This window comes from [Mycobacterium] stephanolepidis (assembly GCF_002356335.1).
Classification (GTDB): Bacteria; Actinomycetota; Actinomycetes; order Mycobacteriales; family Mycobacteriaceae; genus Mycobacterium; species Mycobacterium stephanolepidis.
The window spans coordinates 568845-684187 of sequence record NZ_AP018165.1 but is presented as its reverse complement, the minus strand read 5'-3'; the positions used below and the strand labels follow the sequence as shown (position 1 = coordinate 684187).

Genomic DNA, 115343 nt, shown 5'->3' with positions numbered 1-115343 from the left:
TTGACTCTGAACCTGGTCGGGGTACCAGATTCCCGTACGGCAGATGACGCCCCTGTCCATGCACTGTGGCCCGGTGCCGTCGGGATGGTCGACCCAACCACCGGCACTGTCGCGCGGTTGCTGCGCTTCGGAAGGGGCCATGCCTCCGTCGAGCCATTCGCCATCGTGGTTCGGCGACGGCACCGGGGTGGGCTTGTCGGGCGCCGCATACGCGAGACCTGGCGTCGCCACCACGAGCGCGAGACTGACCACACCCATACCGATGCCCCGGAGAATTGTTTTTGATTGCCACACAGTTGATTTCCTATTCACGACGCCCACCCGGCAATCGTCCTGTGTGCATCGGCGGCCGGCATCCAGACGGACACCCAATATTCATGGGGGATTACCCCCAAAGATCGGCAGCGTGCGCTAGTAGGACCAGCTGCCGGAGGGCTGCGCGACGAATCCGTGCTCGCCGTAATGCCGGTCCGGCGGATCCGGAGTGTCCTTGGCCCAGGAATCGGGTTTCTTGGCCCGGCACGCCAACGCATCTTCGGTGAGGACCGCACAGACAACGCCGTTACCCGGCGAGATCTTGGACCCGGTGGGCAACAGCGGGTAGGCGCGATCGTCGGGCGTCTGGTCGTACTGTGCGATGAGACCCGGCTTGGCCAAGGACACCGCCACCGAGTTCATGCCCTCACCGGCCCCCACGATCCGCCCGGTACACGACACCCCCAGATCCGCGATCATGTTGATCTGGCAGGTGAGGCCGCCGGGAGTGCTGAACACCCAGCCCGACATGCTCGGGTGCGCGCCGATCACCCGGTAGTCGCCGAGGTCGACCGCGGGATAGGAGTCGACATCCGGAAACTTGGGTGGTTGCGCGTTCGCTATGGGCGCCGCCACAAGCCCCACAGACGCCGCAAAGGGCATGAAAAACGCAGATAAAAATCGTCTCCGCAAGATCCTCACGCCCTTCCATCGTGGTAGCTGGATCCGACGTTACCCGGCGAGTTGTGGGTCACACCGTTGTCCCAGGTAAGCTCCCATTCCGTGGTGCTCTTCTTCGAGATCATGTTGGTGGCCGCGGTGCTCGTCATCACCTGGTTCGCGCTGTACGCGCTGTACCGGCTGATCACCGACGAGTCGTGACGGAACCAGATCCGACCGCCGCCGAGCCGCGGCCATCGGTGGGCCGGAACGTCCCCACCTTTCAAGACCTTCCCGCCCCTGCCGATACCGCGAACCTGCGCGAGGGCCCGGACCTCAACCAGGCGATGCTTGCGCTGCTGCCTCTGGTCGGGGTGTGGCGCGGCGAGGGCGAAGGCAGGGATGACGACGGCGACTACCGCTTTGGACAGCAGATCATCGTCGCGCACGACGGCAGCGACTATCTCACGTGGGATTCGCGCTCATGGCGTCTGGATGCCGACGGACATTTCGAGCGGCTGACCCTGCGCGAGAGCGGATTCTGGCGGTTCGCGCCCGATCCCGATGATCCCGACGAAAAGCAGGCCATCGAAATGGTGCTGGCACATGCCGCGGGTTTCGTCGAGCTGTTCTATGGCTATCCGCGCAACGCCTCGTCCTGGGAGTTGGTCACCGATGCCCTGGCCCGGAGTAAGTCCGGAGCACTCATCGGCGGGGCCAAGCGTCTGTACGGCATCGTCGACGGCGGGGACCTGGCCTATGTCGAGGAGCGGGTGGGCGCCGACGGCGGCCTGGCACCGCATCTGTCGGCGCGGTTGTCGCGATTCGTGGGCTAGAGCTTGCCCGCCTGTCTCTCCTAGCCGGGTACTTCGGTACGTCTTTCCAGCCGTCTCCGGAAAGGGGGGCGGCCCCCGAACCGTTCGGCTCGATCGGACTAATCGAGGGTTCGGGGGCCGGGTGGCTGCCGTGGATTTGCCCACCGCAGCACATGGCTGCAGCTAGCGAGCAGCCACCTCACATGTCCAATAAGCAATCAATGTGTCGGACCACCTCCTTCCTTGTGTACCGACGACGGTACGACGCAAGAGAGTGCGCGACAACCGATTTATTCTCCAGCGAGCAGAACTAGAGCGTGATGGCCTTGTCGACCAGCTCGGGCAGCCGCTCCGCCAGCGGCCCCGCAGGACGGTCGGCACCATCGAGCGTACGCACCCGGGCCGCAAGCGTGATGCTGGCCAGCATCCAAACATCTTGGGCAGCAACCAGATCGGCAGGCTTCACGGCCTCGTACCGGCATGGGATGCCCTCGGCCGCAGCCACTTCGAAGAGCGCGCGCTGAGTGGTTCCGTGCAAGATTCCGTGCTCGGGATAAGGGGTGACCAGTGCATCACCGGTGTCCACGATGACCGTCGAGCGCGGCCCCTCAAGCACGTATCCGTCCGAACTGACGAAGATGACGTCCTGAGCCCCTTGAGTTTCGGCGTACCGCAGGGCGGACATGTTGACCGCGTAGGACAACGTCTTGGCCCCCGACAGCAGCCAGGGCAGTGGCTCGGCGGGTTGCGCGGGCAGCCCACGATCCAGAGTGATCACCGAGACGCCATCGCGACGCGCCAGCACCGATCGCTCGGGCACCGGCGCGATGGTCAGATATGCCGTTGCGCCCCCGCCGCTTTCACGCCCACGGGTGTACACCAGGCGTAGCATCGCATCCGCGTTCGATATCGAGTTCCATTGCCGCACACCGACCTCGACCGCCGTACGCCAGAAGGACCGATCAGGTTCGGATAGGTCCATCGCTGCGGCCGATGCCGCCATCCGGTCCAGGTGCGCCTCCAGCTTGCAGACGACACCGCCTCGCACCAACAGCGTCTCGAACGCGCCGTCGCCACGAACGGCGGCAAGTTCATCGGCATACAGCAACGGCACCGTCGGGTCGTGCACTTCACCGTCGAGTGTGACCAGCACCGCTACCGCCATGGGCAATGAGATTAGCGGTCGTAGAGTTGAAGACATCATGACGGCCATCTACGTCCCTGAAGGTAACCCCGACACCGGTGCGGTGTGGCATTACGGCGACCCCCTCGGCGAGCAGCGGGCCGCCCTGACCGGCGCCGTTCTCGTCGATCGATCGACGCGCCCCGTCATCACCCTGACCGGCGCCGAACGGCTGAGCTGGTTGCACACGATCTCCAGTCAGCATGTCGCCGATCTCCAGGACGGCCAGACGCGGGAGAACCTCAGCCTCGACGGGCAGGGGCGTATCGAGGACCACTGGGTGCAAACCGATCTGGACGGCGTCACGTACCTGGATACCGAGCCATGGCGAGGCCAGGCCCTGAGGGATTTCCTCACCAAGATGGTGTTCTGGGCGAAAGTCGAGGTCTCGTCGTCTGATCTGAAGCTCTTCACCCTGCTGGGACCGGACACCTCCGCCCTGGCCGGAAAGCTGGGCATCACGACGCTCCCCGAATTCGACCGCGCGGTCGCGCTGCCCGGCGGCGGCCTCATCAGGCGTATGCCGTGGCCACTGCCCGATGCGACGTTCGACCTCCTGGTTCCCTCCGGCCACGACCTCACCGAACGTCTTGGTCTACGCCCCGCCGGGCTGTGGGCATTCGAGGCGCTTCGCGTGGCGGCCGCGAGGCCACGACTCACCCTCGACACCGATGAGCGGACCATCCCGCACGAGGTGTCTTGGATCGCGATCGAAGACGATCCACGAGCCGTCCATCTGGCCAAGGGCTGCTACCGCGGGCAGGAGACCGTGGCTCGGGTACACAATCTGGGCAAGCCACCGCGAGTGCTGGTGTTGCTACATCTTGATGGCTCTGCGGATCGCCCATCCACCGGTGACGACGTGGCGGCCGGAGGCCGTTCCGTGGGCCGGGTGGGCTCGGTGGTCGACCATGTCGACCTGGGCCCCATAGCCCTGGCTCTACTCAAACGCCCGGTGGTCGAGGCCCTCGCCAAGGGCGATCCGACCCCCCTCACGGCCGGGCCGGCGGCGGCCGCGATCGACCTCGATCTACTGCCCGAACTGCATGGTCAGCAGGCTGGACGCGAGGCAATCAACCGTCTGCGACAAGGCTCGGCTCAACCGGGCAGTTAGGGCGTGCAGCAGTTGGTGGATCGGCACGCTAAACTATCGTCAGGATCGATAAACAAACTCCACCGGAGCCGCCCTGAAATCGGGCCGCTCCGCTATTGCGCGAGGGGGTTCCCCCATGGGCCGCGGCCGGGCAAAGGCAAAGCAGACCAAGGTTGCTCGCGAGCTGAAATACAGCTCTCCTAACACGGATCTCGAGCAACTCCGCCGTGAGCTTTCGGGGGCTCCGGTATCTCAGCCGGACGATGACCGCACCGGCGATCGCTGGACTGAAGACGAGGACGCCTGGCGCCGCTAAGGCTCCAGGTATCGCTTCTCCCTAGAACCTCGGGTGCTGGCCCACCAGCACCGCATTTTCGCTGCCCGAATCCTTGCCCGACTTCTTGATCGTGCCAAGGGTCCAGCAGTCGATGTGCCGTGCGGTCAGGACGGCCAGCGCCCTGTCCACGTCTTCGGGGGCGACGACGGCGACCATACCGACGCCCATGTTGAAGGTCTTCTCCATCTCGGCGCGCTCGATCCGGCCGCGCTGGGCGATCATCGCGAAGATCGGTCCCGGGGTCCAACTACCGCGCTCGAGCTCGGCGACCAATCCGTCGGGAATGACCCGGGCAAGGTTGCCCGCGAGTCCGCCACCGGTGACGTGGCAGAAGGTCCGTACCTCGGTCTCCGCCGCCAGCGCCAGGCAGTCCTTGGCGTAGATGCGGGTGGGCTCCAGGAGCTCCTCGCCGAGGGTGCGGCCGAATTCCTCGACCTGTCCGAACAGGTCCATCCGGTCGATTTCCAGCAGCACGTGCCGAGCCAGCGAGTACCCGTTGGAATGCAGGCCCGAGGACCTCATCGCGATCACGACATCGCCCGGACGCACTCGATCGGGTCCCAGTACCCGGTCTGCTTCCACGATGCCGACACCGGTGGCCGACAGGTCGAAGTCATCGGGAGCCATCAGACCCGGATGTTCGGCGGTCTCGCCACCGAGTAGTGCGCAGCCCGCGATGGCGCATCCTTCGGCGATGCCGGCGACCAGCTCACTGACGCGTTCGGGCACCACCTTGCCGACGGCGATGTAGTCCTGCAGGAAAAGCGGCTCAGCCCCGCACACCACGAGGTCATCGACGACCATGGCCACCAGGTCCAGGCCGACGGTGTCGCGTTTGTCCATGGCCTGCGCGACGGCGATCTTGGTGCCGACGCCATCGGTGGATGCCGCGAGCACTGGCTCGCGGTACCCGCCCTTGAGGGCGAACAGCCCGGCGAAGCCGCCGATACCCCCCAGAACCTCGGGGCGGTGGGTCTTGGCGACGGATTTCTTGAACAGCTCGACCGCCCGGTCGCCGGCTTCGATATCCACACCGGCCGCGGCGTACGAGTTACTGGGTTTGTCGGCTCGCTCGCTCATATCGGGCCTTAGGCTACCCGTCCCGGCTGGCAGCGGTGTCCGCACAGCCCTACTTGAACCGTCCCGCGAATCCACGCAGTGGCAGGTCGGCCGAGGTGAGGATGCCGGGCGGGGCATCGATGACGCTCCGGATGGCGTTGAGCGCGGGCAGCCCCGTGACGGTCATCCCGACAGACGCGAAGGCAGCCGGGTCGGAGAAGTCGGTGCCAGCCCTGGGAATGACCATGTGTTTGCTGTACACGCAGGGGTCACCCTGGATCTTTGTGATGTAGCAGCCCTTGACGTTCCAATGCGGCTGCGTCTTGGGGGTCATCTGCCATTCGACATGCACCTCTACCTTGGGTATGCCGCCGACAATCCCTTGATACTTCAGGTAATTGGCACCCAGGGAGCCCTTGGGCAGTCGGTACCAGCCGAGGTCTACGTCTTCGGTACACGCGCCCAGCTCATAGGAAAACGTGACGTCGTCGAGCTCGAGGCCAAAACAGTCGGCCATCAGGTACACGCCGTCGGCGAAGACACGGGTGCCCTTCTCCAGGAGTGCCGGAATCTCCGGGTCTTCGATGGGGCGCCCGTATCCGACCATCTCCCAGGAGTCCACCGAGTGATGACAGGAAACATCCACCGATTCGATGACCGTCACGTTTTCGATCTCTGCGACATCACAGGAGTGGATGACGCCCAGGATCTGTGTCAGACCCGGATTCATCCCGGTGCCATAGAAGGTGGCTCCGCCGCGCTCGCACGCTTCTTGTAAGACCTCGGTTGTCGGCCGCCCCGACGGATGCGGGTGGTTCTGGTCTCGGTGGTGTCCGGTGATCCAGTCGGCAGTGGTGACGATGTCGATGCCCGCTTCGAGCACCTTCACATAGAGATCCTCGTCGGGGAACACACCGTGGAAGGTCAGCACATCGGGTTTGGCGGCGATGATCTCCTCGACGGTGCCTGTAGCGATGACACCATTGGGTTTCAAACCCGCGAGCTCGCCGGCATCCCGGCCAACCTTTTCTCTTGAGTAGCAATGCAATCCGGCCAGCTCGAGGTCGGGATGCTGGGCGATGCGTTTGATCATCTCGGTGCCGACGTTTCCAGTCGCCACCTGAAAGACCCTGATTCCACTCATGTTCGGACTTCTTCCGGATAGAACTGGGTCGCCCATTTCCGTAAGGCGATGAAGCCTTCATATTCGGCCCGCACCAGCGCGGGTGGGTCCGAGTACCGCTGGTGCGACCAGATGTGTACATCGGCGAGAAACTGGTCGATGATGGCCTGCGCAAAGGCCTTTGCGTTCTGCGGGGGTTCGGTGGCGCCGTCGGAGTCGCCCTTGGGCGGCCTTCCGATGAAGACGGTGAATCTGACGTCACAGGTCTCGTCGTCCACGGGAGTCACCGCCGAGACGGTGCGGTTGTCGATCATCCCCCAGCTCTTGGTGACGGCGACACCAAGGCCGCCGTTGATGGCCCGCACACCACTTCTCATGTCTTCGGCAGACATGCCCGGCACCTCGTCGAAGGCGATGGTGAAGTCGACGTAGGACACGGGCCGCTCGAACTCCTGCCGGGTGAACTTCGGGATGAACGGAGTTTTGTGCACGTATTTGAAATGCGCGAAGTCGACTCCGTTTTCGAGGACGTACTGCGGATGCAGTTGTAGGCGTTCGCGATACAGGGTGCTGTGCGGATATCCCGGGTAGTAGTCCTGGGCGCTGCTGCCGTCATCGAATCCGGTGAAGACGTCCGGGACGTCGAAATACGGGTCGAGACCATCGACGTCATGCCAGATGTACACGGCCTCGTTGCGTTCCACGACCGGGTAACTTCTCATGCGCCGCAACGGATTCGGTCGCTTTTCGTAGGGAATGCACACGTTCTTGCCATCGCGGTTCCATTCCCAGCCGTGAAAGGGACAGACGATGCGATCACCTTCGACATGTCCGCCGTGCCCGAGGTGCGCACCCAGGTGCTCGCAGTAGGCATCCATGACGGCGAGCTCACCCGAGTGCGCGCGCCAGGCCACCATCTCGCGCCCAAAGTAGGTCATCCGGTGCACAGCACCGACGGCGATCTCCGCCGCCCACGCGACCTGGAACCATCCCGTGGGCTTCATCGACAACGGCGGCTTCGGCATCGGAACCTCCCTACGCGGCGACAGTAATCCACTCGGCGCATTTTTCACAGAGACTTCTATGAAAAATTCTTCGACGGCTAGCATCACTGAGATGAGCGAAGGGGTGGCCACGGGGCGGCGCGCCAATCGTCGCGGCCTGGCGACCCGGGAGAGCATGCTCGATGCCGCGCTGCGGGTGCTGGCATCGGGTGACCCCACGGCCGTGTCGGCGAACAGAATCGCCAAGGAGTGTGGCGCGACCTGGGGCGCGGTGAAGTATCAGTTCGGCGATATCGACGGCCTGTGGGCTGCGGTATTGCAGCGCACCGCCGAGCGCCGCGGCGACCAGCCCTGGCGATCCGATCCGGAAGGCCCGCTGGATCGCCGGGTCAGCAAGATCGTCGAAACCCTCTATCGAGGGTTGACGTCCCCTGACTCCCGGGCCATCGAGAACCTGCGTCGAGCACTGCCCCACGAATCCGCCGAGTTGGAACGGCTATACCCCCATACCGCCGCCGAGCTGGCCTCATGGAAGCATCGTTGGGCGCGAGCGTGCCAACTGGCGTTCGACGGCTTGGATGTGGATCCCGTCCGGGTGCGCGAGGTGGCAGCCTTCATTCCCGGTGCCATGCGTGGACTTGTGTCGGAAAAGCAGCTGGGAACCTATTCGGATCTGGAGGAGGCCCGCCGAGGGCTGACCAACGCGATCGTCGCCTACTTAGGAGGTCACGCATGACACGCGTGCACGCATTCACCGAGGACGCCCTCGGCGACCTGGATGCCACCGGGGTCGCGGAGCGGATCGCCTCGGGCGAAGTCACCGCCGCAGAGTGTGCTGACGCCGCCATCGTGCGTCTGGAGCGGGTCAACCCTGCGCTCAATGCGGTGGAGTTCAAGGATTTTCCGCGGGCGCGGGAACGCGCACAACAGATCGAGGATGCCGCCGGAGACTTCGCCGCCTTTCGGGGCGTACCCACCGCGACGAAATGCAACATCCATGTCGCGGGCATGCCGCTGACCGAAGGCTCCGCGGCGATTACACCGATATTGCAGACCGAAGACGGACCGTTCACCCAGCAGTTCCTCAGCACCGGGGTAGTCCCCATCGCATCGACAACCATGCCCGAGTACGGCTGGTCAGCCAGTACGGAACGTTCGGGCGGCTCGGTCACCCGCAACCCATGGCACACCGACTTCTCGGCCGGAGGATCCTCGGGCGGCTCGGCAGCACTGGTGGCCGCGGGTGTGGTGCCTATCGCCCACGGTAACGACGGCGGCGGTTCCATCCGGATCCCGGCGGCGGCCTGCGGCCTGGTAGGCCTCAAACCCAGTCGCGGAAGGCTTTTGGGCGATCCGTCGAGCAGCTCGGCACCCGTGAAGATTGTCGCCGACGGGGTCCTGGTGCGTAGCGTCCGCGACTGCGCACGGTTCTTCGAAGCGGCCGAGCTGCACTATCGCAACCCGAAGCTGGCGCCGATCGGCCGCGTGGATCACCCGGTGCAGCGGCGGCTGCGCATCGGGCTGTGCATGGATTCTCCGTTCACCCCGGCCACGGACACCGCGACCCGGCAAGCGGTGAACTCCACCGCGGAATTACTTGAATCCCTTGGCCACACCGTCGAGCCGTACGAGCCGGCGGTGCTGCCCTCATTCAAGATCGACTTCGAGGATTACTGGTCCTTCTTGGCGTTCGCGGTCGCCAAGGGCGGCCCCCGGCTGTTCGACGGGTTCGACGCCTCCCGGCTGGATCCGCTCACGATCGGGCTCAGCCGCAGGTTTGTCAGGCGGTCGTATCGCACGCCGCTGTTCTTGGCCCGGCTGGCCGCATCGGCCCGGGTATACGAGCGAGGATTTACCACCGGCATCGACGCGGTGCTCACTCCGGTGCTGACCCACACCACGCCGCGGATCGGGTACCTCACCCCCGACCAGGATCCCGAGGTGTTGCTGGACAAGCTGAGCTCCTATGTGGGATTCACTCCGGTACACAACGCATCCGGTGCTCCGGCGATATCGCTCCCACTCGGCCAGGATCCCGACGGCCTGCCCATAGGCGTCATGTTCAGTGGCTGTCGCGGCAGTGAGCGCACGCTGCTCGAGTTGGCATTGGAGATCGAGGAGGCGCGGCCCTTCTCACTTCTGGGCTAACCACCCGGACATCTACCGTGACGCCAGTCACAAACTGCCAGTGTTGCAACAAAATTGGCGCTCTCGACATGCGATCTGCCGGTTGAACACATACCGTCGTGTTCATGCCGACGGCGTCGCACCGCGCGAGCAGTGACCTCCGGAATCTATCTTCACATCACCCGCGTACAGGCAGGCTGCGCGTCCTGTTGGCGATGTCCCTGGTCGCATCATTGGTTGTCACTGACGGGGCACCCGCTGCCCTGCGGTCGAGGCCAGACCGGGCTGTGTCCGGTCCCGTAACGCTGACAGTGGAATCGGGCTTCATTTCCCTGACCTCCAGCTCGACACCTCTGGAAGCCTTGACGATCACCCGGCGCGCCACCGTCTCACTGAACCCGGGCGAGAACGGCCGAGGACTCGACGCGATCATCACGTCCGAATCTCTCACGCCCCCTTCCGAAGCCGGCAATCCCACACCCGGGAGCATCCCGGTCGTCCTGGTACACGGGACCGCCGAGAATCAAAAGTACTGGGACGCGATGACGACGAGCCTGCACGATGCCGGGATGAAGGCATTCACCTTCGAATACGGACAGAAGGGATTCCAGGGTCTCGTCGGGTCGATCGGACAAAAGATCGGGCTGCGCGGATTCGGTGACGTCGAGGTGTCCACCCAACAGCTTGCCGATGAAGTGGCGACGGTCTTGGACCGAACCGGCGCGGGCAAGGTAGACCTGGTGGGCCACTCACAGGGCGGCCTGCTGATCAAGAATTTCGTGGCACAGGACAAATCTGACAGAGTCGCCAATGTCGTTCAGCTGGCGCCGTCGACCCACGGCACCACCTTCAGCGGACTCGCCGACTTCATCGGCCCCGTCGGCAATTCCGTCAACATCAACGGCTGGAAGCCCGTCAAAGACGTGATCTACACGGCCGCCGGCGCACTGGCGTGGCCATCGTTATCGCAACAAACCGTAGGCAGCCGCTTTCTCGAGAAGCTCGACAAGCTTCCCGACACCAAACCTGGTGTCGACTACCTGGTGGTGAGCACCAAGGACGACGTGGTGGCCACTCCGTACCGAGCTCAATTCATCACAGCAGCACCGGGTTCCACCGCAGTCAACATGGAAGTGCATTCGTTGCCCGGCGTGCCGCGAGACGGGGTGGTAGACCACGGCCTGAACACCGGGGACGTCATCTCGGCTGTGACCAATTACCTCAAGTCCAGCCAGTCCGCACCGCGCACCGCCGATCAGATCAAGGCCAATCCGGGTACCACTCTCACCCGCGACGGCGGCACGACAACCGTGTCCGAAGGCAGCAAGGTCGTCGCGACCATCGACGAGCCATCCGGATCTGCAAAGCAGAACACTGCCAAGCAATCTCGTGAATCGGCCGGCAAGTCTGCTACCGGCACCTCGGTCACCACGCCCTCGGGAGCGACCCTTGAGGTGGCCGGGCGCGATGTCACGCTGACGCGCAACGGCCAATCGGTCTCCATCAGCGATACACACGGTGTGACGGTCGCCAAAAGCCCGGCCGAACAGTCATCGGGTACCACGAGCTCCCCACCGGCGGATCACCCTGCCAAGGCCGACCAGAAGTCCTCGGCAGCCGAGCCCACGGGAATCACGCCGAAAATCGGCATCGGTGCCAATGGGGTAGCCGAGCACAGCGGGACAACGAGGGGCGGTAAACCCGCAGACCACCAGACAGGCGGCACCGCAACCGATTCGCCGTCCACGAAGCCCTCGAAGACGCCGAAGTCACCGACGGATAGCGAGAAGAGCGGCACGGCGACCGCGGGCGCCGGAACCGGGGCGCACGCCACCAACGGCACATCCGCACGCACCGGATCATCGAGCAGCCTTGGCGGGCAACAGTCCTCCGCGCCGAAGGCGACCACAGGCACGTCGGGATCAGGCCCTAGATCGGCAGCGGGTACCGGCGACAGCAAGCCGGGACATTCGGGTGCGGGCTCCAGCCCGGATTCCGGAGACCACAAGAAGTCCGCCGATGGGCCGTCTCACGAACACTCCGCAGGCGACTCCTAGCGGCTGCGCCGCCGCCGCTGTTCTACGGGATCCGGAACCGGCACAGCGGCAACCAATGTGCGGGTGTAGTCGGTGGATGGGTTATGCAGAATCTCGCGGCGCGGACCCAACTCCTCCAGGACACCATGGCGCAGCACCGCGACCTCGTCGGCCAGTCGATCCACCACCGCCAGGTCGTGACTGATGAACAGACAGGCGAACTGCCACTGACGCTGTAGCTCCTCGAACAGGTCCAGGACGGCTGCCTGTACCGACACGTCAAGCGCACTGGTGGGCTCGTCGGCGACCAACAGGTCGGGTCCCAGCGCAAGCGCCCTGGCCAGGTTGGCACGCTGGCGTTGTCCCCCGGACAGCTCATGGGGATAACGATTCTCTGTGCCGGCCGGAAGCTGCACGGCGTCGATCAACTCAGCCACGCGGGCAAGAATCTTGCGCTGATCGCCATATCGGTGCACCCGCATGGGCTCGGCAATACAGTCACCCACAAGCATTTTCGGATTCAGCGAGGTTGCGGGGTCCTGAAAGACGAACCCGAACTTGGCACGCAGCGGACGCAGCTTGCGTTGGCTCATGCCCACAAGCTCCTGCCCGAGCATCCGCACCGAACCCGAGGCAGGCTGCTGCAGCGCAGCCACGCATCGCCCGATGGTCGACTTTCCGGAGCCCGACTCCCCCACCAGCCCGAGGGTCTTCCCACGACCAATACCGAAGCTCACATCGTCGACCGCACGGAAGGACGAGCGACCCAGTAGGCCCGGGAATTCCACGACCAGGCGGGACACCTCCAGGACGGGCTCGGTCGGTTCCCCAGCCCGGGTGGGAGCATGTTCGGGGTCTCCCTGTCCCAGGTGTGGGACCGCCGCCAGCAGGGCCCGGGTGTACGGTTCGGCAGGCTCGGCGAAAAGCTGTTCCACCGGCGCTATTTCAACGACCTTCCCCTGCTTCATGACGACGACCCGGTCGGCGATATCGGCCACCACACCCATGTTGTGGGTGATGAGCACGATCGCACTGCCGATCCTGTCACGCAGATCCCTGAGGAGTTCCAGGATTTCGGCCTGCACCGTAACGTCCAGGGCGGTGGTCGGCTCATCGGCGATGATGACCGTGGGGTCGCACGCGATGGCGATCGCGATGACCACACGCTGTTTCTGGCCACCGGAGAGCTGATGCGGATAGCAGTCGTAACGACGCTCCGGATCGGGCAGCTGCACAAGCTTGAGTAGTTCGATGACACGTGCGCGGGTCTGTGCGCGTGTCATATCCGAATGCGCGCGGACCGCCTCACTCACTTGATATCCGATGGTGAACAGTGGATCCAGTGCCGCACCGGGCTCCTGGAAAACCATGGCGATGTCCTTGCCGCGCATGGCTGTCAGCTCGCGAGCCGACAACGTGGTCACGTCGCGGCCGTCGAGTAGGACTGAACCGGTAATGCGTGCGGTCTCGGGGAGCAGCCGGATGGCGGTGCGCGAGGACACCGACTTACCCGAACCCGACTCACCGACGACCGCCAGCACCTCTCCCGGCCTGACGTCGAATGACACATCTTCGACGGCAGCGACGGAGCCACTGTCGGTGCTGAAGGTCACCGACAGCGACCGGAACGACAGAGCGGCCAACGGTTCCTTATCGCTCATGCTTCCCCCCGCCTGGTCCGCAGGAGCGGGTTGATGATCTCGTTGAGACTCTCGCCCACCAGCGTCATCCCGAGCACCACCAACACAATGGCGGTACCGGGAAAGACTCCCGTCCACCAAATGCCGTTCGCCACATCCGATAGCGCTTTGTTCAGGTCATAGCCCCATTCGGCGGCTTGGGTGGGTTCGATGCCGAAGCCGAGGAACCCCAGTCCTGCCAGCGTCAGGATGGCCTCCGCACCGTTGAGCGTGATGATCACCGGTAGCGACGAGGTGACATTGGACAGGATGTGCCGGAACAGGATTCGTGGGGTACTGGCACCGGTGACCCGTGCGGCGTCCACGAACGGCTCTTGTTTGACGCCGACGGTGGCATTGCGCACCACCCGGAAGTACTGCGGCACGAAGACGGCCATGATGGCAATGGCTGCGGCGAGAATGCCTCCGCCGGTACTGGATTGACCTCCAGTGACCGCTATCGACACCACGATGGCCAGCAGCAGTGAGGGCATGGCATACAGCGCATCCATCACCAGCACCAGCACCCGGTCCAGCCAGCCGCCCAGGTACCCGGAGGTCAGACCCAGCGCCACCCCCACCGGCAGGGACACCACCAGCGAGGTCACTATGACCAGCAGCGCGGTGCGGGCACCAAACAACACCCGCGAGAACACATCTTCCCCGCGCACCGAGGTTCCGAACCAGTGCTGCCAGGACGGTGCCTGCTGACGCACAAAATCGACGCCGTCCGCACTGGTCTGGGCGAATCCGTACGGCGCCAACAGGGGCGCCAGTATCGCAACGAGAATAAATCCCGCGACCAGGACCAGACCGGCCACCAGTGTGAACCGCTGCAGGCCATGCGTGGAACGCAGCACACCCACGCCCGGCAGGCCACGCAGCCGGTCCCCCAGAGGCGCCCTGACCGATGCCGTCATCAGAACCTCACCCTCGGATCGATAAAGGCGACCACCACATCGATGACAAAACTCATCACCGCGACGATGATCGCGATCACGGTGACGATGCCCTGCACTGCGACGAAGTCACGCGCCGAAAGATAGTGCACCAGTTGTGAGCCCAATCCATTCCACTCGAAGGCCGTTTCGGTGAGCACGGCACCGGCGAGCAGCATGGCAATCTGCATGCCCATCACCGTGACCACCGGTACCAATGAGTTCCGGAAGGCGTGCCGCCCCACGACGACTCGCTCCGAAAGCCCACGGGCACGGGCGGCGTCCACATACCCCGCACGCAACGTCTGCAAGAGATTGACGCGCACCAACCGCAGGAACACCCCGGCGGTCAGCAGCCCGAGCGCCAGCACCGGTAGCACCAGATGCTTGAGCGCATCCACGAAATATCCGCTGTTGCCGTACAACACGGTGTCCACCAGCAACAGGTGGGTGCGGTGCGGCATGGCATCCAGCGCGATCTCGGTTCCCACGGTGCTGCGCCCCGAGGCCGGCAACCATCCCAGTTTCACCGAGAAGAAGAGCTTGAGCAGGATCGCGACGAAGAACACCGGGGCCGCGTAGAAGAACACCGCCGCCAGCCGCAACGACACGTCGGCGATCCTGTCACGATGCGTTGCCGCCAGTCGCCCCAAGGGAATACCTACCAGCAGGGCCAAGATGATCGCACCGGTGGCAAGCTCCAGGGTAGCAGCACCGTTGACCACGATGATGTCTGTGATCGATCGCTTGTCGGTCAACGTGCGCCCGAAGTCTCCGCGCAGCACGCCGCTGAGGTACTCCCAATACTGGGTCCAGATGGGCCTGTCGAACCCTGCGTCGGCCTTGCGTTTGGCGATCTCAGCGGGTGTGAGCCGCCCACCGGCCTGTGCGGTGATGGGATCGCCGATACCGCGCATGAGCACGAACACCAGCGTCATCAGGATCCATGCCGTCGGAATGATCAGTGCCAGACGTACCCCGAGATAGCGCAGCAGCGTGGTGCTCATGCGGCGCTGCCCGTCTTCTTCAGCGGGGTGAACTGGAATTTGAACGAGGGACCGAGCTTGATCCCGTCGACATTCTTCACCGACACCGCAATCTGTTTTCCGGTGAGCAGCGGCAGCGTCGAAATGTGGTCCCGCGCCATCAGGTCCTGGATCTGCCCGATGATGCTCATGCGCTTGGCCCGGTCGGGTTCGGTGGCCTCGGCGGTGATGAGCCGCGTGATGGTGTCGTTCTCGAAGTGGTTCACGACCATGTTGTCCGGCATGAAGAATGGCGTCAGATAGTTGTCAGGATCGGGGAAATCGGGGAACCAACCGAACTGATACACGGGATACGAGTCCGATGACCGCCTCTCCTGGTAGGCGACCCATTCCGTGGACTGCAAGTCCACCCGGAAAAGGCCGGACGACTCGAGTTGCCCCTTGACCGCCGCGTACTCCTCCGATGAGTTACTCCCGTAATGATCCGGGTTGTACTGCAGATTAATCAGCACCGGGACTGGAATCTTGGCATCGGACAAGAATTTTCGAGCCAACTCGACGTTGGGCTTGGCCCCATATAGCGTCTTGAATGATTCGGTGGCACCCGTCATCGAGTCCGGTACCACCGAATAGGCCGGGGTGTAGATGCCCTTGTACACGTTGCGGGACAGTGCTTCACGGTCAACCAACGAGGAAACTGCCTTGCGGACGGCGAGCTTCTGGGCATCCGTGCCGCCCGGCATGGTCTTGAGATTGAAGACGATGTATCTGAGCTCACCGCCGGGCCCCTCGTGTACGGCAAGCCGGGGATTGACCCGCAGTGTCTCGATGTCGTTGGGCGACAGGCTCCGGTAGGCGATGTCGATGGCGCGGTTCTCGATGTCGATCTTCAGGTTCTCGCCACCGGTGTAGTACTTGATACCGACCAGCTCCCATTGCGGCTTACCCAGTCCGCCAATGTATGTGGGATTGGCCCGCAGCCCTATCAGCTGGTTCTTGCTGTGCGAGGTGATGGTGTAGGGACCCGCGAACGGCTCGGCGCGTGCGATGGCGTCGTCGTCGAGCAGCCGGTCCGGCGGAAAGACCTCTTCATCGATGATGGGTCCGGCATTGGTGGCCAGCACCTGAGGAAACGTCTGGTCGTTAGGGAGTTTGAGGCGGAAGTCGACGGTCAGGTCATCGGGTGTCTCAATACGATCGAGGTTGGCCAGCAGCGACTGCGGCCCGTTGGGATCGTCGATCACGCGCTCGCGGTCATACGAGTACTTCACATCCGAGGACGTCAGCTTGTGCCCGTTGGCGAACACGGAGCCGGGCTTGAGCGTGCAGCTGTACACCGTGGGGTTCTTGAAGCCGCACGATGCCGCCAAGTCGGGTTTGAGGTCGCCGGTCCCGGGGGTGAAGTTCATCAAAAATGGGTAGACCTGGTTCTCGACCTGAAACGAGCCGTTGTCATAGGCCCCCGCCGGGTCCAGGGTGGAAACGCGGTCGGTGGTACCCACCGTGAGGTATTCACCGTCGACAGCTCCCGGTGGCCTACCCACTCCACACCCGGCAACGAGCAGCACGGATGCGGCCACGGCCAGTTTGCGCATCCGACGAGTATGGCAACACTTGCCCCAACCCGCTGAGGTGCGGTGCAATAGATGTCACAAGGCCGACCAAGCGAGCGTTAGGTAGGTTGGTTGCGATCCCGCCGTCCGCGTCAGCGCCCGGCGGTCACCACACCCAAGCCACCCGAGGGACAGAAATGAAGACTGCCGTCACCGGAGCCGCCGGCTTCATTGGTACCAACCTAGTCAGTCTCCTCGTGGAGAATGGCCATGACGTGGTCGCCATCGACCGCGTAGTGCCCAGCTCACCGGAGACTCGCGGGGCCGTGACCTGGGTATCCGGCGATGTGCTCGACCTGACGTCGATGACCAAGGCCCTCGAAGGCGTCGAGGTGGTCTACCACCTGGTGGCCGTCATCACCCTCAAGCACGAAGACGAGCTGTGCTGGCGCATCAACACCGAAGGCGCGCGCACCGTCGCGCAGGCCGCCCTCACCGTCGGAGCCCGCAGGATGGTGCACTGCAGCTCCATCGACTCGTACTCCAACAGTGTGGCCACCATCGACGAGGAGTCGCCGCGCTCGACGGGTGCCGACCTGCCCGTCTACCAGCGCTCCAAATGGGGTGGCGAAGTAGCTGTGCGTGAGGTCATCGAGTCCGGGCTCGATGCCGTCATCGGCAACCCCACCGGGGTTTACGGTCCGGTGGACCTGCCCAACCTGTCGCGCATCAACCAGCTGCTGTTCAACAGTGCGCGCGGCCGACTGCCCGGCATGGTGAACAGCCAGTACGACCTGGTCGATGCCCGCGATGTCGCGGCAGGCCTGTACCTGGCCGGAGAGAAGGGCCGCACCGGTGAGAACTACCTACTCGGCGGCTACATGGGCAGCCTGTTACAGGTGTGCCGTCTGGCTGCTCAGCACGTCGGCAAGCGCGGCCCGTTGTTCGCGCTGCCCATGGGACTTCTCAACGCTGCTATCCCGGTGATCGAGCCGATCGGCAAGCTGCTGAAGAACGATGCACTGAGCCGCGCCGCGTTCAACAAACTGACCGTGTCGCCCGCCGTCGATATCACCAAGGCCCGGACAGAGCTGGGCTATGACCCACGATCCACGGCGACAACGGTGACCGAGCTGGTGGACTTCTTCGTCAGTTCAGGCCGGCTCTAGCCCCAGCGCGCGAGCCCCCGCATTGGGCACCAACACATCGATCGGGGCGTTGCCAGGTTCCCGTGTGAGGTCCTAGACGAATTCCCTGACGTGTCCAGTGAGACCAGGTCAACGGCGCACATGGGTGAGCCAGGCTTGACCACCCGTGTCGAAATCACGGATACAGGAAGGGAAATCGCGACGACCTCCGTGTCAGGGAACGGATCGAACTATTAGCCCATATTGACCAAGGTGGCAGAGGCCCTGCGCGCGCGTGTAATTGGCGTGTCGCAGTGTCAGGGTAGTTGAAACTGGCAACAATCTATACCAAGATCACCTCTCGGATATTCAATCAGGAGGTGACGTGGACCAGCTGTCGATCCCGCCGCGTTGGGGCACCCTGGCGGCGGAATTGGCACAGCGCCAAGGCCTGAACGCAGCCAAAATGCTGACGAATGTCCAGATTTCGCCACGATTCCTCGACGGCGAGCCCGCCGAGGTGAGCCCTGCGCAGTTTCGTACCCTGGTACGTGACATCCTCGCCCGCACGGGCGACCTATCGTTTGGCAGCAGTCCCGTGCCGGTCCCACCCGAGACGCTCGGGGTTCTGATGTTCAGCCTCGCGACATCGGAAACAGCAGGGGCGGCTTTCGCCCGCTGGGCGGCCTTTCGGGATGCCATGCCGCTGGTGCCTAGCTTGGCAGTGACCAGATCCGCCGACCTCGCGACCGTGACGTTAGAGGTATCGACGCTCAGTCTGCCCGATGCCACGGTGACGGAATGGACTCTGGCCATCGTGGTCCTGCTCTGGAGCTGGGTGACCATGCGGTCGATACATCTGGAACGCGTCTGCCTTCCTCAAGCCCGCCCCGACGGACGATCCGATCGCAGCAACTTACTCCGGGCGCCGATCGAGTTCGGTAGTAGTTCGGCCGCAATGATTCTGGACGCCAAGCTTCTCGATGTTCCGATTCTGCGCACCGAGGAGGAGATCACCTCGCTACTCGAGCACCCGGAGCAGATCTGGTTCGACGCCCGCGGTTATCGACAGGAACTACCAGAGCGTGTCGAACGGATTGTCAGATCAACTGTTGGACAAGGTATTCCAACCGTCAGCGATATCGCGACAGCGCTGAATATGACACCCTCGGCACTGCAGCGTTCACTTCGAAGCGAGTTCGGCACCTCGGTGCGAGAGGTCAGGGATGCCACCCTCCGCGCAGAGGCCATCAGGAGCCTGGACGGCGGAGCGGAGTCTCTCAGCGATCTGTCGATCCGCCTTGGCTTTTCGGAGTTGAGTGCCTTCACCCGCGCCTTTCGGCGTTGGACCGGTGCGTCACCGGCCCAGTACCGAGACGGTGCGCGTTCGGTCAAGTAATTCGCCCAATTCGGTCATCGCACGCTCCCCTTCCATCCCGTAACCTCGGGCCAACGCGATCCGAGGGGGAGAGTTTGCTATCTGCTGAACGGCGTTTCGAGTTCTCCCGCAGTCTTGAGGAAATCTCTTCGGTGGCCGGCTTCGAGCTACCGTCCTCCAGCGATATCGAACCCGGCAATCACGCGCCGTTCGCCTTCACCGATGGGGCTCGCCGGCTGAGTGATCTCACCGTCGGCGACGAATTCACCACACAGACCGGAATCGCCGGTCTCATGACACCCATCGAATGGGTGATCGTCGAAATCACCCACACGACACAACTTCTCGCCGCCCGTCGGGGCCGTTATCAGGTGGTGTCACAGGGGCTGCAGGGGGCAACCGCCACCGTCGTGCTCAACGTCTACGAGCAGACACCTTCAGTGGTGGCGGAATTGTTCGTCCTGATCGACGAGGTAATCCTGACCGGCGACCTTCAGCATTCGTTCATGACAGCACTCGACAGCATGATCGACACTCAGGTTGAGCTCATCAAGGCGAGCTCGGAAGTGCTTCGCGACGTCACCGTTGTCGAAGAGTACCCGCCGCGGGGACGTCAGACTTAGTGCGCTTGAACGGAATCCGCACTGTCGTTTGATGTCTCCCGCGCGGTCGCGGCGAGCATGTTTTCGACCACATTCTTGCCGAGCGCCGTTTCCTTCGGGAGCTCGATCGGGTAGTGACCGTCGAAACATGCACAGCACAACCGCGACCGGGGTTCCTGGGTCGCCGCGACCATTCCTTCGGCCGAGATGTATCCAAGGCTATCGGCACCGATCGCGGTGCGAACACCATCGAACATCTCGTCGTCCGACTCCACCGCGTTGGCGATGAGTTCTGCGGGAGAAGCGAAGTCGATGCCATAGAAGCAGGGCCAGCGCACCGGCGGCGACGCAATGCGCACGTGCACCTCGGCCGCCCCGGCCTCGCGCAACATCCGCACCAACGCCCGTTGGGTGTTGCCACGAACGATCGAATCGTCTACCACCACAAGCCGCTTGCCTCGGATGACCTCGCGAAGAGGATTGAGCTTCAAGCGGATACCGAGCTGGCGGATGGTCTGCGACGGCTGGATGAAGGTGCGGCCCACGTAGGCGTTCTTCATCAATCCCTGCCCATACGGGATGCCCGAGCCTTGCGCATACCCGACGGCCGCCGGAATCCCGGACTCGGGAACACCGATCACCAAGTCGGCATCTACGGAGTGTTCGGCGGCAAGCCGACGCCCGATCTCGACGCGGGTCGAGTGCACGGAGCGCCCGTCCAGCATGCTGTCGGGCCTGGCCAGGTACACGTACTCGAAGACACAGGTCTTGGGTGTCGCGTTGGCGAATCGGCTGGAGCGGACGCCGTCGGCGTCAATGGCAAGCAGCTCGCCGGGCTCGATATCCCGCACAAAGGAGGCGCCCACGATGTCCAGGGCTGCGGTCTCCGAGGCGACCACCCACCCGGTGTCGAGGCGGCCCAGGCACAGTGGCCTGACCCCGTGCGGGTCGCGCGCCGCGTACAGCGTGTTCTCATCCATGAATACCAGGCAGAACGCGCCGCGGACGGTGGGCAGCAGCGACATCGCTGCTTGCTCGATGGTGGTATCGGCGGCGCCGTGCGCCAGCAGTGCGCCCATGATGTCCGAGTCGGTCGTGGCCATACCCGGAGTCTTCGGGTTGATAAGCCCCGCGTCGCGTGCCCGTTCGGTGAGCTCGGCGGTATTGACCAGGTTGCCGTTGTGTCCCAACGCCACCCCGGTGCCCGCAGCAGTCGTCCGGAACACGGGTTGAGCGTTCTCCCAGGTCACCGAGCCGGTGGTGGAGTAACGGCAGTGCCCGATCGCCACATGTCCAAGCATGGCGGCGAGTGTCTGCTCGTCGAACACCTGACTGACCAGCCCGAGATCCTTGAACACAACCACCTGAGAGCCATCGGCGACAGCGATACCGGCGGCCTCCTGGCCGCGGTGCTGCAGCGCGTACAGGCCGTAATAGGTGAGTTTTGCTACTTCTTCGCCGGGTGCCCAGACCCCGAATACGCCGCATTCTTCACGAGGGTCGTTTTCCAACTCAATCGGCTGTGCGGTCACTATGGCTGCTCCCTGGTGGGGGGTGGGTGACCACATCAGTCTACGGGTGAAGGTAGCTGAACGCTGAATCGGCAGGCCGCGCCCGGCAAAAGTGCCCGTCGATACCGTCACGGACGTGATCGAGGCCACTGCGAGCCCTTACCGTGGCGCCCAGAGAGACGAGTTCCCAAGACGTCCAGCTAGCCGAGCGGCACCAATGGCAGCCAGTCGGCGATCTCGGCGGCACGTGATCCGGACACGGTGACGGTGCGATCGACGATGGCTCTGTCCAACGTCAGCAGACCCGTCGCCAACAGCAGCCAGGTACGCGGGGTGGTCTCCACCACGTTGGGCGGAGTACCGCGGGTATGACGTGGACCCGAGATGCATTGCACCGCAACGAAGGGCGGTACCCGTACTTCTACCGACGCTCCGGGAGCATCGGCTGAGAGAGTTCGGGCGGTGAATCGGACGGCGTCGGCGAGTGCCGCACGTTGCGGCTCGGGCGCCTGCGCGTCACGCAACCAGTCCGCGACCGCGAGCACAGCCGCCCGCGTCGAGGAAGCGTCCGGCGGGCGAGCTGGCATGTTCGCCAGCCTATCCGTGGAGCGCCGGAGCCCGTCCGGGGAACCTACGCCCCGTCACAGATTCCCGAGTCACGAATGGTGTTGCCGTAAACATTGGCCGTGGCGATGTTGGCGTTGATCACTCCGGATGGCAACTGCTGCTTGATCTTGTCGCTGATCTGAGTGAACTGGAACCACAGGTGATAGAACGAGTCACCGTTGTAGAGCGGCGAGTACTGGCTCTGATCCGGGTAGTTGGTGATGTACAGGGCGTGCACCCGAGGATCCAGGAACGCCGCGGACTGGTCGAGGTTGGCGGTCACCACGTTGCCGACAGTGTCCGAACCCGAGGCCGCCCAGACGTCGTGGTGATCACGTAGGTAGTTCTGGAATCCGTACACCGACCCCATCAAGGTGCCGTACTGCGCGTTGAACCACTGACAGGAATCACGTAGCGCCGTGAACTGCTCATCGCTCGCCCGGTTCTGCCACATGTTGTACGGGAACACCGAGGTGTTCGGTGACCAGTCCGACGGGTAGGGAACGAACACGGGTAACGACGCGCCCGCTCCGGGCTCGGCGCCTGCTGGTGCGGCCAGCGCCACTCCTACGGCCACTGCCATACCGGCCAGCACTGCACCGGCCCTGCTCATCCAGTTCGAGACCATCTGTGCAGTATTCCGTCGAATGTCGACTTTTGGTATCAGTTGCTCGCACTTTCTCGCCCCAACTCGACATTCGGCCGCGAAACGCACAGGGTTGCTACCGCGCCCGCCTCATTGAGCGCCAGATGGGTGAGCATTGGTGCCACCATGCTCCCCGATCGCTCGCGTAGCCAACCCAACATCCAGCCGAACATGCCCGTGACCAGCACCGTTCCCAGGACGGAATCGCCTGCGGCGCGAGCGGGCCGGATATGGGCCAGCCCGAAGGCCATCGCCTGGGCCACACCACCCAGCCCGCGGCCGAACGCCTCGACGGCCACAGGATGCAGCACCCCGCGGAATGCGAGTTCCTCCGACCACACCGTACCCACCGGAATGTGCAGACCCAGCCAGGCCGCCGGATGCAGGCCGATGTCCCGTTCCCGCATGGATGTGCGCACCGGTTTCAGTGCCGGAGAGGCACCGACGACGGCGGCCACCACCGCTGCGGACACGCCACCGAGCCGCAACCCGGCCGCCAGCTGAGGTTGTCGAAGCCCCAGCGGGATACCCGCGACGGCCGCGAGTGCCGAGCTGGCGCCCGCCCCGATCAGCGGACGCCAACGTTGCGGGAACCGCTCCAGGACCGTCGGCCAAGCCACGAGCGCCGCGGCCAGGATGAGCACCCTGACGCGAGCGGTCACGTGTCGGGGCCGTCGAGCGACGCGGTGTCGTCCAGAGCCTTCCGGATGCGTTCGGTGTCCTGGGGGGTCCAGCCGTCGGGCGGGGCGATCGCCGCCCAGCCGTTCACCGACGAGATGCCGTAGTTGTGTCCGTGCCCATCGGGTACGGACACGGCATTGGCCAGGTCTGCGGCCACCTGCCAGAAGGTGACGATGGGATACCAGCGCATGGCGACAGACCGGTCACCCACCGGTGCTTCCTTGAGCCAATCCGGTTGGCTGAAAAGCAGATCCGTGGACCACCAGGTCACCGGATCTGACGGATGCTGCACGAAGAGCACCCGAGGGCTCTGCCATGGAGGTCTGGCGAGGGCGTCGATATCGGGGCCTATCGCGAAACGCGCCGTGAATCCGCTGTCGTAGACCGGGAGCGCTTCCAACGTGCCCCGGTCACGCTTGGACACCAGCTCATTCCAGATCTGGCTGAAGTTCGGCGGACCGGTCCACAACACACCGTCGACGCCGGCCGCGCGGATGTCGCCGAGGCCGTCGAATGCGCCTTGTCCCGCGAAAGATCCCAGGCTCTCGCCGTAGATGAGCAGCTTGGGGCGATGCCCCTGCGGCTGCTGCGCCCACCGCTTCTGAACGGTATCGACCAACAGCCTGCCCGAGGCCAGCGCCTTCTTCTTGTCTGCCAGGAACGAGATCCAGCTCGGCAGGAACGAGTACTGGGTGGCCACGATCGCGGTGTCGCCGTTGTACATGAGCTCGACACCGCGCGCGGCGGCCGGCGTCACCCATCCGGTTCCGGTGGTCGGGACGATGATCAGCGCCTTGCGCTCGAAAGCCTTGGTGCGCTCCAGTTCCCGCACCAGGATGTCGGCGCGCTCCTCGGCGGTGTCGGCGGTTTCCAGGCCCGCGTACACCCTGATGGGTTCCTTGGCGTGGCGACCGTTCACCTTGGTCAGCTCGTCGGCATGTAATCCACCGGAGACGAAGTTGCGCCCCTCGTAGCCGAGGCTTTCCCAGGAGGCAAGCGACGCCGGACTTCCGGAACGCTCCGGCTGCGTGGGCTGTTCCACCCCGGCCCGGGTGGTGTCGTTATGCGGACCGAATGAGGCATTGGCGGCAGAGAAGAAGCCGCGCACCAGCACGCCGTTGAACAACATGATGGTGAGCACCGCGACAATGGCGGTACCGATGAGAAGTGACACCTCCTGACTCAGACGCAGCCGCCGGATGAGGAACCGGGCCAGCAGCCGAACCAGGTCACGCAAGATTCGTGCCACCGAGATAAACAGTGCGCCAACGGCAATCGAGACGAGGAACGATTTTGAATACTCAATCGTTGTCGGCCCCTGAGTCTCCATAAGCGCCGCGATCTGACGTTGCCAGCGGGCGGCCGGCACGATCATCGCCAGCGAGCACACCGCCGAGAGCAGCACCACCCCGAGCTTGGCGGTCACCATCACCCGGTCACGCAGCGGCCACCATTTCTGGTGGCGAAGCCAGAAACGCAGCACCAGTTTGGAGAGCGCGACACCGATGCCGTAGCCGATGGCCGCGGTGGCTCCGCCGATCAGACCCTGGAACAGCCAGGTACGCGGCATCAGCGACGGGGTAAGCGACAAGCAGAAGAACAGTGCGCCGAAGGCGATTCCACAGAAGTCCAGGCGCAACAGGTTCCACGCCCAGGCCACCAAGGGGTGCCGACTCTCGAGATGCTCCTCTAACTCCTGGAAAGCCAGCCAACTGCGGCCGATCCAATCATCGGGATCGACGGTGCTCGTCGTGACCGGGACTCCAGGAGTCTCGCTCATCCGAACAATCCGGGCAACACACCTTCATGGACTTCACGCAGCTCGGCCAGGGTGACCGAGAACTGCCCCTGCACCTCAACGGAATCCGACCCCTGATCGACAACGCCGATGCGCACCGCGGGCAACTGCCGCGCCTCGCACATCGCGACGAATCTGCTCTCCTCGGTGCGCGGGACCGCGACCAGCACACGCCCGGCGGACTCGGAGAACAACGCCACGAAGGGATCGGCTCCCTCGGGAAGCAGGATGCGGCAACCGGTTTCGCCGGCCAATGACGACTCGATGACGGCTTGGATGAGTCCGCCCTCGGACAGGTCGTGAGCGGCGGACACCAGCCCGTCTCGCGATGCGGCGGTGAGAATCTGCGCAATTAACTGCTCGCGGGCGAGGTCGACCTTCGGCGGAGTGCCTCCCAGGTGATCGTGCGCCACCTGCGCCCAGATGGACCCGTCGAACTCGTCGGCGGTGTCGCCCAGCAGTATCAGCGTTTCTCCGGGTTCCGTGCCGAATCCCGTAGGGATGCGCCGTTTTACGTCGTCGATAACGCCCAGTACCCCGACCACCGGAGTGGGCAGGATGGGGGTGGTGCCGGTCTGGTTGTAGAAGCTGACGTTGCCGCCCGTGACCGGGATACCCAGTTCCACACAGCCATCGGCGAGACCGCGAACCGCCTCGGAGAACTGCCACATGACGCCCGGGTCCTCCGGGGAACCGAAGTTCAGGCAGTTGGTCACCGCGACGGGGGTCGCACCGGAGGCCGCCACATTGCGGTACGCCTCGGCGAGCGCCAAGCGGGCGCCGTTGTAGGGATCAAGCACCGTGTACCGACCGGAAGCATCAGTGGCCAAGGCGATTCCACGCCCGGTTTGCTCGTCCACCCGGATCACGCCGGAGTCGGCATGCTCGGCGAGCACGGTGTTTCCGCGCACGTACCTGTCGTACTGCTCGGTGATGAAGGCGCGGCTGCACAGATGCGGGCTGCCGATCATGTCCAGTAGCGTCTGCCGCAGTTCCTCGGCCGTGGCCGGGCGCGCCAAACCTGCTGCACTGTCGGCGATCAGCGCGTCCTGGGTGTCGGGTCGGGCCACCGGACGCTGGTAGACGGGGCCTTCGTGCGCAACGGTGCGCGGCGGCACGTCCACGACGGTCTCGCCGTGCCAGGTGATCCGCAGCCGGTCACCATCGGTCACCTCACCGATGACGGTGGCCAGCACATCCCACTTGCGGCACACGGCCATGAAGGCGTCTACGTTCTCCGGGGTCACCACCGCGCACATGCGCTCCTGAGACTCACTGGAGAGCACCTCTGCCGGGGTCATTCCGGTCGCGCGCAGCGGCACCTTGTCCAGATCGATGTGCATGCCGCCATCTCCGGCCGAAGCCAGTTCCGATGTGGCGCAGGATAGTCCGGCACCGCCGAGGTCCTGGATGCCGACCACCAGATGTGCCGCGTACAGCTCAAGGCAGCACTCGATGAGCACCTTCTCGGTGAACGGGTCGCCCACCTGCACGCTGGGGAGCTTCTTGCGCGAGGCACCATCGGCCTCGTCGCCGCCAAAGGTCTCCGAGGCCAGCACCGACACACCGCCGATGCCATCGAGACCGGTGCGTGCCCCGAACAGGATGATCTTGTTGCCGGTGCCGGAGGCGAAGGCCAGATGCAGATCTTCCTTGCGCAGCACGCCGGCACACAGCGCGTTCACCAACGGATTACCGGCGTACGAGGCATCGAACACCGTCTCGCCGCCGATGTTGGGCAGGCCCAGCGAGTTCCCGTAACCGCCGATACCGCGGACCACACCATCGAAGACACGACGGGTGTCGGGGGCATCGGCAGCACCGAAACGCAGCTGATCCATGACGGCGATCGGCCGGGCGCCCATGGCCATGATGTCGCGCACAATGCCGCCCACACCCGTGGCGGCGCCCTGGTACGGCTCGACGTATGACGGGTGGTTGTGCGACTCGACCTTGAAGGTGACCGCCCAGCCATCACCGATGTCCACCACTCCGGCGTTCTCACCGATTCCGGCGAGCATCGCCGAGCGCATCTCCTCGGTGGTCGTCTGCCCGAAGTAGCGCAGGTGCACCTTGGAGGACTTGTACGAGCAGTGCTCGCTCCACATCACCGAATACATAGCCAGCTCGGCGTCCGTGGGACGGCGCCCGAGGATTTCCCGGATGCGGGCGTACTCGTCGTCCTTGAGCCCTAGTTCAGCGAAGGGCTGCGGGTGATCGGGGGTGGCTGTTGCGTTGTCGACCGTATCAACCCGTGAAGTCACGAACAGATTCTAACGTCGAACCCGACTTGCCCTCGCTACGCGCCATGCTGGCCGTACGGAGCGGCGATATCGACCGGTGGGATCACCCTGGTCTGATTCGCGATGATGCACAGAGCGCGTAGTTGTCCACGCTTTCCGACCAGGCCCGTCATACTTGGAAAGTGCTCCGTGCAGCTTTGCTGGTCGCAGTTGGGTTCCTGACGGGTTCATCTCTGCTGGCCGCCGGCGGCTGCGCGGCAGGTCAGTCCGACCCGTCTGGCTCGATCGCTCAAGCGATCAACGGCCTGCCCGGCGTGGAGAGCACCACTCACAGCTTCTCAATCGGCTGGTACGACACATTCACGGTGCACCTGGACGCAAACGTCCGGCCTGAGATCACACCAGAACAGCTCACTGCAATCTGGGAGGTTTTCACTCGTCAGGTGGAGAAGGCCGGAGCCGGCCATGCACATGTCAACGTCCGGCTGACCATCAACGACTGCCCGTCCACCGTCGCTCGGCCGGACCGTTACTGCGGTGGGATCTCCGAGACCACCGACATGGAAAGTGCCGAACCCGTGCCCAACTGGCAAGAGTGGCAGGCGCTCATCCGGGGGCACTACGGAAACGACATCCGCGTGAACTCCAGCCATATGAGGGGTCAGTCGCGCAAGCAGATCACGGTGGCGTTAGACCCATGGGCCGATGGGAAGCCGAGACAAGCTCGCGTGCAAGACTTCTCGTCCCTCTTCCGTCGCGTCGCCACGGACTTCCCGGGCCTGCGCGAGGCAGCATGGACCGCCGCCGGACCACAGACACCGGAACACGTGAACGATCTGGAACTCGGTACCTCCCGGGGATTACCCACCGACGCCGAGTTCGGTCTCTGGGAAGCGCTCTCTGCCATTGCCCCGGCGAGGATGAACCTCGTCAGGGACTCGGGGACCAGCGACGAGAAGTCATTGGTTGCCGTCACGCTCCCGGGCACCGGCGAGACCAGCTGGCGAAGCGCAGCGCTGAGCCAGCTGATGCTGCTCAAGGCGTATGAGCATCGGGTCAAGTATGAGGCGACATACGGCAAGAACACACTGACGGTCGTTGTCGGCGGCTGCTCACCAGAGTTCGATACCGGATCCCCGTTGCAGAACGAGCTTCGCCAGTGGTTCGAGACCTGCTCCTAGTGATCTGCGCCGATCAACACCCGCAACAGCTCGCGCCTGCGCAGAATCATCGCCGCCCAGATCAGCAGTCCAAAGCCGACCGCGAACACCACGGCGAACCAGACTTCCTCGTGCATGTCGATCGTGACCGCGCCCCCTAGGTAGGCTGTCAACCCCACGGCGCCGAGCACCGCGGTACGCGGAATGGCCCACACGATGGTGCACGCCAAGAGCACCCAGCCAATGAGCGCGGTCTGATACGGCGCGAAACCCAGCTGCTCGGTCGCCTTCTGGGCGAACTCAGCACCAAAGATCTTGGGTAACGCATCACCCAACAGGAACAACAGGATGATGCCGCTCAGCGCGATACCGATCTTCTCCGGTGTCGATTTCTCACTGAAGGTGGATGTGACGGACATGAGATTCCTTTCTCGAAATCCCCGATGGAACAACTCTAGAGAGACGGACCGACACAATCGATGAAATTCATCGCTCGAGCGCCCATCGGCTCTCGTAGGCTCGGGCCATGACCGTCACGATCGTCGCCAAGAATCCCGTCGTCGCCGCTCTGGCCGCGGAGTGGACCGCGTTGGACGAACTCGGCGCCGCCTTGACAGACGAGCAGTGGGCCGCTCCGTCGGTGCTGCCGGGGTGGACGGTCAAGGATGTCATCGCGCACGTGGTGGGTACCGAACGCCTGCTGTCGGGAGACCCGATCCCAAGCACCGATGAGGCCGTCGCCAATCTCCCACACGTGCACAATCCCGTCGGCGTTCTCAACGAACGGTGGCTGACCTACTACCGCAAGCTGCCGCCCGTGGCGGTGCTGAACGACTTACGCAGTGTGACCAGCGCACGCCTTGCCATCCTGGAGGGCCTGTCCCAGGAGCAGTTCAACGCTGAGACGTCGACACCGGTGGGGCCGGAAAGCTACGGCCGGTTCATGCAGATCCGCGATTTCGACTGTTGGATGCACGAATTGGATGTGCGTGACAGCCTCGGACTACCCGCACCGGCCGACCCGGTGGCGGCGACACCGGCCCTTACCGAGCTGATCAACGCGCTGCCGTTCCTGATCGGAAAACGAGCGGGTGCACCCCAGGGCAGCCGGATACGTTTCGTGCTCACCGGAATTGGCGCGCAGAACATTGATATCGAAATCCCCGACCGGGCTCGCATCGTCTCGGCCCTCTCTAGCGCGCCGCACGTGACGCTCACCGCCGACACCTGCGAGTTCGCCCGTCATCTGGGTGGGCGAGCCAGCGCGAACCGCGACGGATTCACCCTCGACGGCGATCCGGACCTAGGCCGGCACATCATCGCCAACCTGCGCTTCACGATGTAACGGGTAGCTCCAGAAAGGCTTGCAGCGCATCGGAGTACATCGGAACGTCGTGCGCACCCATCAGTTCACGCACCGAATGCATGGCCAGCGTGGCGGCACCGACGTCGACAGTGACGATGCCGGTGTGTGAGGCAGCGAACGGTCCAATGGTAGAGCCGCACTGCATATCCGCCCGATGTTCATACCGCTGATACGGGACACCGGCCCGCTCGCAGGCCAGCGCGAATGCCGCCGCACCCCGGCCATCAGTGGCATACCGGACGTTCGGATGAATCTTGATCACCGGCCCGGCATTGACCGTAATCTGGTGACCCGGTTCGTGCCGATCCGGGTAGTTGGGGTGGGTGGCGTGCGCCATATCGGCCGAGACCATCAGTGAGGCAGCCGCGCGCCGTAGGAAATCCTCCCGGGTGCCGTTGCTGGACAGCACGATCCGTTCCAGAACTGTCGACAACAGGTCCGAGTGGGCGCCGTGACCGGACACCGAGCCGATTTCCTCGTGATCGAAGAGCGCGAGCACGAGCGTCGAGCTGGACTCGGCGGCAAGAAACGCCTCCAATCCGGCGTAGCAGCTGGCCTGATTATCCAGACGCGGGGCGCTGACCAGGCTCTCGTCGGGGCCGATGAGCGCCGCGGCCGTCAGGTCATGCGTCATGAGATCGCGTCCGAGAACATCGGCCGCGGCGACCCCCAGCTGTCCGGCAATGAACTCGTCGAAGCTCTTCCCGCCGCTCCATACCGAATTCACATGCCACTGCGGGTCGATCACCCATTTCTTACGCTCCTCGGCGCTCACCATGTGGATCGCCAGATTCGGCACCCGCAGGATCGGCTGGTCGATGCGAATCAGGGTGGACCGCACCGCATCTCCGTCGCGCACCAGCACCCTTCCGGACAGCCCCAGATCGCGGTCCAGCCAGGTCTGCACCCATGCCCCGCCATAGGGCTCCAGGGCAATCATGGGCCAACCCGCCTGCACGCGATCGGCATTGGCCTTCACCCGGAGGTTCGGGCTATCGGTATGCGCCCCGATCACCCGGAAGGCCGCGTTGTCGTCTCCCATGTCGACACCGCGCCAGGCGACAATCGACCCCGACCGCACCGTGAAGTAGTCACCCGAGTGCCCCGGCCAGCGCTGCGCCTCGAACAGCTCGGTGAAGCCTTCCTGACGGAGTCGCTGTGCCACCGTGTCCACCGCGTGAAACGGAGACGGTGAGGCGTCGATGAATTGGCACAGTCCTGATGCGGTCGCGGTCACGCTTCCCATGATGGCTGACTGGATTGGGTCTAGGGTCGAAGCGTGACCGATCCCGTGCCACAGCCTGTTCTGGAACCGCTGTCCTCGTCGGCCATTTTCCTGGTGGTGACTGTCGACGCGGGCGCCGAACAAGCAGTTCACGCTGCATTGCCCGACTTATCCGGCCTGGCCAAGGCCATCGGATTCCGCGACCCGGCACGGCGATTGTCGCTGGTTACGGCAATCGGTTCAGATGCCTGGGACCGGCTCTTTTCCGGGCCGCGCCCCGCTCGGCTGTGGCCGTTTCAGGAGGTGCGTGGCGAGCGACACACCGCCCCATCGACACCTGGTGACATGCTGTTCCACATCCGTGCGAGCACCATGGACCGCTGCTTCGAGCTGGCCACGCGCATCACGACCACGCTGGCGGGTGCCATCACCGTGGTGGACGAGGTACACGGCTTTCAGTACTTCGACAACCGAGACCTGCTGGGATTTGTCGACGGTACCGAGAATCCCGATGGTGACGAAGCCGCGTCGGCAGCCCTCGTCGGCGCCGAGGATGCCGACTTTGCCGCGGGCAGCTACATGCATATCCAAAAATACCTGCACAATATGGCCGCCTGGAGCGCGTTGCCGGTCGACGAGCAGGAGAAGGTGATCGGACGCACCAAGCTCGACGACATCGAATTCGATGATGCCGTCAAACCATCGAATTCGCATGTGGCCCTGAATGTCATCGAGGACGATGAGGGCAACGAACTGCAGATCCTGCGGCGCAACATGCCGTTCGGCGAGCTGGGGAAGGCCGAGTTCGGGACGTATTACATCGCCTACTCACGCACCCCGGATGTCACGGAACGCATGCTGCACAACATGTTTGTCGGGGATCCCCCAGGGAACACCGACCGCATCCTGGACTTCTCGACCGCGGTCACCGGCGGACTGTTCTTCGCGCCGTCCGCGGACTTCCTCGACGCTCCCCCACCGCCGCCCAGCCAGGTAGCCGCGAAATCCACTGAGTACCAAGGGTCCCTATCCATCGGCAGCCTGAAAGGAACGTCGGCATGAACAACCTGTATCGCGAACTCGCCCCGATCACGGACGAGGCGTGGGCGGAAATCGAAACCGAGGCCACCCGCACCTTCAAACGCCATATCGCGGGCCGCCGCGTGGTCGATGTCAGTGAGCCGGGCGGCCCCTCCAGCGCGGCCGTGAGCACCGGGCACCTGCTGGACGTGGCCGCACCCGCCGACGGCGTCCAGGCTCATCTGCGCGAGAGTAAACCACTTGTACGACTGCGCGTTCCGTTCACCATCAGCCGCTCGGCCATCGACGACGTGGAGCGAGGCTCCCAGGACTCCGACTGGGACCCGGTCAAGGTGGCGGCCAAAAAACTGGCGTTCGCTGAGGACCGCGCCATCTTCGAGGGATATCCCGCCGCCTCGATCGTCGGCATCCGTGAGTCGAGCTCAAATCCCGAACTCAAGCTCCCCGAAGATGTCCGCGAGTACCCCGACATTGTTGCGCAGGCGCTGTCGGAACTGCGTCTGGCCGGTGTCGACGGCCCGTACTCGGTGCTGCTGTCGGCTGAGGAGTACACGAAGGTCAGCGAGGCCTCCGATCGCGGCTACCCGATCCGCGAGCATCTCCGCCGGTTGGTCACCGGGGAAATCCTCTGGGCGCCGGCGATCGATGGCGCGTTCGTGCTGAGCTGCCGCGGCGGCGACTTCGATCTGCAGCTGGGCACCGATGTCACCATCGGCTACCTGTCCCATGACGCCGACAGCGTGCAGCTGTACCTACAGGAGACCTTGACTTTCCTGGCTTACACCGCCGAGGCCTCGGTCGCACTGCTGCCCTAGACGCTTCTCGCCGAATGTCGACTTTTCGAGCGGTTTACTCGCAGTTCTTAACAGAAAGTCGACATTCAGCGAGGGCAATCAGGCGGTGAGCACGGCGTCGAGCGCCGAGTAGAAAATGCCGAGCCCGTCATCGCTCGGCCCGGTCAGCGGCTCGGTCGCATGCTCTGGGTGCGGCATGAGGCCCACCACGCGGCCATTCGCCGAGGAAATCCCCGCGATATCACGCATCGACCCGTTGGGGTTCTCGCGGTAGCGGAAGACCACCCGGCCTTCGCCCTCCAACTCGTCGAGCACCTCGTCGGAGGCCACATAGCGGCCTTCACCGGACTTGAGCGGCACCAGGATGTCGGCGCCCTTGTCGTAGCGAGACGACCACGCCGTGTTGTTGGCGTCGACGCCCAGCCAGACGTCGCGGCAGACGAAATGCAAACCGGCGTTACGAGTCAAGGCGCCGGGCAGCAATCCCGCCTCGCACAGCACCTGGAAACCATTGCAGATACCCAGGATTGGCAGGCCTTGCGCGGCGGCGTCAACCACGGAACGCATCACGGGTGCGAACCGCGCGATGGCCCCTGCACGCAGGTAGTCGCCGTAGGAGAAGCCACCGGGCACGATCACCGCATCGACAGACTTCAGGTCGGCATCGTCGTGCCACAAGGAGACCGCTTCGGCACCGGAGAGCCGGGCCGCACGGGCGGCGTCGACGTCATCGAGGGTGCCGGGGAACGTGATGACACCGATGCGTGGGGTCATTCGGACTCCCGCACGATTTCCCAGTCCTCGATGACGGTGTTGGCGAGCAGCGCCTCGGCGATCGACTCGAGATCGGCGTCACCGATCTCTCCCTCGAACTCCAACTCAAAGCGCTTGCCCTGGCGCACGTCTGCCACGCCGGCATAGCCAAGGCGCGCGAGCGCACCCACAATGGCTTGTCCCTGCGGGTCCAGGATCACGGGTTTCGGCATGACGTTTACGACGACTCGGGCCACGGGCTGACTTTACCGTGTGGGCCGGGACACATCCCGCCTAGACTCCCCTCATGCAGCTGACCCACTTCGGGCATTCGTGCCTGCTGGCTGATTTTGGCGGCACCACTCTGCTGTTCGATCCCGGCAATTTCTCGCACGGATTCGAGGGCATCACCGGTCTGTCGGCCATCCTGATCACCCATCAGCATCCCGACCACGTGGATCTGGAGCGGCTGCCCGCGCTGGTCGACGCCAACCCGGGGGCCGCGCTGTACGCCGACCCGATGACGGCGGCGCAGCTGGGCGAGCCGTGGCAGGCGGTGCATGCCGGTGACAGCTTCACCGTCGCGGATCTGAGTGTGCGCGGGGTGGGCGGGCAGCACGCGGTCATCCACCCGGAGATCCCGCTCATCGACAACACCTCGTATCTGATCGGCGACGCCGACCATCCCGCGCGGCTCATGCACCCGGGCGACGCGCTCTTCACTCCCGGCGAGGAGGTCGACGTGCTGGCACTACCGGCGGCGGCGCCGTGGATGAAGGTGTCCGAGGCCATCGAATACCTGCGCGCGGTCAACCCTGCCCGGGCGGTGCCGATCCACCAGGGCATCCTGCAGGAGGCCGCATACCCGTTCTTCTACACGCGATTTCGCGAGATGTCTGACGCCGACTTCCAGGTGTTGCCGCACGAGGATGCGGTGTTGTTCTAGACCCTCCAGCGCCGAGACCGAGGTTGTGGCGGGATCGTCTCGCACATTCTCACCAAAACCTCGGTGTCGATGTGCGAGCGCTTTCGATGTGCGAGGGCTAGCCAATGTGTGAGCGCTAGCCGATGTCCTCGGCGGCGCCCCGGCCCGCTGCCCGTCCGCTGAAGATGCAGCCACCCAGGAACGTGCCCTCCAAGGCGCGATATCCGTGCACGCCGCCACCGCCGAACCCGGCGACCTCTCCGGCCGCATACAGGCCCTCAAAGCAACTTCCGTCGGCGCGTAACACCCGCGAATCCAGATCGGTCTCTAAGCCGCCCAATGTCTTTCGGGTCAAGATATGCAGCTTGACGGCAATCAGCGGACCCGCCTTGGGGTCGGTAAGGCGGTGCGGAGCCACCACTCGGACAACCCGATCGGCGAGATACCCCCGCGCGGCACGGATGGCGGCTATCTGCGGGTCCTTGCCAAACGGGTTGGCCACCTCGCGGTCGCGTGCCGTTACCTGCTGAGCGATCGTCGCGTAGTCCAGCGGGCTGACGTCCGGCAGCGCGTTCATCTTGGCTACCAGATCGGGCAGATTCGTGGCACTGACGAAGTCGATGCCCTTATCGATGAACGCCTGCACCGGCGCCGGCGCACCGGCCTTGCCACGCCGGAGCACCCCCCGCACATCTTTGCCCGTGAGGTCGGGATTCTGCTCCTGCCCCGACAGTGCGAACTCCTTGGCGATAATCCGCGCATTCAGGATGAACCACGAGTAGTCGTGCCCGCTACGACAGATGTGCTCCAACGTGCCCAGAGTGTCGAATCCGGGGAACAGTGGCGCAGGAATTCGAGATCCATTGGCGTCCAGCCAGAGTGATGATGGACCTGGAAGGATACGGATCCCGTGACCCGGCCAGACCGGGTCGTAGTTGGTGATGCCCTCGGTGTAATGCCACATGCGGTCACGGTTGATCAGGTGAGCACCTGCGCCAACCGAGATCCCGAGCATGCGCCCGTCGACATGCGCGGGTACGCCGGTCAACAGCTGATCCGGAACACGTCCCATCCGCTCGGGCCAGTTGGCCCGCACCAGGTCGTGGTTGGCCCCGATGCCACCACTGGTCACGATGACGGCTTGTGCACGGAACTCAAACTCTCCCACAGCTGTTCGCGACGAGGCGATACCCCTAGCGTCGGTGGAGGGCTCGAGCACGGTGCCTCGGACCCCCACAGCGGCACCATGTTCGACGATCAGCTCATCGACCTGGTGGCGGTAGGCGATGCGCACTTGACCGCGGTCCACAGCGGCGAGCACGCGCCGGGCGAAGATCTCCACCAGGCCGGGCCCGGTGCCCCAGGTGATATGGAATCGTGGAACCGAGTTGCCCGGCCCCAGCGCGTCCTTACCACCGCGCTCAGCCCACGCCACCACGGGAAATGTTTGTAAACCCCTGGCGCGCAGCCAGCTTCGCTTCTCGCCAGCGGCGAAGTCGACATACGCGTGCGCCCATTGACGGGGCCAATGGTCCTCCGGCCGGTCGAAGCCGGCAGTACCGAGCCAATCCTGTAGTGCCAGCTCGTGGGAGTCCTTGATGCCCAGGCGACGCTGTTCAGGACTGTTGACGAAGAACAGGCCTCCGAACGACCAGTACGCCTGACCACCCAGATTGGCGGCATTCTCCTGCTCGACGACGATGACATTCTTGCCGCGGTCCACCAACTCACAGGTCGCCACCAACCCCGCAAGACCTGCGCCGACCACGATGACATCGGAACTCGCGTCACTCACCGGTTCACCGTAGCGGGGTCGATTGATGATTAAAAGGTCCAACTACCTTGCGGTGAAAGCACAAAGCCATGTCCCACGCATCGAGGTAGCACATGCTGCATGCGGTTGAAGCGTCAGTCGAAATCCCAGTTCGAGGCGATCGGCAGGATTTCCCAGTAAGGGACTAGCAAACTGTAGCGACTAGGCCACGCTGTGCAATACCTGCTTGGGCGACCATTCGTAGACAGCAGGAACCGAGCCGTGCAGCAGCGAGAGATCAATGGCATCGATCATCGCTTGCCGCGGACCGGGCTTACGAAGGTGTTTGGCCGAGATGGCCACACGCACCACGCCGTCGCGGCGCGCGGTACGCGCGGCCGAGAGCACCAGCATCCGGCACCACCATGGCTCGGAGAGGAAACCCTCGCCGATACCCAGCACCCGAGCACGCACCGAGGTGCCATGGACCAGGTCGGTGATCTCGGAAAGCCCGATGTTCAGGCGGAAACCATTGCGCGGCAGCATTTCCACTGCTCCGGCCGAGGCCATCCAACCCGGTGCCGCGAACAGGCGCGTACGCAGGCCCGTCTGCTCCATCACGCGATCGGCAGCCATCAGACGCAGGTTGGCCTCGTGTGCGGGCAATGCGGCGAATTCATCGCGACGCTTCTTGGTGGCGGCCTGGTCGTATCCATGCAGGACGATGGCATCGCCCCGCGACCGGCGCGCAGCCAGCCAGTCGACAGTTGGCTGGTCCTCTACGAGACGGTACTTGCCCTTCAAGCGAGGAGACACGAGGAACGACAGCGGAATCGACCGCTTATCCATTTCCTCAGTAAATACAGCGATCTCGTCGAGAGTGCGATCGCAGATTCCCGACACGGATACCAGCAGCTGTCCTGCCATGCCGCCAGTGTGGCAACTTCAGATGTACGCAAGGTGTCAGACACCCCGCATCGAAAAGAACGCTCCGGCGGGCTACCCCAGCTCCTTCTCGATGGCCGCGATCACCTCAGGAGCATCCGGCACCGTCGTGGGCCGAAACCGGTTGACCACCGAACCGTCGCGCGCGATCAAGAACTTCTCGAAGTTCCACTGCACATCCCCGGCCGTGCCTTCGGAATCGGCGGTCTTGGTGAGCTCGGTGTACAGCGGGTGCCGGCTCTCGCCGTTGACATCGGTCTTCTCCAGCAGCGGAAAGCTCACCCCGTACGTGGTGGAGCAGAACGTCTGGATCTCCTCCGCGGTTCCAGGTTCCTGACCCATGAACTGGTTGCACGGCACGCCGAGCACCGTCAGGCCGCGATCGGCGTAGTCGGTGGCCAACTTTTCCAGAGCCGCGTACTGCGGGGTGAGGCCACATTTGGACGCGACATTGACGACCAGCACGGCGTTATCACCGAAATCGGCAAGTGACAGCTCTGCGCCGTCGAGTGCGGTCAACGGGATGGAGGCGAGATCGGACATGCTCACCACGTTACCGGTGTTGCGATGGTTGACTGTTCGCACATTACGCAACGTTGCGGGAGGTCATATGAGCGAGGAGGACGAGTTCTCCTCAGGTCGCAGTGCCCTGCGGATCGCCTCGGTGGCGGCGCTGGGCGGACTGCTCTTCGGGTACGACAGTGCGGTCATCAACGGCGCCGTACAGGCGATCCAGGACGAGTTCGCCATCCGGGATGCGGAGCTGGGATTCGCGGTCGCCTCCGCGCTCCTCGGGGCCGCTGTCGGTGCCATGACGGCCGGACGCGTGGCCGACAGGATCGGGCGGGTGGCAGTCATGAAGATCGCCGCCGCACTGTTTCTGCTGAGCGCGGTCGGCGCCGGGCTGTCAACCAACATCGAGTTGCTTGTCATCTTTCGCGTGATCGGTGGAGTGGGGGTGGGTGTCGCCTCGCTGATCGCACCGGCCTACATCGCCGAGACCTCCCCGTCGAACATCCGTGGCCGGTTGGGTTCTCTACAACAACTGGCGATCGTCACCGGCATCTTTCTGTCCCTCACCATTGATTGGCTGTTGGCGCACATCGCGGGTGGATCGCGCAGTGAATTGTGGTTGGGCCTACCCGCATGGCGCTGGATGTTTCTCGCGATGGCATTGCCGGCGCTCGTCTACGGCGTGCTGGCATTCACCATCCCCGAGTCACCGCGCTATCTCGTTGCCACCCATCGAATTCCCGAGGCACGCACGGTGCTGACGCGGCTGCTCGGGGAGAAGAACCTGGACATCACCATCACCCGAATCCAGGAAACTCTCGACCAGAGCACCACACCCTCGTGGCGTGATCTACGCAAGCCCACCGGTGGTCTGTACGGCATCGTGTGGGTTGGTGTGGCGCTGGCGGTATTTCAGCAGCTGGTGGGCATCAATGTGATCTTCTACTACTCGAATGTGCTGTGGCAGGCCGTCGGATTCGGCGAGAGCTCTTCGTTCACCATCACGGTTATCACCTCCATCACGAACATCGCCACCACGCTGGTGGCCATCGCGTTGATCGACCGGGTGGGCCGCAAGCCCTTGCTGCTCATCGGTTCGGCCGGGATGGCCGCGACGCTCAGCACGATGGCGATCGTGTTCAGTTCGGCCACCGTCCTAGATGGCAAACCGCACCTGGGACCCGTCGCTGGACCCGTTGCCCTAGTGGCTGCCAACCTTTTTGTCGTGGCGTTCGGGATGTCCTGGGGTCCGGTGGTGTGGGTGCTGCTCGGCGAGATCTTCCCCAACAGAATCCGGGCGGCGGCCATGGGAATCGCCACTGCCGGAAACTGGGCCGCCAACTGGCTGGTGACCGTCAGCTTCCCCGCGCTACGCGACTCGTTGGGAATCGCCTACGGCTTCTACGCGATCTGCGCGGTGTTGTCCCTGGTGTTCGTGGCGCGCTGGGTGAACGAAACCAAGGGCCGGACACTGGAAGACATGGATTCGGTCATCAGCTGAACAACTGGCCTGACCGCACCGCGGCGACCACTCCACCGTCGACCAAGAGATCGGTTCCGGTGATGTACGAGGCCTCCGTACCGAGCAGGAAGGCCGCTGCCGCGGCGATATCGTCGGATGTGCCGATCCGTCCGGTCGCCGATCCGTCGATCATGGCCTTCGTGATGGCACCGGTCTCCGAGGCTAGCTCCTGGTGGCCCATCTTGGTGGACACCACCCCCGGGCTGATCGAGTTGAGTCGAGCACCACGTGCACCCCACTGCCGGGCAAGCGCTCGCACACGAATATGGTTGGCGCGCTTGGACAGTTGGTAGGCAGCCGCGGGATACTCGATGCTCTGGACGTACGGTAGCGCGAGCAGATCCTCGGCACCGGTGCCCGCCAGTTCCCGCTCCTGTTCGGCAGAGAGTTCCATGGGCATATGGCCGGCCATGCTGGCGATCACCACACCCGCACCGCCGGAGGACACGACGTTGCCGAACTCCTCCAGTACCAGGGCGACCCCCACCAGGTCGACGGCGAGGATGGCCTGGGCCGGGGCCTGCGCCGGGGAGAGACCGGCCGTGTGCGCCACCTGGGTGACCCGCCCGAGCTCGGCGGCGACGGCGGCGAGTCCGGACACCGACGCGCGCGAGGAGACGTCGACGCGGTGCCCGATGACGTTGTGTCCATCGGCCTTCAGTTCGTCGACGACCGCCTGCAGTGTCTGCTCGTTGTAGTCCGCGATCACCAGGGTCTTACCGATGCCCTGGCGGCGGGCGATGACCTTGCCCATCCCACCAGCGCCGGTGACAACGACGACCTCGTCGGACACCCGACTACTCCTTCACGGCACCAAGAACATCGAGCACCCAGGCGAGCTGGAACGCACTTTCTTTCCAACGCTCATAGCGTCCGCTGATACCGCCGTGCCCAGCCGTCATCTCGGTGCGCATCAAGATGGGACGATCGCCTGTAGTCGTGTGCCTCAGCTCGGCGACCCACTTGGCAGGTTCGACGTACAGCACCCGCGAATCATGCAGTGAGGTCATCGCGAGAATGGTCGGATACTCGGTGGCACGGACGTTCTCGTACGGCGAGTACGACTTGATGTAGTCGTAGACATCCCTGTCTTCCAAGGGATTTCCCCACTCATCCCATTCGGTAACGGTGAGCGGCAGCGTCGGGTCACAGATGGTGGTGACCGGATCCACGAAGGGCACCTGCGCCAACACCCCGGCGAACAGCTCCGGTGCCAGGTTCACGGCGGCACCCACCAACAGACCGCCCGCGCTCCCGCCCCATGCCGCGAGCCTGTCCGGCAGCGCAATTCCAGCGTCGACGAGATGTCGTGCCGCCGCGACGAAGTCGGTGAAGCTGTGTTTCTTGTGCAGCATCTTGCCGTCTTCGTACCAGAGGCGGCCCATCTCACCGCCACCGCGCACATGGGCGATGACGAACACCACTCCCCTGTCCAGCAGCGAGAGGCGTCCGATACTGAACTGCGGGTCCTCGCACATCTCGTAGGCGCCATACCCGTAGAGGATGGTCGGCGCCGGTTCACGAGTGTCCGCGCGATGAACCACCGACAGCGGTATCCGCGTGCCGTTCTGGGCAACCGCCCACTCCCGGCGCTCCACATAGTCTTCCCGGCGGTAGCCGCCGAGAACGGGCTGCTCCTTGAGCAGGGTGCGTTCCCCGGTGCGCACGTCGAGGTCGTAGACCCGCGTCGGTGTGATGAAGGATGTGCAACCCACACGTAGCAGCGGTGAACTCCATTCCGGGTTGTCGCCCAGACCGGACAGCATGAGCTCCGAGTCGAACTCGACCTCCTGCGGCGCGCCGTAACCATCGGCCTCAATCGGCCATACCTGGATGCGCGGCAGCGCTTCTCGGCGATAGCCGATCACGAAACGCTCGGCGAAGGCCTCGACGCCATCCAGCCGCACATCGTCACGATGGGCCATCAGGGTGCGGGCCAGTGCCGGGTCGGCAGGTCCTTCGGCGACCGCGGCGAACGGTAGGTCGGCGAGCGTGAAGTTCACCGCTCCGTCGTTGTGCAGGATCAGAAGCCGATCTTCACCGCCGACCACAACGTGATCGACGGTGTATTCGATACCGGTGCGGCGCAGCCAGACTGGAGAGAAGGTAGTCGCGGGATCTTCGGCGTCACCGATCAGGATCTCGGACGTCACCGACGAGTGCACGCTGATGGCGACAAAGCGGTCACTGCGGGTACGACCTACTCCGATCCAGAAACGCTCGTCCGGCTCGGAGAACACCTCGACCGACTCCGCGCCACTACCCAACGTGTACCGGCGAATAGCGTAGGGCCGGAACGCCTCATCGATCACCGGGTAGTACAGGGTGCGACTGTCCATCGCCCAGGTGGCACCGGCGCCGATGTCGGTGATCTCGTCCGGGTACATCTGGCCGGTCCGCAGATCCTTGAACCGCAGGGTGTACATCTCGTGGCCGACGACGTCGACCGAGTAGGCCAACGTGTTCCCGTCGGGACTGACGGTCGCAGCTCCCAGGGAGAAGAAGTCGTGCCCCTCAGCTTCTACATTGCCGTCGAGCAGGATCTGCTCGCCCGGAACATCGTGATCCAGCTCCGGCGGCCTCCAGCTCTCAATTCCGACGGATTCGCCTATCGGACAACGACAATGAGTGCCGTACTGCTTACCTTCAAAACTTCGGGCGTAGTACCACCACTGTCCCATCCGAGTGGGAATCGAGAGATCCGTCTCCTTGGTGCGGGACTTGATCTCCCCGAAGATGCTGTTGCGCAGGCCTTCTAGGTGGCCAAGCTGATCATCGACGTACGCGTTCTCGGCCTCCAGATGCGCGATGACCTCTGGGCTCTCCTTCTCACGCATCCATTCGTAGGGGTCGACGAAGGTATCCCCGTGGTACTCGCGCAGGGTGTCGATGCGGTTCGCGGTGGGCGGGCGTACGGGCCCGCTCACGCCGACGGGCCGATCCAATCAGCGAAGCTCAACCCCGAGATGCGTTCATATGCCTCGATGTACCGCTCACGAGTGGCCACCGCCACCGCTTCGGGCAATGGCGGCGGCGGCGTATCCGACGCACGATCCCATCCCGATTCGGGCCCGGTGAGCCAGTTGCGCACGAACTGCTTGTCGAAGCTGTCCTGCACCACACCCGCCGTGTAATTGGCCGCGGCCCAGTACCTGGACGAGTCGGGGGTGAACACCTCGTCGGCCAGCACCAGGGTGCCTTCGACATCGACCCCGAATTCGAATTTCGTATCGGCCAAGATGATTCCCTTGTGCAGGGCGTGCGCCGCAGCCCTGGTGTAGATCTTGATGGTCTCGTCGCGCAGTTGGTTGGCGCGCACGCCGCCGACAAGGTCGACGACGGCGGCAAAATCGACATTCATATCGTGCTCGCCGATGTCGGCCTTCGTCGCCGGGGTGAACAGCGGAGGATCCAGTCGACTGGCCTCACCCAGCCCCTGTGGCAGCACGTGTCCACACACCGCACCGGTGCGCTGGTAATCCAGCAGTCCGGATCCGGTGAGGTATCCACGTGCCACACACTCCACGGGGAGCATGTCGAGCCGGCGCACCAGCAGTGCCCGACCCAGCACCTCCTCGGGGATGCGCGGATCGTCGGGTGGTCCGGCCAAATGGTTCGGCACGGTAAGCAGCCCGAAGAAGAAGACGCTCATCGCGGTGAGGATGCGCCCCTTGTCCGGTATCGGCGTATCCAGGACGAAATCGAATGCGGAAATTCGGTCGGTGGCGACGAACAACAGGTGCTCGTCGTCGACTCGGTACAGCTCACGGACCTTTCCGCTGGCCACATGCTGGTAATCGGACAGCGGAGGACGCATCGTGCCATCCTACGATTCATGCGATTCCTGCCCTACTCGACCCGACCGGGACGGTTGCTCGGCCAATTGTTCAGCGATGTAGCGGTCGCGATCTGGACCACGATCTGGGTGTTCGTCGGGCTTGCTGTGCACGCCGCGGTGTCGACGATCGCCGAGGTGGGCCGGCAGGTGAAGGACGGCGCCGACGGTATTTCTGACAACCTGAACTCCGCCGGTGACAGCGCACACCGGATTCCGTTGGTGGGTGACAAGGTGGGTGGACCGTTACGTGCGGCCAGCGAGGCGGCCGCTGATTTGGCCGGAGCCGGCCACAACCTGGATACCACCGCGACCTGGCTGGCGATCGTTTTGGCGATCGCCGTCGCCGCGCCGCCCATCCTGGCGTTCGCAGGGCCGTGGATCTTTTTGCGGATCAGGTTCTTTCGCCGCAAGCTGATCGCGGTACAGCTGGCGGCCACTCCCGCGGGCGAACAACTGCTGGCCCTGCGGGCGCTGGCCAACCGGCCGCTGAAGAAGCTGGCGGTGGTCACGCCCGATCCGGTGGCCGCCTGGCGCGCTCAGGACACCGCATCGATACGGGGTCTGGCCGCCATCGAATTGAGGGCCTCGGGTATCAGCGCACCGAAAACCTGGCGCACCACCTAGCCGCCCGTCAACGATGGCGCCTTAGGAGGCTGCGACAACCAGATGGCGGATACCGGTGTGCCGGTTACTGCGCGTCCATTCCACCGGCTCGGCCAATTGCAACGACGCAAAACGCGGCAGCAGTTCCTCGAACACCACTCGCAGCTCCAGACGAGCCAGATGCGCCCCGAGACAGAAATGCACACCCTGTCCAAAGCCTAAGTGGGGATTGGGTTTGCGCACGATGTCGAAGATGTCCGGGCGGTCGAACACCAGCGCATCCCGATTCGCCGAGCCCTCCCAGACCACCACCTTCTGGCCCGCGACAATCTGCTGCCCGCCCAACATCACGTCGGCCGTTGCCGTCCTCCGCTTGGACGGCGACGGCGAGGTCCAGCGCAGCATCTCCTCGATCGCAGTCGGAAGCAGGTCAAGATCTTCACGCAAGGAGCGGAATTCATCGGGGTTGTCCAGCAGCGCCAACAGACCACCGGCAATGGCATTGCGTGTTGTCTCGGCACCGGCACTGAACAGCAGGTAGAAGAACAAGTACAGCTCGGCGTCCGATAGCGAGGGCGCCTCCGGATCATCGACCGTCACATTGGCGACCACCGACAACATGTCGTCGGCGGGCGCCGCACGTTTCGATGCGACTAACTCCGAACCATATTGATACATACCGGAACTGGGATCACCCAGCGAACTGGTGACGTGCGAGCGCCGCGACCTGCCGAAGTCGAAACTGGGCTCCACTGCCTCGAACAGCCAGTGCCGTTCAGACTCCGGCACTCCCAGCAGGATGCAGATCATCTGCATGGGCAGCTCCGCGGCGACGTCGACGAGGAAGTCGAACGGCACGTTCGGCTGCACCGCATCCAAGAGCGCCCGGCACCGCACCCGCAAGTCATCCTCGACCCGCCGAATCATCCGTGGGGTCAGTCCGGAGCTCACCAACTTGCGGATCTGACGGTGACGCGGATCATCCATCATGTTGAGCACCTGCCCGGCGATCGGCAGATCCTGTATCAGGGTGCCGCCGTAGGGTCGGTCACCCCCGGTCACCGATGAGTACATCACCGGATCACGCAGCACCTCAAAGGTTTCCGCATAGGTGGCCACCGACCAGAAACCCTCGTTGTCGGGGGTGTTCTCGGTGGGCTCATGCCAGTACACCGGCGCCTCGTGCCGATGCCGTGCGAACAGGGCGTGCGGAAACCCACCGGCGAAGTTGTCCAGGTCGGTCAGATCTATGCCATCAAGAGCCGCGCAGCCCATGAACTACAGAATGGCACCCGGGTTGTAGGCCGCACCCTCAGGGTAGGCGTCGACAAGCGCGGAGACTTCGGCCACCACCCGATCGACCTGATCGGCGGCAGCACCGGTGAACGAGGCCCGGTCTGCCAGCGCGGCCTCCAGGGTCGCGGCGTCCAGCGGCAGACGCGAATCTTCCGCCAGCAAGCCCAGAAGGTCTGGTTCGGCGCCCTTTTCGCGCATGGCGAGCGCGGTCGCGACGGCGTGCTCCTTGATGACCTCATGGGCCTCCTCGCGTCCAACCCCAGCACGCACCGCTGCCATCAACACCTTGGTGGTCGCCAGGAACGGCAGATAGCGACGCAGCTCCCGGTCGATCACCGCCGGGTAGGCACCGAACTCGTCGAGCACCGTCAGGAAGGTCTCGATCATCCCGTCGATGGCGAAGAAGGCATCGGGCAGCGCGACACGTCGCACCACCGAGCAGAACACATCGCCTTCATTCCATTGCGCCCCAGCCAGTTCCGCAGCCATGGAGCCATACCCGCGCAGAATCACCTGCAGGCCGTTCACGCGTTCACAGCTGCGGGTGTTCATCTTGTGAGGCATCGCCGAGCTACCCACCTGCCCAGGCGCGAAGCCCTCGGTGACCAGCTCGTGCCCGGCCATCAGCCGAATGGTGTGCGCCAGTGAGGACGGGCCGGCGCCGAGCTGCACCAGCGCGGACACCACATCGTGGTCCAGCGAGCGTGGATACACCTGGCCGACGCTGGTCAATGCGGCCGAGAACCCTAGGTGCTCAGCAATACGCTTCTCCAACGCCGCCAACTTGACCACGTCCCCGTCGAACAGATCGAGCATGTCCTGCCCGGTGCCCATGGGACCCTTGATCCCACGCAGCGGATACCGGTCGAGAAGCTCACGCAACCGAGTCAGCGCGATCAACGTCTCGTCGGCCGCCGATGCGAACCGCTTGCCCAATGTGGTGGCCTGCGCGGCTACGTTGTGACTGCGTCCGGCCATCACCACGTCTCGGTACTCGACGGCGTGACGCGCGAGCCGCGCCACCACCGCGACGCCATGAGCATGGACATATTCCAGCGACCGTCGAATCTGCAGCTGCTCCACGTTCTCGGTGAGGTCGCGGCTCGTCATCCCCTTGTGGATGTGCTCGTGCCCGGCGAGGGCGTTGAACTCCTCGATACGAGCCTTGACATCGTGACGGGTGACACGCTCGCGGGCCGCGATGGAGTCCAGGTCGACATTCTCGACCACGCGCTCGTAATCCTCGATAACGCCGTCGGGAACGTCGATGCCGAGATCACGTTGTGCACGCAGCACAGCGATCCACAACTGGCGCTCCAGCAGCACCTTTGATTGCGGCGACCACAGCGCTGCCATGGCGTCGCTCGCGTACCGGGATGCCAGAACGTTAGGGATTTGCACAACCAGAGTCTATGGGGGGAAGGAAATCGACTCAGCCAGCTGTTCCACTTCCAACGGCGCAAGCACGTCGATGACATCCACCAGCATCGCCGTCGCAGTCGCCTGGGGACTACTCGCCGCCTCCGTGAGCGCGCCCACCATCGCCCCATCGACAGTCGAAATCAGCACCGCGACACGGACGTTGTCGATGGACCGACCGGACCGGCGAACCACCTGGGCCACGGCATCGTCGCGCTGTTCCCGGAGACGCTGCTGTACCTCGCGCAGTTCCGGATGGCGACTGCACGCCAGTTCGCGTTCGTACCGCGATACCAACTGTTCCCCGCCGCCGAATCCCGGCGTGCCGAACAACAGCTCCACCACCGCCTCTGCGGTGGCGGCAGCTCCGCGGCGCCGATATTGAACCAGCGACAGCCGTTCCTGGATCTGTTCCAACTCGTGGGTTCCCGCATGCTCGACAGCCCGCGCGATCAAGTCCTCCAACGAGGAGAAGTAGTAGGTGGTCGAGGCCAACGGCAGTCCAGCACGCTGCGCCACCGCCCGATGCCGCACCGCATCAATACCGTTGTCCCGCAACAGATCAGCAGCAGCACTGATCAACGCTCGCCGCCGTCGCTCCCCTTTTGGGGTGGCTTGCGGACGGTGCGCGGCATTCCCCTCGGGGAACACCTCGACCTGTTGCCTGACTGTCACGTCAAGTCATGCTGCCAGCAGAGACGCATCCCCACGGGCGTTTTGCGCTATCTCATGCAAGCAGCCGCATCAGGCCCGGCCGAGTCGCGCCAGAGCCTCCTCGATCGCATCCGGGCTTCCGGCGAAGCTCAGGCGAACGGTGTGGTGACCACGCACGGTGTCAAAGTCGATTCCGGGCGCGACGGCTACCCCCGTGCGCGCCAACAGGTCCGCACACCACTGCTCGGCATTACCGGTCAGGTGCTCAATATCGGCATACGCATAGAACGCGCCATCAGGCGGCGCGATCTTGGTAATGCCTGCGTTAGCGAGACCGTTGATGAGCAGTGTGCGGTTCGCGGCGTACCGGCGCACATGCCCGTCCAGCTCGACGCGCGCCTCGGGGCTGAACGCGGCCAGCGCACCGTACTGCGAAACAGCGGGCGGGCAGATCGTGAAGTTCGAGGACAGTCGGTCGACGGCACGCAGGAACCGGCGCGGCACCAGCATCCAGCCCAACCGCCAGCCCGTCATCGAGAAGTACTTGGACACCGAGCCCATGACTACCGATTCTCGACTGAATTCCCATGCGCTGGAGGTCTTTTGATCACCGTAGGACAGCCCGTGGTAGATCTCGTCGGAGATCAGCAGGGTGCCGTTGGCTTCACACCACAACGCGAGGGCCTCAAGCTCCGGCGCGTCGATGATGGTGCCGGTGGGGTTGGCGGGGCTGGCGACGATGAGACCGGCAGGAGGTCGACCTTCCTGCTGCAGAAACGCCTCCAGCATCGCCACCGTCGGCTGGTAACGCGTCTGCGGTCCGCAGTCGATCTCGACAACCCGACAGCCCAGTGCGGCAAGACAATTGCGGTATGCGGGGTAACCGGGCCGGGTCATCACGACGGTGTCGCCCACATCGAAGGCCGCGAGGAACAGCAGCGTGAATCCGCCCGAGGAGCCCGTGGTGACGACGACGTCCTGCGCCTCGACCTCGATACCCGAACGTTCGCGGTGGTACCCGGCGATCGCCTCACGCAGATCCGGCAGCCCGAGTGTTTCGGTGTATCCGAGCACCTGTGTGCCGAGAGCCTCTCGGACCGCGTCGAGAACCACGGCGGGAGCGCCGGTCGACGGCTGCCCGGCGGCCAGGGAGATCATGTCCCCGTGCGTGCGCTGTCGGGCGGCGGCCGCCGTCAGCACGTCCATGACATAGAACGGCGGAACGTCCGAGCGCCGCGAGAGACCTACCACGGCTGCGACGGTATCGAATGTCTGGATCTGCACGGAACCGGCATGATGTCCACATGCGTGATCTGTCCCGACGCTCCCTGTTCAAGCTCAGCGCGGCCACCGGTGCCGGCGCCGCACTGGCCGGTATGGGGGCTTTCCCTGCCCATGCCGACGGCGCCATCGCCGCGGGTTCCTTCGTCTCGGCGGCGCGCGGCGGTGTCCGCACCGAATGGCGTATCGCCCGGCCACCCGGGGTAACCGGCCCCATTCGGCCCATCATCGCGCTGCACGGCAAGGGCCAGACCGCCGCCGGAGTCATGGAGGGCGGCGTGGAGAACATGCTGGCGCAGGCCGTGTCAGCGGGCGCCAAGCCCTTCGCCCTGGTGAGCGTCGACGGTGGCGGCGGCTACTGGCACAAGCGGTCCTCGGGTGAAGACTCCGGCGCGATGGTGCTGGGCGAATTCATCCCACTGCTGGCCGAGCAGGGACTGGACACCTCGCGCGTCGCATTTCTGGGCTGGTCGATGGGCGGATACGGCGCCATGCTCTTGGGCTCACGCCTGGGCGCCGGCAGAACCGCCGCGATCACCGCCGTCAGCCCGGCGCTGTGGACATCCTCCGGTGCCGCCGCGCCCGGCGCCTTCGACGGTCCCGACGACTACGCCGCCAACTCGGTATGGGGCCTGGCCGCGCTGAACTCCATTCCGCTGCGCATCGACTGCGGTGACAGCGATCCGTTCTACAGCGCCACCAAGCAGTTCATCGCCCAGCTTCCGACACCGCCCGCGGGCGGGTTCAGCCCTGGCGGCCACGACGGCTCGTTCTGGAGCTCGCAAATCGGCGCCGAACTGGCGTGGATGTCGCCGCTGCTCACCGCGTAGAGCTGTTCTCCTACCGTTGGCTGGACCTCGACGGGTTTGCCATCCGCTGGCATTATCGATCCCGTGACCGAAATGAGCCGACGTCGCCTGCTGCAGATGGGTGCCGCGCTCGGGGCCGGTGCTGCGCTTCTTCCGACGCTCGCGGCACCCGCACGGGCCGCGGCCGATGTCACCAGCGGGTCCTTCATCTCCGAGGCCCGCAGAGGCACTCCCACCGGATGGAAGGTAGCCAGACCGCCGGGAGTCGACTGGCCCGTGCGGCCGGTGATCATGTTGCACGGCCGCGACGAGAACGCCGATCGGACCATCTACTGGGGTTACGAGCGGATGCTCGGGGATCTGGTCGCCGCGGGGGCGCCGCCCTTCGCGGTCGCCGCGATCGACGGGGGCAACAGCTACTGGCATCCGCATCAGAACGGCGATGACCCCGGGGCGATGATCATCGACGAGTTCCTGCCGATGCTCGCCGAGCAGGAGGGACTCGACGTCTCCCGGGTGGCCTTCATGGGCTGGTCTGCGGGCGGCTACGGTGCGCTGCTCAACGGCGCCCGTCTGGGCGGACCCCGAACCGCAGCCGTCGCCGCGGTGTCCCCGTCGATATGGCTGTCCTACCCCGAGGCCACCGCTGACGCCTTTGACAACGAGGAGAACTGGGAAGAGAACTCGGTTTCCGGCCGGCCCCAGCTCAACGGGCTACCGGTGTGGGTGTCGTCCGGCTATGACGACAGGTTCTACACGGCCAGTAAGGTTTTCGCCGAGCAGCTGGCGGCGCCCCCGGCCGGAGACTTCGGTCCTGGCGCACACGAGGGCGGGTACTGGCTGTCGCAGGTCCCCCTCGCACTGGGCTGGATCGCACCAATCCTGGCGGCCTAGAGCCCCGGATTCGGAGGGATCTCGAAGGTCGTCGAGGGCTCCTTGGGCTCCTGAACGCAGCTCATCGTCCACCAATTGGCAATCGACCCCGACCGGCGACCTTCGCACTGGCGTACTTGTTCCTGTCTGATGGCTTCGAAGTCACGGGTTATGTCACAGGAGCGAGCCGCCGACTGATGCGCGAATTCGTAGCCGAGAACCAACGCGTCGATCGAAAGGAGTCCGTCACGGCGGGCGAGCTTGTCGGCAAGCACGATGTCGTTCTCTGCCATGCCACGGATGTCCGCCTCCAGAGTCAGTCCGTGGTCGGCGTGATCGTCCGGCATCAGCGTCCGTAAAGACTCCGCCTCACGCCGCAATGCCTTGCTGAACGCCGAGGCAGCGGGGCCGACCCGCGGGTCCTCCCATGACCACGCGCGATTTCTTGTCAATCTCGAGAAATCGTCGTACTCGGATTCGGCGCGCTCCCCCACGGCTAGGACGGCAGTACACAACGACAGCTCGTGGACGTCCGGAGCCGGCACCGCCTGCGATCGGTTCGACCGCCAGCTGAGCATCAGCAGCGCGATCGCAACGAATGCCAGCGCCACCGCTCCCAGCGCAAACCACCTGCGACGTCCCACCAATCCCCCTTGCCATCCCCTAGAGGCTGATACGCCCTTCGGCGGCAGCCAATCCGATGTCACTACGGAAGTGACTGCCGGGCAGGCGAATCGCTTCGATCTTCGCGTAGGCGTCGGCACGTGCAGCCTGCAGGTCCTTGCCGGTGCCGACGACGGAGAGCACCCGTCCGCCCGAGGACACGACGGCGCCGTCCTCCCGGCGGGCCGTCCCAGCGTGCAAGACACCCTCGGCCTCAGAGCCGGTGATCACATCGCCTGTGCGCGGACGCAGCGGATAGTTCTCGGCGGCCAGCACCACGGTCACGGCACTGCCGTCCTGCCAGCGCAGCGGACCGAAGTCTGGGAGAGTCCCGGTCGCGGCGGCATTCAGCAGCTGCCCCAGCGGCGATTCCAGTAGCGCCAACACCGCCTGGGTCTCGGGATCGCCGAAGCGGCAATTGAATTCGACGACCGAGGGGCCGTTCGAGGTGATCGCCAGGCCGGCGTACAGCACGCCAGAGAACCGGCTGCCGCGCTTAACAAGCTCAGCGGCAACGGGTTTGAGTACGGTGTCAACAATTTCAGCGACAGTCTCATCGGGCAGCCAGGGCAGCGGACTGTAGGCACCCATGCCACCGGTGTTCGGACCGGTGTCGCCGTCGCCGACCCGCTTGTGGTCCTGTGCGGGCAGCAGTGGCACCACAGTCTCGCCGTCAACGATGCACAGCAGCGAAACCTCGGGCCCGTCCAGGAAGGACTCCAGCAGCACCGGATGTCCGTCGTCGAGCAGACTGGCGGCATGGGCGCGAGCCGCGGCACGATCGGCGGTGACCACCACACCCTTACCCGCGGCCAGCCCGTCATCCTTGACCACCCAGGCCGGCTCGCTCGCGAACCGGTCCAGTGCGGCGTCCAGATGCGCTGGGTTGTCAACGATCTCACTGCGCGCAGTGCGTACGCCCGCGGCGGTCATGACGTCCTTGGCGAAGGCCTTGGAACCCTCGATGCGAGCGGCGTCCGCCGAGGGACCGAAGCACGCGATACCCGCCGCGCGAACAGCATCGCCAACGCCCAGCACCAATGGCACCTCGGGGCCGATGACGACGAGGTCGATGTTGAGCTTGGCGGCCAACGCCACAACCTCGGCACCGGAGCTGATGTCGACGGCATGCTGTTCGGCCACCGTTGAGGTCCCCGCATTGCCCGGGGCCACCGCCAGGTAGTCCACGTGCGGGTCACGCTTCAGGGCGATCAACAAAGCGTGTTCACGGCCACCGGACCCAATGACAAGGACGCGCATGCCCCAGACCCTATCGGCTCGGGTATGCCTGGCTATGCATCCGGGCGGTATCCCCGCAGTAGCTTGGCGAGCAACTCGTCCCTGCCCGCGACGAGCTCCGGGTAGGGACGCAGGGTCTTCACCAGCGCCTCCCCGTCGAACATGTCGGTGATCATGAAGACCAACGTCACCAGGTCCGTGTCGGACAACTGGTCGGTTCCTGGCACCGAGCGTGCCAGCGTGACCATCTGAGCGCCGTACTCGGCGACCGCTACCTGCAAGGTCTCCCGCAGCTGCGTGTCGGTGCGCGCGGCCACCATGAGTTCGTAGAGCACGGCGTTGATGGGCTCCTCTTTGAGCGAGCGCATCACCGCCATCACGTCCTCGAATTCGGTGAGCCGGTCGCCCGCCTCATCGAACTGCGCGCGCACGGTGGCCAGCTGCCGGCGCAGCGTCTCACGCGCCACCGCGGCCATGAACTCGCCGACGGTCGGGAAATGCCGGAACAGCGCCCCGTAGGAGAGCCCGGCACGCTTCGCGATCCGCTGCACGGAGGCACGCGAATATCCCAGCTCAGCGATGGTGCCGATACCGGAATCGAGCAGCCTGGCGATCGTGGATTCACGGCGCTCGGCCTGGGTGGGACTCACGGGTGCACACTAGAGGAATGCAACACAAATGTGGCGCCCATCACTAACATTGTGATTGGTTGCCATCTTTTTTAGACTCGCCGTAACACCCAACGAAGGGCAGCCCCCATGAGCGACTACGACCTGATCATTCGCGATGGCCTCTGGTTCGACGGCACCAACTCCGAACCCCGTAGGGCCAACCTCGGCATCAAGGAGGGGCGGGTTGCCACCGTCTCCACCACCCCGCTCGACGAGACCGATTGCCCCGAGGTGATCGATGCAGGCGGCAAGTGGGTTCTACCCGGGTTCGTCGATATGCACACCCACTACGACGCCGAGGTGCTGCTCAACCCCGGCCTCGACGAATCGGTGCGCCACGGCGTCACCACACTCGTGTTGGGCTGCTGTTCCATGTCGACCGTCTATGCCAAGCCCGACGACGCCGCCGACCTATTCAGCCGTGTGGAGGCAGTGCCGCGCAAGCATGTGATCGGAGCACTCAACGAGTTCCAGGACTGGACCGATCCGGAAAGCTACGTCAAGAAGATCGACGCGCTGCCGCTCGGCCCGAATGTGACCTCGTTCCTTGGGCATTCAGATCTACGCACCGCTGTCATGGGATTGGGCCGCGCTACCAACAACTGGTCTTTCCCCACCCGCACGGAACTCGACCGCATGGCTGACATGCTCGAGAAGGCACTCGATGCCGGCATGCTGGGGATGTCGGGAATGGACGCCCCGATCGACAAGCTCGATGGCGACCGCTACCGCTCGCGCGCGCTGCCGTCGACCTACGCGTGGTGGCATGAGCGGTGGCGCCTCATCAACGTGCTACGCAAGCGCGATCGCATCCTGCAGAGCGCCCCGAACATCAACAATCCGGCCACCGCGGTGCTGTTCTTCCTGTCCACGGGAACACGTTTCTTCAAGCGCCGCAAGGCTGTTCCGGTCAGCCTGCTGGTCGCGGCCGACTCCAAGAGCATCAAGGGCGCCAACGTGTTCTTCAGCGCCGCAGCCCGAATCGGCAACAAGATCTTCAAGTCCAACGTCAAGTTCCAGCACCTGCCCGTGCCGTTCACGCTGTACTCCGACGGCATCGATCTGCCGGTGTTCGAGGAGTTCGGTGCGGGCACCGCCGCCTTGCACATCAAGGAGCAGCTCGAGCGCAACAAGCTGATGGCCGACAAGGAGTATCGCCGCAAATTCCGACGCGAGTTCGCCATCAAGAAGCACAAGCCAGGACTGTGGCACAAAGACTTCCACGACGCCGTCATCGTGGAATGCCCCGACGCCTCGCTGATCGGCAAGACCTTCGGTCAGATCGGTGACGAGCGCGGAATCGAGGGACTGGATGCATTCCTGGACGTCCTGGTCGAGAACGGCGAGAAGAACGTCCGCTGGACGACGACCGTCGGCAACCACCGCCCCAAGGTGCTCGACGAGATGGCCAAGGACCCCAACTTCCAGATGGGCTTCTCCGATGCCGGTGCGCACCTGCGCAATATGGCGTTCTACAACTTCCACCTGCGCTTCCTCAAGCGCATGAACGACGCACAGAAGGCCGGGAAACCCGTCTTGTCCCTTGGCCACACGGTGCATCGACTCACCGGCGAACTGGCCGACTGGTTCGGGTTGGACGCCGGGCACCTGCGTGAGGGCGACCGCGCCGATTTCGTCATCATCGATCCGGAGAAGCTGGACGGCAGCGTCGATGCCTACAACGAGGCGCAGGCTCCGTTCTTCGACAACCTGTCCCGCATGGTGAACCGCAATGACGAGACCGTGATAGCCACCGCGGTCGGCGGCAAGGTGGTGTTCCGTCTCGGTGAGTTCATCGAAGGGTACGGGCACGATCTGCAGACCGGCCGGTATCTGAAGGCCGGTGAGAAACTCGCGGTCCGATGAGCGCGGCGACACGCCTGTCGACGTTCACCAATGACGGGCTGACCTTCGACGTCATCGACGAGGGCCCACTCGACGGACCGGTGATCGTTGCGCTGCACGGTTTTCCCGAGCGCGCAGACAGCTGGAGCGGTGTCATCCCGATCCTCACCGCTGCCGGGTTTCGGGTGCTGGCCCCGGACCAGCGGGGCTACTCCCCCGGTGCCCGCCCCAAAGGCATACGGAATTACACACTCGACAAGCTAGCCGGCGACATCCTGGCACTTGCCGATCAGGCCAAAGTACCGAAATTCCATGTGCTGGGACATGACTGGGGCGCTGCGGTCGCCTGGGAACTAGCCGGCCAGCATACCGACCGCGTGATCACCGCATCGATTCTGTCGGTGCCACATCCGCGGGCATTTCTCGCCGCGTTGCCGAGCGGACAGATTCTGAAGTCGTGGTACATGCTCTTCTTCCAGATTCCATGGCTGCCGGAACGACAGACCACAAGGAACGGCCTACTCGTGCGCAAGTTGGCACGAGATATGAGGATCAGCGACGCCAAGATCCAGGAAACACTGGAATTGGCACGCGAGCCGGGCGCCGCCACCGCGACCATCAATTGGTACCGCGCTATGCGGTATGCCAAGCCGTCCGGTCCTGGGCAAGTCCAGATCCCCACTTTGTATGTGTGGAGCACCGACGATGCGGCACTGGGCCGCAGGGCCGCCCAAAACACCGCCAAATACGTCGACGGGCCGTATCGGTTCGAGGTGTTCGATGGTGTCTCCCACTGGATCGCAGCGGAACGGCCAAGCGAAACTGCGGCTTTAGTGCTGGAACACATTACGGCGCATACACATCGGGCCGCGGGGTTATAGGTCCACCACAATCCGGGCGCCCGCCGATGTCGCCCGGGAAACGCAGACCAACATGTGCCCCGCCGCACGCTGTTGCTCGGTGAGGGTCGTATCGCGATGCTCTACCCCACCGGACAGCACACGCTGTATGCACGTCCCGCAGAACCCCTGTTGGCAGGAATACCCGATGTCGGGCCGCGCGACCCGCAATGCGGCCAGCACCGTCTGCTGCGGTGCGACGGCCAGTACGTCTCCGGAACGTGCCAGCTCCACCTCGAACGCCATACCGTCAGCGACAGGTAGCGGCGAGAATCGCTCGGTGTGTAACTCGACGCCCAGCGGGATTGCTCGACTCACCGACTGCGCCATCGGTAGCGGACCGCACACATAGACAGCCGTTCGCTCATCGGAACCATCGAGAAGCTCACCGGCACAGGGCAATCCGCCCTGATCATCGGTGCGCACCCGCACCTTGTCTCCGAACGCAAGCAATTCCTCCACAAACGGCAAGCTGCCTCGATGCCGACCGGTGTAACACAAGGTCCAGGGCACACCCAGCTGCTCGGCCACCCGGATCATCGGCAAGATCGGCGTGATACCGATGCCCCCGGCGATGAAGTGCAGACTTCTGGCGCGCGACGACACTCCGGGCAACGCCAGCATGAAGGCATTGCGGGGACCGCTGATGTCGATTCGATGATCTGCGGCCAGCCCGTGCATTTCCACGGAACCACCGCCTCCATTCTCGATGCGGCGCACTGTGATTCGATACTCGCGCGGTTGCAGTGGATCACCACATAGGGAGTACTGGCGTGTTCGCCCCGACGGCAGGTGGACGTCGATGTGCGCCCCCGGATGCCAACTCGGCAACGGTTCGTCATCATCGGCTACAAGCGTCAGCTGCACAACATCCGAATCACCGGCGAGCACCCTACGATCCGCCACTCGTACTGTTCGTCGGTTTGTGACGCAAGGAAGCTCCGGCAGTTCACAATCGCCGCCAAGACGCATAACCAACGACACAAAGTGCGGAACTGCCGCACCCGCCAAACGGATCAAGGCGTCGGGGCGAGTGTCCCGGTAGAGCCCAGGGGGCGGCTCGCCCGTGTACGGCTTGAGTAAACCTGTTGCGAGCCGTGACAATCGGCCCTTAGTCATGGAGAAAGCGTGCCGCCGGGGACGTGGCCAGGTAGGCGATCGCCTGTGCAGTGCTGCCCTCATCCACCGGGCTGTAGTCGCGTTTAAGCAGCCGGAGTCCGCTGCGCGCCATGTATCCGGCAGCGGGCACCGCACCACGTCGCCCGGAGGCGCGCAGCTTCCACAAAAGCCGGACATAGCCGATATTTGGCAACGCCGGATCTTCGTGGACAAGAAACCTGGTGCCGCGCAGCAGCATGACGAAGAAGACAACGCTGACCATGACCCCCGATACGACTTGGGCGAGATAGTCCATGCCGAAATACTTCGCCACGTTGTACGAGACGTGCCGGTGTTCCACCTCTTCGGCTCCATGCCACCGGTACAGGTCGCACAACATAGGGTCGGCGTTCATCTCGCCCCATGAATTGTTCAGTGCCCAATGGCCCAGCACACCGGTGTAATGCTCTGCGGCACATAGCACATGGGTTCCAGAGGCCAGCGCCTTACGCCGGTTCGTCCTGTTCGCCCGTGCCGAACGATGGCCGTATTGAGCCACGACCCACTCCAGCTGACGGGTGAACGGCACCGGATCGATCCCATGTCGGCGCACATAGTCGACCAAGACTTCATCGTCCGTCTTCGCATGCACTGCTTCCTGCCCGATAAAGCCGACAATCTCCTCGCGCAGGCGCTCGTCCCGCACGTATTCCAGCGCATCGGACAACAACGCGCTGAACCAGCGCTCAGCCACCGGCAGGAACAAATTGAGCGCCGTCACCACATGCGACGCGTACGGATCGCCGGGAATCCAGTGCAGCGGCGAGGCCCCCCACTCAAAATGGACATTTCGTGGGCGCAGCGCCACTTCCTCGGGAGCAAACCTATCGGTCGCCATTGACACTCCTCACCGACAACGTGCGCAAAGTACACCGATCAAGCCGACGTTCTTGCGCTTTGGGAGTAATTCGATGCCAACGGCCCTCTGGACGGGTATCCGCTGCGTCCGTTTTCACAAAGATCTCGCCGAAGGATAGGAGGCCGAACCGGCCGAGCACACACTCCAGCGACTATCCCGACTCCAGTACCGCCGCCGCGTCCTGCAGACCGCGGATCGCCGCGGCAATCGCCGGCCGATGCTGGGCGCCGGGACGGACCAGCACCTCGTAGAGCCGTCCCGCCCGGACCTCGCGGATGACCAGTCGTGCCACCCGCGGGCTCCGGCTCACGTATCGCGGCATCAGCGCGATGCCATGGCCGTGGGCCACCATATCCTCGACAATCTGGAAATCCTTGAACCGGAACCGGACTCGGGGCCGAATACCCGCCGACACCCCGAGTGAGACCAGTACATCGTCCACCGGAAACCCCTCCGGGACACTGATCCAGGTCTCGTCGGCCAGCTCGGCCGGAGTCACCGATCCACGCCCCGCCAGCGGATGATTGTTGTGCACCAGCAGATCGATGGGCTCACGCATCAGCGTCATCGACCACACCCGGGCAGAACTCAGCACGGCGGTTCGCTCGTCCCGGTGGGTGACGACGATGTCGTACTCGGTCAACAGCCCGGGAGCCTCGCTGTACGTCACGTCCTCGTCTGCCGGACGCACATCGACCTCACCGGCCACCGCGACCACCAGCCTGGGCAGCAGCAGGCTCCCACCGGACGGGAAGGACGCGATCCGCACGATCGGCTGTGTTCCCTCCCGATACGCCACCATCTCCTCGGCCGCGCGGTCGACCGCGGCAATCACCTCGTCGGCCCGCAGCACCAGCGCGCGGCCTGCCTCGGTCAGTGCGATACCCCGCCCGTCCTGCCGTAACAGCGGCACACCGGCCTCCCGCGCCAAGACCTTCAATTGCTGCGATACCGCCGAGGGCGTGAGCCGCATCGCGTCCGCCACCTCACCGACGGTGCCGCGGTCGGCAAATTCTCGGAGAATCCGCAGGCGGCGCACATCCATGAAGGAAATCTACATCAATAGTGCACATTAATTAGATTGTGCTAAATCGAATGGCTACGCAGGATCGACGGCATGACAACCCGGCACCGTCTCCTCGGACTGACAGTTGCAGTGTTGTGGGGCCTGAACTTCGTGGCGATCCACGCCGGGCTCGAGCATTTCCCGCCGATCTTCTTCGCCGGACTGCGGTTCGCGGTCCTGGCGATTCCCGTGATCCTGTTCGTGCCCCTGCCGCACGTGCCGCTGCGATGGTTCCTGCTGTACGGGATCGGGTTCGGCACCGTCCAGTTCGCGTTCCTGTTCCTGGCCATGGCAAACGGGATGCCGACAGGGCTCGCGTCCCTGGTGTTGCAGGCCTCGGCGCCGTTCACGGTGATCCTCGGCGTGCTGTTACTCGGCGAACGGATGTCGCGTCTGCAGGTCGCGGGGATCACCCTCGCGGTCGGCGGTATGGCCCTCATCGCCGCCGACCGCGCCGTGCATGGCGCCTCTGCCGCTCTGGTGCCGGTGATCCTGACGCTGCTCGGCGCTCTCGGCTGGGCGTTTGGCAACATCGCGAGCCGAAAAGCCATGGCAGACAACAACGATCCGCGCACCCCCGTGCGGCTGACCCTGTGGATGTCGGTGGTACCGCCGATCCCGCTGTTCGCGCTCTCGGCGTTCACCGAAGGGCCCTACGCCGGCTGGCACTCCCTGACATCAATCGGTGAGCGCAGTGGGCTCGTCGCCCTCGGCGGCCTGGCGTACATCGTGCTGCTCGCCACCATCGTCGGCCTGGGCCTGTGGACGTACCTGATGGGCCGCTACCCGGCCAGCCGGGTAGCACCGTTCTCGCTGCTGGTTCCGGTGGTCGGTATCACCGCTTCGTGGTTGGTCCTCGGCGAACGGCCGACCGCGATGGAACTCCTCGGCGCAGCGGTGGTGATCACCGGATGCCTGATCGGCATGACCGCGCGCCCCGTCACCGCCGCTGCCGATGTGGGTGACGCGTACGACCCCACGCCCCGTGAACTGTCCGCGACCTGTGCCGCGCGAACGGCCCACTAACCTATGGGCATGTCGAGTGTGTTCACGAAGATCATCAACGGAGAGCTACCCGGTCGGTTCGTCTACGAGGACGAGGATGTCGTCGCGTTCCTCACCATCGCGCCGATCACCCAGGGCCACACCCTGGTGGTGCCGCGCGCCGAGATCGACCAGTGGCAGGACATCGACGCGGCAGTCTTCGCCAAGGTCAACCTCGTCGCGCAACGCGTCGGCCGCGCCATCCGCAAGGCGTTCGACGCACCGCGTGCCGGCTACATCATCGCCGGGATGGAGGTACCCCACCTGCACGTGCACGTCTTCCCGGGTTTCACGCTGACCGATTTCAGCTTCGAGAACGCCGATCCCAACGCCTCGGCGGAATCCCTCGACGAGGCACAGGCGAAGATCAAGGCTGCGCTGGCTGAGATCGACTAGCCCGCAAGATCTTTGGCGCACTCTCGACGTCGTCCAGGTCGTCCGGGCCGGCGTCGTCGTCCGTCATGTCGGCGCGCGGCAGCCGCACCTCGAAACGGCAGCCCTCACCCGGCGCGGTGTGCACGGTGACCGTGCCGTCATGTGCGGCGGTCAGGGCATCCACGATCGACAGCCCCAGCCCCGTGCCGCCGCTACTGCGGGTACGTGAGGTGTCCGCGCGATAGAACCGCTCGAAGACGCGTTCGGCGTCGGTCTTCGTCATACCCGGTCCCGCGTCGATGACTTCCAAGACGGCGTCATCTCCCTCGGTGCCCACCCGGACCAGGACAGCCGCCGTGGTGTGCCCGAGCGCGTTACTCACCAGATTGCCCAGCACCTGACGCAACCTCAGTTCATCGCCGATGACCTCCGGGGTTCCTGGCCCATCAAAGACTTCCAGTTCCACGTCACGTTCGGGCGCAGTGGCTTTCGCGTCGTGCACAGCGTCGGTGGCCAGCACCAGCAGGTCGACGAGCCGCTGTTCCATGGGCCGATGCGCGTCCAGACGCGCCAGCAACAGCAAGTCCTCCACGAGCTGACCCATACGGGTCGACTCGCCTTCGATACGGCCCAGCACCAGCTCGATGTCGGTGGCCGCACCCTGGCGGTAGAGCTCGGCGTAGCCGCGGATGGTGGTCAGGGGTGTGCGCAATTCATGGCTGGCATCGGTGATGAACCGGCGCATGCGTTCCTCGGAGGTGCGGGCCGTCTTCGCGGACTTCTGCGAGTCGGCCACCGCACGCTGAATCTGCGCAAGCATTCCATTGAGCGCCAACGATAATCGGCCCACCTCGGTGCGCGGATCACGTTCGGGTACGCGGCGATCGAGATGACCGGCGGCGATATCGGCCGCCGTCGCCTCCACCTCGGCCAGCGGACGCAGGCTGCGGTGCACCAACCAATATCCGGCAATACCAAGCACAGTCAGCACGGCGGTCCCTATTGCCACCTGCAACCACAATAGGTCGCGGGCCGTGGTGCGTACATCGGTGATGTCACGGGCAACGGTGGTGTACCCGCCCATCGCGTCGTGGCGGGACACCGCACGCCACTCCGTTGTGCCGTCGGCGGAGCGCACCGTCACGGGACGGCCGCCCACATCATTGTCGAACGGTAGGTCCGGGTCGGCCCGGGCGCGGTCATTGAGCATGATAACCACCCGCCCGCGGTCATCGGTGGTGCGGATGAAGAACAAGGACGGGGGCCGATGCCGATTGGTGTCGAAGGCAGGCGGGGGCGGAGGTGGCCGATTCGCCCACCCATTCGCGGCGTCGATCAGCTCGCGATCGGCGCGGTTCATCATGGTGCGCTGCATGGTGGTAGTCACCGCGATGCCAGATGCCACCAACCCCAGCGCAACCAGAACCAAGGTTCCGACCACGAGGCTCACCCGCAGCGGTACACCCCGACGAACGCCGGGGCGGCTACTCACCGCGGCTCGCGCAATACGTATCCCACGCCACGAAGCGTATGCAATAGCCGCTTCTCACCGTTGTCGATCTTGCGCCGCAGATACGAGACGTAGGACTCGACGACGTTCACATCACCGCCAAAGTCATAACGCCACACGTGGTCGAGGATCTTCGGCTTACTGAGCACGGTGCCCGCATTGATCATGAAGTACCGCAGCAGCGTGAACTCCGTGGGCGAGAGCGCGACGGGCTCGCCGGTCTTCCACACCTCGTGGGTGTCCTCGTCGAGCTCGATGTCGGCGAAGCTGAGCCGCGACTTGCGTGCGGGCTCGGAACCCATCCCGGATCGGCGCAGGATGACGCGCAGCCGGGCCACCACCTCTTCGAGGCTGAACGGTTTGGTCACGTAGTCGTCGGCGCCCAGTGTCAGCCCGGCGATCTTGTCCTGCAGTCCGTCACGGGCGGTCAGGAACAGCGTCGGGGCATCGATCCCGTCGGCGCGTAGGCGACGCAGGACACCAAACCCGTCCATCCCGGGCATCATCACGTCGAGGATCACCGCATCGGGGCGAACCGTGCGGGCCAGATCCAGCGCGGCGGCCCCGCTATCGGCGGTATAGACGTCAAACCCCTGGAATTTGAGACTGACCGAGAGCAGCTCGACAATGTTCGACTCATCGTCGACCACCAGCACCTTGGCGGGGGTGGTGCCGTTGGTGGGAAAGGTTCCTTGGTGTGTCTCAGTCGTGATGCTCACCTCCGACAATCTTCCCCTCAAAATTTACGGTGCGCTGGATCTTCGCTGTGAGGTTCCTGTGAGTTCTTCACAGGAGATTGTCAGCCAACCGCACAAAGTCGCCCTAGAGTTGTGCCATGAAGCTGGTGTCGCTGATCACCGCGCCGCTCAGGATTTCGCTGGCCGTTGCCGATTCCGGCTTGGCGGTCGCCGCCAAGGCGATCGATACCGGGCGCGAGATCCTCGCTGAACTTCCCGACGTGGAGCCACACGACGGACGGCGGCACGCCCCGGGTGCGGGCCTGGTCGGCACCGTCGAATCCCTGCTGGGGATGGCCGGACGCAAGAGCCCACTGCAGTCGGCGATGAAGGTCGCCGAACTGATGGAGGAGGACAAACCCCTCGGCAGAGCGCTGCGGCCGGGCGGGCCGGTGGAGCGCGTCATGGCGCCCGGAGGGCTTGCTGATCGGCTGACAGAACCCGGCGGTGTCCTGGACCGACTCTTCGCCAAGGACGGGCCCGTCGACAGATTGACCTCACAGGATGGCGCCCTGGACCGGGCGCTCGCCCCGGGAGGGCTGATCGACCAGCTGCTCGCCGAGGACGGGATTCTGGAACGGCTGATGCGCGAAGAGGGCGTCCTGGACAAATTCACCGCCAAAGACGGTCCGCTGCAGCAGCTGGCCAATCTCTCGGAGACGGCCGCCAAGGTGGCACCCAACATTGACGCCCTGACACCCACCATCGAACTCCTGACCGATACCGTCTCGGCACTCAGCTCCGTGGTCGGTCCGCTGGGCGGTTTCCTGCCGCGCCGTCGGCCGTCCCGGCCATCCAGTTCACCGCGGCCGATACGGTCCGAGCGGGTTATCGAAGGCGAGATATAGCGGGCGGGCTAGTACGACCTTCCGTCGGCGTAGCGCTGCCGGCGGAAACTGCGGCCATTACCGCGATTGCGGCTCTTGTAGGTCGGTAGTTGCGAGTCGCAATTCGGGCAGACAAGTCGCAGATTCTCTCGACAGTTGTTGACCGGGTTTCCGTCGATATGGTCCAAGACCAGTACAAGCGGGGAGTCTTGCCAGATGCTTGCCCCGCCGCAGATTGCGCAACAGCCCGATTGAGCCTCGGCGAGAAACGCACGGACGTAATGTCCGCGACGACCGTCGACCCATGCCTCGCCCGTTGCGAGCCACAGTTTGATGCGTTCGTCGCGCCTGGCCATCGCCTGGCAGGCATTGCCGCAATAGACCTTCTGACTGCGCTTGGAAAGTGACCTTCCACAGCCGAGGCACGTTCTCATGGGTCGAAATTACGGGCAGGTACTGACAACTCGAATACATTGTGGAGCCCCCGGTCAGGATTGAACTGACGACCTTCCGCTTACAAGGCGGGTGCTCTACCACTGAGCTACGGAGGCGATGGAACGTCGAACAGCTTAGCGGTCTTCGTCGATGACATGTTCGGAGCCCACCGGCGCGGCCCGGTACATCCCTAGCCCTTGACCAGCAGCGCCACCAGCAGCACGACCATCCCCAGCAGCAGAACGCTGAGGAAGGTCGGCATGTGGCTCGGCGGCAGGTCGGCATCGCGGCGCATCGCGTCCTACACCCGGCGCCGACGTCGCGCGGCCGCCATCGCCAACAGACCGCCCGTGGTCACCAGCAGGATGCTCACCACATGTCGGGCACCCGGAATCCAGAACTCGGGAACGAACTGCATGAGGGCTACCCCGCTGGCGATGAGCGCCAGCGAGGTACGCACCCACGCGAGATATGTCCGCTCGTTGGCGAGCGTGAATCGGTAATCAGGTTCGGCGCCAACGGATTCACCGACAGTCACGAGCCGTACTTCAGCCACAGCGGCAGCACCTTGTTGAGGCGGTCCATGAACTTCTGCAGGCCCACACGGTGCTCACCGAAGCCCATCGGATCAATCCGATATTCAGGGAACGCGATTCCCACACCGAAGAGACCCGGCGCGATGATCCCGTTGGCCGGGTTGCACTCCAGCTTTCCCCACTGCGGCGCCGCGGGCACCGGCCGCGGGCTGAACCCCACGGTGTACACCGCGTAGTCGCAACTCTGGAGCAGCTCGGGGAACTCGGGGCTATCGACGAGGCATCGCTGCAGACGAGCGGGCAGCACCCCGTCGACATTCTCCCGTGCCCACCGCGCGGCCTCCCCCTTCAGGCCGGTGTCGTCGAACAGTGTCCAGTCCCCCATATCGACCGCGTAGCGCAGCGGCCCGCGATAGAAGTTGATCACCTTGGCCGCAGGCCCCGCCAGGAGGTTGGGCAGCGCGATCATGCTGGAGTGCGACGCGCCGAAGACGGCGACAGTGGCACCCGCCAGGGGCAGCGCAGCCAGCTTCTCGGGGTTGAGCGCCGCCTCGAGCGGGATCTCGTTCAGCCACGGGTAGTCCAGATTCTTGGGAACCGAGCCGACCGCGAGAATCACGTTCTTCGAGGTGATCTCGCCCATTTCGGTCTGCACGGTCCACCGGCCGCCGTGCAGCGACAGCCCCGTCGCGGTGGTGCGCAGGGCGTTCACCTGGTCGCGGAGCTGGCCAGTGATCCATACCAGCGGGTCCGCCACATCGCCGAGCAGACACGTGTCCGTGGGCGCGAGGTCGTTCAACGCGAAATGCGGTGCATGGGCGAACCGGAAGGACTGTGCATCCGTCAGGTAGTTGATGAAGAGCTTGACCGACGTATTACTCGGCACGGCACGCCATTTCGTACCAAAGTCACCCGCTGCGAACTCCGGGTCAATCCACGCGATCGAGTCGGATGGCACTCCGCGATCAAGGAGCTTCCCCACTGCCGCAATTCCCGCGGGGCCCGCACCGACCACTGTCCATCCGTACTCGCTCACTGTTCTGCCCTTCTCTACGTCGAAAATCTCGGAACGTCACCGAGGTACTTCCGGTGACTGTCTTCGATTGTTCTGCGCACAGGCGCTCGTGAGTAGTGACTAATCCGTGAACAGCTCCAAAGTTTTACTTATAAAAGCAGGTAGAACGGCTACAACTGTTCCGTGTTCTCTACTTCCCAGGTGCTGGGGAGCATGGGAGCCACCTGCCGGGTGTCATCGGAAGCGAGTCTGACCGTCCGGGCGGTGTGCGTACTCGTGGCGGCCGGTACGGTGCCCGCGAATCCCAGCGCGCCGGCGCCTCTACTGGTTGCCGTGTGCTCGCCGCTCTCGGCGGAGTACCCGACCGTCACACCCATTCCCGCTGCTTCCTCTAGGTATTCGTAACGTTGGCCTCCGATGCGAGCCTTGCTCTTGGCGCGCTGCCTGCGTCGAGCCCGGGCTAGCACCGTGGCGCTTGCCGCCGCCGTGGCATCGACGGTATCGACGGCCTTCTCCGATGATTTCGCGGCGCCCTTGGGGCCAAAGCTCACCCCTGGTGGCACTAAACCGGGTATGGCATAACTGATTCCACTCAACGGTGCCGGAGCGGGAGACGGGGCCGGCGCGGTTGCGCTCGATGTGGGAGTGACCGCCGACGAGCCTCCCGACGGCGTGACGGACATGGCCGGCAAAGCTGCGGGCGCCAGACTCGGCTCCGGGCGGTGCACAGCGCGGAGTGCGGGCCTCTCAGCTGACGGGGCCGCCGCCGGAGCAGGAACCGCCGCCGGGGCTGGACGCAGGTGTATCAACGCCGCCAATCCGCTGAGTCCGCTGAGGGCTGGAATGAGGAACGGCAGCAGGTACGAGGCGTAGTACGGATACCAGAGCAGGTCATAAAGGAACAGCATGATCACGGCGAGCACGGCCGAGGTCGCCGGATTGAAGCCCATCTTCTCGAACCACTGCTGAAATCCCTGCAGCATCTTCGAGATCTGGTCCGGAGAGCCCGGGATATCCGACTGATCACTACGCGCTTCGCCGCCCGGCGCGAGGATCGGGGGTGCCTGCTGTGTCGGCGGGATTGCCGAGGTCATGGCCTCGGCGGTCGCCTGATACGTGCTCATGGTGGCCGCCGCCTGCACCCACATCCGGACATAGTCGGCCTCGTTGAGTGCGATCGGAATGGTGTTGATCCCAAAGAAATTCGTACCGACCAGCACTCCGTGCGTGACATGGTTGGCGGCAAGCTCCACCAAAGTCGGCATGGTCATGAGCGCGCTACCGTAAGCCGCCGCAGTTGTTTCATGTTGCGCGGCAATGACACCGCTCTCGACAGCGGCCTGCTCGAGCCATGCCAAGTACGGCACGTGGGCTGCCACATACTCCGACGCGCTGGGCCCTTGCCAACTACTTGCCTGCACTCCGGCCAAGATCTGGGTCAGTTCAACCGCCGTGCGCGCATAGTTGTCCGCGATCTCTTGCCATTGCAAGGCTGCGGCAAGCACCGCCCCGGGGCCTGGCCCCGCACTCAACAGCGCCGAATGCACCTCCGGAGGCTCCGCCATCCAAATCGGTGCCGTCACACGCCGCCTCCCTAATCAATGGGCGCAAACAGTTTCGCGCCACCGATGGAGTAGTCGTACTGTGTACCGGAAAGTTCCCGCACAACCAGAATCAGCGTTCGAAATCACATTTATCGTTGCGCGCCAGGAATTCCCACGCGGTATCACCGTCCCGTACAGTCGGCCCCATGCCAGTCATCGACGCTCGACACCTCGACGGTGTGTCCGAGACCGCGCTGCTCACCTTGCACCAACGGGCGACGGAAGCGGCCCGGCCGGACGGCATCATCGACGACCCGATGGCCATTGCGCTGCACGCCGGCCTGGATTACGACTTTCAGCATTTTGGCCGCACCCATCAAGCTACTGCCTTGCGTGCCTTGATATTCGACAAGGCCACGCAGGAGTACCTGACGGAACATCCGCGTGCCAATGTGGTGGCGTTGGCAGAGGGATTGCAGACGAGCTTCTGGCGCGTCGACAATGGCGAACTCACCTGGTTGTCGGTAGACCTTGAGCCCATCGTGCGGCTACGCCAGCAGCTGCTCCCGCAATCAGACCGGTTGCGGTACAGCGCCCAATCCGCGCTCGACTACTCGTGGATGGATCAGGTGGACGACTCCGACGGAGTACTGATCACCGCCGAGGGCCTCTTCCAGTATCTGGAGCGCGAGCCGGTGTTCGATCTGATCACCGAGTGTGCCAAGCGTTTTCCCGGCGGCAGGTTGATCTTCGATTCGGTGCCGAAGTTCCTGAGCACACACTCGCAGCGCGGCATGAGACTCAGCGAGCAATACACCGTGCCGCCGATGCCTTTCTCGTTCACCGCCAATCAGTACGGCGAACTGCGCGCCGTCCCCGGCATCCGCGGCGTGCGTGAACTGCGGATGCCGGCGGGGCGTGGCAAGGTACTGCGCTGGGCCGGTCCTCTGCTCTATGCATTGCCCGGCCTTGACAGGCTGCGCGCACCTCACACGGTGATCGAGTTCGGCTGATATAAGAGACTTTCGGCAGACAGTCGCTATCCGGCCGCGACGGCGAAATCGCCACCGGCCCTGACGAGCGTCTCGTGCACTTCTTCCACCGACAGCACGCTGTCGGTCAGGACACGGACCGTCGAGGCCCCCTTGGGATCCAGATCGACGGATACCTCACGCACCGGGTCGAGTGCGGTCAACGCCTCGGTAACTCCCATGACGCATGAGTTGCAGTGCATGCCGCTGATGGCGAAGATCTGCTCGGACATAGTGTGCTTCCTCCTGAAATTGTTGTTCACAACGGATTTGGTAGGGCGGAACCATTCCAACGGGGCGTTTATGCGCCCCATTTGGCTCCTTCTGCCATGTCGCGGGCGTTCATGGACAGGGTGTTGGTTTCGTGGGTAGAGCCCATGGCGCGGTAGGCGCGGATGAGTTCTTCCATGGCGGTGTTCCACTGGGCCTGCCAGGCGGCCTGGCTCATGGAGGTATCACCGTGCCAGGCCGCCTGCAGGGAGGCCTGTTGGGCGGCCAGGTCGGCTCCCAGGGCGGTCAGTACACCGGAGTAGGTGTTCATCTCGCCGGCGTGGGCCAGCATCGCGGGGTAGTTGAAAGTGATCTGCGACATCTGCTGTGTTCCCTTCCTTGTGCGTGTGTGGGTTAGACGCCGATGTAGCGGCTGGCGGCGGCGGCATCCTCGGCCACATAGGTGGCGGCGGCATCACCGAGGTTGATCTGCGCGATATCGAGCAGGGCGTTGACCTTCGCGGCGACCTCCACGAACCGGGCGTGCGCGGCCTGGAAGGCCACCGAGGACTCCCCGACATGGAACGCCTGCGCCGACAACGCCGCCGACTCAGCCTGTGAAATCGTCGAACGCATCAAAGCGGTCTTAGCACCAAACGTGCCCTCCGCAGCCACCAGGGCCGGAATGTGCGCATCAAGCAAACTCATGAAACTACCTCTCGTTGTGTGGTGGATTGTGCCGGGAACTACGCGATTCCCGGCATATACGTTGCAGCAGCATGCATATCGCCGATGCTGTAACCCGCACCGGCCTCGGTCACCCCGACTCCAGCCCTTCCCAGCTCGTACACGCCGCCGGCCGCGGCAGCGTTGCGCTCGATTCCATGGGCACTGAACACGGCCGCACTCTGGATGGATACCGGATCGGCGGCCGGCGGCAACACCGCACTGATCACCGGGGCGGCAGCGGCATGCACGGCGGCGAGCCGCGCGGTCAAGGCCTCTACCGCAGCACTGGCGGCCGTCAGCCCCTCAGGAACGACGTTCAGGTACATGGCGAATTCTCCTTCTCGGATCCCACATCGGTCATTGAGAACATCCCCGCACGAGTAGATCTCGGATCGACTCCGGCACGGCGTCAAGTTCTGATACCGCCGCATCGAGGGAAATCGTTGGGTAGCCCGCGAGATGGTCCGCGTAGGTCTGCGAGCCAAGCCGCAGTCCCAACCCGGCCCAGGCGTCAATCACCGACCAGCGTCGGGGATTTCGCTTTGCCCAATCACTATCGTCCAGCAGTTGTTTCCATTCACGCAGCTCGAGCTCATCGAAGCCGAACCCCGCGAGGAACTCGGTATAGCGGACCTGCATGCCGCGTACCACGGTGATGCCCCGGCCAAGCGTGGACACTTCGTCCGCCATACCAAGGATGGACATCGCCGCGGCGTGCCCGGTGGTGACCTCTTCGGTCAACGAGACAGAGGGACAGGCCCGCAGGGCAATACACGCATCGGCGATCGACACCAGCACATCGGCGCTACCCGCCAATTGATCGGCCTCCCCAAGAACTCTTGGCAGTCGCGCGAGCGTGAAGTCAACCCCGCGCGGTGACGCCGCGACCACCAGTTCGGCCAGCGCCTTGGACGCCGCGTAGGGATAGAGCGCCTCACGTGGATCGGTGACACGTGCGGCGTCCACCGCCGCGTTGACGACGAAGGTCGACATGTGAATCAACCGGGCATCGCGTGCCGCACAGATGTCTACGGCGGCAGATACCCACTGCACGTTGGCGTCCCGGATATCGCGATAGGGGGCCAACATGTTGGTGTTTCCGATGCAGTTGACCAGTGTGCGCGCCCCTGTCTCGCGCATCAGTGTGTCCAGTGCCTGCGGGCCGAACCCGGTACCGACATGCCGGACCCTGACTCCATCGATACCCCGGAGGGCTGGCCATGGTCCGGAATCGGGGAGCTCCGATCTCGTCACCAAGACGACGTCCGGACGCAGCGCGCCATCGCTTTTCAGGTCGAGCGTGGCGCGCGCGAAACCGGTTCCGACGATCCCGGACGCTCCCAACACGATGATCGGCCCGTCTCCGTCGGCCCGGGAGTTGTTGCCATTCAGCGCTGTCACGCGGGGCGTTGCCGTCAATCGTTCAAGGTCTGCGCCGATCTCGGTCGCGGTGTCCGCGGCACCGAGCTGGTCGGCCACCGCGGCCGCCGCCGCAAGGTAGGCGGCGCTGTCGGCGCTGATCACATCGAGTATGGATAGCTGACGGCCGAGATACCGGCGTGTGTCCGGCAAGATTCTGATCAGGTCGAGCGAGCCGATTCCCTCGTCGAGGAGCGACGACTCCGCCCGGATTTCGCGCCCGAGGTGCCTGCTCCAGATTCCTGCGAGACCCGCGGCTGTCGCGATGGTCTCTTCCTCGTCCGGTGCTGCGTCCACAAACTGTGGCATAGTCCGCAAGCCGTCGTCGTCGATCTTGCCGTTGGGCTTACGTGGAATACGCGACACGCTCACCACAAAGAACGAGGAGACACCCAGGTCCACCAGAAGCCTCCTGATTCGCGCGGCCAATTCGTTGTCGTTCAGGTCCTTACGAGCCTGGAACCACACCACCAGCGCGCCCCCGTGTAACCCCACTCCCACATCCGCGATTCCGGGTTCCTCGCAGACACGTCGAACGATCGCAGCGGTATCAATCCGCCTCCCGGAAATCTTCACGATGGCGTCGCGGCGTCCGGAGAAGGTGGGGAATCCGTCCTCGTCGAACACGACGCGGTCGGCGGTGGCGAATGCCCTCCGGGATGCTCCGCCAGCGTCGAGGACCACACCGAAGCTATCCCCCGGGGTCCCGAGGTAACCGGCGGATACGGTTTCTCCGACCACCACGATTTCACCGAATGCGACAAAGACTGTGTTGGGCACCAGCGGCAGACCCACCCGAAGCCGCTCGGAACCATCACCGTGCCGCACACCGTCGATCGGCAGATACGTGACGACGACGGTAGTTTCGGTCGGACCGTAGCTCGAGACGAGTGTGATCCCCTGCGTGCCGGCAGCCTCCAGCCACGTGTCGACTGCGCTCGTACGGATTGCCTCACCGCCAACGACCACCTGTCGAAGAGCAGAACCACCGATCAAGACCATCGCCTCGGCGTCATCGCAGAGCAGGTGCCACACGGCGGTCGGCAGGTCGATCAGAGTTGGTTCCAGCACCTGAATGTCCCGCACGAGCGCAACCAAATCACCGGATTTCATTGCTGCAGAACGGATTAGTTGTGATCCGCCAACCGCTGCACCGAATATCTCCTCCACGCTGATATCCGATGTCAATGGCGCACATTGGAGGATGCTGTCCCGGGCCTCCCAGCCGTAGGCATTCACGGCCGCGCGGGCAAACAGTGCGAGCGCGCCGTGTGTTACCGGCACGAGTTTGGGCCGACCGGTCGACCCGGAGGTCGCCATGATGTACGCCGTCTTGTTCGCCAAGCCGGCGTCCCGCACCACCGCTTCGGTGCGCTCTTCGACGAGACGCCGCGTCGTACCATCCAGGTTCATCGGGATCGGTGCTGCGGTATCGACAATATGTGTCGCGGCGCCACCACCATGTTCGGCAATGGAATCAGCGCGCAGCGGCATACCTTTCGCGCTGTCACACACGCTGTACCCGCAGCCGGCGAGGTGGCAGGCGATCAGAAGGTCGATGGTCTTGTCGGTGTCGTCGTCAACGCACACCACGATGTCGCCCGGCACGACGCCATCCGTGACCAGCCAGGCGATCCACGGCTCGACGAATTGCCGCCTCCGCAGGAACCGATCCACACCACCGTCGGCGTCCAGGAACCAAGCGGGCGTCGCGGCCGCCTCGGGCCGCACACACTCATCACCACGGCGTCGTGTGCCGTCGACACCGATCCCGAACCACTCGTTCACCGTCATGGCAATCGGTAAATGCCACATGGCTTCCATCGATCCCAGCGCCGCCACGATCCGCTCGGCGATCCATGACGGTGGCGTGTTCGCGTCGTCCAGGTCCGCGCGGTTCCAGATCGACAGGGTGAGCGTTCGTTGTTCCTCGTCGACGACGCACGAGACGGTCATGCCTTCCACCGGGCCGATGTCGGTTGCGTAGGGCGTCCCCGACAGGAACGGGCGCAGGGCCGGCGCGCATGTTTCGCGGATGAAGTTGAAGGTCAGCGCCTCGACATGTGATGTCTTGTTGATTGCCAAGTACATTCGGCGATACTGTTCCTCGCGGAGCCACCGGCGCCGCGAGGCCCTGACATAGTCACGGTCCAGCGCGTGCACGACATCCTGCACAGAGGCAAAAGCAGGGAAACGGACAGGATGCGCGATCGAGTTGACCAGACAGGTTGCTACGTTCAGATCGGGTTCCCCGAACCTGTTGTCCACCGCATGAATCAACAGGGTGGCTGTGCTCTGCCGCAGACTTGCATCCACCGCGATCGCGGCCGCCGCCACCAGAATGTTCAACGGCACCTGCTTGGCCTCGGATAGTGTTTCGATCTTCTCGAAGGCCTTACCCGATAGCGTGGCCGACTCTTGCAGAACACCTCTGGCCGCCCCGACGAGGCGATCGTTCGCACCATGTCCGTACCCGCCGGTGTGGGACGCATCGGCGAGTTCACGCTGAACTGCCTGGCCGAAACGTCGCAGCGATTCCTCTGTCTTGGTGGCCTCGCGGCTGTGTGCCTCGGAAATTTTCGCCAATGATTCTCTTGAACAATGGCTTTCGTATTTCGCAACGCCCGCTAGCTGCTGTCCGAGATCAGTCTCTATCACCCCGATCGCGCCACCATCGAGCAAGAGGTGGTGCGCGTGGATGTCCAGCCCCACCACCCGCCCGTCCGTTCCGGTACGGATGGTGTAACGCACGAGTGGCTTGGATTCGAGGGCTGTTGACCATCTGCGGACAAGCTCGTCAGCGGCCTGGGCTGTCGCATCGTCCGTGTCCGGAGCCGTCTGCACGATGTCGCCGAACTGCAATCGCCGCACCAGTTCTGGATAGCGTGATTCGCTTGGCACCTGTTCCAGAACACACAATTGCACCGCGTTGGCGACTATTGCCGCCTCCAGCGCGGACATGAACACCGACGCGTCGATGGAGTATAGCCGGTAGCTCTTCCCGATCAGATACAACCGGGGATCATCGGCCTGCGACGCGCCGTTGTACATGTTCTGCTGGGACCTGCTCAACGACAGCCGGTCGACTCGAGGATCTACCGCCAATGTCATGTGACGCCCTCCGGCTGCGCCTGCTCCAGCACCTGCGCCCATCCGGCGACGGAAAGATCTGAGACCAAACGCTTCTGCAGATCCGAACCTCGGGTCACACCCAGCTGCTTCATCAACAGCACGAAACGAATCGAGTCCAGACCCAGCTCTCGAAGATCAGTGGCATCGCCGTCGAAAAGCTCCGATTCGGAGATGTACAGCACGTCGCAGACGGCCGCCATGATCCGGTTCCGCACATTTTCAGGCACGCGTCAATGCCCCATTCAGCGAGGCGGCCAATGCCGAACGCATGACCTTGCCGGACTTCGTCCGCGGGATATCCGCGACGACTGCGATGATCGACGGCCTGGCCATCGACTCGGATTCGTGCCGATATCTGGCCGCGATCCTCTGCTTGAGCTCAACCGTGCCCGGCCCGTCAAGCTGCGCGGTCGGTACCACCGCCAACCCGACCAGAGCACCGAACTCCTCGTCCGGTATCTCGTAACACGCCGCTTCACCAACGCCTGCAACGTTTTCGGCGATCCTGTCAACCTCATCCGGTACCACGTTGACCCCTCCGGAGATGATCATCTCCGAGGAACGCCCCCTGATGTAGAAGAAGCCATCGTCACGATGCTCCACCAGGTCGCCGGTGTTCACCCATCCGTCGGCCAGTACCTCACGGGTACGGTCGGGGTTTCCCCAGTAACCCAGCATGTTGGCCGGCGACTTGATCCACAGCGTGCCGTACGGCGCAGAGGCGCCGCCGTCTGTGGGTCCGCCCGTCTGGCCGTCTGACAGGAAGGTCTGTACCCCGGGGTAGGGACGGCCGACCGCACCCTCCTCGATCCTGGCGAGCGATTCCTTGTCGGTCGGCAGACATAGCGCAGTACAACCGGTTTCACTCAGGCCGTACACCTGAGCCGTTCGCACCCCTGCGGCTTCGATGAACTGCACATCGTCCGGAATTGCGCGCGAGCCGCCGTAGGCTATGAACCGCAACGAGGAAACGCCTTCTCCGGTTCGTCTCAGCTCGGACACCAACCTGGTCAACAGAGTGGGCACCAGACAAGCAGTCGCCACCTCATTACCCACCAGCAGATCCATCAGCGATGCCCCGCCCTCACCGCCGGTGATGCACGATGCGCCATGCATCAGGCCGTTGAGGATCCACCAGAGCCCACCGATATGCGTTGCCGGTAGCGGCGAATAGGTCGTCTCGCCCGCCACCCAGTCGATCCAGCCCAGCCCCTCATCGCGCAGGATGTCAGGGATGGCGAAGAACGTGCGGTGGGCAAGCAGCACGGCCTTCGGTTCACCTGTCGTGCCACTGGTGAAGATCATCGCGAGCGGGTCGTCGGCATCTCCTGCGGTGTGCGTTGCAGGCCAATCTATGTCGCTATTCGGGTCTCCAACCGCGCCGATCGTCCCGGCCGCATCCGGAAGGATCGCGGTCGGATCAGTGATCTCGCAGAACCGCGCGATGGCCGCCGGGGGCAGGTCCTTATCCACCATGACGGCGATAGCGCCGAGCCGTGCACACGCGAGTACCGAAAGGTACGTCTGGGGTCCGTTGTCCGACAGCACCACAACCCGTGACCCTCGAGTCACCGACTCGGCCCGAAGCGCCGCGGCGAGCTTTCCGACCGCGGCGGCGAGCTCTCCGTAACTCACGGCACCCGTGCAGTCACTGCGGCGCAATGCGATGAGGTCTGGCCGTACACGGGCCTGTTCGTGGACTCGTTCCCAGACGGTGGGTGGTGGCGCAGACATGGCAGAGGGAGACGCTTCCTGTCGGGGGCTAGGGGATGTTCAGGACCGCGAGCTCGAACTCTCCGGCCGCGGATCCTCCATCCTGGTCCCAGAATTCGATGGTGCTGTGGAATTGGAGATAACGCCACGACCGGTCCACGATGTGGAAATTGCGGGCTTGTAGGCGAGCGGAGAACCGCTGCGCGTTGACCAGTCGCCGGAATCGTGACGATGTGCTCTTGATCAACATGTTGGCAAGTTGGTTCTGGCAGTAGTCATCGATCGACCAGCCCCGAAATGCCCAGATATCGTCGTTGACAACCCCTTGGGCGAAGGCACAGTACGCCAGCTGGTTGAAGCACAGCACCAACTCGACGGCGTTGAAGTGCCCGGTGCTCCGGATATAGGCGGACTCATTGATCGTGAAATTGCCCTGCGCGTGCACCGCGTCCGAGGTGATTCCGTACTCGGCATCGGACAGGTACCGGCATCCCTTGTAGGAATATGGTTCAAGCACTCTGCCAAGTAGATCCTCGTCGATCGGGGCCATCCCGGTGGAAGGCAACCCGGTCTGTACCGACAGCGTTGCCGCGACCGCGCTCACGCCGCGTATCCGGGTGTCTCAAGACCGTCCAGCATGGTCAGGCGGTGGGTCGTCAACGTGCCCGACGCTGTTCCGTGCTTCGCGCGGTGCACAAGAGCTCTGTTGTCCCACAGCACAATATCCCCGACCTCGTAGTGCTGGGCGTGGATGAACGGTGACGCATAGTCGGGATCGAGCTGCCCCGACTCTTCGAGTAGCTGCTGAAGCAGCGCAGCATCGAGCAGCCTTCCGTCCCTGTCCTCGATCGTCTCGGTGCCGGCCTCACAGATGTAGAGGATCTCTTCCCCCGTCTGTGGGTGCTTGATCACCGTGGGCCACTTCTGAGGCGGCGTGACCCTTTCGATCTCGGCCAGGATTTCTCCGATGGGCCGGTAGACATCACTGGGCCGTATCTTGATGTAACGGCGCGGCGTGTGCGTGCTGAATGTCCCACGCACAGAGTCCTTTACCGTGCCCGGCAACGATTCCCACACCTTGTTGAGATCGATGAAATAGGTTCCGCGATCACTCCCCGGAACCGCCAGCGGCACCACCATGGAGAACGCGAAGGGCTCCGGCATGAACATGTAGTCGACGTGCCAGAATGCGCCGGTTCGCGGAACCCCTTGCCCCTCTTCGGTAGACGAGACAAAGATTTCCGGGTGGTCCTCATGGTGATACACCGGCTCGTAATAGGGCACTATCTCCCCGATCAATCTCCCCAGCTGGATGAACTCCGCGGGTGAGGGGTGTACATCCTTGAGGACGACGAGCTTGTTCCGGTAAACGAGTTCGCGGATCTCCTGTGTGGTGATTCCGTCCAGGTTCCCGGGATCGATCCCCGTGACCTGCGTGCCCAGTCCCTCGCCCTTCACATTGAGCGTCATCGACTCCCTATTCCTGATTCAGCCCTCGCCTTTCGGCGATTGGATGGGCACCTTCGGTCTCACCGCCCGGCCGCCACATGCCGGCGACCACTAACACAGCAGTCGAGCCGACGACCGAAATAGTTCCCATGACTTGACGAAGCAGTAGTTTTCTGTGGGCGCGACAACGCGAACCACGGCGGATAATTCGTTATTGCCCTGCATTTTTGGAGACCAGACAACAATCACCGGGAGGTAGCGTCCGTCGCGGTGACCTTCGTCTCAGGAACTTCGGGGCCACTCGGCACGACTCACTGGAGGGCACCGACTGTTCTCAGGAGCGAGGCGCCTGGCGGAAGTGCCGTGAGCTGGGTGCCAGGGCCGCGGCGGCAGGCGCCAACAAGCACACCGCCGCACACACTGCCAGCACCGGTGCGCTACCGAAGTGATCCATAGCCGGGGCGATGATCACCAGGCCAAGTGGCGCCAAGCCGTAGGACAGCAGGAAGTCCAGAGAAGACACCCGGGCCAGCTTGTCGGGTTCAACTTCACGCTGGGTGGCGGTAAACCAGGGAACGTTGAAAAGCTCGATGCCCATACCGGTGATCACGTAAGCCATCACCACGATCACCAGAGGCACGGGCAGCATCAAGCTCAACGGTGCCGCGCTGTAACACGCGAGGCCTGCGAGCGCCGCCCAGCCTTGGTTACGCGGGCGCCAGCGACTGATGAGGATCGCGCCGATAAGTGCTCCGGCGACGTATGCCGTTGTCGCGCTTGCCAACAGCACTTCAGTCCCGTACCGGTCGCGGCTTACCAACGGCAGCGCAACCCCGGTGGCCGAATAGCCGGTAGCGATCACCGCGGTCAACGCCGCCAGGCCCGCGAGGAACCACGGGTGACGACGAGCCTCTCGAAACCCGTCGGCGAAGTCGCTGAACACGGTGAACCCTGAACCAGCCACCTCGGCTCGGCCACGGCCCGCCGGCGGTGCGAGCGCAGACAGAAGCCACAGTCCCGCGAGAACTATCAGCAGCGGGGCCACCCCCAGCCGGGCGGCAGCCAACGCCGCCACCCCGGGCGCCACGAGTGTCACCACCCGCACGGCAATGGTGATGGCGGCATTCGCCTGCTGACGCTGCGACACGGCAACCACCTCAGCGGTCAATGCCTGGTAGGAAGGCCGGCACGCACCCTGCCCTGCCCCGGCCAGCACCGCGGCCGCTGCGGGAATCGCAATCACGTGGTGGATGCCTGCCGCGATCACCAGATGCCCCGCTGCTGCCAGCATCGAAGACACCGCGATCACGCCACGTCGCGAATAGCGATCCGCGAGAACTCCTCCCAGCGGGACGGCCGCCAAGAACCCGACGGTCCGGGCGGCGAGAACCAGACCTAGCGCGGTTGCCGACAAGGTTCCGTCGAGGACCGCAAATCCGAGCACGATGGGCAGCATCCAGGTCGCCAAACCCGAGGCAGTGGTCCCTGTCCACAACCGCAGGAAGGGAACGCTACGGAGCACGGACGGGGCGCTCGGCTCCGTGGGGTGAGGCGATGTCACAGCTGTGTTGTCTACACGACAGCACAGCGATAGGGGAAATATGGGACTACCGGGAACTATTGACCGCACAGCGACGACCACTCGGACGTGACAGTAGCTGAGACGACCCTCGGGAAGCGCCGCCGGATTCTCATTCCCACGTACGCGACCCGTACCCGGCGCACCTCAGCGCAGCATGCGGGACTGTCGCAGAATAGGTGCACACATCATGGCGGCCCGGTCTTACCGGGGAACGGCCCCCACGTCCACGTTGCCGATGGCACCGGAGGCACCGCGCGACGTGCATGCGTGGTGGCGACGCCGTCGACACACAGGGCAAATACGATCAGAAAGGCCGGCGGCTGAAGTGGACAGACATTTCGCAGAGTCGGTGGGGCGCCCAGACCTGATTCAGTTGGCGGACGGGATGTTCTGTCTGCGATTCGAGACCATGAAGGTGGTTTCGGCCATGGCGGCCGTGCAGCAGCTCCTGGACAGCGGCGCGATTGATCGCGAGACGACTCTCCTCGACAGCTCCAGTGGTATCTACGCTCACGCCCTGGCACTGGCCGCACATCGCCACGGCCTGAAATGTCACATCGTGGGTTCCACCACGGTCGACGAGACACTGCGCGTCCAGCTGGCCATCCTCGGCGCGCACTTCGAGCAGATGCCCCCGACTCCGAACCTGAAACTGGATCAGAATCGTCGGGTTGCCCGCATCCACGAGATTCTGCGCGAGCAACCCAACTACCACTGGATGCGCCAGTACCACGACGACATTCACTACGCCGGGTACCGCCCGATTGCTCACCAGATACGGCAGGAACTCGGGGATACCGCGCTGACTCTTGTGGGCGGCGTGGGTACCGGTGCATCAACCGGCAGCCTCGCCACCGAACTGCGGGTCGGTGTACCGGATACCCGCCTGGCGGGCATACAGCCTTTCGGCTCGGTGACCTTCGACGCGGAACATCTCGACGACCCCGACATCATCATCGCCGGCATCGGCAGCTCCATTCCCTTCGAGAACGTCGATCCAAGCCTCTACGACACAGTGCACTGGATCGGTTTCGGCGCCGCGCAGTCGGGTGCCATCGAACTGCTGCGCAGGCACGCGGTCTTCGCGGGACTGTCCACCGGTGCGGCGTTCCTTGCCGCTCAATGGGAGAAGGAACGCGCCCCCGAACGGGCGGTGGTTTTCACCGCCCCCGACACCGGGCATCGCTACGTGCAGAACGTGTTCGCCCGTCACCAGGATGCTGCTGCCATGGCGGAGTTCTCACCAAAGGCCGTGGCGGACAACGCCGATCTGGCACTGCCCTGGTCGTACCGCGACTACGACAGGCCTGCGCCCGGTTTCGTGGAGGGCGACCGCACCCTGTGCGAGGCCACCGCACTCGCGCAATAGCCACGGCCCGCGACACTGCGACACCCGCGAATTCCCGGCTCAGCAAACATGTTCATTGCTAGCCTGAATCGGTGACTTACCCACCACAGGAGCCGCCCGCAGCGGGCGATCCGTCAGCGTACGACCCATATCAGCCACCCCCGGGGTACCAGCCGCCCCCGCCGCCCGGATATCAACCCGGGTACCAGCCGGGTCCCCCACCGGGAGCCCCCCAGTACCCGGGTGGACAATTCCCGCCCCCACCCCAGGGATACCCGCCTGCCGGCTACGGCTATCCGCCGCAGGCGCCATGGCCACCGCAGGGACCGTTCAACGCCGGTGAGTCGTGGAGCTGGTCGTGGGCACAGGTCACCAAACGCTTCGGGACCTTCATTCCGCCGTATCTCGTCTGGTTCCTTGCGATCGGTGTGCCGTTCGGGATCGTCTACGCGATTCTGATCGCCAGCCTGCCGCAGACCAGCACCAGCGGTTACGGCGGTGACTCAAGCTCCTCGTACTCATACTCATATGAGGGACCCGAGTTCTCCGGCGGAGCTATCGCCATCATCATCCTGCTGTACGCAGTGGTGTTCGCCGTCAGCCTCTACGTGGGCGCCTGCATCGTCAGCGCCAATCTCGATGTCGCCGATGGTAAGCCCGTGAGTTTCGGAACCTTCTTCCGCGCCCGCAGTTTCGGCGCCTACGCGGGAACCGCGCTCCTGGTCGCGCTCGGAGTTCTGATCGGAAGCTTCCTGATCATCGGCGGAATCATCTTCGGGTTCTTCGCCCAGTACGCCGTGTTCTTCGCCATCGACCGCGGCCTGGGCCCCGTCGATGCGATCAAAGCCAGCTTTCAGATCGTCAAAGACAATCTGGCACAGGCCTTGCTCGTGTTCCTGATCACCTTGGCGGTTGCCTTCGCCGGCGTCGCAGCGACATTCATCACCTGCGGCTTGGGCGGCATCATCGCCTACCCGACGATTGCGGCCCTTTCCGGCCTGATTCACGTCTACACCTACCGGCGTCTCACCGGCGGCGTCATCGCACCAGCACCGGTGTAAACCTCTGCGCCGCAAGCCGAGCGGGAATCTCACGAGAGACTCGAGCCGATTTCCCACGCCAGATTCCCACTCGGCGCACGGAGTCACCAACGAAAAGACCCGGCCTGCATGACGCAGACCGGGTCTTTTTTCGTTACAGGACTTAGAAGTCCATACCGCCCATGCCACCGGTCGGGTCGCCCGCAGGTGCGGCCGACTTCTCCGGCTTGTCGGCAACAACGGCCTCAGTGGTGAGGAACAGCGCCGCGATGGATGCCGCGTTCTGCAACGCCGAGCGGGTCACCTTCACGGGGTCGGCAACGCCGGCCGCGAGGAGGTCCTCGTACACATTGGTCGCCGCGTTCAGGCCGTGGCCCGCGGGAAGGTTCGCGACCTTCTCCGCGACGACACCCGGCTCCAGACCACCGTTGAAGGCGATCTGCTTCAGCGGAGCCGACAGCGCAACACGCACGATGTTGGCGCCAGTGGCCTCGTCACCCTCGAGAGCGAGCGAGTCCAGCGCGGGGGCAGCCTGCAGCAGAGCGACGCCACCACCGGCGACGATGCCCTCTTCGACGGCGGCCTTCGCGTTGCGAACGGCGTCCTCGATGCGGTGCTTGCGCTCCTTGAGCTCCACCTCGGTGGCAGCTCCGGCCTTGATCACCGCAACACCGCCGGCCAGCTTGGCCAGGCGCTCCTGCAGCTTCTCGCGGTCGTAGTCGGAGTCGCTGTTCTCGATCTCGGCACGAATCTGGGCCACGCGGCCCTGGATCGCGTCGGCATCGCCTGCACCCTCGATGACGGTGGTCTCGTCCTTGGTGACGACGACCTTGCGGGCAGTGCCGAGCAGCTCGACGCCGGCGGTCTCCAGGGAGAGGCCGACCTCTTCGCTGATGACCTGGCCACCGGTGAGGATCGCGATGTCCTGCAGCATGGCCTTGCGGCGGTCACCGAAGCCCGGAGCCTTGACGGCGACGGACTTGAAGGTGCCACGGATCTTGTTGACGACCAGGGTCGAAAGTGCTTCGCCCTCAACGTCTTCAGCGATGATCAGCAGCGGCTTGCCGGCCTGGATGACCTTCTCCAGCAAGGGCAGCAGGTCCTTGACGGTCGACACCTTGGAGCTGACCAGCAGGATGTAGGGATCCTCCAGGACGGCTTCCTGACGCTCGGCGTCGGTCACGAAGTAACCCGAGATGTAGCCCTTGTCGAAGCGCATGCCTTCGGTGAGCTCCAGCTGCAGGCCGAAGGTGTTGGACTCCTCGACGGTGATGACACCCTCGTTGCCAACCTTGTCCATGGCCTCGGCGATCAGATCGCCGATGGACTGGTCACCCGCGGAGATGCCCGCGGTGGCCGCGATCTGCTCCTTGGTGTCGATCTCCTTGGCAGAGGCCAGCAGAGAGCTGGTAACGGCCTCCACGGCCTTCTCGATACCGCGCTTCAGTCCGAGCGGGTTGGCGCCGGCGGCGACGTTACGCAGACCTTCCTTGACCAGAGCCTGGGCAAGCACGGTGGCGGTAGTAGTGCCGTCACCCGCGACGTCGTCGGTCTTCTTGGCAACTTCCTTGACCAGCTCAGCGCCGATCTTCTCGTACGGGTCCTCCAGCTCGATCTCCTTGGCGATGGACACACCATCGTTGGTGATCGTGGGGGCGCCCCACTTCTTCTCCAAGACGACGTTGCGACCCTTGGGGCCCAGCGTCACCTTGACCGCGTCAGCGAGGGCGTTGAGGCCCCGCTCCAGGCCGCGGCGGGCCTCTTCGTCATACGCAATTGTCTTGGCCATTGCGAAGTGATTCCTCCGTGTAAGGGGGTTGCACGTTCTTGGCCGGGCTCAGTGCCCGCGACGGACGGACGCAGCTGTGTGGGCTGCGGCCTCACCGTCCCGGCCTAGCACTCACCGGTCGTGAGTGCCAATGCCATTTTTAGCACTCGACCATGGCGAGTGCAAGGTCGATTGTCTATTCCTCGCGCGGAATAGACACGACCTCGGCTCCAGATTAAAAACCGTGGTGATGTGGACGGACATCGATGCCACATCGTGCGCTCCGGTTTCACGCCCGTGCTGTAACGCTTTGCGTCCCGCAGACCACTCAGTCGTGTCACCATCCCCATCGGCAGAGGAGTAGCAATGATCACCGCACAGCTTCAGCGTCACATCGAACCGGATGCGCCGTTGGCGCGCGGCGGGGTCGCCCTGGCGCGTTATGGGCTCGCGATCGTCATCGCGTGGATCGGCATGCTGAAGTTCACCGAATTCGAGGCCAACGGCATCGTGCCGCTGGTGTCCCACAGTCCGCTGACGTCCTGGGTGTACACCATCTTCTCGGTCACCGCGTTCTCATCGCTACTCGGAATCGTGGAAATCACGATCGCAGTCCTGCTGTCCGTCAAGCCGTGGTTGCCCCGGCTCTCAGCCGTCGGCAGCCTCATGGCCATCGGCATGTTCGCCACGACTGTGAGCTTTCTGGTCAGCACACCGGGGGTGTTCGAGAGCGCGGCCGGGGGGTTCCCGGTGCTGTCCTCGACCGGGCAATTCCTGATCAAGGATGTCGCACTCCTCGGCATCTCCGCCTGGACCTTGGTCGATGCACTCACGCGACGCTGAAGCAGCCCTCGTCGCTTCGCTACAAACCGGCGACGAGGGGGCATTCGCGCAGGTTGTGGACGCGCATACTCCCGCGATGCTGCACCTCGCGCGCAGTTATGTGAGAAGCCGCGAGATCGCCGAGGAGGTGGTGCAGGAGACCTGGCTCGCGTTGTGCAAGGGCATCGGCGCCTTCGAAGGTCGATCGTCACTGCGCACCTGGCTGTTCACCATCCTGATCAACATCGCCAAAGAACGGGGCAGCCGCGAACGTCGCGATACCGCGAAGGCCATTGCGGCATTTACCGGAGGGACCGTCGACCCGGGCCGTTTCCAGGACACCGGCGAGTGGGTGGGCCACTGGCGCGACGACGCCGCCCCTCATTCGTTTCCCGAGACGCCGGAGAACCTGGTGCTCTCCGAAGAGCTGGTCGCCCATGTCGTTCTGCAACTCGACGGGCTGCCGGAGATGCAGCGCGTTGTGGTGACGATGCGCGACCTACTGGGACTCGACTCGAAGGAGGTCGCCCAACACCTGGGAATCACCTCGGCCAACCAACGCGTGCTCCTGCATCGCGGACGGGCGGCAGTGCGCCAAGGGCTTGAGGACTACATGAAGGACGTGAGCTAAATGAACTGCGACGATCTCGTCGAACTGATCACGGAGTACCTGGACAATTCACTATCACCGGTCAAGCGCGCGAAGCTTGAGGCACACCTGTTGGAGTGCGACGGATGCGTGAACTACCTGAACCAGTACAAGTCCACCGTGTCGATCTTGAGCCAGATACCGCAGGACGGCCCCAGTGAGGCTCTGCGAGAGAGACTGCTCGCCGGCTTTCGCGAACGGCAACCTTGAGCTGCGAACACGGCTTGCCTGCGACCGGGCCAATTTCTTACCCGCCTGTGCCTAACGACGCGGCCGCAGCCCGTCAAAGACAACGTCGGTGACCTGCTGTGAGACCTCTTTGTTGTAGCTCTGCATGGCCTGACAGCCGACCAGGAGTGCCTTTACCTCGTGCACGCCGATGTCGGAGCGCACCGTGCCCGCCTGCTGTGCAGCCCGCACCAAATCGCCCAGGACCGCATAGAAGGATTCCTCGATCTGCGGGATAAGAGCTTCGACACTGACACCTGCGCCGGCCAGGGCGTCCACCAATCCTTGATCGGTCCCGCCCCACTCGACCATCACGCGTAGGAATCCGAACAGCGCCTCACCCGGGTCGGCCGACTCCAGTAGCTCGCGCCCCTTGCCGATCACCGTGCTCATCCGATCTTCCGCAACGGCCCGATACAGGTCCTCCTTGGCCGGAAAATGCCGGTAGACGGTCCCGGCACCCACTCCCGCGCGCCGCGCGATCTCGTCGATCGGGACGCCAAGGCCCTCCTCGGCGAACGTTTGATAGGCAACCTCAAGGACCCGCGCACGGTTGCGGGCGGCGTCAGCGCGCAGGGGCCGGGCAGGTTGATCCATCTCACACTCCTCGAGGTTCCGACACGCCTTGACAAAACGGGGCGTACGTTCCGTATATTCGTAAGCGGAGTAGCCGCCCCGGTTACTGGAGATATTACCCAAGGAGCCCCCATGACCAAATGGAGTACCACCGACATCCCCGATCAGACCGACCGCGTCGCGATCATCACCGGTGCCAACACCGGCCTCGGGCTGGAGACAGCCAAGGCGCTCGCCGCGCACGGCGCCCACGTCGTACTCGCGGTGCGCAACACAGAGAAGGGAAAGGCCGCAGCCGACGCGATCACCGCGGCCCACTCGAACGCCGACGTGACCCTGCAGCCGTTGGACCTTTCCTCACTGGAATCCGTACGTCGGGCCACTGACGAGCTCAAGTCGCGCTACGACAAGATCGACCTGCTGATCAACAACGCCGGGGTCATGTGGACGGAGAAGTCCACCACCGCCGACGGCTTCGAGCTGCAGTTCGGCACCAATCACCTGGGTCACTACGCATTCACCGGCCTGCTCCTGGACCACCTGCTACCCGTCGAAGGTTCACGCGTGGTGACCGTCTCCAGCATCGGGCACCGCATTCGCGCCGGAATCCACTTCGATGACCTGCAATGGGAACGCGACTACAACCGGGTCGCGGCCTATGGGCAGTCGAAGCTGGCCAACCTGTTGTTCACCTACGAACTGCAGCGGCGCCTGGCTGGCACCAATACGGCAGCCCTGGCCGCACACCCCGGCGGCTCCAACACCGAGCTGGCCCGCAACTCCCCGCTGTGGGTCCGGGCCGTTTTCAACGTCGTGGCGCCATTGCTGGTCCAGGGGGCGGATATGGGTGCGCTGCCCACATTGCGGGCCGCCACCGACCCCGCAGCCCTGGGCGGCCAGTACTACGGACCGGACGGATTCGCCGAACAACGCGGTAACCCCAAGGTCGTCGCATCGAGCGAGCAATCCTATGACCTCGATTTGCAGCGTCGGTTGTGGTCGGTATCTGAGGAACTCACCGACGTGGTCTTCCCGGTGAAGTGAGCTGAACGGAAAGAGGCGGGCACTGTGCTGATTGTCGCCGACTGTCACTCTGGTGACACGACACGCGGTGCCCGCCACGCCCGTCGGGATGCACTCCCGTAATCCGTTGCGCTAGTCTGCAGTCCAATCAGTGAGGAGTCTGACGGGTGCGGGCTGTAGAGGTGCCCAGCACCCATACATTGCGGGGCTGGCAGCGCAGGGCATTAGTGCGGTACTTGGCCGCCAAGCCCCGAGATTTCCTGGCGGTCGCGACCCCGGGATCAGGGAAAACAAGGTTTGCCCTGCGAATTGCTACCGAGCTGCTGGCCGACGGTACGGTCGACAAGATCACCGTCGTGGTGCCGACAGAACACCTCAAGGTCCAGTGGGCTCAGTCGGCCACCTCCTTCGGGCTCTCCCTGGACCCGAGATTCAGCAACTCGGACGCACAGAACTCCTCGGAGTACCACGGGGTCGTGGTCACCTATGCGCAGGTGGCAAGTCACCCCACCCGGCACCGGGTTCGCACGGAGAACCACCGCACTTTGGTGATCTTCGACGAGATCCACCACGCCGGAGATGCCAAAAGCTGGGGGGAAGCGGTCCGCGAAGCCTTCGACGACGCGACGCGGCGCCTCTCATTGACCGGAACCCCGTTCCGCAGTGACGACAGCCCCATCCCTTTCATCAACTACGAGCCCGACGGCGCGGGCTTCCAGCGCTCGCAAGCCGACCACACCTACGGCTACTCCGAGGCGCTGGCCGACGGCGTGGTGCGTCCCGTGGTCTTCATGGCGTACTCGGGCGAGGCTCGTTGGCGTGACAGTGCCGGCGAGGAACATGCCGCCCGTCTCGGCGAGCCGCTGTCCGCCGAGCAGACCGCACGCGCCTGGCGCACGACCTTGGACCCCAACGGCGACTGGATACCCGCGGTGCTGCGCGCCGCCCACGCGCGGCTACAGCAGAAACGCAACGGGGGCATGACCGATGCCGGGGCCATGATCATCGCCTCCGATCAGAAGGCCGCCCGCGCCTACGCGAAGCTGCTGACCACCATCACCGGTAGAGAACCCACCGTGGTGCTGTCCGACGATCCCAAATCCTCGGACCGCATCGCCCAATTCGCCATCGACGGCAGCGAGTGGCTGGTGGCCGTGCGCATGGTGTCCGAGGGAGTCGACGTGCCGCGTCTGGCCGTCGGCGTCTACGCGACAAGTGCCTCCACCCCACTGTTCTTCGCCCAGGCCATCGGGCGGTACGTGCGCTCCCGGACACCGGGTGAAACGGCGAGTATCTTCCTGCCCTCGGTGCCGACGTTGCTCGAGCTCGCCAGCCTGCTGGAAGAACAGCGCAATCACGTGCTCGGCAAGCCGCATCGCGAACCGATGGGCGATGAGGAGCCGGTGGAGCGCAAGCGCACCGAGCCGGGCGAGGAAGAGAAGGGCTTCGAATCGCTCAGTGCCAGCGCCGAACTGGATCAGGTGATCTTCGACGGGGCATCCTTTGGCACCGCGACGCCCGCGGGCAGCGAGGAGGAAGCCGAGTATCTTGGCATTCCCGGCCTGCTCGATCCGAATCAGATGCGAGATCTGTTGCGGCGCAGGCAAGAAGAGCAGCTCACCAAGCGCACCGCCTCCGGCGAGGTGCCCCCGGAGATCACTTCGACACACGGCCAACTGCGCGAGCTACGTCGCGAGCTCAATGCTCTGGTGTCGGCCACACACTTCAAATCGGGTAAACCGCACGGCTGGATTCATAACGAGCTGCGCAGGCGATGCGGAGGCCCCCCGGTGGCCGCGGCCACCCGCGATCAGCTCAAGGAACGCATCGTCGCCGTACGCACCCTGCATCGGGAGCTCTAAACCGCCGAGTGTCGACTTATCGTGTGATTCCCTCGCTCGGCGACACAGAGAGTCGACAGTCGAAGGGACGGGCTTAGACGGGGAACTTCACTCCCGTCAGTTCTTCCGAGACAGACCAAAGCCGTTGTTGCAGAGCCCGATCATGTGACTGCCTAGTGGACTTCACCACCTTCGGATACCCGCGGAGTTCCCCAAAGCCCGAAGGCCCGTAGTACTGGCCACCGACGGCGGTTGGGTCCGTAGCAGCACGCAGACTGGGCAAGGCGCCCATCGCCGGGCTCTGGGCCAGTTTCAACGCCGCCGCACTGAGCGCCTCCGGACCGAACGTGATGTGACGCATCAACTCGGTACCCGACGCACCGGGATGCGCGGCCAACGCCGCCGTCTCCGCCCCCGCGGCTTCAAGGCGCCGCTGCAGCTCGTAGGTGAACAAGAGATTGGCGAGTTTGGACTGGGCGTAAGCCCCCACCCGAGTGTAACTGCGTTCCCACTGCAAGTCATCGAAATGTATTGCAGCCCTGAACTTATGGCCGTTACTACTGACGGTTACGACGCGCGAGCCACGCACCGCCGTCAGGTTCTCCAGCAGCAGACCGGTAAGGGCGAAATGTCCCAGATGGTTGGTGCCGAACTGCAGCTCAAACCCGTCCGCGGTGTTGCCCTTCGGCGGATACATCACTCCGGCGTTATTGATGAGCAGATCGATCTGTGGATATTTGGCGCCCAATTGTTCAGCAGCAGAACGGATATCCGAGAGTGAAGACAGATCCAGGCGCTGCAGCGCCACGTTGCCTGCGGGCGCGGCCTTCCCGATCTCTTCGACAGCGGCAGCACCCTTGTCCAGATCGCGGACCGCAAGAACCACCTGCGACCCCGCGGCCGCCAACGCGCGGGCCGTCTCCAGGCCCAGTCCGGTGTTGGCACCGGTGATGATGGCGACGCGTCCAGCCTGGTCGGGAATGTCGGCGGTGGTCCAGTGTGCGGTCACACACGCATCCTGCCCCAGATCCACCGCGCTGCCCAGCCTGCCTTATTCACAGTTCTCCCGGTGTTCGATACCAGGAATCCCACAGCAGGGGTCAATACGCTCATCGCCGGATCACTGAGCTTGGCCACCCCTACTGCATGAGGCGGGTCCGTGCGCAAACTTACTTCTGTTGCCACCCTTGTAATTTCACTTCTGTGCTCGGGCCCCGGAGTGGCTGTGGCAGACCCGCTGCCGGTCGCCGACGTCAGCCAGTCGGCCGATACCGACGACAGCTGGCATCTGAGTGCTGCGCTGTCGCGGATGACTATCAACTCTGTGCCGAACATGGCCGCCACAGCATTCACACGAGAGGGGTTTGTCACCGGCAAGGCCCTCGCCAGCATCGACGGCAACGGTGCGGTTCCGGTCAACTCCGGCACCCTCGTCATGGGGCTGCAGCTGGGCTGCCAGATCGATCTCAGCGAGGGCGGAAGCGTCGACGTCGGCGCCGACGCGGGAGTCAGTCCCGGCTTCTCCGGTGGCAGCAATCTGCTGGCCATGGTCGGCCCCTATGCGGAGGTCAACGGGAGCATCTCGGTCAACCTGCTTCCGGGGACCATCAAGAACATCGTGCTGGGCAAGAAGGCACTCAAAGGACGCACCGGCGAAATCGTGGTTCACGATGCCCATGTGAAAGTCGACGCCTGCGGCGGACCGGTCTCCATCCGGTTCTTCACGACGGCGCTGATCGACACCGACAAGTCCGACGACAGCGTGAACGTGTACGGGGACATTCTTTCGCTATGAGCCCCGCCCGCGCGCGAGCACAACGCCACCGAATGGCACGGCTGATCATCGCCGCCACCCTGTGCACAAGCCTGACTGTCGGTCCGGCATCCGTGGCACGGGCGGACAACTGCAGCCCCGGCGACTTCGGTGCAGCACAAGGATGTGCGCCCCCAGCGGCCGTGACTGGCGGCGACAAGACCGAGAGCTGGCCCCCGACGAGTGTGGACTGGCCGCCCGAGCCCGACTCGGACACCGATGCGGCCGGTCAGGGTGCCGCACCGCCCCCGATCGTGATGCCCGCCGGCACGGCACCCGTCAAACCCGCACCGCCGGGCCGGGAACCGACCACCACATCGGCGCCGATTGTCAGTCCCGGCTCTTAGGCGGGCGCCGCTCCGTGAAACACCGCCTCGACGTTGTTGCCGTCAGGGTCGCGGACGAACGCGCCGTAATAGCCCGGGTGATACTCGGGCCATAGCCGCGGCGCATGAAGTGCCTCGGCGCCTTCACCCGTCGCCGTCGTGAAGAACTCGTCGACCTTCTCTGTGCTCTCGGCCGAGAAGGCAACGTGGATCTCACGATTGGGGCCGCCCGCGGCATCGCCGCCGCCGATCCAAAAGTCAGGTTTTCCCGCGGTCCCGTAACCGATGGCGACACCGAAATCCATCTGTCGCGTGTACCCGAGAACCCCGAGCACCTTGTCATAGAACGCGGCCGCGGTCGGCAGGTCCGCGCAGTTGATACCGAAGTGGTCGATCATGAAGCAGATTCTGGCTCACAAGTCCGACAACAAGGACGGCAAATCGGCGATCGAATCAATGACGTACGCGGGTTGCATCGAATACTGATCGGCTGCCCATCTGTCGAGGGTGTCTTGACGGAACTTCCCGGTGCGCACCAGCACACCCGTCATCCCGACGACCTGGGCCGCCAGCACATCCACATGCAGGTCGTCGCCCACCATCACGACTTGATCCGGCTCGCACCCCATCCGCTCGGCGGCCAGCTGAAACCCCGCCGGGGCGGGCTTGCCGACCGCGACTGCCTTGCGCCCCGAAATCTGCTCCATCCCCGCCAGGTACACACCGGTATCGACGCGCAATCCCTCGCGCGTGCTCCACACCGCGTTGCGATGCATCGCGACCACCGGAGTTCCCTGAGCCATCAGGTCGTACACCCGGCTCAGTGCCACGTGATCGAACTGCGGACCGGCCCCACCAAGAATGATCACGTCGGGATCATCGGAGAGGGATGCGACGAAGTCGACCCCGGGCATATCGGCGGTGATATCCCCGTCGTTCAGCAGATAACACCGGGCGCCGGGGTGCTGGGCGATCACATGATCGGCGGTCAGCATGGCGGCGGTAATCACCTCGTCGGCGGGCACCGCCAGGCCCGCGGCGGTGAGCAGCTCCGCGATCTGTACGCGGGTACGCGAGGTGGTGTTGGTCAAGAAGCAACGACGAACGTCGTCGCCCTCCAGCGCCTTGAGGGCCTGCGCGGCGCCGTCGATCGGCTCCCACGAGGTCACCAGGACCCCGTCGATATCGAAGAGCACTCCGCCGACGGTCATGGCGCTATTTTCCCGCCATGGCGTGCCCGGCGCACGCCGAGGGCGTATCAGGCGCACCGAACTCAGCGAAACCCCTGCGTGCGGTATGCGCCGGGTGGTCGGGCAATAATGAGCCGATGCGTTCCGTCGCCGAACACCAGCAAGTCGTCGCGGGATTGATCCAGGCGCCCGCGCTTGTCCGGGTACCGGTCGGTGCGGCCGAGCGACTGGTCCTGGCAGCCGACGTCATCGCGCCACTGAATCTGCCGGTGTTCGACAACTCGGCGATGGATGGGTATGCGGTCTACCGCGACGACCTCGCAGGGGCTTCGCCCACCAATCCGGTGACACTTCCGGTCACCGAGGACATCCCGGCCGGGCGCACCGACATACTGACGCTCAAACCCGGTACCGCGCACCGGATCATGACGGGTGCACCCCTTCCTGCCGGTGCCACCGCGGTGGTGCCCGTCGAAGTCACCGACGGCGGCACCGAAACCGTGATCATCACCGAAGAACCCCGTGCCGGCCAACACATCCGATCCGCCGGCGAGGATGTACGGGTTGGCGACACGGTACTGAGCGCCGGTACCCGGCTCATGGCTCCGGCGTTGGGGCTGGCGGCGGCACTCGGGCTCGAGGAGCTCACCGTGCGTCCGCGCCTGCGGGTGGTCATCGCCTCCACCGGCAGCGAGTTGGTGCCCCCGGGCACCGACCTCAAGCCCGGGCAGATCTACGAATCCAACGCCATCATGCTCGCCGCCGCGGTCCAGGAGGCCGGGGCCGACGCCGTGGTGGCGCCGACCGTCGCCGACGACGTCGAGCAATTCCTCGCAGTACTCGACGAATTCGGCGCCCAGGCCGACCTGGTGATCACCACCGGTGGGGTCAGCGCCGGAGCCTATGAGGTGGTCAAGGATGCACTCACCGACGCGGGTGTCCAGTTCGTCTCGGTGGCCATGCAGCCCGGCAAACCGCAGGGAGCCGGACACGTCAACGGTGTCCCGGTGCTCACCCTGCCCGGCAATCCCGTGAGCGCACTGGTGTCGTTCGAGGTGTTCATTCGCGAGCCGCTGCGCGCAGCGATGGGGCTCGCGCCCGCGCGGGTGCGCCACGAGGCGGTCCTCACCGATCCGATCACGGCGCCCGCGGGTAAGCGGCAGTTCCGCCGCGGATGCTGGGACGCCGACAAAGGGTCCGTGACGGCTGTCGGACCTCCCGCATCGCATCATCTGAGATGGCTGGCGGCCTCGAACTGCCTGCTGGACATCCCCGAAGATGTCACCGAACTCGCGGCGGGGACAACCGTCAGCGTGTGGAATCTGAGCTGATCACGGCGGTGGTAGCGCTGTCAGCGGACCGCGCGGGGATGCGGCCGTCAACCGCATCCCGGTCACCGTGTCCGTCGTGCTGTCCCCAGCGCATCGGCCGCATCACTAGGATGGTCCGGTGGCAAGACGCCCCCGCCCCGTAGGTTCCGAGCCGGACTCCGGCATCCCGCATATCGTCGAACTCATCCGCTCGACGATCCCACCGATCCACCCGGCAGGACTCCCGTTCATCGCCGGTGGCGTAGGGCTGGCGGGACTTGGGTTCAAGAATCGTTGGATTCGCGGAACCGGGCTGGCGCTCGCGGGCGCGTGCGCCGGATTCTTCCGGCATCCCCCGCGTATCCCACCCAACCGTGCCGATGTGGTGGTGGCCGCGGCTGATGGCCAGATCTGCTTGGTCGACCGCGCGGTGCCTCCGCCGGAACTCGGGTTGCCCGCCGAGCCGCTCCCCCGCATCAGCATCTTTCTGTCGGTGTTCGATGTTCACGTGCAGCGGGTCCCCGTCGCCGGCGAGGCGACGGCTGTCATCCACCGCAGTGGGCAGTTCCTGTCGGCCGATCGTGCCGAGGCAAGCGTCGCCAACGAACGCAACAGCGTGCAGATCCGTACCCGCACCGGGCACGATGTGGTGGTGGTTCAGATCGCCGGGCTCATCGCACGCCGCATCATCTGTCACGCCAAGGTCGGTGACCAGTTGTCCATCGGCGATACCTACGGATTGATCCGATTCGGTTCCCGGGTGGACACCTACCTGCCCGAGGGGTCGAAGATTCTCGTCCAGCCAGGACAACGAGCCGTGGGCGCCGAGACTGTGCTGGCCGAGCTGCCCTCCTCCACAGATAACGCGTAAGCGGCTCAGCCATGAACCTAGCCGCGTCCTCCAAGCGCCCTGTACACATCCGGATCCTGCCGAGTGTGATGACGGTGCTGGCGATCTGCGGTGGTCTGTCCTCGATCAAGTTCGCGTTCGACGGAAAGCCCTACATCTCACTGACCCTGATCGCCGCGGCAGCGATCCTCGACGGTCTCGACGGCAGGATCGCCCGGCTGTTGGACGCGACATCGCGAATGGGCGCAGAGATCGACTCGCTGGCCGACGCGGTGAACTTCGGTGTCGCGCCCGCGGTGGTGCTGTACATCTCGTTGTTGTCGGATACCCCGACAGCATGGGTCTTTTCGCTTCTCTACGCGGTGTGCATCGTGCTGCGGCTGGCTCGCTTCAACACCTTGCTCGACGACGATTCTCAGCCCGCGTTCACCAAGGAGTATTTCGTCGGAGTCCCCTCTCCCGCCGGCGCGCTGATGGTGCTGGCCCCGTTGGCGGCCTTCCTGCAGTTCGGCGACGGCTGGTGGTCGTCGGTATGGGCGATATGCGCGTGGATGGTGTTCGTGTCCATGCTCATCGTCAGCCAGATCCCCACCGCGGCCATGAAATCCGTCTCCGTGCCGCCCCGCATGGTGGTCCTGCTGCTCGCGCTTGTGACGGTGGCCGCGGCTGGGCTGCTGCAATACCCGTACGTACTGCTGCTGATTTTGATCGTTGTCTACCTGGCTCACATCCCGTTCGCCTGGCGCAGTCAACGCTGGGTGGCGGCCCGACCCGAGTCGTGGGATGCCAAACCCAAGGAACGCCGGGATCTACGCCGCGATCAGCGCCGGGACCAGCGCCGCGCCTTCCGGCAAGCCGCGCTCCCCAAGCGGCGCACGGCGGAACGTCTGGGGCTGCGCCGGCCCGGTAGGCCACGCTAGGTACGCATGAGCGAACATCCCGATGCTCTCCGCCCCAATCGCCCTTCGCTGACTCTCACCGCTCGCCTCAACACTTCGGCCGTGGACTCGCGGCGCGGTGTAGTCCGGTTGCACCCGGAAGCGATTGCAGCCCTTGGCATCCGGGAGTGGGATGCGATTTCTCTGACCGGATCACGAACAACGGCGGCCGTCGTCGCGGTCGCGCCGCGCTCAGTTCCGGCCGGCACCGCACTGCTCGACGATGTCACGCTGTCCAACGCGGGGCTGCGGGAGGATGCGTCGGTCATCGTCGCCCCCGTAACGGTGTATGGCGCGCGATCGGTGAGCGTCAGCGGTTCCTCTCTTGCCACTCAATCTGTGTCGTCAGCGACACTTCGGCTGGCGCTACTGGGCAAGGTAATGACCGTTGGCGACACCGTGTCACTGCTGCCACGAGACCTCGGACCCGGCACGTCTACATCAGAGGCTACGACGACGCTGGCCCGGTCGGTGGGGATCACCTGGACCTCCGAGTTGCTCACGGTGACGGCGGTCGACCCGGCCGGTCCGGTCAGCGTGCAACCCAATTCTCTTGTCAGCTGGCAGGGATCAAACCCATTGAGCCCCAATGCGCAACCGACTGCCCTGACCCCCGAATACATCGCCCCTGCGACTCCGTCCCCTGAGCCCCCTGCGCCGATATCCGTGGAGGACCTCAAGGGCTCCCGGGCGCAGGCGACTCGGCTCACCGAGTGGCTCAAGCTCGCCCTCGACGAGCCCGGCCTGCTGAAAACACTGGGTGCGCAGCCGAATCTGGGCGTGCTGATATCCGGTCCCGCCGGTGTCGGCAAGACGACGCTGGCACGCGCGGTCTGTGCACCACGCACGCTCGTCGAGCTGGACGGGCCAGAGGTGGGCGCCACCACCGCGGAAGGGCGTCTCACCGCGATACGGGAGGCCGTGAGCCGGATCCGGCAGTCCGGAGGCGTCTTGCTGATCTCCGATATCGACGCGCTGCTGCCGGCCACCGCCGAACCCGTGGCGACACTCATCCTGGCCGAACTACGTTCAGCGGTAGCGACTTCCGGTGTTGCGTTCATTGCCACTACCGCGCACCCCGATGCCATCGACGTGCGTCTGCGCGCTCCCGAGCTGTGTGACCGTGAGCTGGGCCTGAGCCTGCCCGACGCAGCTACCCGTAAGTCACTGCTGGAAGTTCTCTTGGCGAAGGTGCCGGCGCAGGACCTGCAGCTCGACGAGATCGCCGCGCGAACACCGGGTTTTGTGGTGGCCGATCTGGCCGCGCTGGTCCGCGAGGCCGCACTGCGGGCAGCCGCACGGGCCAGCGAGAAGGCCAGCGCCCCCACGCTGACGCAGGAAGATCTTGTCGGCGCGCTGTCGGTGATCCGACCGCTTTCCCGTTCCAGCACCGAGGAAGTGGCCGTCGGGTCGATAACCCTCGACGACGTCGGCGACATGGTGACCACCAAACAAGCTCTGACAGAGGCCGTCCTGTGGCCGTTGCAGCATCCGGACACCTTCGAACGTCTCGGCGTGGACCCTCCACGCGGGGTACTGCTGTACGGACCGCCCGGCTGCGGAAAGACCTTCGTGGTGCGGGCGCTGGCTAGCTCCGGACGGTTGTCCGTGCACGCGGTCAAGGGCGCCGAGCTGATGGACAAGTGGGTCGGAGCCTCCGAGCAGGCGGTGCGCGAGCTATTTCGGCGGGCGCGCGATTCGGCGCCGTCGCTGGTCTTCCTCGACGAGGTGGACGCACTGGCGCCGAGGCGTGGTCAGAGCTTCGACTCGGGTGTCACCGATCGGGTGGTGGCGGCCCTGCTGACCGAACTGGACGGGGTGGAACCACTGCGCGATGTGGTGGTGCTCGGCGCCACCAACCGGCCCGAACTCATCGACCCGGCGCTGCTACGTCCAGGCCGGATGGAACGCCTGGTGTTCGTCGAGCCCCCGGATGCTCAGGCCCGCAAAGACATTCTGAAGACGGCCGCGCGGGCAGTACCGCTGGACGCCGATATAGATCTGGACGCCCTCGCGGCCAAACTGGACGGCTTCTCGGCCGCCGACTGTGCGGCGCTGCTGCGCGAGGCTGCGATGGCGGCCATGCGGCGATCCATCGACGCCGCCGATGTGACAGTCGCCGACATCGAAACCGCGCGGGCCACAGTACGTCCGTCGTTGGATCCCGTGCAGGTAGCATCCCTGCGCGCGTTTGCTGACAACCGCTGAAAAGGGTTGCGTCGCGCCAATCGACGAGCGCCCCGTAAACTAGGCAGCAGGACACCCCGCCCAACAACCGATAGACGGGAGTGCCTTTGCTTGCCATTCTGCTTGCCCACGCACTTGCCGCCGCGATGGCGCCGCTACTTGTGGCGCGCGTTGGCCGACTGGCGTTCCATCCCCTTGCCCTTGTCCCTTTAGGTTCGCTGATCTGGGTATTGGCAAGATGGCCTGCCGCCGGGACGGACACCCGTATCGATATCCCCTGGGTGCCCGAGCTGGCGATCGACATCTCTCTGCGCTTCGACTCGCTGGCCGCGATCATGAGCGTGCTGGTGCTGGGCATCGGGTCGCTGGTGCTGTTCTATTGCGCGAGCTACTTCCGGCATCGGGACGGGCACACCGAACCGCGGCTTCCGAGTTTCGCTGCCGAGCTGGTGGCCTTCTCCGGCGCCATGTTCGGTCTGGTGGTAAGCGACAACCTGCTGCTGCTGTACATCTTCTGGGAACTGACGACCGTGCTGTCCTTCCTCTTGGTGGGCCACTACGCAGAACGGCTCGCGAGTCGCCGCGCGGCAGTGCAGGCGCTCCTGGTGACCACCGCCGGTGGGCTGGCGATGCTGGTCGGGATCATCGTGCTCGGCCATATCGGCGGGAGCTTCCTGCTCTCCGATCTGATCGCAGACCCGCCATCGGGTATGGCCGCCAGCGTCGGTCTGGTGCTGATACTTATCGGTGCACTGAGTAAGTCCGCCATTGTCCCCCTGCACTTTTGGCTTCCCGGCGCCATGGCCGCACCAACCCCGGTCAGCGCCTATCTACATGCCGCGGCCATGGTGAAGGCCGGCATCTATCTGGTGGCCCGAATGTCGCCGGGGTTCGCCGAGGCGACACCGTGGCGGCCCATCGTGCTGGTGTTGGGCATCGCCACCATGATCCTGGCGGGCTGGCGCGCCCTGCGCGAGTACGACCTCAAGCTGATCCTGGCCTTCGGCACGGTGAGCCAACTCGGATTCCTGGTCGTGCTCACCGGCACCGGTGATCCCGACATCCTGTTGGCCGGGCTGGTCATGCTGTGCGCGCACGCCCTGTTCAAGGCCGCATTGTTCATGGTGGTGGGAATCATCGACCACACCGTCGGGACCCGCGACATCCGCAAGTTGGCGTGGCTCGGAAGACGCGAACCGTCCCTGCTTGTGATTGCCGGGCTGGCCGCGGCGAGCATGGCGGGGGTGCCACTGACCCTCGGATTTGTCGGTAAGGAGCTGGCGTTCGCGACGGTGCTGCACAGTCAGGTGCTCGGTTCGTCGGCGCCCTGGGTGCTGGCGGGGATAGTCGTCGGATCGATGTTCACCATCACGTACAGCATGCGATTCATCTGGGGAGCGTTCGCACGCAAGGGTTTATCCGAACCAAGCGCCCGTGTACAGGGCATGCACGCTCCGGCACCCGCCTTCCTGCTGGCACCCGCCGTGCTGGCGGTGGCGAGCATCGCGGCCGGGATACTGCCCGACTGGCTCAACTGGGCGCTGGGCAGCTACGCCAATCCTGTTGACGCGCATATAGCGATCTGGGAGGGCTTCGGCGTGCCGCTGCTGCTGACCGCGATCGCGTTCGCGGTCGGTATCTTCGCGTTCTTCTCGCGGGGACGCCTGCGCAAGGCCCGACTCGCCGTGAACCCACTGGGTAATGCCGACCGTGGCTACGACGCCGTTCTGCGCGGTGCCGATGTGCTGTCCCAGCGGCTGACCGCACTGACGCAACGAGGCTCGATCCCGTTCACCCAGGCCACCATTCTGGTGACCCTGGTGACACTGCCGACGATTGTGCTGGCACTCGGAGCCCGCGACGAACCGCATCTGAAACTATGGGATTCGCCGCTACAGGGGGTGGTCGGGTTACTGATGCTTGCCGCCGCCATCGGCGCGACCGTCATGCGTAACCGCCTGGCGGCGGTGCTGCTCGTCGGCATCACCGGTTACGGAACAGGCGTCATCTTCGCACTCCATGGGGCGCCAGACCTGGCACTGACGCAGTTCCTTGTCGAGACCCTGACCCTCGTCATTTTCGTGTTGGTGCTGCGCGCCCTACCCGCCGAGTCGGATGCGGAGCAGGCCAACAGATTCCGGCTGCCCCGTGCCGTACTCGCGATCGCGGTCGGATGCACCGTCACGGCGCTCGGGGTGTACGCGATGGCCGCACGACGTGATCGCCCGATCGCCGACCTGCTCCCCGAAGCGGCGTATCAACGTGGGCACGGCGCCAACACGGTGAACGTGCTGCTGGTGGATATCCGCGCCTGGGACACCCTCGGCGAGATCTCGGTACTGCTGGTAGCCGCGACGGGCGTGGCTTCGTTGATGTTCCGGCACCGTCGTTTCGGAAGAGCTCCCCGGGTGGGGGACGCCGCGGGTCAACCGGATGTGGTGGTGGCCTCCAGTGTCTGGTTGCGCGGGAGCGAGTTACGCGACCCCAAGCACCGGTCGTTGGTTCTGGAAGTCGCGACACGGCTGATCTTCCCGCTTGTCATGGTGTTGTCTTTCTACTTCTTCTTCGCCGGGCACAACGTCCCGGGCGGTGGATTCGCCGGTGGCCTCACAGCCGGTTTGGCTCTCGTACTGCGCTATCTCGCCGGTGGACGCTATGAGCTGGGCGAAACACTGCCATTCGATGCCGGCAAGATCCTCGGGCTCGGACTGGCATTCTCCGGCGGGACAGCATTGGCTTCGATCTTGCTGGGGGCCCCGGTGTTGTCCTCGGCCACAATTCAATTCGATGTGCTTGGATTTGGACACGTCAAGATCGTGACGGCGCTGTTCTTCGATCTGGGCGTGTACCTGGTGGTGGTCGGTCTGGTACTCGATGTGCTGCGCAGCCTGGGCGCGCGCCTGGACGTGGAGCTCGAGGAGTCTCCACGAGCTCGAACAGGGGTGCGTGCGTCATGACCAATCTCGGACTACTCGTCATCATCGGCGCCCTCACCGCATGCGGCGTGTACCTGATGCTCGAACGCAACCTGACGCGCATGGTGTTAGGTCTGCTTCTCGTCGGCAATGCGGTGAACCTGCTGATCCTCACGGTGGGTGGCCCGTCCGGTAATCCACCGATCATCGGCCGTGAGTCCGCAGGCCGGACCTCTATGGCAGATCCGTTGGCCCAGGGCATGATCCTCACCGCAATCGTCATCACCATGGGTGTCGCGGCATTCACTCTCGCCCTGATCTATCGCATGTTCACGTTGGAAGCCGATGACGTCGTCGACGACGACGCCGAGGACGCGCGCGTCGCCCAGGAACCACTCGAACCCGTCACCGACGGCAGGGAAGAACACCACGAGGCGCCCGAATCCGGCGACGAGGACTCTCCTTCGGAACTCGACGCACTTCCGGCGGGTGAGAAGTCATGAACGCCATGGCTGTTCTGACACCGCTGCCGGTCCTCGTCCCGACCGCCGCGGCAGCGTTGACACTGATCGCGGGGCGTCGCCCACGATTACAACTGCTGATCACCGTCACGGCGTTGACCACGGTGCTCGGAGTCTGCGCGGCACTGCTCTACCTGGCGGATCGCAACGGCACTTTTGCACTGGCCGTCGGAGGCTGGGGGCCGACCGAGGAGAAACTGGGACCGCTCGGAATCACCCTTGTGGTGGATCGCCTTTCGGCATTGATGCTGGTGGTCTCGGCCATCGTGTTGCTGGCGGTGGTGCTGTACGCGGCAGCGCAGGGTATTCGGGACGGTGATGAGCGCCAGCCGGTGTCGATCTTCATGCCCACATACCTGGCACTGTCTGCAGGTGTCTGCAATGCCTTCCTGGCCGGCGACCTGTTCAACCTGTACGTCGGTTTCGAGGTACTGCTGGCCGCCAGCTTCGTGCTCCTGACCATCGGCGCCAGTGGTGACAGGGTGCGGGCGGGCATCTCATATGTGATGGTCTCGATGATGTCCTCGGTGGTCTTCCTGCTGAGCATCGCGTTCGTCTACGCGGCAACCGGAACATTGAACATGGCCGAAATCGCGGTCCGCGCAGACGGTATCCCGTCGGGTACCCGGATGGCGATCTTCGCGGTGCTCTTGGTGGCCTTCGCCATCAAGGCGGCGGTCTTCCCGCTGTCGACATGGCTACCCGACTCGTACCCCACCGCCCCCGCACCCGTGACCGCGGTCTTCGCGGGCTTGCTCACCAAAGTGGGTGTGTACGCCATCATTCGCGCGCATTCGCTGCTCTTCCCCGGCGGAGTTCTGAACACGGTGCTGCTGGTGGCCGCACTCCTGACCATGATCGTCGGCATCCTGGGCGCCATCGCGCAGAGTGACATCAAACGACTGCTGTCCTTTACCCTGGTCAGCCACATCGGGTACATGATCTTCGGTATCGCGCTGTCCAACGAACTCGGCATGTCTGGCGCTATTTACTATGTGGCACACCACATCATCGTCCAGACAACGTTGTTCCTCGTGGTGGGACTCATCGAGCGCCAGGCAGGAGCGTCATCGCTGAATCGCCTGGGAGGCCTTGCGGCCGCGAGTCCGCTACTGGCCTTCGCGTTCGTGGTGCCGGCACTGAACCTTGGTGGCATACCACCGTTCTCGGGGTTCATCGGCAAGGTCGCACTGTTGGAGGCAGGCTCGCTGCAGGGCTCGGTACTGGCCTGGACACTGGTGGCCGGCGGCACGATCACAAGCCTGCTGACCCTCTATGCGGTGGCACGAGTGTGGACCAAGGCGTTCTGGCGACCACGCGCCGACGCCCCGGAGGGCGATCTCGCCGCGGCAACACCGTCCGCGCTTCTCGATGACGGAGAAGAGGTTGCGTTTGTGGACCGCGCCGACGTGGGTCGGATGCCGGCCGGCATGTTGGCGCCCACGTTGGGTTTGATCGCTGTCGGCGTGGCGCTGACCGTATTCGCCGGGCCGATCATCGGCATGAGCGATCGTGCCGCCGCCGAAGTCCGTGACCGTGACGTATACATCAGTGCGGTCCTCGGGGGTGGCCCTCGATGAAAAGCCTGACGATGTACGGCCCTCGCGAAATCGTCTTGCGTATCTGGGTTTTGGTGTGGCTCATGCTGGTATGGACGATGCTGTGGGGAAATTTCTCCGTCGCCAATACCGTTACCGGGCTGCTGGTGGCACTGGTCATCACGGTCCTGCTACCGATGCCGCGGCTGCCGGTGGAGGGCCGCCTGCATGTGGGTTCGATGATCCGGCTCGCCTTCACGGTCGCGTACTACATGGTGCTGTCCAGTCTGCAGGTGGCCTGGTTGGCGATCAGGCCGGGTGCGCCGCCATTGAGTGCCGTACTGCGCGCCCAGCTTTCGGTGAAGTCCGACTTGGTGATGGCGCTTCTGCTCAATACCCTGACCATCATCCCGGGGTCGGTGGTCCTGGAGATAGATCAGGAACGCCGGCTGGCCTACGTGCATGTGCTGGATGTGGGCTCCCCCAAGGCCGTGGCGACCTTCTACGCCCAACTACGGCAACTGGAAAAACTTTTCATCGCAGCCTTCGAACGCGACGCCGATTGGAATCCCGACGACGACACCGCCGAGTCCGAGATGGGGGAGGGACTGTGAACCTCGTGTGGCATATCGCGGCCGTGCTACTCATCGCCGCGGCGACCATCACCACATACCGGCTACTCGCCGGCCCTAACACGCTCGACAGGCTTGTCGCCGTAGACACCCTGGTGGCCGTCACCATGTGCACACTTGCCGCATGGGCTGCCTACAGCCTGGATTCCACTGTGCTGTACGGGATGGTCGCGCTGTCCCTCATCAGTTTCCTCGGCTCTGTGAGCGTGACACGGTTCCGCGTACCGGACACCGCGATCGACCCTCGCGACGAGAGGAGACAACCGCGATGAACACTCTTCTCGACGGGATCTCGGGTGCGCTGGTGCTACTCGGTTCCGCGCTGGCCCTCACCGCAGCAATCGGCGTCGTGCGATTTCCTGACACGTTGGCTCGCATGCACGCCGCCTCCAAGCCCCAGGTGTTGGGGCTGCTGCTGGTTCTGGCGGGTGCCGCGTTGCGTCTGCGCGGGCATGCCGACGTCAGCATGATCGTGCTCACCGGGCTGTTCACCATCATCACCGCCCCCGTTGTCGCCCATCGGGTCGCGCGGCTGGCCTACCACGAGCGCAGCGTTCGCGACGACCTGATGACGACCGACGAACTGGAGCGTTAACCCCAGCTGGTCTGCCGGGTGTTTCCACCCTCGTAGAAGCCATCGGCCACCGAGGCCGCCAGTTCCATGAACGCCAGCCGCGTCTTCTTGCCCATGAGATCCAATGAGATCTCCGACCCCTCCGACAGATGGTTGTCGAACGGGACGATGTGCACCGCTCTGGCCCGCGTGAGGAAATGCCGGCTCAGCTGTTCGAGGTCGATCGAGGAGGCACCCGGCCGTGACGAGCTGATGGCCACCACAGATTGCCGCACCAGGTGCGAATACCCGTGGTGGTCAAGCCAATCCAGGGTCGCAAGGGCGCTGCGCGCACCGTCGATGGCCGGCGAGGTCACCAACACGATGGCATTGGCCTCACCGAGCACACCGGCCATCGCCGAGTGCATGAGTCCGGTACCGCAGTCGGTCAGGATGATGTTGTAGAACCGCTGTAGGATCCGCATCACTGCCAGATAGTCGGCTTCGGAGAACAACTCGGACGCCGCGGGATCGCGCTCGGAAGCCAGCACCTCCAAGCGGCTCGCGCTCTGCGAAGTGTGCCTGCGTACATCAGAATATCGATGAATATCAGGATCGCGCAACAGGTCTCGGGCAGTGGAGCGTGTCTCATCCGGGCCACGTTGAGCGAGCGTTCCGAAGTCTGGGTTCGCGTCGACGGCGATTACCCGGTCACCGCGCAGCGAGGCGAAGGTAGCACCCAATGAGAACGTCGTGGTGGTCTTACCCACGCCACCCTTCAAGGACAACACGGCGATCCGGTAGTCACCGCGGACGGGCAGGTTGATTCGGTCGATCAGCTCGCTACGATGCGACTCGTCCGAAGACTCGCCGGGGTTGATCGCGCCACCCGAGAGCCGGTGAACGGCCTTGCGCCACCCGCTTCTGGGCAGCGGCTTGACCGATCTGATGAGACCAAGCTGGTCGTGACTGGGTCCCTGCGGTCGTGATGGTTGCGGCGGTTGCGGCGCCGGTCGGTACACAGGCGCTTCGGGGCGGGCAGCCGTGAACGGCGTCTGACCGGGAACGAAGGGTGCCCGTTGTGGCGCGGCGGGCACGTTCCAGTCCGCTCGAGGATATGCCGCCGACGGAGCCACCGGGGCCGGGGGCGCGGGCGGGGCGGGAGCCCACGATGTCACGGGGGGCGTTGGCGCAGGCGGTGTTTGGGGCACGTGCCCACCCCACGGTGTCATACCCTCCGGAATCATCGAGGACGCATCGTCGGGCCTGATCTGTGGCGCGGGTGCCGGCGCAACGGGTGCGGGCGGGGGCGGCGGCACCTCGGCGGGCACCTCGAGGTCAGGTGTCTCGTCCCTGGGCGCCTCTTCCTCACCGCGGATCTGAGGCTGTTCGGCCGGAGGCGCTCCGGCCGAAGGCTCTGGCACCACCGCGGAGGTGGGCCATGCCGGCAGTTGACTTGCCCACTCCGGGTTAGGCGGGGGCGCAGCGGGTGTGGCGGCTTCCGCTGGAGCCGACGGCCCCGACGGCCCCGGCGGTGGGGCGGAGGGCGCCGGTGGGCCGTAATAGTTCTGTGGCGGCGGCCCATAGTAGTTCTGCGGGGGCTGTTGGGCGGGCCCACCGTATCCCTGCGGCGGAGCCTGCGGTGCCCCCTGCTGTGGCGGAGCTTGGGGCGCCGGATTCTGGTACTGCGGCATACCGTACGCGCTCAACGGATCCGGTTCCCAGATCGGATTCATCGGACGCTGATGGTTCCGTTGGCGCCGTGAGAGTTTGGGAGTCTTCGGCAGCGGAGGCGGCGGCTTGAGCGTCGGTTGCGGAAAGTAATCGGCGCTGGGCGGCACAAATTCCTGGTTCGGGTTCTTGGACCGACGGAACGGATTGCCCTTCGTGTCCCCGCCGCCCAGCCCGTCAGCGATGGGCTCGCGCCACGGGCCGCTCGGCGGCGGCGAATCAGGTGTGTTGTCGTGAGAGTCAGCCATATCAGATCACTTCGCCATCATTGCCAAGCACGACATCGTGGTCCGTTACCAGACGGTCGATTGGGATACCAAGCGAGAGCACACCGGCGGCAAAAGCCAGCTGGGCGTCTCTAGCGTCAACCATCTTGCTGTCCTGCCTCTTTCGTCTTATCGCTGCTCGTCGCCGCGCATGCGAAGCCGCGGGAAACTCTCGGAGATCGCGCCGGCCAGTTGCAGGTACGCGGCATTGGTATCCGCATTGAGCAGATTGAAGTCGACATCGGCGCCCTCGGCGAGGTGGGGATCGAACGGGATCATGTGAATGGAACGGCAACGCGCCTGAAAATGCTCGTACACCTTGTCCAGCTTGATCCCGGCAGATCCAGGGCGTGAGGCACTCAAGACGACATGCGCCTCACGCACCAGCGCCGAATGCCCATGCTGCATAAGCCAATCGAGGGTGGCAGAGGCACTACGCGCGGAATCCATGGCCGGTGAGCTCACCAACACAATGGTGTGGGCGAGGTCGAGCACGCCCGCCATTGCCGAATGCATGATTCCGGTGCCGCAGTCGGTCAGAATGATGTTGTAGTACCGCTGCAGGATGTCGATCGTATTGCGGTAGTCGACCTCGCCGAAAGCCTCCGACACCGCCGGATCCTGCTCACTGGCAAGTACTTCCAAACGACTTGTCGCCATCCGCGTGTGATTGCGCACATCAGCGTAACTTCTGATGTTCCGATCGTTGAGAAGGTCGCGGACGGTGGACTGCGTCGAATGGTCGCGCACCCGCTCGGCCAAGGTGCCGCGGTCGGGGTTGGCGTCCACAGCGATGATCCGATCGGTACGGATTGTCGCGAAGGCCGAACCCAATCCCAGTGTGGTGGTTGTCTTTCCAACACCACCCTTAATGGAGAGCACTGCAATGCGGTAATCGCCGAGAATCGGCTGCCGAATACTGGCGAGCAGCTGGTCCTGTTCACGGTCCTTGCGTGAATCGCCCGGATTTACCCGACCGCCGGTGGACCTGTGCACCGCCTTGCGCCAGCCGGATCGCGGCGCGTAACGACCACGGTTGATGACCTCGGCCTCGTCGAGCGAGGGCGGCATCCGGTAAGCCTGCGGCCCCCGGTAGTTGGCGGGAGGGACCGCTCCCTGCGGCGGTGGAACGTAACCCGGAGGCAGCTCTTGCGGCACAGGAGGTTGAGGCGCCTGCGGCTGCGGCACCCATTGCCATTGACCCTCGACACTGGTGGGCTGTGGGGGTGGTTGCTGTGAAAACTGCTGACCGCCAATTGATTCCGGAGACTGGGGAGCACCCTGAGGCCACTGCCCCGGGTACGGCTGACGCGGATTCCACCCGGGGGGAGCCTGCGCCGCCAGCTGATGCCCGGGTCCAGGCTGCGGCGAAACGGGAGGTTGCGGGGCAGGCGGCGGCACAAAGTAGGCGGGTTCCATCGGTGGTTCCGCCACCGGTGCCGATGGGATTGCCGACGGAGCCTCCCACGGCGAAGACGCATCACCATGGTCCGTCTGGAAATTCGAATCACTCTCTACCGCAGCATCTTCGGAATCTGCCGCGGCCGTCACCGGCGCATCATCCGTCGATTCAATTGCAGTGCCGGCGATTTCGTCGCCGGGCAGTATGTCCGGCGCCTCCTCGACGGAAGCCTTCGACTCATCCGCGAGTTCGGGCTCCAACCCCACCACGTCCTCAATATCGGAGTCGGCGGACGTCTCCTCGAATACCGCTGCCGGGAGGTCGATGACGATGTCCTCGTCGGCCAGAGGCGCAAATCCCTGCAGTTCGGGGGTCGTCGTTTCCGTTTCCACGGCTTCTTCGGCACCGGCGCTGAGCTCTGTGCTCTCGGTCGCGGCGACTTCGGGCACCGAGGCCCACGGCGCAATCATCGGCACAAACGGCGCGGGTTCAGGCTCGGGCACCGACACGTCCGAGTCGGCCGCATCGTGCGCGGCCAATTCCTCATCGAGCTCGGCACGTTTTGCTTCGATGCGCTGCAGTAGTGCAGCCGCTCGCGCATCGACATCATCGATCTCGGGCGAATCTGCCGACTCCGGCGCTTCCGCCACCGGCTCTTCTGGTTCCGCGGAGTGTTCGGATACCGAGGTGGGCTCCTCCTCCACCGGCAGCTCTGGGACCAGGTCCTCGAGGATGCGTACATCCGGCTCGGCCACTTCTGCCAGGGAATCGGCGGCAAGCGCCGTGGGTGGTTCCGGCTCGGGCTCGACGTCCGGTACGGCGGCCGTGAGCTCCGCCTCCTCCGTCTCGGAAAGCGGCTCGTCGATCGCTTCAGGGAGCGTGAAACCGAGCGCTGGAGCGGGCGACGGCCCCGCAGATTGCGCGTCTAGAGGCACGCGCGCGGGCTCCGCCGTGTCCTCGACGACGTCAGGGGCCTCGTCGACCGCCTCCGGCGGCGTGAAACTGAGCGCACCGGGAGCCTCCGGAGCCGGTGTGGCCTCGGATTCGGGCAGCGCGTGGCGCCGATGACGCTCGAGTTCAGCGTCGGTGATGCTCTCGTCGAGGCTCATCTGTCGCAGTTGCGCTTCGAGCAAGCTGAAACGCGAGAACGGGTCCGCGCCGGCCGACTCCTCGCGGCGCTGATCAGCGGTAGATGCGGGCGAGCTCGGCGCCGTCGGCGGTTCGGCCACCGGCGCGGGTTCCGGTGAATCTGCTATGTCTGCGGACGCTTCGATCGCGGACGGGGAGACCGCCTCCGCATCCGGGGCGGCCTCGGGCGCGGCAGGCTCGGGTACCGGGATTGCCGGGGACTCATCGGCCGGAGGCGTCTGCGGTTGCTCGACCTGCGATATCGGCTGCGGTTCGGGCCTCATCTCCGGGATGGGACTCGTGACGATCCGAGGCTCACCCGCCACGGGCGTCGGGACGATCTCGTTCGACTCGGTCGTCAGCGGCTCCTGCGCCGCCGTCAGCGGCCGGGGCTCGGGCGGTACCGGCGCGCGGGGCGGCGTGTGGTACTTCGAGACATCGGGCACCGGCGTGGTCCCGTTGGCCGTTTCTTCGCGAGGCGCGACGGCAGCGCGCTTCTCAACTGGCGGCAGGACCGACTCGGCGATCGGTTTCTGCGCCGGAGTCTGGGGAGCGGGAGAGTGCCCGGTCTCGTGGGTTAACGAGTCCTCGCTCGACTCGGGATCGTCCGCATTGCGCTTCTTGCGCCTCAACGAACGGAGAAACCCACGTTGTTCGTCTTCTTCGGGCAGCCACGGAGGACGGGCCGGTGCACCACGATCCTGCTTGGGCAACGTCCCCCTCCCCTTCCTCAATCGCCAAATGCTCGTAGAGTTCGATCGTACTCAGTTGCTAGCGCACGGGTACCAAGACTGGTTACCCAACCAAATAAACCCCCGCACTCAACCAGCAGCTTAAGCGAGATGGCGATGTCCTCGCAGCGTTCGGTGCGATCCAGCATCGGCTCCGTCTCGGTGGTAACCACTGAGCAGGGCCTGCGGGTGAGCCACACGAGCGACCAGCGCGTATTGGCTAAGCCACCGCGGGCGCGCGGGCGCCGCATGACACTGGGCGCCCGCTGCCGAGCGAGGGCATGTGGTCTTCGACGAGAACCCGGGAAACCGTCCCCGTCGGAACGCGCCAAGTACCTGATCGACGGCCCCGCGCCCCGGCGCGCACGACGGCGCGATCACGGCAGCAGCAGAGCGCCGATGGAGAGCCCCGCCTACGACTTCTTTTCGGCGTTCTCGCGCTGGATCTCCAATGCGATATCGATGAGCTGATCCTCCTGCCCACCAATGAGCTTTCGCTCACCGGCCCGGTGCAGCAGCTGGTGTGCGGGCACCCCGTAACGCTCGCCCTGCCGGATGGCGTGCTTGAGGAAGCTGGAGTACACGCCGCTGTAGCCCATGATCAGCGCGTTGCGATCCAGCAGGCACTCGGCCGGCATCGCAGGTGCGACCACCTCTTCGGCGGCGTCCGCGATATCGAAGAAGTCGATGCCCGTCTTCACGCCGATCTTGTCGAAGACGCCGATCAACGCCTCCACCGGAGCATTACCGGCACCAGCACCGAAACGCCTTGTACTACCGTCGATCTGCTTGGCTCCGGCGCGCACCGCCTCGATGGAGTTGGCGACACCGAGCCCAAGGTTCTCGTGCCCGTGAAAGCCGACCTGCGCATCGTTGCCGAGCTCTGCCACCACCGCGGCCACCCGGTCGGCGACACCGTCCAGCACCAACGCGCCCGCAGAGTCCACCACGTACACGCACTGACATCCGGCGTCTGCCATGATTCGCGCCTGCTTGGCCAGCTTCTCCGGTGAGATTGTGTGCGACATCATCAAGAATCCAACGGTTTCCAACCCCCGCTCACGCGCCAGCCCGAAGTGCTGAAGCGACACGTCAGCCTCGGTGCAGTGAGTGGCGATACGGCAGATGGATCCGCCGTTGCCCTGCGCCTCGATGATGTCTTCCTTGGTGCCCACACCCGGCAGCATCAGGAAGGCGATCTTGGCGTTCGTCGCAGTCTCCGCGGCGAGCTTGATCAATTCCTGCTCAGGGGTTTTGGAGAACCCGTAGTTGAACGACGACCCACCAAGACCGTCACCGTGGGTCACCTCGATGACCGGCACACCGGCACCGTCAAGGGCGGCCACGATCGCGCGCACCTCGTCGGCGGTGAACTGGTGCCGCTTGTGGTGCGAGCCGTCACGCAACGACGTGTCGGTGATCCGCACATCCCACGCGGCGTCGAAGAAGACTCCGTCGGTGCCCAAGAGCTGAGTGCTGGTGTCCGAACCCATGTTACGAAACCTTCGCTGATAGAAGTTCTTTGGCGATTTCCTCGCCGACCTTGGTCGCGGCCGCGGTCATGATGTCCAGGTTTCCGGCATACGGCGGCAGGAAGTCGCCCGCACCCTCGACCTCGACGAAAGTGGTGACGACGTGGTTACCTCCGTTGACCACCGACGGCTCGTCGAACTGAGGCTCGTTGAGCAGCCGGTATCCGGGCACATACTGCTGTACCTGGCTCACCACATCGTGAATCGACGCGGCGATCGCATCGCGATCCGCATCCTCAGGGATGGCGCAGAAAATGGTGTCGCGCATGATCATCGGTGGATCTGCCGGGTTGAGGATGATGATCGCCTTGCCGCGCTTGGCACCACCGATCACTTCCACCCCCTTGGATGTGGTCTTGGTGAATTCGTCGATGTTGGCACGCGTACCCGGCCCTGCCGAGACCGACGCGACCGACGCGACGATCTCCGCGTAGGGCACCTCCACCACGCGGGAGACCGCGTACACGATGGGAATCGTTGCCTGGCCACCGCAGGTGATCATGTTGACGTTGGGGGCATCGAGGTGCGCACGCAGATTCGCGGGCGGTACCACGGCCGGCCCCACCGCAGCCGGAGTCAGGTCGATCGCCCGGATGCCGGCTTCCTCGTAGCGCGGCGCGGCGGCCTTGTGCACATAGGCCGATGTCGCCTCGAACACCAAGTCGGGCTTCTCATCCTGCGCCAGCAGCCAGTCCACACCCTCATGCGAGGTTTCCAGCCCGAAGCCGCGGGCACGCTTGAGGCCTTCGGACTCGGGGTCGATGCCAATCATCCACCGCGGTTCCAGCCACTCAGACCGCTCCAATTTGTACAGCAGGTCGGTACTGATGTTTCCCGAACCGACGATCGCTACAGATGCCTTGCTCACAATTCTCCTCTATTCGAAAGCCAGTCGGACCGAACCAAGTCCGGCGAACTCAGCCAGAAATTCGTCCCCCGGATGCGCATCGAACGCCCGGGTGCACGAACCCGGCAGCACCACGTCACCGGCGCGCAGACGCACCCCGAACGAAGCCACCTTGCGCGCCAGCCATGCCACCGACGTCACCGGATTGCCCAGCACCGCGTCGCTTCTGCCCTCGGCCAACTTCTCGCCGTTGCAGGTCAGCACCGCGTCGATCGACTTGATGTCGATGTCCTTCGGCGAAACACGTTGCTTACCAATGACAAACCCGGCTGAGGATGCGTTATCGGCGATGGTGTCGCAGATCTTGATCTGCCAGTTGGTGATCCGGCTGTCCACCACCTCGATGGATGGCACGTACGCCGCGGTGGCCGCCAGCACGTCATCCTCGGTGCAATCCTCACCCGGCAGGTCGGCGGCCAGGATGAATCCGACCTCCACCTCGACCCGCGGGAACAGGAACTTGGACGCGGAGGCCGCGACGTCCTCGAACAGCTCCATATCGGCCAGCAGGTGCCCATAGTCCGGCTCGTGGACACCCATCATCTTCTGCATCGCCTCGGACGATAGGCCCACCTTGTGCCCGACGACCTTGGCTCCGTCCGCTAGGCGGGAGCGAATATTCATCAGCTGGATCTCATAGGCGTCGACCACACCGAAATCCGGGTATGTGTCGGTGGGCGGCGCGATGGCCACCCGGGTGCGCTCGGCCGCTGCCAAATCGGCGGCGATGGCCTCACGAACGTCGGAACTAAGCATCTATGTGTCTCCCAGTCTCATTCCCGGCCCGCCGTCCGGAGAAGACGCAGTCGGCCAGGGACAATCCGCTCACATACGAATTGGAGCAGATACCCACCGCCGCACGCCCGGCGGCATAGAGCCCTGGGATCGCCGCGCCCGATGTGGTCTGCACGGCACCAGTCTCCTCGTCCACCACCAGCCCGCCAAGGGTCAGCATGGGACACGGATTCAGCATGTTGGTCTTGATGGACACGTTGAACAGATAAAACGGCCCCTGTTCGATGGGAACACGGATGTCGTCGGGTTTCCCCAGCGGATCCGGAGTGCCATCGGCGATGGCCTCATTATGTTCGTACACGGTGCGCGCCAATGCATCCGGATCGATATCCGCCTTGGCGGCCAACTCCTCGATGGACCCGGCCTTCTTGCGCCCCACATTGAGGAACGCCTCGGCCTGTATCCGCTGGAACCACAGCGTCTGCGAGCCCAGCTGCCGGCGAGCCCGCTTCACCAACGCCTTGTCGGCCACCAGATAACCAACGCCGCCAGCCTTCTGCACGATCGCCTTACCCAGCGCAGCACCGTAACGCGACTCGTCAACCATCCTATGCCCCTTGGCATCCACCAACAGCGAGCCGAGGAATGCAGCGGGTGGCACGATGAAACGCCAGGCGGATATCTCGTCGAGGTGCCCGGTGGCCGCGTTCAACGGCTCCGCGAGCTTCAGCGCGGTGCCATCGTCACCGGCGGTGCCCAGCTGCAACCCCTCCCGATACGCCGGCGCATACCGATCCACCAGCTCGCGATCGGCGATGAACCCACCGGACGACAGGATCGCCCCGTCGTCGGCACGGATCTCGAATGGCTTGGCGAACCGACGTTCCAACGCATAGGCGGGACCCTCCAACGCCTTTCGCATCGGCGGGTAGTAGATCCCCGGCTTGGTCGCGTATTGCGTGAACAACGAATACGCCCGCCGCACCCAACCCGGCGCGTCCTTCAACGTCACGCCCCGCACACCCACGACACGACCGTCCTCGACGATCAGGCCGGTGGCCCGGGTCTGCCGCCAGACATCGGCGCCCAAACGCTCCGCGGAGGCCGCCAACGGTGCGAACAACGCCTTACCGGACACACCCCGGCCAAAGGCCCGATGTCCGCGTTGACGGGGCGGGGTGACGGCTCGCGCCATCCCGGAGGATTCGCTGCCAGAAAAGTAGAGGTAGTAGTCGTTGGTGGGGTACGAAGTCTTGAACGGAGCCAGCGAACCTTCGAACGGCACTCCGTAACCTTGGAGCCAATCCAGAGTGCCGACGCTGCCATCGACGAATTTCCGCAGCGTCTCGGGCTTCACCGCGTCGCCCACCTCAAGCTGCAGGTACTCCAGCATCAGCTCCGGAGTGTCCTCGACGCCCGCGTCGCGCTGAATATTGGTGCCGCCCCCGGCGTAGTAAATACCCCCTGAAATGGCCGAAGCCCCGCCGCCGTCGAACCTCTCCAGGATCGTCACGGATGCCCCACGCTCCAGAGCGGCCAACGCGGCGGCCGCTCCCGCCACCCCGTACCCGACGATGACGACATTGGCTGATCGCACGTCCGATCGACCCGGCACTGGGCCTCCCTCACCGTCATATAGCCAAAACAGCAACAAGTTTCTGTTTTCACCGCAACATCAAAGTGTCCGAACGGTGAAACCACAGGCCAGCGCCGGTAGCGCCAGGCCGCCTCAATTCTATAACGTGTTCTACATGACTGAGCAGGAGTACGACGTCGTCGTCGTCGGGAGTGGTGGCGCCGGCATGGTTGCGGCGCTCACCGCGGCACACAACGGGCTGAGCACCGTACTGATCGAGAAGGCCCCCCACTTCGGCGGATCGACCGCGCGTTCCGGTGGCGGCGTCTGGATCCCCAACAACGAGGTGCTCAAGAAGGCCCGCCAGAGCGACACCCCTGAGGCAGCCCGCGAGTACCTCTACACCATCATCGGCGACGTCGTCCCCCGCGAGAAGATCGACACCTACCTCGATCGCGGCCCGGAGATGCTCTCCTTCGTATTGGCCAACTCTCCACTCAAGCTCGACTGGGTGCCCAACTACTCCGACTACTACCCCGAGGCTCCCGGCGGACGTTCGACCGGCCGCTCGGTGGAACCCAAGCCTTTCGATGCCAAGAAACTTGGCGACGAGCTGCCCAACCTGGAGCCTCCATACGGCAAGGTCCCGTTGAATGTCGTCGTACGTCAGCAGGATTACGTACGGCTGAACCAGCTCAAGCGCCATCCCCGCGGCGTGCTGCGCAGTCTGCGCGTGGGCGTGCGCACCTTCTGGGCGCAGGGCACCGGCAAGAAACTCGTCGGCATGGGACGGGCCCTTTCGGCCGCGTTGCGCATCGGCCTGCGTGACGCCGGCGTTCCGGTCAAGCTCAACACCGCACTGACCGACCTCTACATCGAGAACGGCACGGTCAAGGGCGTCTACGTGCGTGAGACCGGTTCTTCGGAGGCTTCCGAACCGACGGTCATCAAGGCACGCAAGGGCGTCATCTTGGCCTCCGGCGGATTCGAGCACAACGAGCAGATGCGAGTGAAGTACCAACGCGCCCCCATCACCGCCGAGTGGACGGTCGGCGCCAAGGCCAATACCGGCGACGGCATCCTGGCAGCAGAAAAGCTCGGTGCCGCGCTGGAGTTCATGGAGGACTCATGGTGGGGCCCAACGGTTCCGCTGGTTGGCAGGCCGTGGTTCGCGCTGTCCGAGCGCAACTCCCCCGGGTCGATCATCGTCAACGCGTCCGGTAAGCGGTTCATGAACGAGTCGCTGCCCTATGTCGAAGCCACTCACCGCATGTATGGCGGCGAGTACGGCCAGGGCGCGGGGCCCGGCGAGAACCTGCCCGCATGGCTGGTCTTCGACCAGGAGTACCGCAACCGGTACATCTTCGCCGGATTGCAGCCGGGACAGAAGATCCCGAGCAAGTGGATCGAGTCCGGCGTGATCGTCAAGGCCGACAGCATCGAAGAGCTCGCGACGAAGGCCAACCTGCCCGTCGAGGAGTTCACGGCGACCGTCGACCGGTTCAACGGCTTCGCCCGCAGTGGCACCGACGAGGACTTCGGCCGCGGGAAGAGCGCCTACGACCGCTACTACGGTGACCCCACGAACAAGCCGAACCCAAATCTGGGTGAACTCAAGAAGGGGCCCTTCTACGCGGCCAAGATGGTGCCCGGCGATCTGGGCACCAAGGGTGGCGTACGCACCGACGTACAGGGCCGGGTGCTGCGCGATGACAACAGCATCATCGAAGGCCTTTACGCCGCAGGTAATGTCAGCACCCCGGTAATGGGCCACACCTACGCCGGCCCCGGCGCCACCATTGGCCCGGCTATGACATGGGGCTACCTCGCGGCGCTCGATATCGCCGGGAAGTAGGGTCAGCTCATGCCTATCAACGTCGATATCGCTCTGGGCGCTGCTGTCGAGCCCGCAGAATTCTCGTGGACCGCATCCGATGTGCAGCTGTATCACCTGGCCATCGGCGCGGGCGCCGATCCGGTGAGCGAGACCGAACTGCGCTACCTGCAGGACAAGACTCCGCAGGTGCTGCCGACATTCGCGACCGTGGCCTCGGGCTTCCACACGGTGGAACCGCCCAGGGTGTCATTCCCGGGTATCGAGATCGACCTGGCCAAGATCCTGCACGGCACCGAGCAGGTGACGGCGCACCGTCCCTTGCCGCCCGCGGGTTCGGCCCGCTCCGAGGGCAAGGTCGTGGAGATCTGGGATAAGGGTAAGGCAGCCGTGATCGTTACGGAGACAACGACTTCCGATGACCATGGCCCACTCTGGACGATCCGCCGGTCGATCTTCGCGCGCGGCGAGGGTGGCTTCGGTGGCGAGAGAGGCCCCTCCGCCGCAGGCGGCACTCCCGACCGCACGCCCGACGTTGAGGTCTCCACGCACATCCTGCCGCAGCAGGCGCTGCTGTACCGGCTCTGCGGCGACCGCAACCCGCTGCATTCCGACCCTGCCTTCGCGGCGGCGGCCGGATTCCCCCGTCCGATCCTTCACGGGCTGTGCAGCTACGGCGTGGTGTGCAAGGCGGCGGTCGACGCCGCACTCGACGGGGATGCCTCGCGGGTGACGTCGTATGCCGCGAAGTTCGCGGGTGTGGTGTTCCCTGGTGAGACCCTCAAGACTCGCATCTGGAAGGAAGACGGCAAGCTGCTGATCTCGGCTGTCGTGGCCGAACGTGAGGATGCCGCCGCACTCGCCGACGTCGAGCTCACCTACACCTAGCCCTACGCGCTAGTACCACCGTATTCCGCGGTAGCGATACACCCCCAGCGCCAGCGCGGTTCCGACACTCCAGACGGCGACGCCCAAGCCGAGTTCCAGTAGGGATCGTTCGGTCAGCGGCATGGAGTGGAAAACGTTGCGCCCGAAGATGGCTCGAGGGATACCGCCTACCGGCGCAACGAGGTAGTAGACGCCGTACGGCAGAGCTAGATAGAAGAGCCACCGCACCGTGGCCGGCACGTCCCGCCGGTGCAGCCAACGCTCGCGCAGCGGGCGCGCCACCATCGGCAGCAGTACCGAGACCAGATTGCCCAGACCCAGCCAGCTGACGATGTGCACGCCCACATCGGGCACGGTGATCGCGGTTTGGGTTGCCGGCTGCCGGTGGATGGTCAGGAAAGCCGTCAGGATGAGCGTCGGCAGCCCGGCGACAAGAAACAGTGTGATGTTCTTGATCAACAAGACATACAGAAGCGACCGATGTCCCCCCAGCGCGTGCCTGACCCGATCGGCATCCAGACCCAGCATGTTGGTCACCGACACATCGGCGAAGATGAACATCGCGAAGTACACGCCGATCAGAAGCGCCCAGTCGCGTTTGCGCCCATGTTGGGCAATCGGCTGCCAGATGATCAGATAGGCGATCG

At 64.5% G+C, this 115343-nt stretch carries 106 protein-coding genes, 1 tRNA gene and 4 pseudogenes (2 of these 111 cut by a window edge); 46 read left to right on the top strand and 65 right to left on the bottom strand.

The features are described 5' to 3' along the window. Together MSTE_RS03460 and MSTE_RS03455 are read right to left on the bottom strand one after the other, a co-directional pair. Positions 1-276, bottom strand: partial view of a hypothetical protein gene (locus MSTE_RS03460; RefSeq protein WP_408645900.1) — the 5' portion only. 90 nt of this gene lie to the left of the window's left edge; 276 of the gene's 366 nt are visible here — the first part of the coding sequence; it begins with the start codon at positions 274-276; its stop codon lies off the left edge, out of view. Between the two features lie 135 nt (positions 277-411). After that, positions 412-918 carry a hypothetical protein gene (locus tag MSTE_RS03455; protein ID WP_096499013.1) on the bottom strand — a complete coding sequence of 169 codons (507 nt, stop codon included), beginning with the start codon at positions 916-918 and terminating at the stop codon, positions 412-414. Positions 919-1133: 215 nt separating this feature from the next. On the opposite strand from MSTE_RS03455, the gene MSTE_RS03445 reads away from it, so the two are divergent. Next, positions 1134-1751, top strand: a complete 618-nt coding sequence (locus MSTE_RS03445; RefSeq protein WP_096499011.1) for a heme-binding beta-barrel domain-containing protein — start codon at positions 1134-1136, stop codon at positions 1749-1751. A 289-nt stretch (positions 1752-2040) separates the two neighbouring features. Here the strand turns inward: MSTE_RS03445 and MSTE_RS03440 are convergent, their stop codons facing one another. Then, the gene (locus MSTE_RS03440) at positions 2041-2895 is read right to left on the bottom strand and encodes an aminodeoxychorismate lyase (RefSeq protein WP_096499009.1); all 855 of its coding nucleotides are present in this window, start codon (positions 2893-2895) and stop codon (positions 2041-2043) included. Positions 2896-2932: 37 nt separating this feature from the next. Between MSTE_RS03440 and ygfZ the strand changes: the two genes are divergently transcribed. Further along, complete coding sequence (gene ygfZ / locus MSTE_RS03435) at positions 2933-4027, top strand: CAF17-like 4Fe-4S cluster assembly/insertion protein YgfZ (RefSeq protein WP_096499007.1); 1095 nt, start codon at positions 2933-2935, stop codon at positions 4025-4027. A gap of 115 nt (positions 4028-4142) precedes the next feature. Next, positions 4143-4322, top strand: a complete 180-nt coding sequence (locus MSTE_RS03430) for a DUF3073 domain-containing protein (RefSeq protein WP_030094235.1) — start codon at positions 4143-4145, stop codon at positions 4320-4322. A gap of 21 nt (positions 4323-4343) precedes the next feature. Here MSTE_RS03430 and purM read toward each other — a convergent pair whose 3' ends face one another. Genes purM through MSTE_RS03415 form a run of 3 tightly spaced genes read right to left on the bottom strand, consistent with a single transcriptional unit; the run spans position 4344 to position 7550 of the window. Then, positions 4344-5423, bottom strand: a complete 1080-nt coding sequence (purM, locus tag MSTE_RS03425; RefSeq protein WP_030094234.1) for a phosphoribosylformylglycinamidine cyclo-ligase — start codon at positions 5421-5423, stop codon at positions 4344-4346. Positions 5424-5472: 49 nt separating this feature from the next. Next, positions 5473-6546, bottom strand: a complete 1074-nt coding sequence (locus MSTE_RS03420; protein WP_096499005.1) for an NAD(P)H-dependent amine dehydrogenase family protein — start codon at positions 6544-6546, stop codon at positions 5473-5475. Then, on the bottom strand, positions 6543-7550 hold the full coding sequence (locus tag MSTE_RS03415; RefSeq protein WP_096499003.1) for a Rieske 2Fe-2S domain-containing protein: 1008 nt from the start codon (positions 7548-7550) through the stop codon (positions 6543-6545). Before MSTE_RS03415 ends, MSTE_RS03420 begins: the two co-directional genes overlap by 4 nt. Positions 7551-7704: 154 nt before the next feature. On the opposite strand from MSTE_RS03415, the gene MSTE_RS03410 reads away from it, so the two are divergent. The 3 genes from MSTE_RS03410 to MSTE_RS03400 all read left to right on the top strand — a co-directional run bounded on the left by MSTE_RS03410 (position 7705) and on the right by MSTE_RS03400 (position 11713). Next, entirely contained in the window at positions 7705-8265 is a 561-nt protein-coding gene (locus MSTE_RS03410) for a TetR/AcrR family transcriptional regulator (RefSeq protein ID WP_030094231.1), read from the top strand. Next, positions 8262-9677 carry an amidase gene (locus MSTE_RS03405; protein WP_096499001.1) on the top strand — a complete coding sequence of 472 codons (1416 nt, stop codon included), beginning with the start codon at positions 8262-8264 and terminating at the stop codon, positions 9675-9677. Before MSTE_RS03410 ends, MSTE_RS03405 begins: the two co-directional genes overlap by 4 nt. A 104-nt stretch (positions 9678-9781) precedes the next feature. Further along, positions 9782-11713 (top strand): esterase/lipase family protein, encoded by a 1932-nt coding sequence (locus MSTE_RS03400; RefSeq protein ID WP_096505383.1) that lies wholly within the window; start codon positions 9782-9784, stop codon positions 11711-11713. On the opposite strand, the gene MSTE_RS03395 is transcribed toward MSTE_RS03400, so the two are convergent. The 4 genes from MSTE_RS03395 to MSTE_RS03380 are packed head-to-tail and all read right to left on the bottom strand — an operon-like array spanning position 11710 to position 16839. Beyond that, positions 11710-13353, bottom strand: a complete 1644-nt coding sequence (locus tag MSTE_RS03395; RefSeq protein WP_096498999.1) for an ABC transporter ATP-binding protein — start codon at positions 13351-13353, stop codon at positions 11710-11712. The two genes, MSTE_RS03400 and MSTE_RS03395, sit on opposite strands and share 4 nt — an antisense overlap. Beyond that, a complete protein-coding gene (locus MSTE_RS03390; protein ID WP_096498998.1) occupies positions 13350-14291 on the bottom strand; it encodes an ABC transporter permease in 942 nt (313 codons plus the stop codon). The genes MSTE_RS03395 and MSTE_RS03390 overlap by 4 nt, the downstream gene beginning before the upstream one ends. Then, complete coding sequence (locus tag MSTE_RS03385) at positions 14291-15316, bottom strand: ABC transporter permease (protein ID WP_096498996.1); 1026 nt, start codon at positions 15314-15316, stop codon at positions 14291-14293. Before MSTE_RS03385 ends, MSTE_RS03390 begins: the two co-directional genes overlap by 1 nt. After that, positions 15313-16839: an ABC transporter substrate-binding protein gene (locus MSTE_RS03380; protein WP_162291549.1), complete on the bottom strand. Its 1527-nt coding sequence runs from the start codon at positions 16837-16839 to the stop codon at positions 15313-15315. Before MSTE_RS03380 ends, MSTE_RS03385 begins: the two co-directional genes overlap by 4 nt. Positions 16840-17045: 206 nt before the next feature. On the opposite strand from MSTE_RS03380, the gene MSTE_RS03375 reads away from it, so the two are divergent. From MSTE_RS03375 to MSTE_RS03365, 3 genes are all read left to right on the top strand, one after another. Continuing rightward, complete coding sequence (locus MSTE_RS03375) at positions 17046-18017, top strand: NAD-dependent epimerase/dehydratase family protein (RefSeq protein ID WP_096498992.1); 972 nt, start codon at positions 17046-17048, stop codon at positions 18015-18017. A 343-nt stretch (positions 18018-18360) separates the two neighbouring features. Beyond that, the gene (locus MSTE_RS03370) at positions 18361-19374 is read left to right on the top strand and encodes an AraC family transcriptional regulator (protein WP_096498990.1); all 1014 of its coding nucleotides are present in this window, start codon (positions 18361-18363) and stop codon (positions 19372-19374) included. Between the two features lie 74 nt (positions 19375-19448). Continuing rightward, positions 19449-19976 (top strand): hypothetical protein, encoded by a 528-nt coding sequence (locus tag MSTE_RS03365; protein WP_096498988.1) that lies wholly within the window; start codon positions 19449-19451, stop codon positions 19974-19976. Here the strand turns inward: MSTE_RS03365 and purF are convergent. The 6 genes from purF to purL all read right to left on the bottom strand — a co-directional run bounded on the left by purF (position 19973) and on the right by purL (position 27461). Next, positions 19973-21487, bottom strand: coding sequence for an amidophosphoribosyltransferase (purF, locus tag MSTE_RS03360; RefSeq protein ID WP_096498986.1), 1515 nt, complete (start codon positions 21485-21487; stop codon positions 19973-19975). The genes MSTE_RS03365 and purF overlap by 4 nt on opposite strands. 179 nt (positions 21488-21666) lie before the next feature. Continuing rightward, on the bottom strand, positions 21667-22053 hold the full coding sequence (locus MSTE_RS03355) for a sterol carrier family protein (RefSeq protein ID WP_096498984.1): 387 nt from the start codon (positions 22051-22053) through the stop codon (positions 21667-21669). A 44-nt stretch (positions 22054-22097) separates the two neighbouring features. Further along, positions 22098-22700 carry a hypothetical protein gene (locus tag MSTE_RS03350; protein ID WP_096498982.1) on the bottom strand — a complete coding sequence of 201 codons (603 nt, stop codon included), beginning with the start codon at positions 22698-22700 and terminating at the stop codon, positions 22098-22100. A 35-nt stretch (positions 22701-22735) separates the two neighbouring features. Continuing rightward, positions 22736-23380: an Rv0804 family intramembrane glutamic endopeptidase gene (locus MSTE_RS03345; RefSeq protein ID WP_096498980.1), complete on the bottom strand. Its 645-nt coding sequence runs from the start codon at positions 23378-23380 to the stop codon at positions 22736-22738. Further along, positions 23377-25179: an alpha/beta hydrolase gene (locus tag MSTE_RS03340; protein ID WP_096498978.1), complete on the bottom strand. Its 1803-nt coding sequence runs from the start codon at positions 25177-25179 to the stop codon at positions 23377-23379. Before MSTE_RS03340 ends, MSTE_RS03345 begins: the two co-directional genes overlap by 4 nt. Continuing rightward, positions 25176-27461 carry a phosphoribosylformylglycinamidine synthase subunit PurL gene (gene purL, locus MSTE_RS03335; protein WP_096498976.1) on the bottom strand — a complete coding sequence of 762 codons (2286 nt, stop codon included), beginning with the start codon at positions 27459-27461 and terminating at the stop codon, positions 25176-25178. The genes MSTE_RS03340 and purL overlap by 4 nt, the downstream gene beginning before the upstream one ends. Positions 27462-27598: 137 nt before the next feature. On the opposite strand from purL, the pseudogene MSTE_RS03330 reads away from it, so the two are divergent. Next, positions 27599-28621: pseudogene (locus MSTE_RS03330) on the top strand (hypothetical protein); the annotation flags it as partial. Here MSTE_RS03330 and MSTE_RS03325 read toward each other — a convergent pair. Then, positions 28618-29019, bottom strand: coding sequence for a DoxX family protein (locus tag MSTE_RS03325; protein WP_096498974.1), 402 nt, complete (start codon positions 29017-29019; stop codon positions 28618-28620). The pseudogene MSTE_RS03330 and the gene MSTE_RS03325 overlap by 4 nt on opposite strands. 107 nt (positions 29020-29126) lie before the next feature. Here MSTE_RS03325 and MSTE_RS03320 point away from each other — a divergent pair, with 107 nt between their 5' ends. Next, positions 29127-29945: a maleylpyruvate isomerase family mycothiol-dependent enzyme gene (locus MSTE_RS03320; protein ID WP_096498972.1), complete on the top strand. Its 819-nt coding sequence runs from the start codon at positions 29127-29129 to the stop codon at positions 29943-29945. Here the strand turns inward: MSTE_RS03320 and MSTE_RS03315 are convergent. Continuing rightward, entirely contained in the window at positions 29935-31203 is a 1269-nt protein-coding gene (locus MSTE_RS03315; protein ID WP_096505381.1) for a M18 family aminopeptidase, read from the bottom strand. The genes MSTE_RS03320 and MSTE_RS03315 overlap by 11 nt on opposite strands. A gap of 42 nt (positions 31204-31245) precedes the next feature. On the opposite strand from MSTE_RS03315, the gene MSTE_RS03310 reads away from it, so the two are divergent. Beyond that, the gene (locus tag MSTE_RS03310) at positions 31246-32253 is read left to right on the top strand and encodes a Dyp-type peroxidase (protein WP_096498970.1); all 1008 of its coding nucleotides are present in this window, start codon (positions 31246-31248) and stop codon (positions 32251-32253) included. Beyond that, entirely contained in the window at positions 32250-33047 is a 798-nt protein-coding gene (locus MSTE_RS03305) for a family 1 encapsulin nanocompartment shell protein (protein ID WP_030094209.1), read from the top strand. Before MSTE_RS03310 ends, MSTE_RS03305 begins: the two co-directional genes overlap by 4 nt. Positions 33048-33125: 78 nt before the next feature. Here MSTE_RS03305 and purQ read toward each other — a convergent pair whose 3' ends face one another. Further along, the gene (gene purQ / locus MSTE_RS03300) at positions 33126-33800 is read right to left on the bottom strand and encodes a phosphoribosylformylglycinamidine synthase subunit PurQ (protein WP_096498968.1); all 675 of its coding nucleotides are present in this window, start codon (positions 33798-33800) and stop codon (positions 33126-33128) included. After that, the gene (gene purS, locus MSTE_RS03295; RefSeq protein WP_096498966.1) at positions 33797-34036 is read right to left on the bottom strand and encodes a phosphoribosylformylglycinamidine synthase subunit PurS; all 240 of its coding nucleotides are present in this window, start codon (positions 34034-34036) and stop codon (positions 33797-33799) included. Before purS ends, purQ begins: the two co-directional genes overlap by 4 nt. 50 nt (positions 34037-34086) lie before the next feature. Here purS and MSTE_RS03290 point away from each other — a divergent pair, with 50 nt between their 5' ends. Beyond that, positions 34087-34725, top strand: a complete 639-nt coding sequence (locus MSTE_RS03290; protein ID WP_096498964.1) for an MBL fold metallo-hydrolase — start codon at positions 34087-34089, stop codon at positions 34723-34725. A gap of 115 nt (positions 34726-34840) precedes the next feature. On the opposite strand, the gene MSTE_RS03285 is transcribed toward MSTE_RS03290, so the two are convergent. The 3 genes from MSTE_RS03285 to MSTE_RS03275 all read right to left on the bottom strand — a co-directional run bounded on the left by MSTE_RS03285 (position 34841) and on the right by MSTE_RS03275 (position 37945). Beyond that, positions 34841-36499: an FAD-binding dehydrogenase gene (locus MSTE_RS03285; protein WP_096498962.1), complete on the bottom strand. Its 1659-nt coding sequence runs from the start codon at positions 36497-36499 to the stop codon at positions 34841-34843. A gap of 180 nt (positions 36500-36679) precedes the next feature. After that, complete coding sequence (locus MSTE_RS03280; RefSeq protein ID WP_096498960.1) at positions 36680-37384, bottom strand: DUF2334 domain-containing protein; 705 nt, start codon at positions 37382-37384, stop codon at positions 36680-36682. Positions 37385-37456: 72 nt separating this feature from the next. Then, complete coding sequence (locus tag MSTE_RS03275) at positions 37457-37945, bottom strand: glutathione peroxidase (RefSeq protein WP_096505379.1); 489 nt, start codon at positions 37943-37945, stop codon at positions 37457-37459. Positions 37946-38012: 67 nt separating this feature from the next. Here MSTE_RS03275 and MSTE_RS03270 point away from each other — a divergent pair, with 67 nt between their 5' ends. Beyond that, entirely contained in the window at positions 38013-39416 is a 1404-nt protein-coding gene (locus MSTE_RS03270; RefSeq protein ID WP_096498958.1) for a sugar porter family MFS transporter, read from the top strand. Here the strand turns inward: MSTE_RS03270 and MSTE_RS03265 are convergent. From MSTE_RS03265 to MSTE_RS03255, 3 genes are read right to left on the bottom strand one after another with little or no spacing between them, the layout of a single operon-like run. Beyond that, the gene (locus MSTE_RS03265) at positions 39409-40230 is read right to left on the bottom strand and encodes an SDR family oxidoreductase (protein ID WP_096498955.1); all 822 of its coding nucleotides are present in this window, start codon (positions 40228-40230) and stop codon (positions 39409-39411) included. The two genes, MSTE_RS03270 and MSTE_RS03265, sit on opposite strands and share 8 nt — an antisense overlap. Positions 40231-40234: 4 nt before the next feature. Beyond that, on the bottom strand, positions 40235-42364 hold the full coding sequence (locus MSTE_RS03260; RefSeq protein ID WP_096505377.1) for a S9 family peptidase: 2130 nt from the start codon (positions 42362-42364) through the stop codon (positions 40235-40237). Next, on the bottom strand, positions 42361-43254 hold the full coding sequence (locus MSTE_RS03255; protein WP_096498953.1) for a phosphoribosylaminoimidazolesuccinocarboxamide synthase: 894 nt from the start codon (positions 43252-43254) through the stop codon (positions 42361-42363). The genes MSTE_RS03260 and MSTE_RS03255 overlap by 4 nt, the downstream gene beginning before the upstream one ends. A gap of 18 nt (positions 43255-43272) precedes the next feature. Between MSTE_RS03255 and MSTE_RS03250 the strand changes: the two genes are divergently transcribed. Continuing rightward, positions 43273-43899 carry a hypothetical protein gene (locus tag MSTE_RS03250; RefSeq protein WP_096505375.1) on the top strand — a complete coding sequence of 209 codons (627 nt, stop codon included), beginning with the start codon at positions 43273-43275 and terminating at the stop codon, positions 43897-43899. A 21-nt stretch (positions 43900-43920) separates the two neighbouring features. Here MSTE_RS03250 and MSTE_RS03245 read toward each other — a convergent pair whose 3' ends face one another. The 4 genes from MSTE_RS03245 to MSTE_RS03230 form a co-directional block, all read right to left on the bottom strand. Next, entirely contained in the window at positions 43921-45153 is a 1233-nt protein-coding gene (locus MSTE_RS03245; RefSeq protein ID WP_096498951.1) for a cytochrome P450, read from the bottom strand. A 3-nt stretch (positions 45154-45156) separates the two neighbouring features. Next, positions 45157-46575 (bottom strand): adenylosuccinate lyase, encoded by a 1419-nt coding sequence (gene purB / locus MSTE_RS03240; RefSeq protein ID WP_096498949.1) that lies wholly within the window; start codon positions 46573-46575, stop codon positions 45157-45159. A 9-nt stretch (positions 46576-46584) separates the two neighbouring features. Further along, on the bottom strand, positions 46585-47268 hold the full coding sequence (locus tag MSTE_RS03235) for a TetR/AcrR family transcriptional regulator (protein ID WP_096498947.1): 684 nt from the start codon (positions 47266-47268) through the stop codon (positions 46585-46587). Positions 47269-47337: 69 nt separating this feature from the next. Continuing rightward, a complete protein-coding gene (locus tag MSTE_RS03230; RefSeq protein ID WP_231897062.1) occupies positions 47338-48453 on the bottom strand; it encodes a pyridoxal phosphate-dependent aminotransferase in 1116 nt (371 codons plus the stop codon). 98 nt (positions 48454-48551) lie between these two features. On the opposite strand from MSTE_RS03230, the gene MSTE_RS03225 reads away from it, so the two are divergent. After that, the gene (locus tag MSTE_RS03225) at positions 48552-49358 is read left to right on the top strand and encodes an alpha/beta hydrolase (protein ID WP_096498945.1); all 807 of its coding nucleotides are present in this window, start codon (positions 48552-48554) and stop codon (positions 49356-49358) included. 63 nt (positions 49359-49421) lie between these two features. Beyond that, the gene (locus MSTE_RS03220; protein WP_162291357.1) at positions 49422-50231 is read left to right on the top strand and encodes an alpha/beta hydrolase; all 810 of its coding nucleotides are present in this window, start codon (positions 49422-49424) and stop codon (positions 50229-50231) included. Here the strand turns inward: MSTE_RS03220 and MSTE_RS03215 are convergent. Genes MSTE_RS03215 through MSTE_RS03205 form a run of 3 tightly spaced genes read right to left on the bottom strand, consistent with a single transcriptional unit; the run spans position 50228 to position 52762 of the window. After that, positions 50228-50854, bottom strand: coding sequence for a hypothetical protein (locus MSTE_RS03215; RefSeq protein WP_157997617.1), 627 nt, complete (start codon positions 50852-50854; stop codon positions 50228-50230). The genes MSTE_RS03220 and MSTE_RS03215 overlap by 4 nt on opposite strands. A gap of 19 nt (positions 50855-50873) precedes the next feature. Further along, positions 50874-52133 carry a phosphoribosylamine--glycine ligase gene (gene purD / locus MSTE_RS03210; protein ID WP_096498941.1) on the bottom strand — a complete coding sequence of 420 codons (1260 nt, stop codon included), beginning with the start codon at positions 52131-52133 and terminating at the stop codon, positions 50874-50876. A 32-nt stretch (positions 52134-52165) separates the two neighbouring features. After that, entirely contained in the window at positions 52166-52762 is a 597-nt protein-coding gene (locus MSTE_RS03205; RefSeq protein WP_096498939.1) for a TetR/AcrR family transcriptional regulator, read from the bottom strand. Positions 52763-52870: 108 nt separating this feature from the next. Between MSTE_RS03205 and MSTE_RS03200 the strand changes: the two genes are divergently transcribed. Together MSTE_RS03200 and MSTE_RS03195 are read left to right on the top strand one after the other, a co-directional pair. After that, the gene (locus tag MSTE_RS03200; protein WP_096498937.1) at positions 52871-54649 is read left to right on the top strand and encodes an N-acyl-D-amino-acid deacylase family protein; all 1779 of its coding nucleotides are present in this window, start codon (positions 52871-52873) and stop codon (positions 54647-54649) included. Next, positions 54646-55509 (top strand): alpha/beta fold hydrolase, encoded by an 864-nt coding sequence (locus MSTE_RS03195; protein WP_096498935.1) that lies wholly within the window; start codon positions 54646-54648, stop codon positions 55507-55509. Before MSTE_RS03200 ends, MSTE_RS03195 begins: the two co-directional genes overlap by 4 nt. Here MSTE_RS03195 and MSTE_RS03190 read toward each other — a convergent pair. From MSTE_RS03190 to MSTE_RS03180, 3 genes are all read right to left on the bottom strand, one after another. After that, positions 55504-56433 carry a PDR/VanB family oxidoreductase gene (locus MSTE_RS03190; RefSeq protein WP_231896976.1) on the bottom strand — a complete coding sequence of 310 codons (930 nt, stop codon included), beginning with the start codon at positions 56431-56433 and terminating at the stop codon, positions 55504-55506. The genes MSTE_RS03195 and MSTE_RS03190 overlap by 6 nt on opposite strands. Positions 56434-56638: 205 nt before the next feature. Next, positions 56639-57523: a metal-dependent hydrolase gene (locus MSTE_RS03185; protein WP_096498931.1), complete on the bottom strand. Its 885-nt coding sequence runs from the start codon at positions 57521-57523 to the stop codon at positions 56639-56641. A 172-nt stretch (positions 57524-57695) separates the two neighbouring features. Next, positions 57696-58589, bottom strand: a complete 894-nt coding sequence (locus MSTE_RS03180; RefSeq protein ID WP_096498929.1) for a LysR family transcriptional regulator — start codon at positions 58587-58589, stop codon at positions 57696-57698. Positions 58590-58661: 72 nt separating this feature from the next. Here MSTE_RS03180 and MSTE_RS03175 point away from each other — a divergent pair, with 72 nt between their 5' ends. Together MSTE_RS03175 and MSTE_RS03170 are read left to right on the top strand one after the other, a co-directional pair. Next, positions 58662-59636, top strand: coding sequence for an EamA family transporter (locus tag MSTE_RS03175; protein WP_096498927.1), 975 nt, complete (start codon positions 58662-58664; stop codon positions 59634-59636). Positions 59637-59645: 9 nt separating this feature from the next. After that, positions 59646-60050: an HIT family protein gene (locus MSTE_RS03170; protein ID WP_046255490.1), complete on the top strand. Its 405-nt coding sequence runs from the start codon at positions 59646-59648 to the stop codon at positions 60048-60050. Here the strand turns inward: MSTE_RS03170 and MSTE_RS03165 are convergent. Both MSTE_RS03165 and MSTE_RS03160 read right to left on the bottom strand, forming a co-directional pair. Then, positions 60022-61521 carry a sensor histidine kinase gene (locus MSTE_RS03165; RefSeq protein ID WP_193442053.1) on the bottom strand — a complete coding sequence of 500 codons (1500 nt, stop codon included), beginning with the start codon at positions 61519-61521 and terminating at the stop codon, positions 60022-60024. The two genes, MSTE_RS03170 and MSTE_RS03165, sit on opposite strands and share 29 nt — an antisense overlap. After that, complete coding sequence (locus MSTE_RS03160) at positions 61518-62258, bottom strand: response regulator transcription factor (RefSeq protein ID WP_096498925.1); 741 nt, start codon at positions 62256-62258, stop codon at positions 61518-61520. The genes MSTE_RS03165 and MSTE_RS03160 overlap by 4 nt, the downstream gene beginning before the upstream one ends. 116 nt (positions 62259-62374) lie before the next feature. On the opposite strand from MSTE_RS03160, the gene MSTE_RS03155 reads away from it, so the two are divergent. Next, positions 62375-63124 carry a hypothetical protein gene (locus tag MSTE_RS03155; protein ID WP_096498923.1) on the top strand — a complete coding sequence of 250 codons (750 nt, stop codon included), beginning with the start codon at positions 62375-62377 and terminating at the stop codon, positions 63122-63124. Positions 63125-63132: 8 nt separating this feature from the next. Here the strand turns inward: MSTE_RS03155 and MSTE_RS03150 are convergent, their stop codons facing one another. The 5 genes and pseudogenes from MSTE_RS03150 to MSTE_RS03130 all read right to left on the bottom strand — a co-directional run bounded on the left by MSTE_RS03150 (position 63133) and on the right by MSTE_RS03130 (position 66672). Next, the gene (locus MSTE_RS03150) at positions 63133-63537 is read right to left on the bottom strand and encodes an HNH endonuclease signature motif containing protein (RefSeq protein WP_096498921.1); all 405 of its coding nucleotides are present in this window, start codon (positions 63535-63537) and stop codon (positions 63133-63135) included. A 42-nt stretch (positions 63538-63579) separates the two neighbouring features. Next, positions 63580-63654: transfer RNA gene (locus MSTE_RS03145), tRNA-Thr, on the bottom strand. A 74-nt stretch (positions 63655-63728) separates the two neighbouring features. Continuing rightward, positions 63729-64076 (bottom strand): annotated as a pseudogene (locus MSTE_RS03140) (YidH family protein). Then, complete coding sequence (locus tag MSTE_RS03135) at positions 64073-65110, bottom strand: FAD/NAD(P)-binding protein (protein WP_096498919.1); 1038 nt, start codon at positions 65108-65110, stop codon at positions 64073-64075. The pseudogene MSTE_RS03140 and the gene MSTE_RS03135 overlap by 4 nt, the downstream one beginning before the upstream one ends. A gap of 149 nt (positions 65111-65259) precedes the next feature. Further along, on the bottom strand, positions 65260-66672 hold the full coding sequence (locus MSTE_RS03130; protein ID WP_096498917.1) for a PPE domain-containing protein: 1413 nt from the start codon (positions 66670-66672) through the stop codon (positions 65260-65262). A 167-nt stretch (positions 66673-66839) separates the two neighbouring features. Here MSTE_RS03130 and MSTE_RS03125 point away from each other — a divergent pair, with 167 nt between their 5' ends. After that, entirely contained in the window at positions 66840-67646 is an 807-nt protein-coding gene (locus tag MSTE_RS03125) for a class I SAM-dependent methyltransferase (RefSeq protein WP_096498915.1), read from the top strand. A 26-nt stretch (positions 67647-67672) separates the two neighbouring features. Here MSTE_RS03125 and MSTE_RS03120 read toward each other — a convergent pair whose 3' ends face one another. The 10 genes from MSTE_RS03120 to MSTE_RS03075 all read right to left on the bottom strand — a co-directional run bounded on the left by MSTE_RS03120 (position 67673) and on the right by MSTE_RS03075 (position 77877). After that, positions 67673-67897 (bottom strand): heavy-metal-associated domain-containing protein, encoded by a 225-nt coding sequence (locus tag MSTE_RS03120; protein WP_096498914.1) that lies wholly within the window; start codon positions 67895-67897, stop codon positions 67673-67675. A gap of 68 nt (positions 67898-67965) precedes the next feature. Beyond that, positions 67966-68256, bottom strand: a complete 291-nt coding sequence (locus MSTE_RS03115) for a WXG100 family type VII secretion target (protein ID WP_005062633.1) — start codon at positions 68254-68256, stop codon at positions 67966-67968. Between the two features lie 32 nt (positions 68257-68288). Further along, the gene (locus tag MSTE_RS03110) at positions 68289-68582 is read right to left on the bottom strand and encodes a type VII secretion protein EsxS (RefSeq protein ID WP_096498912.1); all 294 of its coding nucleotides are present in this window, start codon (positions 68580-68582) and stop codon (positions 68289-68291) included. Between the two features lie 38 nt (positions 68583-68620). Further along, positions 68621-68929 (bottom strand): PE family protein, encoded by a 309-nt coding sequence (locus MSTE_RS03105; RefSeq protein WP_096498910.1) that lies wholly within the window; start codon positions 68927-68929, stop codon positions 68621-68623. 31 nt (positions 68930-68960) lie between these two features. Continuing rightward, positions 68961-73133: an AMP-binding protein gene (locus MSTE_RS03100; RefSeq protein WP_096498908.1), complete on the bottom strand. Its 4173-nt coding sequence runs from the start codon at positions 73131-73133 to the stop codon at positions 68961-68963. Beyond that, positions 73130-73369, bottom strand: a complete 240-nt coding sequence (locus tag MSTE_RS03095; RefSeq protein ID WP_231897061.1) for an acyl carrier protein — start codon at positions 73367-73369, stop codon at positions 73130-73132. Before MSTE_RS03095 ends, MSTE_RS03100 begins: the two co-directional genes overlap by 4 nt. A gap of 4 nt (positions 73370-73373) precedes the next feature. After that, the gene (locus MSTE_RS03090; RefSeq protein WP_096498906.1) at positions 73374-74888 is read right to left on the bottom strand and encodes an AMP-binding protein; all 1515 of its coding nucleotides are present in this window, start codon (positions 74886-74888) and stop codon (positions 73374-73376) included. Positions 74889-74916: 28 nt separating this feature from the next. Further along, positions 74917-75471, bottom strand: a complete 555-nt coding sequence (locus tag MSTE_RS03085) for an FcoT family thioesterase (RefSeq protein WP_096498904.1) — start codon at positions 75469-75471, stop codon at positions 74917-74919. Continuing rightward, positions 75468-76337 carry a (3R)-3-[(carboxymethyl)amino]fatty acid oxygenase/decarboxylase gene (scoE, locus tag MSTE_RS03080; RefSeq protein ID WP_096498902.1) on the bottom strand — a complete coding sequence of 290 codons (870 nt, stop codon included), beginning with the start codon at positions 76335-76337 and terminating at the stop codon, positions 75468-75470. The genes MSTE_RS03085 and scoE overlap by 4 nt, the downstream gene beginning before the upstream one ends. Before the next feature lie 313 nt (positions 76338-76650). Further along, entirely contained in the window at positions 76651-77877 is a 1227-nt protein-coding gene (locus tag MSTE_RS03075; protein ID WP_197704795.1) for an MFS transporter, read from the bottom strand. 346 nt (positions 77878-78223) lie between these two features. Here MSTE_RS03075 and MSTE_RS03070 point away from each other — a divergent pair, with 346 nt between their 5' ends. Continuing rightward, positions 78224-79267 (top strand): pyridoxal-phosphate dependent enzyme, encoded by a 1044-nt coding sequence (locus MSTE_RS03070; RefSeq protein WP_096498898.1) that lies wholly within the window; start codon positions 78224-78226, stop codon positions 79265-79267. 71 nt (positions 79268-79338) lie between these two features. Next, positions 79339-80307, top strand: coding sequence for a hypothetical protein (locus MSTE_RS03065; protein ID WP_096498896.1), 969 nt, complete (start codon positions 79339-79341; stop codon positions 80305-80307). A 142-nt stretch (positions 80308-80449) separates the two neighbouring features. Here the strand turns inward: MSTE_RS03065 and groL are convergent, their stop codons facing one another. Beyond that, positions 80450-82075 carry a chaperonin GroEL gene (gene groL, locus MSTE_RS03060; protein WP_096498894.1) on the bottom strand — a complete coding sequence of 542 codons (1626 nt, stop codon included), beginning with the start codon at positions 82073-82075 and terminating at the stop codon, positions 80450-80452. A 345-nt stretch (positions 82076-82420) separates the two neighbouring features. Between groL and MSTE_RS03055 the strand changes: the two genes are divergently transcribed. The 3 genes from MSTE_RS03055 to MSTE_RS25300 are packed head-to-tail and all read left to right on the top strand — an operon-like array spanning position 82421 to position 83735. After that, on the top strand, positions 82421-82897 hold the full coding sequence (locus MSTE_RS03055) for a YkgB family protein (protein ID WP_096498892.1): 477 nt from the start codon (positions 82421-82423) through the stop codon (positions 82895-82897). Beyond that, complete coding sequence (locus MSTE_RS03050; RefSeq protein WP_096498890.1) at positions 82878-83507, top strand: RNA polymerase sigma factor; 630 nt, start codon at positions 82878-82880, stop codon at positions 83505-83507. The genes MSTE_RS03055 and MSTE_RS03050 overlap by 20 nt, the downstream gene beginning before the upstream one ends. Next, positions 83508-83735, top strand: a complete 228-nt coding sequence (locus MSTE_RS25300) for an anti-sigma factor family protein (protein ID WP_096498888.1) — start codon at positions 83508-83510, stop codon at positions 83733-83735. Positions 83736-83786: 51 nt separating this feature from the next. Here the strand turns inward: MSTE_RS25300 and MSTE_RS03040 are convergent, their stop codons facing one another. After that, positions 83787-84350, bottom strand: a complete 564-nt coding sequence (locus MSTE_RS03040; RefSeq protein ID WP_096498886.1) for a TetR/AcrR family transcriptional regulator — start codon at positions 84348-84350, stop codon at positions 83787-83789. A gap of 111 nt (positions 84351-84461) precedes the next feature. On the opposite strand from MSTE_RS03040, the gene MSTE_RS03035 reads away from it, so the two are divergent. Further along, on the top strand, positions 84462-85373 hold the full coding sequence (locus MSTE_RS03035) for an SDR family NAD(P)-dependent oxidoreductase (protein WP_096498884.1): 912 nt from the start codon (positions 84462-84464) through the stop codon (positions 85371-85373). Positions 85374-85519: 146 nt separating this feature from the next. Next, on the top strand, positions 85520-87214 hold the full coding sequence (locus MSTE_RS03030) for a DEAD/DEAH box helicase (RefSeq protein WP_096498882.1): 1695 nt from the start codon (positions 85520-85522) through the stop codon (positions 87212-87214). A 73-nt stretch (positions 87215-87287) separates the two neighbouring features. On the opposite strand, the gene MSTE_RS03025 is transcribed toward MSTE_RS03030, so the two are convergent. Beyond that, a complete protein-coding gene (locus tag MSTE_RS03025; protein WP_096505365.1) occupies positions 87288-88202 on the bottom strand; it encodes an SDR family NAD(P)-dependent oxidoreductase in 915 nt (304 codons plus the stop codon). Positions 88203-88412: 210 nt separating this feature from the next. On the opposite strand from MSTE_RS03025, the gene MSTE_RS03020 reads away from it, so the two are divergent. Both MSTE_RS03020 and MSTE_RS03015 read left to right on the top strand, forming a co-directional pair. Beyond that, the gene (locus MSTE_RS03020; protein ID WP_096498880.1) at positions 88413-88988 is read left to right on the top strand and encodes an MspA family porin; all 576 of its coding nucleotides are present in this window, start codon (positions 88413-88415) and stop codon (positions 88986-88988) included. Next, positions 88985-89353 carry a hypothetical protein gene (locus tag MSTE_RS03015; RefSeq protein WP_157997616.1) on the top strand — a complete coding sequence of 123 codons (369 nt, stop codon included), beginning with the start codon at positions 88985-88987 and terminating at the stop codon, positions 89351-89353. Before MSTE_RS03020 ends, MSTE_RS03015 begins: the two co-directional genes overlap by 4 nt. On the opposite strand, the gene MSTE_RS03010 is transcribed toward MSTE_RS03015, so the two are convergent. Further along, the gene (locus tag MSTE_RS03010; protein ID WP_057965244.1) at positions 89350-89730 is read right to left on the bottom strand and encodes a VOC family protein; all 381 of its coding nucleotides are present in this window, start codon (positions 89728-89730) and stop codon (positions 89350-89352) included. The genes MSTE_RS03015 and MSTE_RS03010 overlap by 4 nt on opposite strands. Positions 89731-89745: 15 nt before the next feature. Continuing rightward, positions 89746-90543 (bottom strand): HAD-IIA family hydrolase, encoded by a 798-nt coding sequence (locus tag MSTE_RS03005; RefSeq protein ID WP_096498877.1) that lies wholly within the window; start codon positions 90541-90543, stop codon positions 89746-89748. A 116-nt stretch (positions 90544-90659) separates the two neighbouring features. Between MSTE_RS03005 and moeA the strand changes: the two genes are divergently transcribed. From moeA to mnhG, 11 genes and pseudogenes are all read left to right on the top strand, one after another. Next, on the top strand, positions 90660-91853 hold the full coding sequence (gene moeA, locus MSTE_RS03000; protein WP_096498875.1) for a molybdopterin molybdotransferase MoeA: 1194 nt from the start codon (positions 90660-90662) through the stop codon (positions 91851-91853). Positions 91854-91971: 118 nt separating this feature from the next. Next, positions 91972-92703 carry a phosphatidylserine decarboxylase gene (locus MSTE_RS02995; protein WP_096498873.1) on the top strand — a complete coding sequence of 244 codons (732 nt, stop codon included), beginning with the start codon at positions 91972-91974 and terminating at the stop codon, positions 92701-92703. Between the two features lie 11 nt (positions 92704-92714). After that, a complete protein-coding gene (gene pssA, locus MSTE_RS02990) occupies positions 92715-93602 on the top strand; it encodes a CDP-diacylglycerol--serine O-phosphatidyltransferase (RefSeq protein ID WP_096498871.1) in 888 nt (295 codons plus the stop codon). 6 nt (positions 93603-93608) lie between these two features. Beyond that, positions 93609-94200 (top strand): annotated as a pseudogene (locus MSTE_RS25780) (AAA family ATPase); the annotation flags it as partial. A 71-nt stretch (positions 94201-94271) separates the two neighbouring features. Then, a pseudogene (locus MSTE_RS02985) lies at positions 94272-95828 on the top strand (AAA family ATPase); the annotation flags it as partial. 86 nt (positions 95829-95914) lie between these two features. Further along, positions 95915-98764 carry a Na+/H+ antiporter subunit A gene (locus tag MSTE_RS02980; protein WP_096505363.1) on the top strand — a complete coding sequence of 950 codons (2850 nt, stop codon included), beginning with the start codon at positions 95915-95917 and terminating at the stop codon, positions 98762-98764. Beyond that, positions 98761-99225, top strand: coding sequence for a Na(+)/H(+) antiporter subunit C (locus tag MSTE_RS02975; RefSeq protein ID WP_096498867.1), 465 nt, complete (start codon positions 98761-98763; stop codon positions 99223-99225). Before MSTE_RS02980 ends, MSTE_RS02975 begins: the two co-directional genes overlap by 4 nt. Positions 99226-99230: 5 nt before the next feature. Then, on the top strand, positions 99231-100823 hold the full coding sequence (locus MSTE_RS02970) for a Na+/H+ antiporter subunit D (RefSeq protein WP_162291545.1): 1593 nt from the start codon (positions 99231-99233) through the stop codon (positions 100821-100823). Continuing rightward, on the top strand, positions 100820-101395 hold the full coding sequence (locus MSTE_RS02965) for a Na+/H+ antiporter subunit E (protein WP_096498863.1): 576 nt from the start codon (positions 100820-100822) through the stop codon (positions 101393-101395). The genes MSTE_RS02970 and MSTE_RS02965 overlap by 4 nt, the downstream gene beginning before the upstream one ends. After that, complete coding sequence (locus MSTE_RS02960; RefSeq protein ID WP_096498861.1) at positions 101392-101685, top strand: monovalent cation/H+ antiporter complex subunit F; 294 nt, start codon at positions 101392-101394, stop codon at positions 101683-101685. Before MSTE_RS02965 ends, MSTE_RS02960 begins: the two co-directional genes overlap by 4 nt. Then, a complete protein-coding gene (gene mnhG / locus MSTE_RS02955; RefSeq protein ID WP_046252462.1) occupies positions 101682-102008 on the top strand; it encodes a monovalent cation/H(+) antiporter subunit G in 327 nt (108 codons plus the stop codon). The genes MSTE_RS02960 and mnhG overlap by 4 nt, the downstream gene beginning before the upstream one ends. On the opposite strand, the gene MSTE_RS02950 is transcribed toward mnhG, so the two are convergent. From MSTE_RS02950 to MSTE_RS02925, 6 genes are all read right to left on the bottom strand, one after another. Further along, a complete protein-coding gene (locus MSTE_RS02950; RefSeq protein WP_096498859.1) occupies positions 102005-103945 on the bottom strand; it encodes a MinD/ParA family ATP-binding protein in 1941 nt (646 codons plus the stop codon). The two genes, mnhG and MSTE_RS02950, sit on opposite strands and share 4 nt — an antisense overlap. A 147-nt stretch (positions 103946-104092) precedes the next feature. Then, complete coding sequence (locus MSTE_RS25085) at positions 104093-107206, bottom strand: AAA family ATPase (protein ID WP_162291356.1); 3114 nt, start codon at positions 107204-107206, stop codon at positions 104093-104095. Positions 107207-107637: 431 nt separating this feature from the next. Continuing rightward, positions 107638-108717, bottom strand: coding sequence for a 4-hydroxy-2-oxovalerate aldolase (gene dmpG / locus MSTE_RS02940; RefSeq protein WP_096498857.1), 1080 nt, complete (start codon positions 108715-108717; stop codon positions 107638-107640). A gap of 1 nt (position 108718) precedes the next feature. Further along, complete coding sequence (locus MSTE_RS02935) at positions 108719-109627, bottom strand: acetaldehyde dehydrogenase (acetylating) (RefSeq protein ID WP_096498855.1); 909 nt, start codon at positions 109625-109627, stop codon at positions 108719-108721. A 6-nt stretch (positions 109628-109633) separates the two neighbouring features. Beyond that, on the bottom strand, positions 109634-110419 hold the full coding sequence (locus MSTE_RS02930; protein WP_096498853.1) for a 2-keto-4-pentenoate hydratase: 786 nt from the start codon (positions 110417-110419) through the stop codon (positions 109634-109636). Beyond that, positions 110412-112052: an FAD-binding protein gene (locus tag MSTE_RS02925; protein ID WP_162291355.1), complete on the bottom strand. Its 1641-nt coding sequence runs from the start codon at positions 112050-112052 to the stop codon at positions 110412-110414. The genes MSTE_RS02930 and MSTE_RS02925 overlap by 8 nt, the downstream gene beginning before the upstream one ends. An 88-nt stretch (positions 112053-112140) precedes the next feature. Here MSTE_RS02925 and kstD point away from each other — a divergent pair, with 88 nt between their 5' ends. Beyond that, the gene (gene kstD, locus MSTE_RS02920; RefSeq protein WP_162291354.1) at positions 112141-113829 is read left to right on the top strand and encodes a 3-oxosteroid 1-dehydrogenase; all 1689 of its coding nucleotides are present in this window, start codon (positions 112141-112143) and stop codon (positions 113827-113829) included. A gap of 9 nt (positions 113830-113838) precedes the next feature. Further along, positions 113839-114696: a MaoC/PaaZ C-terminal domain-containing protein gene (locus tag MSTE_RS02915; protein ID WP_096498849.1), complete on the top strand. Its 858-nt coding sequence runs from the start codon at positions 113839-113841 to the stop codon at positions 114694-114696. A 9-nt stretch (positions 114697-114705) separates the two neighbouring features. Here MSTE_RS02915 and MSTE_RS02910 read toward each other — a convergent pair whose 3' ends face one another. Further along, positions 114706-115343: the 3' portion of a hypothetical protein gene (locus tag MSTE_RS02910; RefSeq protein ID WP_096498847.1), read on the bottom strand. The gene runs 121 nt beyond the window's last position; the window shows 638 of its 759 coding nt (coding positions 122-759); the start codon falls outside the window, past its right edge; its stop codon occupies positions 114706-114708.

What these genes read in the sequence shown, in the direction of transcription:
- MSTE_RS03305 (WP_030094209.1), top strand. Translation starts at nt 32,250, where the DNA reads ATGAACAACCTGTATCGCGAACTCGCCCCGATCACGGACGAGGCGTGG.
- MSTE_RS03250 (WP_096505375.1), top strand. Translation starts at nt 43,273, where the DNA reads ATGCGATTCCTGCCCTACTCGACCCGACCGGGACGGTTGCTCGGCCAA.
- MSTE_RS03050 (WP_096498890.1), top strand. Translation starts at nt 82,878, where the DNA reads ATGCACTCACGCGACGCTGAAGCAGCCCTCGTCGCTTCGCTACAAACC.
- MSTE_RS03385 (WP_096498996.1), bottom strand. Translation starts at nt 15,316, where the DNA reads ATGAGCACCACGCTGCTGCGCTATCTCGGGGTACGTCTGGCACTGATC.
- MSTE_RS03320 (WP_096498972.1), top strand. Translation starts at nt 29,127, where the DNA reads ATGACCGTCACGATCGTCGCCAAGAATCCCGTCGTCGCCGCTCTGGCC.
- mnhG (WP_046252462.1), top strand. Translation starts at nt 101,682, where the DNA reads ATGAACACTCTTCTCGACGGGATCTCGGGTGCGCTGGTGCTACTCGGT.
- purM (WP_030094234.1), bottom strand. Translation starts at nt 5,423, where the DNA reads ATGAGCGAGCGAGCCGACAAACCCAGTAACTCGTACGCCGCGGCCGGT.
- MSTE_RS03420 (WP_096499005.1), bottom strand. Translation starts at nt 6,546, where the DNA reads ATGAGTGGAATCAGGGTCTTTCAGGTGGCGACTGGAAACGTCGGCACC.
- MSTE_RS03405 (WP_096499001.1), top strand. Translation starts at nt 8,262, where the DNA reads ATGACACGCGTGCACGCATTCACCGAGGACGCCCTCGGCGACCTGGAT.
- groL (WP_096498894.1), bottom strand. Translation starts at nt 82,075, where the DNA reads ATGGCCAAGACAATTGCGTATGACGAAGAGGCCCGCCGCGGCCTGGAG.
- MSTE_RS03150 (WP_096498921.1), bottom strand. Translation starts at nt 63,537, where the DNA reads ATGAGAACGTGCCTCGGCTGTGGAAGGTCACTTTCCAAGCGCAGTCAG.
- MSTE_RS03395 (WP_096498999.1), bottom strand. Translation starts at nt 13,353, where the DNA reads ATGAGCGATAAGGAACCGTTGGCCGCTCTGTCGTTCCGGTCGCTGTCG.
- MSTE_RS03185 (WP_096498931.1), bottom strand. Translation starts at nt 57,523, where the DNA reads ATGGCGACCGATAGGTTTGCTCCCGAGGAAGTGGCGCTGCGCCCACGA.
- MSTE_RS03170 (WP_046255490.1), top strand. Translation starts at nt 59,646, where the DNA reads ATGTCGAGTGTGTTCACGAAGATCATCAACGGAGAGCTACCCGGTCGG.
- MSTE_RS03090 (WP_096498906.1), bottom strand. Translation starts at nt 74,888, where the DNA reads ATGTCTGCGCCACCACCCACCGTCTGGGAACGAGTCCACGAACAGGCC.
- MSTE_RS03275 (WP_096505379.1), bottom strand. Translation starts at nt 37,945, where the DNA reads ATGTCCGATCTCGCCTCCATCCCGTTGACCGCACTCGACGGCGCAGAG.
- MSTE_RS03225 (WP_096498945.1), top strand. Translation starts at nt 48,552, where the DNA reads ATGCGTGATCTGTCCCGACGCTCCCTGTTCAAGCTCAGCGCGGCCACC.
- purQ (WP_096498968.1), bottom strand. Translation starts at nt 33,800, where the DNA reads ATGACCCCACGCATCGGTGTCATCACGTTCCCCGGCACCCTCGATGAC.
- MSTE_RS03005 (WP_096498877.1), bottom strand. Translation starts at nt 90,543, where the DNA reads ATGACCGTCGGCGGAGTGCTCTTCGATATCGACGGGGTCCTGGTGACC.
- MSTE_RS02930 (WP_096498853.1), bottom strand. Translation starts at nt 110,419, where the DNA reads ATGCTTAGTTCCGACGTTCGTGAGGCCATCGCCGCCGATTTGGCAGCG.
- MSTE_RS03415 (WP_096499003.1), bottom strand. Translation starts at nt 7,550, where the DNA reads ATGCCGAAGCCGCCGTTGTCGATGAAGCCCACGGGATGGTTCCAGGTC.
- MSTE_RS03040 (WP_096498886.1), bottom strand. Translation starts at nt 84,350, where the DNA reads ATGGATCAACCTGCCCGGCCCCTGCGCGCTGACGCCGCCCGCAACCGT.
- MSTE_RS03035 (WP_096498884.1), top strand. Translation starts at nt 84,462, where the DNA reads ATGACCAAATGGAGTACCACCGACATCCCCGATCAGACCGACCGCGTC.
- MSTE_RS02975 (WP_096498867.1), top strand. Translation starts at nt 98,761, where the DNA reads ATGACCAATCTCGGACTACTCGTCATCATCGGCGCCCTCACCGCATGC.
- MSTE_RS03230 (WP_231897062.1), bottom strand. Translation starts at nt 48,453, where the DNA reads ATGGACGTGCTGACGGCGGCCGCCGCCCGACAGCGCACGCACGGGGAC.
- MSTE_RS03105 (WP_096498910.1), bottom strand. Translation starts at nt 68,929, where the DNA reads ATGTACCTGAACGTCGTTCCTGAGGGGCTGACGGCCGCCAGTGCTGCG.
- MSTE_RS03245 (WP_096498951.1), bottom strand. Translation starts at nt 45,153, where the DNA reads ATGGGCTGCGCGGCTCTTGATGGCATAGATCTGACCGACCTGGACAAC.
- MSTE_RS02915 (WP_096498849.1), top strand. Translation starts at nt 113,839, where the DNA reads ATGCCTATCAACGTCGATATCGCTCTGGGCGCTGCTGTCGAGCCCGCA.
- MSTE_RS03340 (WP_096498978.1), bottom strand. Translation starts at nt 25,179, where the DNA reads ATGAGCGAGACTCCTGGAGTCCCGGTCACGACGAGCACCGTCGATCCC.
- MSTE_RS03455 (WP_096499013.1), bottom strand. Translation starts at nt 918, where the DNA reads ATGCCCTTTGCGGCGTCTGTGGGGCTTGTGGCGGCGCCCATAGCGAAC.
- MSTE_RS03125 (WP_096498915.1), top strand. Translation starts at nt 66,840, where the DNA reads ATGCCAGTCATCGACGCTCGACACCTCGACGGTGTGTCCGAGACCGCG.
- MSTE_RS03270 (WP_096498958.1), top strand. Translation starts at nt 38,013, where the DNA reads ATGAGCGAGGAGGACGAGTTCTCCTCAGGTCGCAGTGCCCTGCGGATC.
- MSTE_RS03120 (WP_096498914.1), bottom strand. Translation starts at nt 67,897, where the DNA reads ATGTCCGAGCAGATCTTCGCCATCAGCGGCATGCACTGCAACTCATGC.
- MSTE_RS03440 (WP_096499009.1), bottom strand. Translation starts at nt 2,895, where the DNA reads ATGGCGGTAGCGGTGCTGGTCACACTCGACGGTGAAGTGCACGACCCG.
- MSTE_RS03015 (WP_157997616.1), top strand. Translation starts at nt 88,985, where the DNA reads ATGAGCCCCGCCCGCGCGCGAGCACAACGCCACCGAATGGCACGGCTG.
- MSTE_RS03115 (WP_005062633.1), bottom strand. Translation starts at nt 68,256, where the DNA reads ATGTCGCAGATCACTTTCAACTACCCCGCGATGCTGGCCCACGCCGGC.
- purD (WP_096498941.1), bottom strand. Translation starts at nt 52,133, where the DNA reads ATGCGCGTCCTTGTCATTGGGTCCGGTGGCCGTGAACACGCTTTGTTG.
- MSTE_RS03390 (WP_096498998.1), bottom strand. Translation starts at nt 14,291, where the DNA reads ATGACGGCATCGGTCAGGGCGCCTCTGGGGGACCGGCTGCGTGGCCTG.
- MSTE_RS03400 (WP_096505383.1), top strand. Translation starts at nt 9,782, where the DNA reads ATGCCGACGGCGTCGCACCGCGCGAGCAGTGACCTCCGGAATCTATCT.
- MSTE_RS02965 (WP_096498863.1), top strand. Translation starts at nt 100,820, where the DNA reads ATGAAAAGCCTGACGATGTACGGCCCTCGCGAAATCGTCTTGCGTATC.
- MSTE_RS03375 (WP_096498992.1), top strand. Translation starts at nt 17,046, where the DNA reads ATGAAGACTGCCGTCACCGGAGCCGCCGGCTTCATTGGTACCAACCTA.
- MSTE_RS03410 (WP_030094231.1), top strand. Translation starts at nt 7,705, where the DNA reads ATGCTCGATGCCGCGCTGCGGGTGCTGGCATCGGGTGACCCCACGGCC.
- MSTE_RS03255 (WP_096498953.1), bottom strand. Translation starts at nt 43,254, where the DNA reads ATGCGTCCTCCGCTGTCCGATTACCAGCATGTGGCCAGCGGAAAGGTC.
- pssA (WP_096498871.1), top strand. Translation starts at nt 92,715, where the DNA reads ATGAACCTAGCCGCGTCCTCCAAGCGCCCTGTACACATCCGGATCCTG.
- ygfZ (WP_096499007.1), top strand. Translation starts at nt 2,933, where the DNA reads ATGACGGCCATCTACGTCCCTGAAGGTAACCCCGACACCGGTGCGGTG.
- MSTE_RS03100 (WP_096498908.1), bottom strand. Translation starts at nt 73,133, where the DNA reads ATGACATTGGCGGTAGATCCTCGAGTCGACCGGCTGTCGTTGAGCAGG.
- MSTE_RS03430 (WP_030094235.1), top strand. Translation starts at nt 4,143, where the DNA reads ATGGGCCGCGGCCGGGCAAAGGCAAAGCAGACCAAGGTTGCTCGCGAG.
- dmpG (WP_096498857.1), bottom strand. Translation starts at nt 108,717, where the DNA reads ATGGGTTCGGACACCAGCACTCAGCTCTTGGGCACCGACGGAGTCTTC.
- MSTE_RS03350 (WP_096498982.1), bottom strand. Translation starts at nt 22,700, where the DNA reads ATGGTCTCGAACTGGATGAGCAGGGCCGGTGCAGTGCTGGCCGGTATG.
- moeA (WP_096498875.1), top strand. Translation starts at nt 90,660, where the DNA reads ATGCGTTCCGTCGCCGAACACCAGCAAGTCGTCGCGGGATTGATCCAG.
- MSTE_RS03195 (WP_096498935.1), top strand. Translation starts at nt 54,646, where the DNA reads ATGAGCGCGGCGACACGCCTGTCGACGTTCACCAATGACGGGCTGACC.
- MSTE_RS03280 (WP_096498960.1), bottom strand. Translation starts at nt 37,384, where the DNA reads ATGGCAGGACAGCTGCTGGTATCCGTGTCGGGAATCTGCGATCGCACT.
- MSTE_RS03110 (WP_096498912.1), bottom strand. Translation starts at nt 68,582, where the DNA reads ATGAGTTTGCTTGATGCGCACATTCCGGCCCTGGTGGCTGCGGAGGGC.
- MSTE_RS03055 (WP_096498892.1), top strand. Translation starts at nt 82,421, where the DNA reads ATGATCACCGCACAGCTTCAGCGTCACATCGAACCGGATGCGCCGTTG.
- MSTE_RS03155 (WP_096498923.1), top strand. Translation starts at nt 62,375, where the DNA reads ATGAAGCTGGTGTCGCTGATCACCGCGCCGCTCAGGATTTCGCTGGCC.
- MSTE_RS03180 (WP_096498929.1), bottom strand. Translation starts at nt 58,589, where the DNA reads ATGGATGTGCGCCGCCTGCGGATTCTCCGAGAATTTGCCGACCGCGGC.
- MSTE_RS03355 (WP_096498984.1), bottom strand. Translation starts at nt 22,053, where the DNA reads ATGCCAGCTCGCCCGCCGGACGCTTCCTCGACGCGGGCGGCTGTGCTC.
- MSTE_RS02970 (WP_162291545.1), top strand. Translation starts at nt 99,231, where the DNA reads ATGGCTGTTCTGACACCGCTGCCGGTCCTCGTCCCGACCGCCGCGGCA.
- MSTE_RS03010 (WP_057965244.1), bottom strand. Translation starts at nt 89,730, where the DNA reads ATGATCGACCACTTCGGTATCAACTGCGCGGACCTGCCGACCGCGGCC.
- MSTE_RS02950 (WP_096498859.1), bottom strand. Translation starts at nt 103,945, where the DNA reads ATGGCTGACTCTCACGACAACACACCTGATTCGCCGCCGCCGAGCGGC.
- MSTE_RS03200 (WP_096498937.1), top strand. Translation starts at nt 52,871, where the DNA reads ATGAGCGACTACGACCTGATCATTCGCGATGGCCTCTGGTTCGACGGC.
- MSTE_RS03290 (WP_096498964.1), top strand. Translation starts at nt 34,087, where the DNA reads ATGCAGCTGACCCACTTCGGGCATTCGTGCCTGCTGGCTGATTTTGGC.
- MSTE_RS03325 (WP_096498974.1), bottom strand. Translation starts at nt 29,019, where the DNA reads ATGTCCGTCACATCCACCTTCAGTGAGAAATCGACACCGGAGAAGATC.
- scoE (WP_096498902.1), bottom strand. Translation starts at nt 76,337, where the DNA reads ATGACGCTCAATGTGAAGGGCGAGGGACTGGGCACGCAGGTCACGGGG.
- MSTE_RS25300 (WP_096498888.1), top strand. Translation starts at nt 83,508, where the DNA reads ATGAACTGCGACGATCTCGTCGAACTGATCACGGAGTACCTGGACAAT.
- MSTE_RS03175 (WP_096498927.1), top strand. Translation starts at nt 58,662, where the DNA reads ATGACAACCCGGCACCGTCTCCTCGGACTGACAGTTGCAGTGTTGTGG.